This window comes from Leptolyngbya iicbica LK (assembly GCF_004212215.1).
Taxonomy (GTDB): Bacteria; Cyanobacteriota; Cyanobacteriia; order Phormidesmidales; family Phormidesmidaceae; genus Halomicronema; species Halomicronema iicbica.
In genome coordinates, this window is sequence record NZ_QVFV01000003.1 from 173,014 (window position 1) to 288,356 (window position 115,343).

Genomic DNA, 115,343 nt, shown 5'->3' on the forward strand with positions numbered 1-115,343 from the left:
ATTCGCAATCGCTTGGGTCGTCGGAACTGAGGTAATCGAGGGTGGAGTGTTTAGTCCCTGAACGGTGATTTCAAAGGTTTGGGTTTCCGATTGCTTTTGCCCATCTTCAACTCGGACGGTTACCTCATTTGAGCCAATCTGCTCTAGTGTCGGAATCCATTGGATGATCCCAGTTTTGGCATTAATCGTCATACCGGATGGAGCTTGTTCAAGGCTCCACCGAATGGGATCGCCATTTGGATCATTTGCACGCACCAGATACTCAAATAGCCTGCCAACTTGTGCACTTGAAGGGACAATAGTGTCGATACGAGGTGCCACGTTCTCAATGGGCTCCCCGATAAGTTGATTGCCAAAGTCAACTCCTTCAATAATTTCCCCAGAGCCTACCTGGACGTTGTAGAAGCCTTGATTCGGGAAGGTCCGACTCAATCCTTCTGGAGTGATTTCTCGGACAACATACTCACCTGGCAGCAAAGCGGTAAATCTAAAATTACCGCGTTCATTGACTTCGAGAGTATTTGGATCATCCTCTGTAGTCAGCTGGAAGGGCTCGTCGGCGTCAAGCTCTCCATCATTATCAATATCGAGATAAACACCGACCCGAGAAAGGCCTGGCTCATCTTCAAATGTGGGGGAAAATCCTTGGACACTTACAATGCGATTGCCACCTCTAAAGGTTGAGAATAAAAGGTCACCAGTAAATGGATCGATAAATGCACCTAGGGCTCCCGATAATCCTGGAAGAAATACCTTGCGTGATTCAACGATTGGATCGCCTTCAGCGTCTACTTCATAGGTGGCAATATTTCCTGAGGACCATTCCGAAATCAGCACACTTGGCTCATCAAAGCCTGGGGAACCGGGAGGCACATATGCAATCCCTTCTGGACCTCCTGGGAGTGTGGTTTCTAAAGAAACATCAATGATGTCATAGGTTCCTTGTCCATCTGCTTCTAGATCAATGTCATACCAATTCCCACCGCTCCACGTGACAAGCTTTAGAGAATCATCCTCTGCAATATAGTCAGGAACAAAGCTTAGACCTCCCACGGAGCGTGAAACCCCAAGAGGACCTAATCTAATAACCTTGTCAGTTGTTGTACTCCCTGGCTTCGTCTGTCCTATCTGATTTAAGGGCCACCGTGCCGCAAATAGTACCCCTTCGTCGTTAAAGACTAGGCCACCATCGTTGTTAGCACCTGCGGTGTAGAACGTTGCAGCATCCGAAAAGCCCACAATATGATTATTCGTATCTCTTATTAGTGGGACAGAATAAATTGCCCCAATGCCTTTGTTCGCATTACCGCCGATTAAGAGTGTATTTGGGTCATTAAAAGCTAATGTTAGTCCTCCGTAAGGAGCTGGAAGACCATCAACAGAGCCCAAATCATAGACCTCATAGTCGTCTGTGAATTCAGGCGATATAAACAGGCTATTTGAAGGTTCTAAAGTAGCCGAGGGCGTGTTCTCAATCTCAGCACTATCCTTGACTCCATTACCGTTAAGGTCTTCCCAAACATGCCCTCTAATTTCGCCTAATGAGTTGCTGGGTAAATTTATTGTGTAGACCTGTGTAGCAATTCCGCCTCTGGTATCCTCAGCACGAACCGTGACAAGAGTTTCAGCCAAAGAACCTTGTTCCGGAATCCAGCTGATCACACCTGAGGCCGCGTCGATAGTCATTCCGGCAGGTGCTTCACTCAAGGAGTAGGTAATGTCATCTCCATCAGAATCTACAGCCTCTACGTCATATAAGTAACCGTCACTCAGTGACGCCAGTTGGGTTACTGGTTCACTTGTTATTACCGGAGCGCTGTTACCTAAATCTTGCTCTACCCAGATATCAAACTCCTGGATAGCAATCCCGCCTCGACCATCATCGACCTGTATTGCAACACTGTGAAGACCACGTTGCTCTGCGACTGGTGTCCACTGAAGCTGACCGGTCACTTCATTGACAGACATACCATCTGGCCCAGAGAGCAAGGTGTAAGCGAGGACGTCACTATCTGCATCATTTGCATCAGCGTCATAGCTATAGGGCATATTGACGTTGCCATAGATACTAGGCGCTGTGATGAAGTTGGGCGGTCGGTTTGGAATCTCATCCAAAACCGATAGTGAAAACGTCTGGAGATCGACTCCACCCCGGCTATCTGTGACTTCCAACGTGACAGAGTAAGTGCCTTTATCTTCCGTGGTGGTGGTCCAACTGATTTCCCCAGTGTTCGGGTCTATCACCATCCCCTCTGGACCCGACAACATCGCGTAAGTGAGCTGATCGCTATCCGCATCAATGGCATCCGCATCGTAGCCATACGCCTCTCCCGCGCTCACCTCAATATTGGGTGTAGAGACGAACTCTGGTGCTTGATTTAGGGAGCCAAAGACAACGACGTCAAATGACTTTTCGTCCGTGAGGTTACCTCCTACTCCGCTATTGCCCCGATCATCAATGGTGGCAGTGATGACAGCGGTGCCGGTAAAGTCAGCAGTACTTGTGTAGCTAAGCGTGGCAAGCGCTGCATTAATATTCGCCAACCTCCCCGTAAAGACGATTTCCCTGTCATCAGTGCCATCCCCAACCGTGAAGTTCAAACCAAATTGGTTGGTGAGGGTGAAGAGACCGCTCGTGGTGGCAAGGCGAAACTCCATCTGATTAGAGCCTGCATCGACGTCGCTGACAGCGATGCCGTTTAGAGCTAAAGGAATATCGCCGAGTGTGACTTGAGCGTTGGGAACTGTAAGAGTCGGTGCATCGTTGACTGGGGTAATCTCAAGCTTTGTCGTATGGAAAGCGATACCGCCTTGCCCATCTTTGGCAACATAGCCAAAGCTTCCAGCATTACCGTTGGCATCTGGCTGGGGCACAAATACTAGAGCTTGCAACTCATCAAGCGTGAGGATTTGGCGAGCCGTAACAGGTGTGCCATCCGGAAGCTCGATCCGTCCCAATTTAGGATCTGGAATCGATGTGACGGAGATCGTCAACGTATCTCCGTCAGCGTCAAGCGGGAGCACTAGGTTCAGAGGCGAGGCACTACTGTCCTCATCTACAATCAGCGTTTTATTCGATTCGAGTGCGGGTGAAGTATTGGTCGATGAGACGTTGATAAGAATCGTGGCGTTATCCGTTAACGCTCCCCCAGCCCCCGTATTACCCAAATCACTGACTGAAACCACTAACCTATCTTGTCCAGCAAAGTTGCTGGCACCCTGATAGGCCAGGGTGTTTAAGGCGTTATTGAGATCAGCCAGGTTGCCTTCAACCGTCAGGCGTAGGCTATTACCGTTAATGCCTTCAAGGAAGGTCAAGCCTTTGGTTTCATCAAGGCCAATACTTCCGTGCTCAACTTCGAGCGTAACCTGAAGGTTTCCATGCGCTACATCGACGTCACTAATGCTAATGCCACTAATGTTGAGAGTCGTGTTTTCAGAGATGCGCTGAAGTCCCGGAGTTGTCAGAGTCGGGGCGTCGTTGACCGGGGTAATGGTGAGGGAGATTGTCTGGGTCGCAGTGCCGCCATTGCCATCTTCGACAATGTATTGGAAGGTGCCTGCTGGGCCGTTTGCATTAGCTTGGGGCACAAATTGCAGGGTTTCAAGTTCTGCAAGGGAGAGTATTTGGCCAGTTGAGACCGCTGTGCCATCTTGTCGCTGAATAGCTCCTAAAGACGCATCGGGTGTGTTCGTAACCGTAATGAATAACGCATCACCATCCGGATCAGTTGCAGGGATAATCCCTAGCGAAGTCGGTGAGCTGTCTTCCGCAACTGTGATCAAGCGGTCAGGCTCAGCGATAGGTGGGGCATTTGTAGGCGCACTAAGCTTGTCAAATTCAAACCGAAATACGAGATCGTCGTAATCGCGATCGCCCCCACCAGTCAAGTCTTCCCAGGCGTAGTGGCCAGTGGGTAACTGCTTGAGGTGCTCAAAGGTATCGGGATTGGTATTGTGCAGAGAGAAGAATGCTATGGGTCCCTTCCCTATCTCATTGTTGGGATTTTTCTCTAGGAACCTCTCAACAGAAGCATTTTGGATGAGATACCAACCAAAGTAGGTATCACCCGGCAACTCGATATCGGCGATCGCGCCCTCAGTCTGTTCTTGCGAGAAGATTCCCCGTCGCCGTTCTGAAGCAAGGGCTGCTTCAGCATATCCTTCATCATCAGGCAGTAAAGAGCCGATGCGCCCTTCGGCGTCATCGACTAAGAAAAGACCTAATTCGTTGTTGTAACCTGCTTCTCTTTCGGTCCAGTAGAAACGGGCTGAGACCGCTTGTCCTGACTCACCTGGAGTTTTTTCTAGGAATCCATCTGACGAGTGAGGTGGCTCTGCAGCCCCGAGGGAGACCTCAAAGACCACATCATCAAAATCGCGATCTCCACCACCGGTCAGATCTTCCCACGCAAAGCGCCATGCTCCATCGGTAAGGGCTTGCGTCTTAAGGTGGTCAAAATCATCTGGATTTGCATCGTTTAGGGAGAAGAACGCTTGTGGTCGCTTGCCCAGCTGATTCTCAGCGTTCTTTTCCAGCCAGGTTTCAGTTGATTGATCTTGAACTAGATAAAACGCGAGGCGATCGCCCCCATTAAACGTAAATGTTTTTTTAGCCCCAACGGTTTCACCGCTAGAAAAAATTACCTGTTGCGTATCGGAGGTAAGAGCCGATAAGGCGTACCCGACTTCATCAGGGGAGAGTTCACCGATGGTGGCGCTTTCATCAATCAGGAAAAAAACCACTTCGTTGTTATATGCTGCCTCTCGTTCAGTCCACTCAAAGGTGACAGTCACAGCATCATCTGGACTGCCAGGTATGACGAGGACTTCGCTCAAACCACCATGAGTCAACCAATCCTCATTCGAAGATGGAGAGATCGTGAAGGGGCTATTGGCTGACGGTAGATGGAGGTCTTGAGTATGTACCGAGTTGCCTTTCAGTAGAGCTAACTCATTGAGGGCATGATAGGATGCCCCTGCATGATTGCGTGGTTCCAGGTATGGAAATAATGTCGATCCTTCAGTACCCGAAATACCCCAATACTCCTCTGAAGTACCGATAGCACCCGACTGGTAGCTCTTCACCTCACCAATATTCGTTAGGTCAGAGGGATCGGGTACGCCAGGAATCAAAGAACCATGGGGTTCCTGGAAGAAAAGCTCTGAATGCTCCATCCTGTATGACAACGGTGTAACCGCTGAGTGATAATTTCTCGCACACGCATGAAATTATTCAAGTGAAGTTCATTGCATCCGTATAATCCCTGGGAACCATTAACTTTTTCTCGTGAAATTTACGGAGACCATTATTTTTTTGAATTTCCGGTAAAGCAGATGTTAGAGAAACTGTTCATCCATACCTAATTGTGTTGCTGGCTGCCAAATGCTTAAGTTTGATACCGGGAGAAGATCACAGATCTTATTCAAGGTTTAGTCACCGAATTCCTAAAGCCAATCTGTCATGCAGAGAAACGCCAAGAATCACCTCAACGAACCTGCATGAACTGTCGCCTGTGAGACTCGCTTAGTACTCCGAGGGCAGCAGAATCACTCCATCTTGAAAGTAAAGCCGTAGCTTTTTGAGCGGAAAGTCAGTGAACGGGATCCTTTGCGTGACGACAATGTCCTCAGAATCCCGCTCGCAGATTAGCTGCGCTGAGCGATCGTCGTTGACCGTCAACGTCCAGAACTGAATCTGCTGGAGCATCGGATCTTGATAAATCCTCGGATGTAACTGCCAGATGGCAATCACATCGATGAGCCAGTACGCTCTGCCCCGTTCCGCCATGTAGTGCACCCCATCGGTAATCAGCACACCAAGTGGGTGCTGATAGTACTGTGAGGTACCCGTAAATTGGGAAAGCTCACCTTCAGAAAGCGAATAACCTGCGTCCTCCATAGCAACAATGACCTCTCAACTTCAGGATTCTCCTGCAAGGAAAGGCTTGTGTGGTCTTGCCCAGGAGTAAAACCTTTAGGCCGTGTACCCTGCATGACACGTTGACCCAAAGCAGGACTCTTTCTACCCGTTCTAATTGCGTTGATTCGGTAAAATTCCAGGAAATATGACCCGGTTCAAGAGAAAAGTTTTGAATGTCCTGCAGCATCGGTCTTACCATCTCTCTACAAAGTAATAGTTGAAAAGTTGCTGCGATCGCTTAAGGGTCAACTTTCCCATGGTCATGAACCTATCCATTGCGGACTTAACTGCGCTCATCATGGTCGTCTTTACCTTCGTAACGACCGTAGCCAATATCCTTCTTTGGATTTCGACTCGCAGGACGGTCACTATTCTGCTCGATCAGGTAAGACATCAGATCGCAAGTGGCTACAGCCAGGCGCAGCACTCAGTCATTGATGCCCATCGGGACCTCTTCTTTGGCATTCTCAATAACCCAACGCTTCGTGAGGCCTTTACTCAGGCCAATGGGCTTGACCTGAAAGATTGGGAGTTACAGAAAGTCAGCGAATTTCTCGTAAATCAGGTTCTCATAGGTTTTCTAAATTTTAAGAACGGGATCATTAGCGGTGTCCACTTTGATGGGTTTACGCGGGATGCACGGGATGTCTTTGCTTATCCATCGATACGGTCCCACTGGAAGAAGATGCGATCAGTTCATTCTGAGGATTTTCGGCACTTTGTAGAGACCAAGCTTCTGTTCGAAGAGCCGTAAAAATTGAACAGCCCCAAGCGTCATATCGCCTAGGGCTTTTTGCAGAATAGATGCTGGATCGCCAACTTTCTAGAAAGCCTTCAGATACGAAAGTATCTCAGGTGCAATTTGCACTACTTCCTCATCATCAGAGACTGAAATCGTCTCTCTCGTCTGGGAAGAAAGCTTTTGGCCCTGAACAAACACATTCCCTGTTTCATCAGAGTAGAGCGTCGGACACATGCCACTGTTACAGGGGCTCAAGATCACGGTTAGTTTCTGGGATTCAGACATAAGACATACCTTCCTTATAGAGCGGAAACTACCTCGTAGCCATCTCCTCCACCACCGGGGAAAGTTTGATACTCGTCCCCCGCATGGAACCTATATTATCTTTTTGGAAGCCAGTGGATGCCACCTTATGCCAATTGCTCATTTTTCTTAATACGAGGCTTAGAGAGATACGATGAGTGAGGATTTTGTATCTCAATGGTTTCTAGTGACGCAGCGGGACAGGATTTCAATTGACGTGAGTGATCTCAGAGAAGCGGTCGAGTCATGCCGGGATGATGTGGCTTGGAGTGAACTGCCCTTAGCGGCAAAGCTTCGAGTGTTGATAAAGGAGCGACTCGCTGAGCTAGAAGGACACAAAGACTCAAAGTAGCTCTTGCAGGTCACTCCCCTACCCTGCTTTTTTGGCAGCGGCTACGAGGAGTGGCCTGCTCGTAAGGATTTGGCCGAACAAGACAATGCTTCCACAGTCAGCAAAAAATGATTCTATGAGGTGGCGACGAGGGACCCGCCAACTACGATCAGCAAGGCACCGATGAGAAGCTTTATCGAGTTGACATCTTGCCACTCAGAAAAGACAAAGAGCCCGATTATGACGGCGACCAAGGTGTTCATGTTGTAGAGGGGAACCAATCGCGCGATGGGAGTTCCGTAGTTGGTGAGAGCAATCGCCACCATACCAGCAGCAAGCGCCCAGCAACTGCCAACAAGCACCGTAAAGAATCCCGAGCGAAACGATAACGCCCTCTCAGGCAAAGCAAGGCAAAAGAGCAGCCCTACCGTTGCGATCGCTAAACCATTAATCGTGAGATAAAAACCGGTACTGATGCCGATCTGAGTCGCTGGGCGGGAAAAGACAGCCGAGAGTCCAAAAAAGATGGCTGGAAAGAGCCCACCGATAATGAGGCCGAGGGTTTGAGGGGACATGGGGGTATTCCTTTTGGTAAAGAGGCATTTCGATCTTCCCAATATTTCTAGACCCCAGGAGCCTTGGGTCCCTTCTCAATGGCTTCCTTATAGGCTTCAAGGCTTTGCGCTGCTTTGATCCACCGATTGTAGGTGCGAAGATGCAGGTCAGCTGAGTGACCAGCCATTGCAGCACTTACCGGGATTGGCTGCTTAAAGACTACCGAGGCGCGAATGCACCAGGCGTGACGCAGGGTGTAGGGCGTGAATGGGATCTTGAGACGCTTAAATGCCCTAGCAGTGCGCTCACCATAGATGGCGCGATCGCCGACCTTATCGGTCACCTTGGGAAGAGTCCCTTTCCAGGGCTCCCACTGCTGTGCCCACTCTGGGTAAAACGGCATGACCCCATCACGCGGCCCTGTCTTTCCCTCCAGTACCTGACAATCGTAGGGAGGTTTTGGGTTGATGACACAGAACCAACACTCATGGTCCCTTAGTCCATAGATAGTCATCCGAGTTGCCACTAAACGCCACTGTGGATTCTCGATGGTGGTAATAATTTTTGCTATCTCATCATCCGGCGGGATATCGAGGGCATTTACCCGACGAGTGTATTTACCTCGGTATTGATTGAGGTTTACGTCTAATGAGGCAAACTCAGCAAAACGGTTGAGTATCTGCACACAGAGTTGCCTAGCGCGGCTATCAGGAGGGCGATGAGAGACTGTCTCTTTGAGAATCTTGGCGGAGAGTTTCTTGTCACTGGGTAACCAACGAAGGCCCATTTGCCACTCCCCACGGTGCCATTTTTTCTGGGTCGCTGGAGTATTGCCATTGATAGCGAACCAGTGACGCTTGTACCGCTCTATCCAGGCTCCACAGGTATCCAGGTCAGTCATTATCCAGTCTTGCCAGTCAAACGTCCCCCGCCCTATCTGTGCCCATACCTCATGAGCTTTAAGCTCTGCGGTTTTTAAGCCATACGGAGTGTCATCAATTCCAAGAGCAAGGTAAGTTTGCCTGGGTTTTGTTTGCCCTGGTTTCGGTGGGAAGGTGCCGCGAAGTGAAAGCTTTTGTGATCTTGCTTCCACTTTAAGCCGGATGCCAGCCTCTTTGAGGCGAGCATTAATCTCTTCGGGTGAATCAGCCGGTCGAGGCATTGTGCTAAATCTTGTGCTAAATTCATGCCTATTTTCGCGCATCCATAAGTAGGTTTGTGTAGAAATGCGTAGCTATGAGCACCCCAAGGGGGGCTCAAAACGCTTATATGGGTGGACATGCAAAACCCCCAAAGCCTTAAGCTTCAGGGGTTTCAGAGAAAAGCTGGTGACAGGACTCGAACCTGCGACCGGCTGATTACAAATCAGCAGCTCTACCAACTGAGCTACACCAGCACACTGGACAACTAGCATATCAAACTCGCTGTCCGATATCAGAGAAAATTTTGGAGAAAATCAATTACGCCTTGCTATTTTCGATCGCCCACCGCGCCAACTCCGTGCGGTTATGGAGTCCGGTTTTGCCGAGCATATTGCTGACGTGGCTTTCGATCGTGCGTTGGCTGACTTGCAGCTCTTCAGCGATTTCGCGGTTAGCCATGCCCCGAGCCACGAACTGAACGACTTTAAGTTCAGTCGGGGTGAGTTCGACATCAAAGGGCACGCTGATGGTGGGTGTCGTAGAGCCACCGCGCGACTGTTGACGAATCAGGCGAGACGCTTGTTTAAGGGATGACTCAACTTGAGCGACCAGCTCTTCGGGTTCAAACGGCTTGACCATGTAAACGTCAGCCCCGGTATTCAGACCTTTGACACGGTCTTGACTTTGCCCCTTGGCGGAGAGGAACAGTACCGGAATCCACTCGGTTTCGGGATTGTCGCGGACGTGCTCGACAAAGGCGTAGCCATCCATCTCAGGCATCATGACATCACAAATGATCATGTCGGGGCTGTTGCCATTTAGGACGTCAAGCGCCTCACGACCATTTTCTGCGGTGATGACACTGTAGCCACGAAACTCTAGATAGTCCTTCACTAGCAAGATCAAGTTGGGGTCATCATCAATGAGCAGTAATGTCTTCTGATCCCCCGCATTTCCGTCTTTCATGCTGACCTGCTTACGTAAAAATGTGATGTCTGTTAATGCTCTTACAGGTTACCCATTCTCACGGGATCCGCTACGTACAACGCGAAAAATTACTGAATTTACTGACTTTGTATCGTTAAGTTACGTCCGGATGGAACGTAAAAAGTCCCTTTCAGACGTTGGCGGCCCCGCAATTCTACGGAGTCTCGACGGTGTTTGCAACGACGGGTAGGGCATGGGTCACGAGGACGTAGTCTTTGACGACCTGGCCGTTGAGCAGATGCTCTTGAATAATGCGCTCAATGACAGCAGGCGTAGCGCTGTGGTACCAAACCCCCTCGGGATATATCAGCAAAATGGGGCCTTGCTGACAGACGCGCAGGCAGTTGGCTTTGGTGCGAAAGGTGCAGGTGGGCCGCTCTGGGCTGGGGGTATCGAGGCCCAGCTCTTTGAGGCGCTGCTTGAGGTAGTTCCAAGCGGTGAGGCTCGCGGCTTTGTCGCAGCACTTGGGTTTTGTCTGGTCGGCACAGATGAAGATGTGGCGATCGATCGCGTTTAAATGCAAAGCCGAGACGGTGGCGGCGAGTGCCGTCAGATCCGCAGGGCTAGGGGCAGGCAACGACGACATGGGCTAGGACTCAATGGGCGTATCAACAGTGGGTGTGGAGGCGTCGTTAGCGGCAGTTGAGTTGGTTGCGGTGGCAGACTCAGTGGCTGTGTCTGGGCTGGCTTCCGGCTGTGACCGAATGCGTCGAATCGGCAAATTGGCAATCAATGCGGTCATGCGATCGTCATTTTCGAGGGCAAATTCGAGGCCATCGGTGTCAATTTCGACGTAGCGCGACACGACTTCAATGATTTCTTGCCGCATTTTTTCGACCATTTCGGGTGATAGGTCGGTGCGATCGTGGGCTAGGACAAATTGCAATCGACGTTTGACCGCTGATCGGCTAGTTTCAGTCCGATCGCGATTTAAGAGTCGATCTAACAGTTCACTCAACATGGGCAATTCGCAAAGACAGTTGGGTCATTCAGCGCCACAAGTTTAACCCCGAAATAACCGACGAACGCGGGAAAATAAATCGTCGTGGGGCGCGGAAAGATCGAGGAAAGAGACTTTTTCTCCCAGGAGCCGTCGTGCCACGTTGGAAAAAGCGACCCCCGCGAGGGAAAGTTTTTTCTCTAAAACTAAGGGTTCGCCTTTGTTGGTGGAGACGATGACGCGCTCATCATCGGGAATGACGCCTAACAGGGGAATCGCCAAAATATCCTGGACATCTTGCACTGACATCATTTGGTCTTCTTGCACCATGGCTGGTTTGAGTCGATTAATGATCAGGCGTTTCGTTTTAATGTCGTTGGCTTCGAGCAGGCCGATGACGCGGTCAGCATCACGAACGGCGGAAATTTCGGGGGTGGTGACGACGATCGCTTCTTTGGCTGCGGCGATCGCATTGCGAAAGCCGCCTTCAATGCCTGCCGGACAGTCGATGAAGACAAAATCAAATCCAGCGGCTGACAATTTCGACACCAGTTCGATCATTTGTTCGGGTGTGATCGCCTCTTTCGAGCGGTTTTGCGCGGCGGGCAACAATGCCAAATTGGGCTGACGCTTATCTTTGACCAGGGCTTGCTCAAGCCGACAATCGCCCGCCAACACGTCTAAAGCGGTAAAGACAATGCGGTTTTCGAGGCCCAGCAGCAAATCAAGATTGCGCAACCCAAAGTCAGCATCAATCACAGCAATGCGCTGTCCCTGTTGGGCCAGGGCCATGCCCAAATTGGCGGTGCAAGTGGTTTTGCCAACGCCACCTTTGCCAGAGGTCAGTACAACAACGCGGGTCATAAAACGTCGAGTGGATGTCTGCGAAAAGTCTACTACGGCTCAGGCCGGTACAGCGATCGCCGCACTAGACCAAGTTCTGCTTGATTATGCCTTACTGTGTCCCGGTTGCTGCATCCGTCGCCTAACTTTCTTGGGATGATGTTAACGACATGGGCGGGATTGGGGCTGATGAGATGTCGGCCTAGACTCGGCGCGATGGTGACCATCCAACGTTCTCGAATGGCTCTTTACGAGGCGTCATCTGCCTGCGGCTGGGAGGGCGTGGCGAATACCGGCGACTCAATCCACAGATATTTTGAGAGGCCATAGACGCAAGCGTAGAATGGCCCGGTGTCGAGTAGCGCAGCCACGAGCTTGAAGGCGTAGCCGTAGGCAATAAATAGAAAGAGTTGCGGCCACAGAGCTTGAGCGGGATCAATGGGCAGCACCCCCGCAAAAAAATGGGTGATCAGGACCACGGCAGACGTATCGACCAGTTGGCTCAGCAGCGTGGAGCCGTTGTTGCGCAACCATAAATATTTGCCTTGGGTTAGGTTTTTCCAAAAGTGGAAGAGCTGGACATCGACGAACTGGGCGGTGAGGTAGGCACACATTGAGGCAAAGACGGTGCCAAAGGTGAGGGCGCGAATCTCAAAAAAGACGGGCAGGCGATCGGCGGCGTCGCGCACAATTTCGCCGGTGGCGGGATCAGTGGCCTCGAACCCGGGCAATACGCCCCCTAACCACACGATGAAAAAGACCCAAACATTCAACAGCAGCCCCACCCAGACAACTTGGTTGGCCCGTCGCTGCCCATACAGCTCTGACAACAGATCGGTACACAAAAAGGTGAGGGGATAGGGGAGTGCGCCTACCGCCACGGTGATATCGAGCCCGTGATAGCTAAAGATTTTGACAAAGCGGCTGATGCCCAGAATATTCAACATGCCGAGCGTGCCGAGAAAGAGGCCCGACAGGATGAGAAATACGATCGCGCGTCGTTCTTGAATATGGCCCGGAACTGTCGCATCGGGCACCGCATCAAAAACCGCGAGATCGTCAGACACTGGAGCAGTTGAGGACATCGTTTTGTCGCACTGGGCAACCCAGGCAAAATGGGCGCAGAGAGTAGGGCAAGCGCTGGCCAACAGGCGGCGATCGCGCACTTCCAAACCACAATTCACCCTAGCGTAAAGCCTGACCCGGTCGGGCTGTAGGGCCTCATAATCTCTCTATCGATGACATTGGTTGTGTTGATGTGGCGGACGGGAAAGCGATCGCGCCCGGTGGGTGTGGCCCTGCGCCATAATGCAGACAAGTATGTTGCAGCGGGTTCAAAATCGTTATGGTTGCTCAACTTCCCACAGTGCCGATACTGGCCCATCAAGACCTAGACATTCAGTGGGAACCCCTGCCAGATGACTACGTGTTACCAGATGATCCTGTGGAAAATCTCCAGCAACCGCTCTTAGCTGCTGCTCTCACTGATGCGCTGGGGGCAGCGGGATGGATTCGGCCTGAGATGCTGATTGCGTCTAATTTTGGGTTGGTCGCAACGGTGGCGGGCAAAACCGTTGTCAAGGCTCCCGATTGGCTTTACGTGCCTCAGGTGCAACCCGTGGCGGAGTCGGTGATTCGCCGCAGCTATACCCCCCATGCCGAAGGCGCTGCAGTCGCGATCGTGATGGAGTTTTTGTCAGAAACGGAAACGGGCGAATATTCTGTCCGTCCGGTTTACCCATACGGCAAGCTGTTCTTTTACCAGCGCATTTTGCAGGTACCCACCTACGTATTATTTGACCCGGCTTCAGTAACGCTCCAAGTCTTTCGGCTAGAGGGTGAGACCTATCAAGCGACTGAGCCGGATGCCCAGGGGCGTTTTTGGCTCCCAGAGATGCAGCTCTTTTTGGGCATTTGGCAGGGCACTCGCTTGGGCACGACTACGCACTGGCTCCGCTGGTGGGATGCTGACGGTAATCTCCTGTTATGGAGCAGCGAACAAGCGGAAGAAGCACGGAAGCAAGCTGAACAAGCGCAACAACAAGCTGAACAGGCACAGCAACAAGCTGAGCAAGAGCGAGATCGCGCTGACCAACTGGCGGCAAAACTGCGAGACTTGGGCGTTGATCCTGAACAACTTTGACTCTGCTTGGGATGCATCTCGCCGTAGATCATAGGGCCACGATTGTGGGGGGAGGTGGTTGTCGATAACGGCGAGCCAGGCATTGTGCCAGCTATAGTCGCGATGGTGTACAGCGCCCCATATTGGGAGGGATCAAGTCAAAACAGCCTTCAGTTTGATTCCAGACAAACATTTCGGTGTCATTGGTCGAGCGCCAGTGCTTATCTTCTGGCGGGTGACCAAACCGGAAATGGAGGGTGACCAACGGTTGATCAGAGCGGTTGGCAATTTGGTGGCCATGGCGGCGATCAATCGCGACCACATCCCCCGCTCGGTAAATCTCTGAAGGTCCTTCATAGCGACGAGCAGGCTCAAACCCTTCAAATGGGACATTTTCCTCCCAATGATCTGGAGGGACAAACCAATGGGTCATCTCACCTCGGATAACCTGAATGGCATCTAGAGCCAGACCGTGATGATGCACACCGACCTCTTGCCCCGGCATCCAGCTAATGACGTAAACGACCAGTGACCAGGTGCGGCAGACCAATTGGCGTTTATAGAACTGCTCATCAAACAGCACGTAACGGTCTAAAAATGACTCATCCAGCGTGATTTGCTCGACCCAGTGGTGAAATGTCTGCACATCGACACTGTGAGGCGGCACGGACTCAACCTGACGAATCAGGCTGCTCAGCATGAAGCTATTGGCGATCGCCTCGGCGTCGATCACTTTTTGCCCTTGGGCCAAGCTTTGGTCGATCACGCGATCGGCCTGCCGTAGCCAGTAAGACGAGAGATTTTGTGGCAGTCCCAACAGTTTGCGACTCAGTCCTAACCCATACAAACGGCGAGTCGCGCAATACTGCTTGACCTGATGAAACTCTTCGGTGGTCAGAGTATTGCCTTCATAGTCCTCCGTTGCCTGCAGCGGTTCTGTGGTGCAGTCGGCGGGGGGCTGTCCCTGCCACCGAGTCCAGGCTTCTTCAATCAAAATCATGCCTGAAGCTTTAATCAGGGCGCAAAAATACCGTAAGGATTGGATTAACCGCCACAATCGCGATCGGCCATCCTGTTTTAATTGATTGTCAATTTCCCAAAAGTCGCCTAACGCTTCATCACGAATGACTTCCAGTACGAGCACTTTGGCTGCATTTTCGACAATCTCAACAAACATAATATGCCTACTTGAAACGAAGTTCTTGAAAATCAAAGCTCATAGCCGATACCAGGCACCCTTTGCGGCGAACCAAGCCGCCCAAGGACATTGACTCAGTCAGCCAGATTTAGGTCAGCGCTTCGTGGATTTGACTCTGACTTTTGATTTGGTCGCGAATGGATTCAATCCGCAGCAGCATGTCACGACCGACGGTTGTTACTTCGTAATAACAACGACTGTGACCGTTGCGCACGGCTAAGTTTTCTTGTCGCTTGTGGGCTTGAATAAAGCCTCGCTGGGATAAGCGTTTCAGCGCTGGATATAACGTGCCACATCCAATTTGGTACTCGCCTTGGCTGGCGGCGCTCACCACCTCAACAATGTCTTGTCCATAGCGGGGTTGATGCACGATCGCCAGCATGATGGCTTCCTCCAAAGATGTCAGCTTTAGTTTTTCCATGCACTGAAAGCCTCCATGGCTGAGAGCTATAGGCCATGTTAGTCAAGCCGTTTAAGCGGCGCTATCTAGTTTTCGATATCGATCGCTGCTATCGACTATTGACATCGATCAAGAGATTGGCGATCGCCTTCCCTCAGGACAGAGTAGAAACCAAGGAAATTTAGAGTTTGCTAACGCGAGTTGCACGGCTTTTGAGTTGCAGAAACCTCGTCACTGGGATATTTCACCATGCGCCATCACAGTCGCTTGTTTCGCTGGGTCTGTCGATTTATCAAATACTTTTTTCTCTTGAGTTTTGGGCTCGCGGTGTTCTGTGTGTTGGCGAGCCTCTTCGAAGCGGCGGGCTTTGCGCTCTGGGTGCTGCATTTAGTGACGGATTGGTGGCTGCGGTTAGCGGCAAGCGCACTTATTTTCTTGGGATTCGCCGCGATGATTGAATCCATCGGGTAAATGGCCGCGCGATCGCCCCCCTGGATTACCCAGCCGTGAGACACCGACCCTGATCGCCACGGTCCTAAGCCGAGAGCAGGGAAATCGACAGCAAAATTTGCGGTGCCGACTGCCCGCCAACCGAGCCTTTAGGGAAGCAGGCAAGCAGGACGCGGAAAGCCAGCAAGAGCAGCGTAAGGATGACGCTAACGGGCATCCCACTCAGCCGCCGCATCGGCGACGGCTTCATCCACGGTTTTTTGGCCCAGCATGGCCGCTTGCAGGTTGGTATAAATGGCCTTTTGCAAGGTTTTGACATCTTCCATCGCGGGGATCAAAACTTCGGCATCGGCCATCTGTCCGGCACTGACGGAGCGCGCCAGGGTGACCGGTTCGGCATCGGTTGGCGGTTCGGTAAAGTAGCTGTCGGAGAGCGCCTGCGTGGTCGAAGGCAGTACGTTGGCCGCTTTGGCAAAGGTCAGCTGGTTGGCGTCATTCGTGACGTAGAGGGCGAACTTCAAGGCCGCCTCGGGCGCGTCGGTAGAGCGGGGAATCACCAAATTCATCACCGCGACATTTTTCTTAGCGGTCTCCCCAGAAATTTGGGGGGCACTGGCGGTCGCGGCGGCGATATCTGGCGCGTTGTTTTCAATCGTGCTGAGGAATTCGGCCCCAGACGCGAGGATGGCCGTTTCGCCTGCTTGATACAGTTCCACGGCGCGGCGATGACCTTGAGTCAACACTTCACGAGGCAAGAGTTCTTGCTGATACAGATCCGTCCAGTATTGAAATACCGCTTTGCCCTCGGGGGTGTTGAAGGCCGCGTTGCCCTGGTCATCCACCAACGGTACGCCCATTTGCACAAAGGATTGCAGCACGTCAGCCGCATCTTCGGGCACAAAGGAGATAAAGAAGGCGTACTTGCCGGTGGCGTCTTTGATTTGCTGAGCGGCGGTGGCCAATTCCTCATAGGTGGTCGGCGGCTCGGTGATGCCCGCTGCTTCAAACAACTCTGTGTTGTATAGGGTGACGCGGGTGGTGAGATACCACGGCAACCCAAAGCTCTCGCCATTTAGGGTATTGGCTTGCCAAATCTTATCGAGGTACAGCGATTTTTCTGCTGGCGAGATGCGATCGTCCAGCGGCAACCACGCCTGTTTGCTCGCGAGTTGCGACGCGAAATCGGGGTTCAAATTCACCACATCAGGGGCGGTCCCGGCGGACACTGCCGTGAGAATTTTGCTTTGCATATCGCCCCAGGGCACATCGATCCACCGGACGGTGATGCCGGGGTTCTCCGCTTCAAAGTTGGCAATCAGCTCGTTGAAATAGTCGGTGAAATCGGGCTGCAACTGCATGGTCCAAAACTCCACCTCTTGGGAGCCGTCGGCGCTGGACTCGGAGGTGGCTGAGGGATTGCCGCAGCTGATCAGCCAACTCATCAGCACGCCCAGTAGCATGAGCAGGCCAAAACGTTTCCAGAAACGGGGGAGGGTGGACATGGTGGAGTCGGGGAATGGGTGGATGAGAGGGCAGATGCGGTTGAGTGTGAGGGGCCGAGTGCGGCGATCGCAGTGCTTAACTCTGCACTAACAGGCCACCTAAAAGCCTAAAGCAAAACTTGCACTTTGCTGGCGCAGGCGATCGCTCTTTCCTTGGCCTCCTCGACGGAATCGCCCAGAGCGAGCGCCACGCCCATGCGGCGGTTGAGGTGACAGCGAGGTTTACCAAAGAGGCGGACTTTGCTGGTGGGCACGCTGAGGGCTTCAGCCACCCCGGCATAGCGAGGCTGATTGCTCGAGCCGGGAGCGAGAATCACCGCCGACGCACCTGGTTGCAATAGTTCAATCTGGCCGATGGGCAAGCCGGTAATGGCGCGGACATGGAGCTCAAACTCCGACATGTTTTGGCTGACCATCGTCACCATACCCGTGTCGTGGGGGCGCGGACTGACTTCGCTGAAATACACCATTTGAGGCTGATCGGGCGACCCGGCAATGAACAGTTCCACGCCAAAGAGGCCCCACCCGCCAAGGGCGTCGGTGATTTGGCCAGCGACCCGCTGACATTCGGCCACGGTGTCGGGATGTAGGCCGCAGGGCTGCCAAGATTCGCGATAGTCGCCGTCTTCTTGGCGGTGCCCAATGGGGGGACAAAAGAAGGTGCCGTCTTGGGCGCGCACCGTGAGCAGGGTAATTTCGGTTTCAAATTCGATGAAGCCTTCGACGATGACGCGCTGGACTTTGCCGCGTCCAGCGCTGTAGGCGTAGTCCCAAGCGGCGTCAATGTCTTCGGGCGATCGCACTAAGCTTTGGCCTTTACCGGATGAACTCATGATGGGCTTCACCACGCAGGGCAACCCAATGGCCTCGACGGCGGCGCGATACTCCGCCAGCGTGCCCGCAAATTGATAGGGGGAGGTGCGCAGTTGGAGTTCCTCGGCGGCGAGGCGACGAATGCCCTCGCGGTTCATGGTGAGTCGCGTGGCTTTGGCGGTGGGGACGACGGTCCAGCCTTCCGCTTCCAGCGCGACTAGCGTGTCGGTGGCGATCGCCTCCACCTCTGGCACGATCAAATCGGGTTTTTCTTGTTCGATCAATTGGCGCACGCGATCGCCATCCAGCATATCGATGACATGAAAACGATGGGCCATCTGCATCGCTGGCGCATGGGCATAGGCGTCTGCCGCGATGACTTCCCAGCCCAGGCGCATCGCTTCGAGGGCGACCTCGCGCCCTAACTCCCCAGACCCCAGCAGTAGCAAGCGTTTTGCCCCTGCCAAGGTAGGCGTTCCCCAAGTTGTACCCGCTTCTTGTGCCACAGTTTTGCTTCTTACCTCACACCAATAGACGTTTAAATCTCAGATTTTTGCAGATTTTTTCTATATTAAATGGTTCACTTTTGAAAATTGTGTGTAACATCTCAGGTGAACTGACTAATCCATTCGTATTTACGACGTGATTGGTCAGGTAAAAATGAGTCGTTTAGACGCGAGCCGAACATCATTCTTCGGGTCGCCTATTCGAATAGCGACTCAGCATATCGGGTGCAGTGATTTCACTTGATTTGGTGGAGACTGATCAAATTAAGTTAGCGCAATGGTCTACAGGAAAAAGACAGTTTGCCTGACCAAAACGGTGCCCAACCTCGTTGGTGTTGCTCAGCTTATACGTTGGAGAACAGCCACTGCGAGAGGCCTTTGAGCGTGGCCACTGAACACGGTGATTACCCTCTAATTGACCGCTCGTTTCTTACGGTTTGTATCTTGTTTATTGCTGTGGCAATTCTGACTTAAATTGTGTACCATACGTCAGCACAATTTTGGTGAATCTCCATCTTGCATGTGCAGTCATGGAGGATTGCTGATCATTCGTTATGGATAACGAAGGCATAAACGGAGACGGCGGTGAATATCATTCAGTCCCTATTTTCATCTAAGCGTCAGAGTGTAGGCATTGAGCTTACGCCTGAGCGAGTCAATCTTGCCCGGGTACGCAAACAGGGGCAAAAGCTCAAACTTGAGACGAGAACCTCGGTGGAATTGCCAGAAGGTGCATTTCAAGAAGGGCAAATTATTGACTCTCCGGCAGTCGCCGAGGCCATTCAGACAGGGCTGGCCGATAGCCGTATTAAGGTGAAATACGCCACAACTGCGATTCCAGGGCGAGCGATTACCCGCGTTATTCCGGTGCCTTCGGAGTTGGATGAAGACGAACTGCGGGAAATGGTGCTGAACCAAGAAGCCAGTTTGTATTTGCCTTTTCCGCGGGAAGAAGCGGATGTTGACTATCAAAAGCTTGGCTTTTTTGTCGATGAAGATGGGATTGAAAAAGTCCAAGTTCTGTTAGTGGCGGTGCGTAAAGAAGTTACGGACAGTTATGTCGAGACTTTTCAGCAGGCCGGAATTAATCTGGCAGTCTTGGAAACTTCAAGTTTTGCGCTGATTCGCACCATCCGGGATCAGTTGCGACAGTTCACTCCTCAAGAGGCTGCCGCTATTGTTGATATCGGGTTTGAAAGCACTGAAATTTCCATTGTCGTGGATGGGATTCCACATTTCTCTCGGTCGGTGCCGATTGGGACTTTTCAGATTCAAGGAGCGCTGAGTCGAGCGATGAATTTGCCGCCCTCGCGCAATACTGATTTGCTCAAAGGGATGACGGTGCCGACAACGCCGATGGATACTGTGGGGTCGCCCCAGCCGATTTCTGGCGGTGCTTCGAATCCAGGGACTGCGGCCATGCTGCGGATTTTGGGAGAGCTATCGGATGAGCTGCGGCGCTCGATTGATTTTTATCTCAATCAAGCGGAAGACATGGAAGTTGCGCAGTTATTGCTAGCGGGGTCGGGAGCGGCGATCGGGCAGTTGGATGAGTTTTTTGCTCAGCGCCTGAGTTTGCCCGCTAGCCAGGTTGATCCGGTGGCGGCGTTGTCCTTAGAGCTGGCAGAAGAGATTGAAGAAGAGGAGCGACCTGGTTTGGCGACGGTGATTGGTCTTGGGCTCAGAGAGGTTTAATCGATGTACGGCTTAGATATTAATTTTCTAAAGGATCGCGAGATTCGGCCGGTTGAGGCCTCTGCTCGTACCGCCCAAGCGGCTGCTCCAGCCGGGAGTCGGACTCCGCTACTCATTGGTTTGTTGGTGGCGGTGGCCGCTTTGGGCCTGGTCGGGGGATATTGGCTCTTGTTGCAGCAGCGGATTAGTCGTTTAGAGGCGCGGGAAGCGGAACTCGATCAGCAAATTGCGACGATTCAAAGTCAGCTGCAGCAAATTGAGACCGTGCAGCAGCAGATTGCGCTGGTAGAGGCGGAGAATCAGGCGTTCGTGAATGTGTTTAACCAGATTCGCCCCTGGTCGGCCTTTTTGAAGGAGTTGCGCGATCGCACCCCGGCCCGCATTCAAATTGTCTCGGTCTCGCAAACGGCAGGCACCACCCTACCCGGTCCTCCGACGGCTGAGGGAGCAACTGAGGAATCCGGTACGCCGCCGCCCGTCACTGGGGGCGTTGAAATTGCGGGAGTGGCCTGTTCTTTTAACGATGTCAATGACTTTTTGTTGACCTTGCAGCGATCGCCCTTGCTCAATGCCAGCAGCGTCACTATCGACGAATCGACCCGGCAAGATGAGCTGTTAGATCCCCAAGTTCAAGGGGTGTGTCCCAATTCGCCGCCCAATCGACCCGAGATTTTGGTGGACTTTACTCTGTCAGGCAACTTTACCGACGTGCCCTCAGAAGACTTGCTCGACGTTTTAGACCGTCAAGGGGCAGTGGGCTTGGCGACTCGTATCCGTGCCCTTCGTGATTCAGGAGTAATCGAAACACCATGACTTTTTCTGATGATTTCGTCCCTGTTGAGGACGCGGAAGAACTAGAAGGCCCGAGTTATCCGACGGTCTTTGGCATCGAGCTAACTCCTAAAGTTCAAGGCATTGCGTTGGCGGTGCTCGGCGTCGGTGGTGCGGTTTTCTTATTTACGCGACTGGTGAGCCCGGTGCAAGATACGCTTACCGAGCTTGAGCAACGCATTGAGGAAAAAGAGGACACGCTGGCCAATCAGGCTGAGAGTCTGCGCCAAATTGAAGAGGTGCAAGCCGAGCTCGATCGCGTGATTTCGCAGCGAGAAGGCATTTACAGCCTCCTGGGAGATCCCAACAGCTTTGATACGTTGTTGCTCGATACTAACCAGCAAATTGAGAAAAGTAATGCCGCGATCGCGGGGGCGATCGCAGGCAATTTGACCCAAGCCCAATCGGCTGAGCTGGCCTCCTTAGGCTTTAACAACACCGAAATTAATCGGATTTTTCAAGAAATTGCTGACGATCCCGTCGTGCAGCGATCGCTGTTCACCTCAGAACTGTCATCGTTTGATCCGCTGGGACTACCAGAAATTGTCGGGGAAGAATACGGTGCCGAACTCTCAGGCAAGCTCGAACGGCAAATCGTGGAAGTTAGCTTTAGCGCCTTGTTCAATCAGACTCAGAGCATTCTGTATAACCTTGAGCGGTTAGAGCCCTTGCTGATTATTCGAGACTTTAACCAAGAGGCCTCTGAGATTGATGGTGACCTCTCGGAAGAGGAAGCCAACCGTCTAGGCATTCGCCCCCTCGAAACTTCTTTCACGATGGAAGTTTTAGTGCCTTTAGGCGATCCGAGTGAGCCTCCTACGCCGGTTGCACCGGAACCCGCTGAAGGCGAAGAAGGGGCCGAGGGTGAAGCGACCGAAGCCAGTGACGAGGGCTAACCACATGGCCTAATTTTACGAGCGCTCATTGTCCCAGGCGCTGTCAACCAGACCCAGAACCTACGTGAGGAGAGTGAACTGTGAAACGATTATTAGGATATGGCAGTTGTTTAGCTAGCACCACTTTGTTGGCGGTTGTCGCCCACCCAGTGATGGCGGCTTCGACGGTGATTACCGGCGTTGAAATTGTGCCGACTGATGGCGGTGCTCAAATTGTGTTGGCCACGGCAGAGGGGGATACGCCCCAGGTATTTGCCGTCAACCAGGGCAATACTTTGCGAGCCGACATTGTGCGGACTCAATTGCAGTTGCCTGAGGGCGATCGCTTTGTGCAACAAAATCCGGCCCCTGGCATCGCAGAAATTGCGATCGTGCCTCTGGATGACAACAGTGTGCGCCTGATGGTCAGCGGCAACGGCAGCGTTCCCACCAGCGTCGTGGGTACCTCCGCCAACGGCGGCGTCATTATCGATGTCGCGACTAATGGCAGCGGTTCGGCTCCCCAAGCTAGCACTCCGGTGCCCAGCAATATCGAAACCGTTCCCAGCGACGAGCCCGTCCTCATCCCGGTAGAGCAGCCAGATACCGTCGCCCAGGCTGAAACCGCCGAACCCACTGAAGAAGCAACCCCAGCGCCCCCTCAACCGGATGTGCTGGTACCCAACCCGCAAGTGGTGATCGATGGTGTCCCTGTCGATGCCCCTGCTGTGCAGACCGCGCCGCCCTTCTTACCGTCTGCCGTGGCACCGCCCGTCGGTGATATTGCTGTCTCCGAAACCGTCCCGAGCTTTGGGTCGGTCGATCTGGGCACTACCGAACGAGTACCCCGTCTGGTGCTCCGCGATGCCCCCTCGCGCGAAGTCTTGAACTTACTCGCCCGAGCCGCTGGCTTGAACCTCGTTTTTATTGACGCTGGCGGCGGTGAAGGTGAAGGCGCCAGCGCTGGTAGTGGTGAAGGTCCTCCAATTACCTTAGACATTGAAAATGAATCGGTGCAAGACGTATTTAACAGCGTTTTGCGAGTGACTGGTTTGCAGGCTAACCGCGTTGGTCGCACCATCTATGTGGGGACGAGTCTGCCTAACTCTGCGCGTAACATTGTGATGCGCACCTTACGGCTCAACCAAATCGATGCTCCCCAAGCCAGCAACTTTTTAGTCGGTCTTGGAGCTGAGCGAGCTGTTAGCCGTGAGCGCGAAGTCCAAACGGTTTCGGCTATCGATGTTGAACAGGGTTTGTCAGAGACTGAAGTTGAAACCACTACTGAAGAGGTGGTTGAGACGAGCCGGGCAGACTTTCAGGACAGCATCCCTATTTTCCGAGGGCTGCAAGTGATTGCCGAAGAAAGAACCAATTCTATTACGCTGGTAGGCAGTCCTGAATTAGTACAGCTAGCCACCGCACAACTTGTGCGGCTAGACCTTCGCCGCCGTCAAGTTGCTATCAATCTCAAAGTCATTGACGTTGACCTTAATGCCATTGATGCGTTTGGTACTAGTTTCTCGTTCTCTGCCGGAGACGCTGATCTCATCCAAGCTGGTGGAGTTGGAGTAATTAACTTTGGCGCAGGCTCAAGATCTCCAGCAACGCCTTCAGCATTACCCAATAGCCCGCCTATTGGCCCTCAAAGTCCGCTAGGAAATGGTCTATTCTCAATCGTCGATGATTTTATATTTCAGCTTCAGGCCACGGTGTCAGAAGGTAATGCCAAGATCCTGACTGATCCAACCTTGATTGTCCAAGAAGGGCAAACGGCTAGTGTAGAACTGACACAAGATGTTCCGACTGACGTGGAAACGACGATTGAAACGACTGATAGCGGCACTAATACATCAGTCAATGTGACCTTTGAACCGGCAGGGTTGATTTTGCAGGTTGATGTCGATCGCATCGATGATAATGGTTTCGTAACCCTATCAGTTGCACCAAGCATCACCTCGCCGACAGATACTTTCACGATTAACTCAGCAGGTTTTAGTAATACCGTGTTCTTGCTGAATAATCGCCAGCTGCAGTCTGGCTCTGTGCGGGTAAGAGATGGTCAAACCCTCGTTCTTTCCGGCATTATTCAAGAAACTGAGCGCAGCAGCGTGAGTAAGATTCCCATTTTGGGTGACATTCCCATTTTGGGTTCTTTGTTCCGTAGTACGGTGAACGACAACCAGCGACAGGAATTGATTGTGCTGTTGACGCCGGAAATTTTGGATGACACTGACCAGTCGGCGTTTGGCTATAGCTATACGCCGAGTGATGAGGTGCAAGAGATTATTGAGCGATCGCGGCAACGCTAAACCCTGATTCCCGTAGGTCATTCTTCTCTGGTTCTGGTTAAATGGCTATAGTCTTTGTGCGTCAAGGGCTTTAGCCATTTTTTTGTGGGTTTGGCAACGCCTCAAACCCTTGTAATTACGTTACCTTTCGTTAAAAAACGCCGAAAACGACATTAATTAAAGCTTTGGACGATCCATATTTTGGAAGTTGCCCTTAGAATAGGGCAGTGAAATTCCGGGATGTCAGGGGTTTCAGCGATTTCAGCCGCCGGGCTGTGATGTGGCCCCACTTAGTGGGGTGGCGATCGCCCCCTCTCTAGTCCCTATTCCCCCTAAAGGAGACTCACAGACATGAATAAAGGTGAATTGGTTGACAAGATTGCTGAGAAGTCTGAGGTGACCAAAAAGGAAGCCGATAAGGTTCTCACGGCAGCAGTTGATGTCATCATGGAAGCGGTATCGAGCGGCGAAAAAGTTACCCTCGTGGGCTTTGGTTCGTTTGAGCGGCGCGATCGCAAAGAGCGAGAAGGCCGTAACCCCAAGACGGGTGAAACCATGGTGATTCCGGCTACTAAGGTGCCTGCTTTTTCCGCTGGTAAGCAGTTCAAAGAAATGGTGGCTGAATAAGCCCTTTCAAATTCCGTTGGCAGATAGTCTGTTTAATAATCGACCGCATCACGGGGGGAACTTAGCTTGGGCTGCGCAAGTGGCTGGCTGTTCCCCCTTTGCTTTGCTCGATTTTTCCGCCAGTATTAGCCCGCTGGGGCCGCCACCATCGGCGATCGCCGCCATCCAAGATGGCTTGCTGCAGTTGGCGCAGTATCCCGACCCGCAATACGCAAAACTCCGTCAGCAGCTCGCCCAGCATCATCATCTTGCTCCGGATTGGGTCCTCCCCGGCAATGGGGCCGCCGAATTGCTGACCTGGGCCGGACGTGATCTCGCCGCCCTAGAAGCAACTTATTTATTGACGCCCGCCTTTGGGGATTATGGGCGATCGCTCCGCGCTTTTGCCGCCCATCAGCAAGCGATTCCATTACCGTTGACTGCCGTAGCTAGCGGCAAAATTGATTGGTTAACGGTGGTGACTCAAGGCTTAATGCATGATCCAGCCCGGTGTGGTCTCTTACTCAACACCCCCCATAACCCGACGGGCCTCTTAATGCCGCTATCCGTGTTGGAAACCTTGCTCAGTCTGTTTCGACTAGTGGTAGTGGATGAAGCCTTTATGGATTTTGTGATTCCGAGTGAGCAGCAAAGCTTGATTCCCCAGATTGCTCGCTGGCCCAACCTGATAATTGTGAGATCGCTCACTAAGTTTTACAGCTTGCCAGGTTTACGCTTGGGATATGCGATCGCTCAGCCCCAGCACCTGAAACGATGGCAGCAGTGGCGCGATCCTTGGTCGGTGAATGCCCTGGCAGCAGCGGCGGTCACCGTATTGCAAGATCACGACTTTCAACAGCGCACTTGGCAATGGCTCGGCGAGGCCCGTCCGGCCTTATTCCAGGAGTTAGCGGCCATTCCGGGGGTGCATCCGCTGCCTGGGCGGGCCAATTATTTGCTCGTGCGGTGCGATCGCTCCGTCACTGCTCTCCAGCAAACACTGTTGCAGCGCGATCGGATTTTGATCCGTGATTGTTTGAGCTTTCCTGAATTGGGCGATCGCTACTTTCGAGTGGCAGTGCGGCTTCCTGAAGAGAATGAACGGTTGGTTGACGCATTACGCCGTGTCATGACCTGAGATGATTGCTGTCTGCCTAGGCGATCGTGAGCAATGACTCGTCTGCCGCCGTTTCTATTGCCAGTTGTTTGATCGGAATAGTAATGATAAATTCCGTCTCGCTACCTAGATGAGACTCACAGTGCAACTGGCCCTGGTGTTTTTCGACCACGAGCTGTCGACAAATTGGTAGTCCCAATCCGGTGCCCTTCCCTATTTCTTTAGTGGTGAAAAAGTCATTGAAAATTTTGCTGCGGACCTCCTCTGACATGCCTCCGCCATTGTCGACGATGTGAATTGCGACCTGGCCATCGCCCAAATCTTGCGTTTTGATCTGAATTTTGGGGATGAATGCTTGCCCCGCTGCCCGTTGTCTTTCGCTATGTTCTTCCAGAGCGTCTAGCGCATTGCTCAGCAAATTCATAAAGACTTGGTTGAGCTGGCTCGCATAGCACTCCACCAAAGGCAAATCGCCATAGTCCTTGATAATTTTGACGGCGGGTAAAGTGTCCGTCGATTTCAACCGATGCTGCAAAATGAGCAGGGTGCTGTCGATCCCTTCGTGAATATCGACTGCTTTGAAGTCGGCCTCATCCAACCGCGAGAAGTTGCGTAATGAGAGGACGATTTGGCGAATGCGATCGGCTCCCAACTTCATCGAGTTGATGAGTCGGGGTAAGTCGGCTTGCAAAAATTCCAGATCGACGTCTTCAACGTACTTTTGCACAGCCTCCGGCAGTTCTGGTACTTCGGTTTGAATGCACTCAATTAGGCCCAGCAGGTCGCGCATGTATTCTTCAGCTGGCTTTAAATTGCCATAGATAAAGTTGATGGGGTTGTTGATTTCATGGGCAATGCCTGCGACGAGTTGGCCCAACGAAGACATTTTTTCGCTCTGCACCAGCTGAATTTGGGTTTGTTTGACGGTTTCGAGGGCTTGCCTGAGTTCGGCGGTGCGCGTCTCGACTTGGGCTTCGAGGGTTTGGTTAAGCTGGCGCAGTTGCAAATGCACGTTGATGCGAGCCAATACCTCTTCATGTTGAATCGGTTTGGTAATGTAATCTACCGCTCCGAGTTGGAGCCCTTTGACTTTATCGACGGTGTCCGAAAGTGCCGTCATAAAGATGACCGGAATGTCTTGAGTGGCTACTGCGGCTTTGAGGCGGCGACAGGTTTCAAAGCCATCGATGCCGGGCATCATCACGTCGAGCAAAATTAAGTCTGGCAAGCTGTTTTCGAGTCGTTGCAGGGCGATTTCGCCGCTTTTGGCGATCGCGACCCGATAGCCAGAGGCATCCAGCAGATCGAACAGCACCTGAATATTGGTGGGAGTATCATCCACCACAAGTATGGTTTGTTGCATCATGTCAGCTTGGGTTTCCATCAGTCTCAGTCAGCGTCGATATAAGGGGCAATTAGCGTCACGATCGCGGCATCGTCAAAATTGCGGGCTAGCTCTAACACTTGATTGGCAAACAGTTCGTAAGCGGGGGATAACGCCCGCAAACGTTCGGCCTCTTGTTGGATGTCTTGAATGAAGCCCCCCTGGGCAGCGGTATGAAGAGCCTGTAATTCAGCCGCAGGCGGCACCTCAAACGTGTCTTCGGCGGCGGTGACGGCCGTCATTGCAGGAGCGGCGGTGGGAGTTTGGTCATAGATCCACTCCAGCGATAGCAGCGCCCCAATTTCGGCCAGCAGGGTTGTCAAGTCGATGGGCTTGGGAATGAAGCGATCGCATCCCGCTGCGAGGCTTTCATGCTGTTCGACTTGAGACAGGCTGGCGGGTGACGCAATGATGGGGGTCTGGGCAAAGTCTGGGTGTTGGCGTAATAGGCGAGTCATAGCTAGCCCATCCAGTTCCGGCATGACCACGTCTGTAATGATCAGATCAGGACAATGCTTCAGGGCCAGTTCGTAGCCCACCTGGCCGTTTTCCGCTTCGATGACAGTAAAGCCAAGGGGCTCCAGCATATTGATCAGCACGAGACGATTTTCGGGATGATCGTCGATCGCTAGTAGGGTAAACGGTGGGCCTTGATAACCGATCACCTGGGGGGCGCTGGTGGTTTCGACATTGGCGAATTCTTTGGCCAGGGGCAGCGTCAGCTCAAACCAAAAGGTGCTGCCCTCACCCAAAACGCTCTCCAGATGAATTTCGCTGCCCATCATCTGAATAATTTGTTGGCTGATGGTGAGCCCTAGCCCGGTGCCCTCCGCATTGCGATCGCGATCGCCCGCCTGTTCAAACGCGCTAAACACTGACGTCAAGCGTTCCGGCGCAATGCCAATGCCCGTATCTTTGACGGTGAATCGTAAGCGCTTTAGCGGGCTTTGAATTGCTGTCTCCCCTGGTGTTGCGGGCAAGGTCGCGATGGCTGCTGGCTGGGGTTGATTCACGAGCCTAACCTGAAAGACGACTCGACCATGGTCGGTAAATTTCACTGCGTTGCTCAGCAAGTTCAGCAATACCTGACGCAGCCGCTTGTCGTCTGCATGCACGGCGGTCGGAAGATTAGCCGCCTCGTCATAAATAAAGTCAATACCTTTTTGGTGCGCTTTGACCGCACAAATTTCGGCCGTACCCTGCAAAAAGTTTGGCAGGTGAAAGTCTTGGGGATACAGCTCCATCTTGCGGGCTTCGATTTTGGCTAAATCGAGCACATCGTTAATTAACGTGAGGAGGTGCGAGCCGCATTGTTTAATAATGCTGATGCCCTGATGTTGCTTGCGGGTCAGGGTGGTGTCCCGCCCCAAAATTTGGGCATAGCCGAGAATGCCGTTTAACGGTGTCCGCAGCTCATGGTTCATATTGGCGAGAAACTCGCTCTTCGCTCGGTTCGCGGTATCGGCCTCTTCTTTAGCTGCTTGCAACTCAGCGGTGCGCCTTTGCACCCGGCGTTCTAGAGAGGCGTTGGTCGCTGCCAGCTTGGCTACCGACTCTTGCACCTGGGCGGCCATGGTGTTGAAAGTTTGTGCCAGGAGGCCTAATTCATTATTCGTCTTGATATCGACTCGCGCGGCCAAATCACCTTCACTCAGAGCAATGGAGGCTTCGGAGAGTTTATGTAAGGGGGTGGTGAGGCGGCGGGTCAGCACCCAACCCGCCCCCAGCGCGATCGCGATCGCCCCCGTCGCCCCCACACCAATGACCACAATCATGTGGCGCACAGGGGCATACACTTCCTGACTTGGCAGTTCTACCACGACCTGCCAATTGACTGACGTAATGGGCGAAACTGCTCCCAACACAGGGCGATCAGTGAGGCCGACGTATTGGTTGATCGCTTGATCATCCAGTTGATCTAAGGTCTCGACTAACTCTGTGTTGTTCAAATTTTGGATGGCTAGGTTTTCAAGCGGGCGATCAGAGCGAGTGATCACATGGTTCCGCTCGTCCAGAATGTAGACGTACCCGGTGTCGCCCACCTGTGTGCGAGAAATGACATACCCTAGGAACCGCAGATTCACTTCTGCAATCAAAGCCCCCGCGACCTCGTCTTCGCGATCGCGGATGGGGACGGCGAGCCTCACCGTTGGAAAGCGTAAGTTCGGATCAACCATCACGGTGCCAGCCACTTCTTCTTGCTGACCGTAAGCCCGGCGAAAAATCGGCGAATTTTCGAACTCCACCGGGTTGAAATCTTCATACGGAGCGACGGAACTGACAACTTGCCCCTCGCGATCAAGAATCAGGATGGCTTCGTAAGCATCATTTTGACGAGCTAGACCATTGAGCAAATCGGTTTGGACGCTGGGATCTAACTCACTTAAGCCTTTGACCCGGGCCAGATAGCTCAATTGGCGCTGCAAGCCATCCATATAGTTTTCGAGGCGGCTAGCAATGATCGCACTGCGCTCGCTTTGCAGGGCATTGATGTCTCGCATATGAGTGCCCAAGCTGACATAGATCAGCAGTGCGCCAATCGGTAAGGCCGTAAACAGCACCATTGCCAAAAGAGCTGCCCGAATCTGCTGCGCCAGCGATGACATCGATTTGCGAAAACTCGTGTGGTGATCGCGCTGTGGCGACCCCGGTGCAGTTTGAGTCATAGGTTTAGAATCCTGAAGTGGCACTGAGGTGGCAGTCGCTTCCAGTAATGGGAAAACAGGGAACGGATAAGGGCAGGGGCGAGGCGCCGTTAGTTCGGTGAAATATCGATTTCGCCCACCATCACCTGATTTTTGATGTCTTCAAACTGGGCTTCTTGAGCCTCGGTCAAAGAACCCCGGAACGGCGCAATGCTGTAAATCCCTTCTTTGAGGCCAAACTTATAAAGCTTGCCTTCCCATTTGCCTTGCAGCAGCAAATCTACCGAGTTGGCGACTAGCCGGGGCAAGTCTTGCAGCATACTCGTTAGGACCTGATCCGGAGCGAGTTCATATTGGTCGTTAGTCCAGCCAACGATCTTGACATTGTCATAAGCTGCGGTGACCGCTTTCAGTGCTTCAATGCCCGCTTCATCTGCATTAATGGCAAAGCGATCAAAGCCCTGTTCCGCTAAGCCGAGGACGACTTCTTTCCCCTTTTCACCATCGGTCCAGGTTTTGAGAAATTCGGTCGCCACTTCTACATCAGGTTTGGTGGCTAACGCTCCCTTGCGAAACAGCGCGGCTTCCTCCTCATAGACGGGATAGCTATCGCCGACAATATAAGCTACCTTATTCGTCTCGGTGGTCATCGCGGCCAGTGCCCCTGAGAGATAGCCGACTTCGCCCGAGCGAAACGCGATCGCACCTAAATTCTTGTTGTTGCCAGGATAAGTGGTGACAATAGCAAACTTGGAGCGCGGAAACTCCTCCGCGACCTTTTCGGCGCTTTGAATATAGCCCCCACTATGGGCAATGATGAAATCGTAGCCAGCGGCGGCATAGTCGCGAAAATACTCCTCAGACTCTTCGTCTCCAACCATTTCTGCCAAGGTAACTTCGGCATTAAATTCTTCGGCAATGAGCTGCAAGCCTTCGTAACCGCCTTGGCTCCAACTCCCGTCATCTTTGGCCCCCGTAGTTACCATTGCTACCCTCAACTGCCCTCCCTCAGTGGGCTCAGTTGCGGCATCGGTCGAGGTCGAAATCGTTGAATCGGTAGTGCTACAGCTCACAGCTAGAACAAAAGCCATGACCCCCAACAACAATCGCGTGACTAATGATTTAAGGTGCATGAGAAATCTAAGAACGTGTGGTGAACTCGAACGCTGAGTGTTAGTCGCGATTCATCCTGCTCGGAGCGTGCAGAATGGAGCCGAACTGTGTGCGGCCTTTGGTTGCGGCCTTTGGTCAATAAAGACGGTCAAGCGATGGGGGCGATCGCTGCAACAGTCAAAGGCATCATGCCCAAATGCGATCCAGCACTAACAGGCGGGGCGATCGCCCCGCACGAGTCAAAGCCTTAGGTCTACTCACCTGCCTAGCGCCAACGGAACGGTCAATCGGTGGCGCTCAAATGGAGCATCGCGCTGGGCTGGTAACTATCTTCAGCGACATCAGACGGCGTTGACGACGGCTGCTAAGCGGTAATTAAAACACAACAATAAATCTTGAATACATTCCCATCTTTTGGGCTTGTAGACGCAAGCTATGGTATTTTTATGACTTAATTTTCCTGAAGGAGTCTTTCTGTGGATATTAATGTCATTCTGACCAGCGTGACAGATATTATTGTCGCGTTTGGCCTCAAAATCATTGGTGCCATTATCTTTTGGTTTGTGGGTCGCTGGTTGATTGGTTTAGCGATCAAGATGATCTCCGCAGCCTTTCGCAGCAGTAACCTTGAAGAAACGCTACTGATTTATCTCAAATCAACTCTGGGCGTTTTACTAAATGTCATCTTAGTGGTGGCAATTCTTGGCTTTTTTGGTATCGAAACGACTTCCTTTGCGGCATTTTTGGCTGCTGCTGGTATTGCTATTGGGGCCGCATGGAGCGGTTTGCTAGCGCATTTTGCCGCCGGGGCGTTTCTGGTCATCTTCCGCCCTTATAAAGTGGGTGACTTTATCACTGCTGGCGGCATCACCGGCACTGTGAGGGAAATTGGCCTGTTTGTCACGAGCATCGACACGCTGGAAAATGTCAGAAATGTCGTGGGCAATAACGTTTTATTCTCAGATACGATTCAAAACTTTTCTACCAATCCCTATCGTCGGGTCGACTTGGTGGCGCAGCTCAATCATGATGTGAATCATAAGCACGCGATCGCCCTACTCAAAGAAAAAGTCAGCGCGATTCCTAATGTCATGGCCGAACCCGCTCCCGACGTAGAAATTCTCGAATTTACACCGATGGGGCCAGTTTTAGCAGTGCGTCCTTATTGTAATAATGACCACTACTGGCAAGTCTATTTCGATACCAATAAGGTGATTCGTGAAACTTGTGTAGAAGCTAACTTTAGTGCTCCGGAACAGCATTTGGTGGTGCATCGAACGGCGGCCTGACGAGTACTTTTGCACAGTCTGAAAGGCTAATGTTAGCCCTTTCCAAATTCAGCCGTGGTGCTTGAGCAGGAAAGGACTTTTTCTCGCCCATGGCCCGCAGGAGCGTACGCGGGAGCTCATCAAGTTAGGTGTCGATACGGGAGAACTGCTCTAGCCATTGAGACCATTGTTGGGAACTCAAAATGATTTCTGCTAACGCCGTATAGCCTTGCTCTCTGGGGTGGGCACCATCGTTGGCGATCGCCTCCTCCATCCAGCTAGGGGTGTTGAGCAGAGCTGCGCAGGTGCGGATATGGGGAATCGCCAACACCTGGCAGAGGTCGAGGATGTGCTGGTTCAGTTCAGCGAGTCGTTGGTTGGCGGCGAGGTCATTAGCGATCGGTGGCGACTCGACCATGAGCACCGGGTCGATTTTTTGAGCGTCGCCAAGGATGGCCTGGGCATAAGCCACGCTGTCAGCGAGGGGGACTCGCGGTTGGCTGGTCTCGTCATTGAGATTGACATCGTTGGCCCCAAACGAGAACACAAAGCCAACGCTGGCGGGGTTGGCCGAGCGAGACTGGACTTCTGGTTGCCATCGCTGGTGGATAAGCTGAGTGGTGTCGCCCCGAACCCCGAGGTTGTAGCCGGTGAAAGCATGATTATGAGCCATTGCCCGAGCGCAAACTCGACCGACCCAACCCAGGCAAGTCGGGTCACCCGTGCCGTGAATGAAGGAATCGCCAATGAAGAAGATGCGCGGGCTCATGGGAACTCAACCGCCCACAGACATGGACAAGGCGGGCTCATGACGACGGCTGCGCCAATCCCTGAGCCTGCAAAAAGTCGCGAACGCTCTGAGTCCAAAATGTCTCATCGACCGTGACGAGTAGGCTGTGACCCGTGTTCGGAAAGATCACGAGTTCTTTGGCTCCGGGCAAATTGTCATAAATGGCGTCAATTTCTTCCAGGGTGGTCCAGCGGTCTTTTTCTCCTTGGAGGATCAGAGTTGGCATTGACATCGACCGAGCATAGTTGACCGGATTATGGAAAAAGCCGTTTTCGCCATGCTGGATGCTGCCCCAAAACACCAACAATTCGGCGACGCCCGCTGTGGGAAAATCCTGAGCTTTCATGCGGGTTTTCACCGCATTCATGAAGTGGGCAAAGGGCATTTCTAAAATAGTGGCATCGGGCTGGAGACCGTCATCGACAGCCTTCATGACTGCGACACTACCCGCCGACACCCCGTACAGCACGTAGGGACGAGGCAGGCCAATTTGTTCGGCGTGGGCCATGGCGGCGGCGACATCTTCGGCTTCGCGCAGGCCCATCGTGGCGCTGGTGCCGCTGGAACCGCCCTGGCCGCGAAAATCGACCATCAGGGTGTGGTAGCCCATTTGGTGAAAGATCCCAGCGGGCCACATGAGCTGATGCGCTTTGTTGCCGCCGTTGCCCGGAAAGAGCAGCACCGTCCCCTGGGGCTCACCATAATAGGGAATGCGCCAGGCTTCGAGCCATTCTTCGTCGTTGATGGTGATGCGCTCGGTGGCGTAGTCGAGGCCAAATTCTGCCGGATTGCTGGCGTTTTCGGGTTTGGGGGCAAAGGCTAACCCCGGCAGCATGGAGTCGTTGTAATGGGTCAGGGTGTAGGCCCCAAAATAGGCCAGGCCATTGACCAAAACCAGTAGCACTGCGACAAAAAACAGGATGTACACCCGAGTTTTGCGACTGAGCAGTCCGGCCACCAAAAATGCGACCAAGCCAATGCCCGCCAGCCAAGCGGCGATGCTGATCAGGGGCAGTTGACTGAGGGCAAATTGACCCTGGGGGCGCAGCCATAAAAAAGCCAGTAAACCGACCAACAATACGCCCCAAGACAACAAACCGATTTGTAAGAAGACTAGCCGGGTTTTAGCACGGGAGCGGATCATGGCACTGTATCTGCACACTAGAGAGGGGCGGGGCGCTGGGCTTTGAGTAATAGGGAATTAACCACTACCGTGACGGAGCTAAAGGCCATCAATCCCCCAGCAACGGCGGGACTCAGACTGACGCCGTAGGCCGGTAGGAGAATGCCCGCAGCGGCGGGAATGCCGATGAGGTTGTACGCAAACGCCCAGGCGAGATTTTGCCGAATTTTAGCAACAGTTGCTCGACCTAGACGCAAAGATTCTAAAACTCCGGTGAGGCGATCGCTCATCAAGACGACACCAGCAGATTCTGCCGCAATATCAGTGCCGGAACTGAGGCTGATGCCGACATCGGCCTGGGCTAAGGCGGGCGCATCGTTGATGCCATCGCCCACCAGCGCCACGCGATGACCTTGAGCTTGCAGGGCCGCGATCGCCTGTGACTTGTCGGCGGGCAAGACTTCGGCGCGTACTTGCGTGGCGGGGATGCCCACGGTGGTAGCGATCGCTTGGGCGACGGGGGCGCGATCGCCCGTCAATAGGTGAACTTTGAGGCCCTGTTGCTGGAGTGCGGTGATCGTTTCTGGCGCGTCTTCTCGTAACTCATCCGCCACAGCGATAAGCCCCACCACGCGATCGCCCATGGCGATATACACCGCTGTTTGTCCTGGGGCAATGGCAGCCATTTGCGTCGTCGCCGTGTCCGTTGGCACAATGCCTTGTTGCGCTAGCCAGTCGGCATTGCCAATCCAGACAGGGTGGGACTGCTCATGCCAGGTGACGGTGGCGGCAACGCCGAGTCCTGCCTGGGTCAAGAAGTCGCTAGCGGGAGGTAACTCCAGCGATGCCTCGGTAGCAGCTTGTTGAATGGCGATCGCGAGGGGATGCTGGGTGCCGCTTTCAACGGTCGCGGCGAGGGCCAGCAAGTCATTGTCCGTCAGGTCGTCCGCCAGGGACTGGCAGTGGGTGACGCGGGGCAACCCTGCCGTGAGGGTGCCGGTTTTGTCGAAAACGACGGTGTCGATTTGGCTGAGCATTTCGAGCACGTCGCCACCGCGAATCAGCAGCCCCCGCTCGGCGCCCATGCCGGAACCGACGAGAATGGCGGTCGGTGTGGCGAGACCCAGCGCACAGGGGCAGGCGATGACGAGAACGGCGATCGCGAGCTTCAAACTCACCAATAGCGTTGATGACTGCATCGTCATGGTGTGAGTGGCGTGGACGGCTCCCAGCGCACTGTCCATCACGTCAGGCCAGAGGGGCAGGCCGACAAAATACCAAAAGAGAAACGTCAGGGTCGCCAGGGTTAGCACGCCATAGGTGAAGTATCCCGAAATCACGTCGGCCAGTTGTTGAATCGGCGCTTTGCGGGTTTGGGCGGCTTCCACCAAGCGAATCATTTGGGCCAGCATGGTGTCGCTACCCGTCTCGGTGACTTTGAGGGCGATCGCCCCCGTTTGGTTCACCGTGCCCGCGACGACCATTTCGCCGGGCTGCTTTTCCACGGGCAAAGATTCTCCCGTCAGCATCGATTCATCGACCGTGGTTTGTCCGGTTTCAATCACCCCATCAGCGGGAATCGTTTCCCCCGGCAAGACTCGCAACCATTCGCCGGGCTGTACGGCACTCACGGGAATTTCGACGCCGGGTTGGGTGCTGCCATCGGCGGCGGGCATGCCAATCAGACGGGCTTGGGCGGGCTGTAGGGCGATGAGCGATCGCAGCGCGTCCGTCGCTCGAAAGCGGGCGCGATGCTCTAAGGTGCGGCCCAACAAGATGAAGCTCAGCAGCATTACCGGCTCGTCAAAGAAACATTCCCAACCCAGGGTCGGCCACAGCAGCGCTACCACGCTGGCCCCATAGGCACTCAGCGCGCCCAGTGCTACCAGGGTGTTCATATTGGGAGTCCCGCGTCGGGCTCCTTGCCAGCCATCGACTACAATCTCGCGGGCGGGAAACAGCAGCACCGCTGTCGCCAACACGAAGTGAAACCACAAGTTGCTCAGCACGGGCACGGTCACCCAGCCGAAGTGGTGCAAATGCCCAATGGTAGAAAGTGCCAAAAGGGTGAGGGCGATCGCCAGCCGCCCAGCCTGTTCACGGTTTTCTTGTTGCTTGCGGTGCAGCCAGTCGGTCAGGCCCGCATCGGTCTGGGTGCCATCGGCCGCTGTACGCAGCTGACTGGGGAAGCCGTTTTGGGTGAGGCGATCGGCCAACTGTTGCGGATCGACCTGGCGATCGGCCAGAGTTTCCACCACGGCCACCTCAGTGATTAAGTTCACCGTGGCACTTTGCACGCCGTCGCAGGCCGTCAATTGCTTTTCTACGGCGCGCACACACCCGGCACACATCATGCCGCTGACATCAAACACCAGAGAGCGAGTCGCTGGTGGAGTCGGTTTTGCAGGGGCCGCCGGGGCAGTAGGCAAAGGCGCTTTAACCATAGAGACAGAAAAATCCGCTTCTTTCATATATCTCTATTGAGCCTAAAGTGTGGCACCGAACAATATGGAGAATTGTTGAGTTTTCTTTGTGTTTGTCAGGCGGCGATCGCGGACGGTAACGTCAGGCTCGACGCCTGTTATCCAACCCTGTGCCGATCGCTCTGCCCGTCATCAGAAGGCGCCAACCCAGCTTGAGGCGATCGCTGAGCCAGCCCTGATCCGCTCGCATCGCTGCGGCGCAGCGGTCACCATTAGCAATGACGCCTCGTTTGCCTTAGATCTCCCTGCCTGAAACAGGGGCGTCTCCCCGGCATTCGTCTTGGGTGCGGGGGAGACGATGGCGAACGCTATTCGGCTAACCGTTGCTGGCGGCGACTTTCGCGCCGTTCTTGAAAGCGGCCCCGATGGTCTTCGCGGCGCTGAGCCATGCGCTCAGAGAGCTCTGTGCGTTGTTCCGGGGTGAGCACATTGCGCACCGCGAGCATGTTTTCAAACCGCAGGTCGGCAACTTCGCGGTGCAGGGTTTGGATTTCCTCGTGTTGGGCGCGGAGTTCCTCATCAGAGGCGGTGCCTGACATGAGGGTGTGCATGGCTTCACGCTCATTGCGGAGATTGGCATGCAGGGCCTGCATTTCTTCGCGATCGCCCTCACGAATCGCCCGAATTTGGGTGACCTGATCTTCACTGAGATCCAGGGTTTCAATCAAGCGCTCGGTGCGATCGCCGCGAGGCCCTTCACCGCTACCCGGTCCTTCGCCCATGCCGGGGCCGCCGCCCATTTGGGCGTGCAGTTGGGCGGCACTGAGGCCACCGACCACGGGGACTGCAAGGGCGGCGATCGCGAGCAAAGATACGGTTCTACGTTCCATCGTTAATCTCCAAAACAACTCACTATCAATAAGGCGTGGCATATACAGACACCAGCCAATCGGGCTGCGTCGTATCGAGCGGGAGGCGCACCTCATCGCCGTAGGCACTGGCGTACCAGGTCTCGGCCAAAAAATCGTCCACTTCCAGCTCCACCTCAGACTCAGCCGCCATCTGCCAGCCTGGCCCGGTTGAGCGCCAAGCCATCCAGCTTCCACCTACTAGCACCAGCGCCGCTGCGATCGCGGGCAGTGCCCAGCGGCGGCGGCTGGCAATCGCGGGCGGCGGCGGCAGAGGTGCTAAGGCTGCCATCACTTGCGCTTCTAATTGAGGCGCAGCCGGCGGCGGCTCCGATCGATGCCGCTGCAAAAAATCGACTAAGCGATCGTCAGGGTGGTCATTGGGTGGCAAGGTCATAGCTGGACCCCTTCTGTTTGCAAAAATGTCCGCAACGCTGAGCGAGCGTGGTGGAGCCGAGACTTCACCGTGCCCTTGGGGATGTTCAAGATACTGGCGATCTCTTGCTGAGGCAGGTCTTCGAGATCATGCAGCACGATGACTGCTCGATGCTCTAAAGACAGGGCTTGCAGCCCTCGCTGCACGAGATCTTGATAGTGCAGCTGGGTCAGGTCGGCCTGGCCCGTGGCTAAGGTCAGCGGTGGCGAGAGGGGATGCGATCGCGCTTTGCCCAGGGCGTGACGGCGATCGCTGGCCACATTCCAAGCAATGCGATATAGCCAAGTTGAGAACTGGGCCGACTGCCGAAACTTCGGCAACCCCTTCCAAGCTCGCAAGAACACCTCCTGCACTAAGTCATCCAGTTCCGCTGCCCCACAGAGTTGGAACAGGGTGCTGCGCACCGGCCCCTGATAACGGCGATAAAGCACTTGAAATGCTGATCGCTGTCCGCGCAAGCATTGCTGAATGAGTTCAGCATCTGGCTGAGGGATAGCGGACATTTCTGACTCCAGTGAGGTTGAGGTCACTGATCACGCCCCGGCTCATTGTGTGGACGTCCCTTTAGACTGGGGGGCGATCAAAAAGGTTCAACCGTAGCGAAATTTTTGCGCGTCTTACTGCAACTGACGATATAGCAATCCGTAGTCAGGTACCGAGAGCCCAAAAGTTTCAAGCATGGGACTTAAGTCTAAGTGTGGGCAGCCGAGACGGCTGTCCCGGAGCAGGCAAGATGCCTGCACGACAAAACTTGGAGTTTTATACAACCCGGCTTCCTCAGTCCCGCGTTTTTCTGCTCCAGAGATGAACGGAGTGATCTGCGCAAGCTCTCGGACTCACCCCAACCGATTGAGACAGCAGGTCAGTGATCAGGCTTGCCAGAACTATTCCGGCTTTGTTGAACTCCCCTTTAAAGCGGTTTTCAGGCTGACCCAGGCATTGCGGAGTTGCCAAAACCGATTCACCTCCATGGATGCGACGGTATTTTGCCAATGGTCGCGCATGGCCTGAACCGCTTGTAATTCGGCTTCAAAGCGTTCCTGTTGCTGCTGCATTTCTAGTTTGAGCTGTTGCTTTTCGCGGCGGCAGTGGCTATTGGCCCGCCAATCTTCCAGCATCCAGGCTTGATACATCGCTTCGTCTGCCTCTGAAGCCACAGGAGCTTGCCAGGTTTGGGACGTCGGCAGGTCAGCCGCTTGCTGGAGCGCAGCGTAAACTTCCAGCGTTTCAGGAAAATGATGCGCTAACAGCGTCGAGCGATGGGTGTCGTTCACCTGGTTGTGCATCACCGCCGGATCAAAAAGTGGCTGTTCCGGTGCCGTCAAGGGGAGAGCGAACTTATGTCGCAGTTTCTCAATGAAGCCTGCTTCGTCTGCCTTCAACACATCACAGTGAAAGAGGAAGCAATCGTCGGGGTAGCGCTGGTAAAAGTCTAAAGCCGCTCGGTTGTAGGTTAACCAGACGGCGATCGCAAAATTTGGGTGATGGGCAAAGGCGGCATCTCCTCGAGTAAAGAGGGAGTCAATCACCGCCCAGGGTGACCGATACGGTAAGACGACTTTGGCTTGAGGGAGCCGCTGCTTCCAGAAATCAAGGAATAAGGTCGTTCGGGGTTCTTTCCAGCCCCATAGAGCGTGGGTTTGCTGGCGGCGATCGCACAAAGCCTGAGCACGCGCCCATAATTTTTCGGGTACGTCTAGCTGCTCGGTGGTTAACCAACCCTCAGAACTCAGCCCCAGAGCTGTCAGGATGTCGATATGCAGCGTCAGAAAATCGCGATCTTCAAAATGCCCTTTGGGGTTGCTCACCGCTGTGCCGAGTAATTCGTCACCGATGAAGACCCCCGCCTGCTGCAAAATCGAGGCCGTCAGGGAGGTGCCAGACCGATGCATCCCAGCAATGATGACCACTTGTGAATCGGGTTGAGCGGGGTTAGACATCATTAAAAGCTTCCTCAATTGAGTGCGGCGATCGCGCTCAAAATTATATGACTTAGTGGTGTGCTAGCACTCGCCAGACGATCGCTAATACAGTTGCGAGCAAGATGACGAAGCCCACAACGATGATTCAGCTCACGCTGGCATACCTTTTAGCTCAGCTTAGGAATGAGGATTTTATAAAATCCAAGTTTGGTTATGCAGGCATCTTGTCTGCACTTGGACAGCCGAGACAGCTGTCCACACATCATTAAATCTCCATGCCTTAGGGCAGATGGGGGCATCTGCAAAAAAGAGTCAGCCCCGGACTAATCGCTGCTGGCCAATTCGGCGGTGGTGACGGTCAACTGCTCCAGTTGATTGCCTCGTCGGACTTTGAGGCGGAGGGTCTGGCCCACCCGGCTATCTTCCACTCGCCGTTGCAGCACGTCTGCCGAAGCGATCGCTTCCCCGTCGATTTCCAACACCACATCGCCCCGGCGCAGTCCGGCTTCGGCGGCAGGCGTATTGGGCACCACCCGAATGACCAAGACCCCAGAGACCTCTGGCAAGAGCACCCCAGCATTGGGATCTTCGTTGTTGCGACGGGCAATATCTGGCGTCAGGGTAGCGATCTGAACCCCGAGATAAGGATGCGCGATACTTTCACCCGCCACCAGCTGATCCTTGATTTCCTTCGCCTTGTTGATCGGGATGGCAAACCCAATGCCCATGGCATCGGCGCGGATGGCGGTATTGATGCCAATCACTTCCCCGTTTTGGTTCAACAGGGGGCCGCCCGAGTTGCCTGGATTAATCGCCGCATCGGTTTGAATGAAATCTAGCCGCTTGTCGGGAATACCGACCGAGGCGCTGGAACGCTTGAGGGTGCTGACAATGCCTAGGGTCACGGTGTTATCAAGTCCAAGGGGATTGCCCACCGCGATCGCCCAATCGCCTACCTTGACCGCGTCTGAGTTGCCCAGGGTCGCCACCGGCAGCGAGGCATCATCGGCCTCAATTTTGACGACTGCCAGGTCGGTGACGCTGTCCTGGCCTTCCACGATGCCCTCGTAGCTGCGGCCATCTTTGAGCGTCACGGTGACGCGATCGGCGCCATCCACCACGTGAGAATTCGTCAGAATATCCCCTGCAGCAGAAATGATGAAGCCCGATCCCTGACCCCGTAATAGTTCTTCTTGAGGGTAGCGGGGAAAGCCATTCGGCCCCATAAAGCCGCGAAAGAAGGGGTCGTCGAAAAATAAGTCCGGCGTTTCACGCACCACCGTGGTCTCGGTATCGATGCGCACCACCGCGTCGCCCACCTGCTCAACCGCCAAAGCCACAAAGCTGCGGGGCACTGGAACGGTGACTTCCTCCGCCACCGATTGCGCCATCGCGGCTGACTGGCCCGTCACCAGTGCGACACAGGCCACTAACGCGATCGCCATCAACCGCACTACCAGTTTTTGCCAGGAATGCCACCAAGCCATCACTGCCATTACTCTCTCCGAAGGTGTTGAATTAAGCCTAAAGCTTTGCCGCAGAACCCGCTGCGAAAGCTAGTATGTTGACTGTCTTGTCTCATAGTAACTAGCTACGATAATGAACCTGCTAGTCGCCTGCCAAGCCGGGATTGCCGAATCTTTGGATGGTATAGGTCAGGGTGAATCAAGGCTTGATCACGGTCATTACAAACGGCCTAGTTTTGAACTCACCTTGACCCACATTTTGATTTGATGTTGTTCACCCATTTCGCGTTGTTGTCATGACCTACCCTTACCGTCCCGGCGGTCAATATCGAGCCGCTTTATTGTCTTTGACCGGCTGCTTGGCCATCTTGGGACTTGCCCTCGGCGGCTGCTCGCCTACGACTGATGCCAACGGCGGCAGTGCTGAACTGGCCGCTGATGCCCCCTACGAAGCCCGTTTGGCCAATCACCTGACCGCTCAAGATGCCACGATGTATGGGGCTTTTTGGTGTCCGCACTGTCAAGATCAAAAGGCGTTGTTTGGTGACGCAGAGGATCAGGTGCCCTATGTGGAATGCGACCCCGAGGGCGAAGACGCGCAGCCGGAACTCTGCCAGGCCAAAGAGATTCAGGGCTATCCCACTTGGGAAATTGATGGCGAACTGTATCCGGGTACTCGATCGCTCGAAGAACTGGCGCAACTGTCTGGTTTTGAAGCTCCGTAGGGTAATCGACCCGCTTGTTTTGCTGAAGGAATTGATATGGCGATCGCCAAACCTGACCGCTCATCAGAAGACCAGATACCGTCCTCGCGATCGGTGGTGCCCCACACCCACGACGGCGTTCATGCCCACGTCCACGATCCCGAGTCGTTGCAGCGCATTTTGAATCGCTTTGCCCGCATCGAAGGGCACATTCGCGGCATTAAGACCATGATTCAAGACAGCCGCCCCTGCCCCGATGTGTTGGTCCAGATTGCGGCGGTGCGGGGCGCTCTGGATCGCGTCGCCCGCATCATTTTGGATGAACACTTGAGCGAATGTGTCACCCGCGCCTCTCAAGAGGGCAATATTGAAGCCGAAATTGAGGAACTCAAAGCCGCGTTAGACCGATTCTTACCTTGAGCGCTGCATCGCTGGCCAACATTGGTGTCTTCCACTAAGTCTCTTAATCCCCCCGCTAATTGCCTGGGCATCGCCAAAATGGGAGGTTTTCGTCCGTGCCGAGAGGGGGGCGATCGCCCCAGGGAGATAACCGAACCTCTCAGCTCCCCTTCCTTTGATAGCCTATAGTCAAGATTAAAAGAAATGACTAAGCGATTAGCGACTTTCCGGGCCTAAGCTGCTGCACCGTGAGCACTTAAATGTCCGGTTTATTTATCTACTTACTGTTGATTTAGATCGCGAGGCTGTTGTCATGGCCGCAATGGCTAGCGATCTCAGTAACTGTCAGCCTGTTAGGAGGGGATGTTTGGATGGCTGCTACTGACTTTAAAGACTATTATTCGACGCTGGGGGTCAGCAAGTCCGCCAGTGCTGAAGACATCAAGCGGGCTTTTCGTAAATTGGCTCGCAAATATCACCCCGACGTGAACCCGGGTGACAAAGCCGCTGAGGCTAAGTTCAAAGAAATTAGTGAAGCCTACGAAGTCTTGTCTGACAGCGACAAGCGCCAAAAGTATGACCAGTTTGGCCGGTATTGGCAGCAGGCTGGTAGCGCTGGCAGCTATGGCGGCAATGCTGCTGACTTTGGTGGTTTTGACTTTAGCAACTACGGCAGCTTCGACGAATTTATCAATGAACTATTAGGTCGCTTTGGCGGCGGACCAGGGGCCTACGGTGCCCCGACTGGGCGATCGCCGGGCGGATATGGCTATCGCACCCCACCGCGCGGTGGTTTTGGCAACGGCTTTGATGGCTTTTCGACCGCAGGGGGCCCGAGCCAGCAGTCATTTGACCAAGAGGCCAAGATTTCGCTGACCTTGAGCGAAGCCTTTCACGGCACGCAAAAGCGCCTCAAAATTGGCGACGACGAAGTGGAAGTGCGGATTCCGGCAGGTGCCAAGCAGGGCACAAAAGTGCGGCTGCGGGGTAAGGGGCAGATGAATCCCTACTCGAAGCAGCGGGGCGATATTTACCTGATCGTTAATCTGTTGCCGCACCACATCTTCCAGTTTGAGGGTGAGAACTTGGTGTGCGAAGTGCCGATCGCGCCGGATGAGTCGGTGTTGGGCGGCAAGATTCAAGTGCCCACGCCCGATGGCACCGTCACGATGAATTTGCCGCCGGGGGTGAAGTCTGGTCAATCGCTGCGCTTGCGCGGCAAGGGTTGGCCTAGTCCCAAAGGGGCGCGGGGTGATCAATTGGTGCGCGTGGTGATTACGCCACCTAAAAACCTGAGTGACCACGAGCGCGAGCTGTACGAAAAGATTCAGCGCGATCGCACCACCGATCCGCGCAGTCACCTGAGTCAGGTAAGGTTGTAAAACGGCCTTACACAGCTCCCCCGTTCTGGCGGTTGCTGGTTGCCCAAAAGTGGCGAGCACCGTTGCTGGATAGGTGACGGCGATCGCCCCAGATGATTTTTGGCCGTGTTTACTGTTATTCGATTGACTTTTCCTTGCCGATGACTCGCAGCCCAGTTATGCCGCCTAATTACGAGCTCGACCAAGAAGCCTGGTGGGTGCAGCGCTGGGTCGATTTGCTCAACAACTATCGCTTCAAAAAGCGGCTTGAGCGGGGACGCAAGTATGCCCGCGAAGGCAACATTCTCAATATTGAATATAAAGGCTCAAAGGTAATCGCGCTGGTGCAGGGCACCGCCGATGATCCTTACAAGCTCTCCATCTGGCTGGATGCCTTTACGGACGAAGACTGGAATTACGTCATCGATACCCTGGCGGAACACGCCCTGTTTTCAGCTCAACTGCTCGCGGGAGAAATGCCGGATGACATTGAGGGGGTCTTTACGGCCAATGGCTTGAGCCTCTTTCCATTCCAGCTCTCGGAAGTCCATTCTAAATGTGACTGCCCCGATCCCAAAAATCCCTGCAAGCACATTGCGGCGGTTTACTATCAGCTGGGTGATTTCTTTCGCGAAGATCCCTTTATCCTGTTTCAACTGCGGGGGCGCGATCGCGGCCAAATTTTGGAGTCGTTGCGCCAACAGCGCCAACAGTCCGCAGTGGTGGAGGGCGGTGACGATGTTGAGCCGGTAGCGGTGCCGCCGGCAGTCGAGGCGGATATGGCGATCGCGCCAACCAGTGCCGCCTATACGCCGATTAATGTTGCCCAGTTTTGGCAATATGAGGAGCCGTTAGACCCGTCTTTAGTCGTGATTGCGCCCGCCAGTGAAACGGTGCTGGATGTGCTGGATACGATTCCACTGCCGGTGAACGATGCGCGGATCGTCATGGCTCACCTGCGCGATTTGTACCAAACTGTCAGCCAACAAGCCGCCATGAAAGCACTGTCGCTGCAAGCGGACGAAAAATAGACCCGATGGATCTCTATGTTCATTCGGCTTGTCGAGTGCTTAGGAATGGAAATTGAATTTAAGTGTGAACAGTCGTCTCGGCTGTTCGAGCGCAAGCAAGATGCCTGCCCAAAACTTAGATTTGATAAAATCTCGATTCCTGAGTGTCACTCGCTCCACTCGACTGGGCAAACTGTCTTGGATAGCAGCGGTCAGTATTTTTGCGGAATAGATTACCGCCGCTGGCGGTAAAGTGCTATCAAATTTGCATTTGCATGATTGATAGGCAGGAAAGGGTATGGGTTCGCATTTGACCGCTATGCAGCGATCGCAAATCGCCGAAGCGCTCACGCTATCGCGGTTTCTGATTTCTCAGTCGGAGGGGGTAGAACCGGCCCTGATTGAGCGGCGGCGCGATCGCATTCGTGAGATTCAAACCGCCCTGCAAGCTTGCGCCCATCCCATTAACCAGACGCCGGAGGCAGCGTCGGAGATACCGCTGCCAGTGCGGCAAGCGTTTGTAGAGTCGGCGCTGTTAATTAGCCGCTATTTTGCTGTGGGGGGCAGCGGTTGGCGGGGCACGCTGCCCTCAAACACCCTCAGTCGCTATCGTCCTGATCCGGTGCCGGCGCACTGGACCACGCCTGAGGGCATTGCCGCGATGGGGCGACAGTTTGCGCTGCCCGATGCCGTGATGGATGCGATCGTGGCCCATCTGGCTCAAGTGGATGCGGAAATTGCCCACCAGCATCTGCTCATTGAGTCGGTTTTGCAAACGGTGGGTCTGTCGCTGGAGACCGTCTTGCCCCTGACGACAGAACCGTTCGTCTCCCTGTTTCAAGAGCTGTTTGGGGGCATTTTGGTGAATCCTGATCGGCTCAACGTCGTGTTCACCCCCACCCAGCTGTACTTTTGTGTGGACTTCCCCACGCTGGAAGATTTTGCGGGCTGGCGCGACCTGTGCCCCAAGGAGCATGAAAACTCGCTGCGGCAGCTCCATCAACGCCTGTCAGAATTCACCTTTCAAAAATTCCAGCGCTTTCCCACCTTTGGGCCCTGTCATCCGGCCGGTATTCGCGAAGCGTGGGCGCGGGCGGTCAGCGATCGCTACAACGTCCAATCGGGCTCGCCGATTCCGATCACGCCCGAGCAGGTGATCCACCGCCTTGCCAAAAGTGTCGGCGTGCTGCCGCAAAAAGATGCCGAGATGTTCCTCGTCCACGATATTTGGGGGCACTACTGGCAACTGCTGTTCAGCCAATTTAACAGCGATTACACCGCCCTGGCAGACTGTGGCGAAGCGCTGCGAGCCCATGAAACCGCCTACACACCCGCTGGCCCCTTGACCTGTCGCGAACTGTTTGAGTTTGCTGGACCGTTAGTGTCAGTCAATGAAGCGAAAGCGGTGCAGTTTTTTCATGGGGAAGTGCGCCAGCGACTGGGGCTGCTGTTTACGCATCTGCTGGGCGAACTGGTGGCCGACATTGCCGAATTCAAGTTCACGTTCACGAATCCGCAGGCGGCGCATCAACTGCCCAGTTCATCGGCGTTTACTGACTATCCGGCCAACTTAGATTTGAGTCTGGCGGACTTAGATTTCTTGTTTTTGCGGGTGCTGCAGCCCCTGTTAGAAATTCATCTGTCGCCGATAGAAGCCTCGCCCCTCGAAATTGAGCTGCTGTCTGACTCGCCGCTGATGGATGTGGGGGCCGACCAGATTCCGCGTTTAGAGGTGAACTTAAAGAAAGCGATCGCGCAACTGCACTACTGCTTTTTGCAGGAATATGGCCGCCATTACCTGCCGACGGTGGAGAGTGAAGACAGTCTCTTTGCCGAAATCGCGATCAATTTGCTGCACCTGCAAAACGTGATTAATACGCTCTACACCGACCCCCAGTTCACCGAGCAATCGCCGCTGCCGTTCCAAGATTTATTGATTGTGTTTATCAGTCGCTTTTGTTCGGGCGACAGCTATGCCGAGTTTTGGCAGGTGGATAATGTGTTGGCCGATCACTTCATTCCCTGTTGGCACTTGCTCAGGCAGGTATCAGCGGAGCGTTGATTAGGTCAGCGGTGAGATGGGATCAGTGCGGCGATCAATCACCCGATAAACCCCTAAAGGCGCGTGGCGCCCTTTGAGCACGAGGTCGCCCCAGGCCTCGGTGATGAAAGCATCGCCCACATAATCAAGGGTGTCTTGGCCAATCAAAATGCGGCAGGGTTCCGGCTGACGGCTTTTATCCACGCTTTCTAGGCGTGAGGCAATGTTGACGCTGTCGCCGATAATGCCGTATTCCATACGCTGGTGGCCGCCGACGCTACCGACAACCACTGGCCCGGTGAAGATCCCCACGCGCATTTCTAAGCGAGGGTGGTGCTGCGCCTGGCGCTCTCGGTTAATGGTTTGCAAGCGAGTGGCCATACCAAGGGCACAGGCGACTGCGGCTTGGGCGTCAGCGGCGATCTCGTCCGGTGTGGTGCTGGCAATAGGCACCCCAAACACCGCCAGCAGACCATCCCCCGTAAATTTGTTGACAATGCCGTGATGGATTTGGATTTCGTCCGTCATGGCTTCGAGATAGTGGTTTAGCCATTCCAAGAGCTGCTCGGGCGGGGTGATTTCGGCCAGGCTGCTAAAGCCGCGCAGGTCAGTGAACAGCATAGTGGCGACCATGCTCTGGCCCGGTAATTTGCCCGATTTGATCAGGCGATCGCGATTCTCCCAGAGGGCGCGGGCAATTTCGGGGGAGGCGGCTTGCCCCAGCAGCACTTGCATCATCTGGCGTTGGCGAAAGGACTGTTGGGCCTGATACGCCAAGACGACCCCACTGGTGCCCAACACCGTCAGGGCCGGAGCGATGATGGGCACCCAGCCCTGGGTCAAAAACAAGGCGTAGCCACTCACCGCGATCGCAATGAACACACCAGTTTCGCTGGCGGTCAGGGTGATGGGATGGTGCAGATACCAGGCGAGGGTACCCCCCAGCAGCGCCCAGCCCAGGCACCATAGCCATTCTTGCCAGGGGTGACTCAGGCCCATGAGGGGGCGATCGCCCAGCGCCAAATCGAGCCACTGACTGACCATCTGGCCATGGAGGATGACCCCTGGCATCTGATGGTTGGCGTCGCTGGCTCCACCAGTGAAAGGCGTGTAAAACAGATCTTTGAAGCTGGGGGCAGTAATGCCGATGAGTACCACTTTGCCGCGCACCCAAGCCGGGTCAAATTGATCATTCAACACGGCTTGTAGGGTTACGGTGCGGGCGGGCGTGACGCGATCGCGATAGTCCAACATGACCTGATAGCCGTTATCGTCGATCCGGGCATAGCCCCCGGATCCCGATTGGAGGGGCCACAGTGTCGTTTCACCCAACTGCATATAGTCAGGATTCTCGGGACTGGCGGTGGGCATGAGGTCTTGCGTGGCCAGATAGCGCATGGCCAACTGCAAGGAAAAGGAAAACAGGTAGGGATGCTCGGGTAGGGCGGTCGGTTCCGCGATCATCAAGGCCCGCCGCACTTTACCATCAGCATCGACCACCACATCGTTGAAGCTGACCTGTCCCGGAGCTGACTCGACAGGGGGGGGAATGCCTGGGCCGCCGGTACTGTTGGCCAGCTGCGCAATCACCACGATATTGTCAGCTTGCAGCGCTTGCCCCAAGGCGTCGCGCCCCGGTGGTTTAGGAATCGCCCGAAACATATCCAGCCCGATCGCGACTGGCTCATGCTGTTGCAGCTGGTTAATCGCCCGAGCGACGGTGCCATCGGTGAGGGGAAACTCGGCTAGGGTTTCCAAATCCTCTTCGGTGACGGTCACAATCAGCAGCCGATCATCAGGCGGCAGCGATCGCGTGGCCTGTCGCAGGCGCACCATCTGGTCGTAGGCTTTTTGTTCCAACCCTTCGAGCAGGCCCAACTGCACCAGCGCCGCGACCCCAGACGAGAGCGCTAGGCTGGCCACCCCAATCACCATCAAATTGGCCGACTGCGATCGCCACCAGCCCCAATAGCGCTGCATTGGCTTGGTGGCCCAAGATTTAAGCGGTTTCCAGATCACCACGGATGCTTCCCTGGTTGAGAGGTCGTCGGTCGCTTCTACCCGATTGCCGAGATATGTCATCAGCGATCGGGGGCGGCAGTTACAGTTACAAGCTCATGGCCAACATTCCGGCTCCCTGATGGATTAACAGGCAGCGGTGGCGTCAGCATGGCTCACTCTACAGCCGAGCGTCTAAAAACTCCGGACGATGCAGGTCTCGTCCCATTGCACCCTAGATTGATTGTATGAAATAGATTGGTCTGAGCAGAGTTTAAACCGCTCCGCTGTGGGTCACAACATCTAAAGCGTTGGGGTTTGGCATGCCCAACCTATCAACCTATATAGAGTTGAAGGTGGGCAAGGCCCACCCTACTAAAGCTGTCCCTCATTTTCTGGATCGATCTACAACCACTCTCGTGCTCTGACGACGCACACTTCAAATAGCCGCCTCTTTTAACCATGAAACTTGGGTATCTCTACCGGTAGAAGGCACCCGGTCCCTTGGTGAAGCCATCAATCTATCGGGTTGACTGAGAGGGACCGGGTGCCTGGATTGGGCTGGTTAATTTACAGCTTTGGCATGCCTTAAGGTTGTGTCGGCGCTTTTCTCAGGTAATCCTCAGGGTTATCTGGCAAGGTAAGCCCAATCAATTATGCAGCCTCACGGTGGGGCTGTGTCCATCATTACCAATCGCGTTACGAGTGAAGGATTTGAGAACCATCGAGCTTGACATTCCCGCAGTGTGCGATCGCATCGCCCTGTGTGGTGGCCCTTACAGTAACTTTGGGGCGGTGGCTGCGTTTTTAGACCGCACGGCCGGGGTGGATTATCGCTTTTGTTTGGGCGATATGGGCGGCTTTGGCCCCTTCCCCAATCGCACTTTGGAACTGCTACGACAGGCGGCGGTAATTTGTGTGCAGGGCAATTATGACCAGGCCATTGGCGACGGCGATCGCGACTGTGGCTGCGGCTATACCGACCCCCGCGATCGCGAATTTGCCCAAATCAGCTATGACTACACTTATGCCCATACGGCCCCAACTCATCGCCAGTGGTTGCAAACGCTGCCGCAGTTGATTCGCTTGCGGTGGCGCGATCGCGCTTTTTTGCTGTGCCACGGCAGTCCCGACGTGGTGAACGAGTTTGTGTGGGAATCGGACACTGCCGACTCGTGGATCGCCAGTTGGTTAGACCGATTTGCGGTCGACGGCATCTTCGCGACGCATACGGGCATTCCCTGGGTGCGCCAAGTAGCCCAAGGCTTTTGGTGCAATGTAGGGGTGCTGGGGCGACCCGCCCATGAAGGGCAACCCCACGTCTATTTTGCTGAACTGCGCTGGCCGAGGGCCGCCGCGATCGCCCGCCCTGAAATTGTGCCTCTCTCCTACGATCCTCAACCCGTCGTGGCAGCGATGGCCCGCGAGGGGCTGCCGACGGAATTTCAGCAATCGCTGCTCACAGGCATTTGGACCACCTGCGCGGAAATTTTGCCCGAGGCTGAACGGCGAGTGCGATCGCGGCTCCCCGTGCCCCAGCGGTCGTAAACCAGGGGCGATTAAGGTAGCCTGATGCCTTGGCTGCGACCGTTTGGGTTGACTCGGTGCGATCGCGCAACCGTTTTTTAGTGTTCGTCTGATTTCACGATTCTCTGCTTATGTTCATCACCACCCTGACTTGGGCCTTGCTGGCGGGCTATGGCGGCCTCATTTTCTACTTGGTGCGCCAGACCACCCCCCAGCGGGTCACCGCTCCCGAATTTTTTGAAGGCCAGTCCAGCAGCGGCAAAGCGCCGGGGATGTGGCTCCTCGTTGCCAGCGCTGCCATTTCCTGGATTTTTGCTAAATCTATCGACAATGCGGCCACGCTGGGTAATGCCTTTGGCATCTTGGGCGGCATCGGCTACAGCATCTACTATCTGAGTTTTGTCACCGCTGCGATCGCCCTCTATTTCATTCGCACCCGAGGGGGCTATCGCTCCATTCCCGAGTTTTTGTCCAGTAAATATGGCTTGCTCTGTTCGCGGTTGTTTTTAATTGCGATCGCCATTCGCCTGCTGAACGAAGTGTGGTCTAACACCAAGGTGTTTTCCCTCTACTTTGGGGCCGAGGGCAGCGCCGGTTATTGGTTAGCCGCGCTGATCGTCACCGCGTTCACCGTGTTTTATACCCTGCTGGGCGGCTTGCGCAGTAGCCTGCTGACCGATGGCGCCCAAATGCTGCTCGCGGCTGTGCTGCTCGTCGTAATTCTCGCCACCTTGGGACCGGGGCTCGTAAGCCAAGGGCTGCCAACCGCTGATCCCGAAACGCGCCTGGCCGGGTTGACCTTTTGTGGGCTGGCCTTTGTGCAAATTTTTAGCTACCCCTTCCATGATCCGGTGATGACCGATCGCGCCTTCATTACAGGACCGCGCACCATGGTCAAAGCCTTTATCTGGGCCGGACTCATCAGCGGCGGTTTCATTCTGCTGTTCAGTTCCGTCGGGCTTTATGCCCGTGCCTTTGGGGTGGAAGGCGCACCGAGCTACACCGTCCCGGCACTGTTTGGCCTGCCCATGCTGCTGGTGTTTAACGCCATCATGCTCACCAGCGCGGGCTCGACCCTCGATTCCACCTTTTCTAGTGTGGCCAAATTGGGGGCGCGAGATTGGGACAACCGCAAAGGCCAACCGACCGAAAATCAAGCGTTCATCGGGCGGTGGTGGATTGTCGCGATCGCCCTCCTGGGCAACGTGCCGCTGCTCAGCATTTACATGGGCGATCAGCTCGGCCCCGCCATCATCATGGCCACCACTATCAGCGGCACCATGGTCATGGGCCTCGCCCCGATCTTTCTCCTCGCGTTCTTACCCGGAGCCGGGGCCTTGAGTTTTCACCTCGCCTTTTGGCCGGGGCTGTTCTTTGGGGTATTGCGGGTGCTGGAAAGTGCTTTGAGCACCCAAATTTTTCCCACCTGGCTGAGTCTGGGGGGCGGCAAGTATGCGCTGGATTTGGGCGTGAATGTGTACGGGTTGCTACTCTGTACCGCAGGCTACTTAATTGGGGCCTGGTGGGGTCGCCGCGATCGCTAATCGCCCAGTGCCCTCAGTGGAGAATGAGATCGTGGGGATGCCATTAAAAAACTCCGACTTCTTTGAGAAGCCGGAGTTCTGAATATCGGTATTAAAGCGGGTGGGGGGAATCGAACCCCCATCATTAGCTTGGAAGGCTAAGGTTTTACCACTAAACTACACCCGCAAAGCGAATACCAGATTAGCATAAACCACCTTTGCGTTGATCACCGGAGTTGAGGTTGGGCGGCAGAAGGCCCTTGCCCTCGTGTGGAGAAGAACCGGAGTCTGTATGAGCCTATCCTTGCCAAAGAGGGGTGCCGCAGGCGGTGAGGTTCTCTCAACAATCAACTGCCACTACTAAAGCTGAAGCACCATCCAGTGATGGGATCGCGATCGCTGATCAACGGCCCCGAGAAAGCCGGTTTCACATGAGAAGATGGCCTTACGAATTCAACTGATGTTCCAAAAATCGGGTTTCTGACTAGCGTATGTGTCGTCTTTTGGGCTATGTGGGGCCCGCGATCGCCCTCGACTCGCTGTTGCTGCAACCGCCTCACTCCCTCATGGTGCAGTCCTATGCGCCGCAGGAGTTGGAGGTGGCGCTGTTGAATGCTGACGGCTTTGGCTTTGGGTGGTACGGCGGGGGCGCAGCGGCGGAGCCGTTTACTTATCGCAATGTGCTGCCCATGTGGAACGACCCCAATGTGGAGCCATTGTGTCGCTACATCACCACGGACTGTGCCCTGGCCTATGTGCGTAGCGCGACCCCAGGGCAGGGGGTAGATATCAGTAACTGTCAGCCGTTTCAGTCGGGCCAGTGGTTGTTTGCCCACAATGGTTACATCAAAAACTTTCGGGAAACGCTGTATCGCCCCATGCGCCAGTTGATGAGCGATCGCGTGTATGCCGCCATTCACGGCAACACCGACTCCGAGCACATTTGGGGCTTAGTGCTGACGGCGCTGGCAGCGCCTGAATCTCCCAATCCAGTGGCGGCGTTAGGCACGGCCTTAAAGCAACTGCTCACGTTGGCGCGACAATATGACACTCCCGTCGCTGCCAACGTTTTGATCAGCGATGGCCGAACTCTGGTCGGGTCCCGATTCGCCTCCCATGGGGCCGCTCCCTCTTTATACTGGCTAGGTAACAATTTGCAACTTCCCAACGCAGTCGTAGTGGCCTCAGAGCCATTGTTTGCAGCCCCTTGGGCACCCTTAGAAGAGAATTCGTTGTTTACTGTCAACGCTAACTGTGATCTCCAGTACCACGCCATCGGTAGCCTCTAAACTGTCGCGAGCCGAGCAGCGACAACAACTGCGAGCCGACATGCTTGCTTGCCGGGCCAGCACGCTTCGTCTGGCGCAAGATCTCGCCGCAGTGAAGGAATTTCGGCGACAAGCGCACCCGGACTTTAGTCCCATCGGCTGGCACCTGGGGCACATTGCCTTCACCGAGTCGCTGTGGCTGCTGGAACGGTTGCAGCGATCGCCCTGCCCCTATCCGCAATATCAAAAGTTGTTTGCGGCGGATGGACTGCCCAAAGCCGAGCGGGAAAATCTACCGGATTTGCCGACCATTCTGGCCTACATGGCCGACATCCGCGATCGCACCCTCGCCTTTTTGGATCAGGTGCCCCTGGGGCATCAACTGCGGCTCTGGCGCTGGCTCTTGCAGCATGAAAGCCAACACGTCGAAACGGCCACTTATCTATTAACCCTGCATCGCTGGCCGCAGACCCATGCTCAGGCACCCACCGAGGTGTTTCCCTCGTCCCCACTGCCCGTTTTAGAGGCCGCGTCGACCACCGAGATGGTCTTCGTCCCTGGGGGGGAATTTGTGATGGGGGGTGACAGCATTGACACGCTGGATAATGAGCGATCGCCCCACTCAGTTGAGGTCGAGGATTTTTGGATTGATCGCACCCCGGTCACCGTCGAAGAGTACGCCAAATTTATCGCGGCGGGCGGCTATCACAACAGTCAGTGGTGGCATCCCGAGGGTTGGATCTGGCGACATCGGTACGACATTACCCAGCCCCTCTATTGGCAAAACGATGAACCCCAAGCGCCTGTCTGTGGCGTCAGTTGGTACGAGGCCGACGCCTATGCCTGTTTTGTGGGCAAGCGCCTACCCACCGAGGCCCAGTGGGAACGGGCTGCTCGCTGGCATCCCGGCACGCAAACGCTGCAATCCTGGCCCTGGGGGGAGGATGCTGTGAGCGATCGCCACGGCAATTTTGACAGTCGCCATGGCGGCGTGACGCCGGTGGGTCAGTTTGCGGCGGGGCGTAGCCCCACGGGCTGCGACGACTTATTGGGCAACGTCTGGGAATGGACCAACACCTGGTTTGACTGCTATCCAGGGTTTGAGGCCTTTCCCTATCGCGAGTATTCGCAGGTGTATTTTGACCGAGCCCATCGCGTTCTGCGGGGCGGCAGTTGGGCTACCCGCCCGTGGGTTTTGCGTCCCACGTTTCGCAATTGGTATCAGCCCGGTGTGCAGCAAGTCTTTGCTGGTTTCAGATGTGCCTTAAGTGCATAGGCTATTCTCAGCTGGCAATGTCAAAATACGTTGGGGCGACTTCAGCCCTTGCCGAATTCTGAATCTCTATGCCAGTTCCTTCTCCCTCCATTCGTCCAAAGTCTAACCGTCCTGATGGTCAGGCAATGGGCGATCGCCTGATTGTTGAAAACCGCATGGCTCCCACTGAGGCAGTAGCGACCGTCGCCGGTCAAGACGTGATTGTGGGCCTTTCTCAACCTCACAAGGCCCTGCCACCCAAATATTTTTACGATGCCCGAGGGTCGGAACTCTTTGAGCAAATTACCGAACTGCCGGAATATTATCTGACGCGCACCGAACGGGAAATTTTAGCCACCTATGCGGGGGCGATCGCCGATACGGTCGGGCCGTGCGACCTGGTGGAACTGGGTAGCGGCAGCGCCAGCAAAACTCGCTTGTTGTTCAATGCTTATCAGCAGCGAGGGTTGCCATTGCGCTACGTGCCCGTCGATGTCAGCGGCACCATGCTCGAAACCAGTGCCCAAGCCCTGCTCACCGAATATGACAATCTCACGGTGCATGGTTTGGTGAGCACCTATGACCAGGCCTTGCAGGCGCTCCCCCCCACCGACTCGCCCCGCCGCCTCATCGCCTTTATTGGCAGCACCTTGGGCAATTTGGCCCCCGAACCCGAGCAGCACTTCTTTCAACACGTCAGTCAAGCCTTAACCGACGGCGACTACTTTTTACTCGGGGTCGATTTGCACAAAGATACCGCCACGCTAGAGGCCGCCTACAACGACTCGCAGGGACTCAGTGCGGCGTTTAACTTAAATATGCTGCAACACCTCAACTGGCGGTTTGACGGCAATTTTGACCTGAGCCAATTTCGTCATGTGTCGTTCTACAACGAGGGCGATCGCCAGGTCGAAATGTACATCGAAAGCCTGACGGCGCAAACCATCACCCTGCAAGCCCTGAACCTGACCGTCGAGTTCGCCCAGGGAGAACGGCTGTTTAGTGAGATTTCGCGGAAATTTGACACCGAGGTGTTGGCGCAAGAACTGTTGGCCTTTGACCTGGCTGTCCGTCAAGTGTTCACTGATGAGCGCCGACAGTTTGCCCTCCTGCTGTGTCAAAAACAGTCCTTAGGAATGGGGATTTAATGATGTGTGGACAGCCGAGACGGCTGTCCAAGTGCAGAAGATGTCTGCACACCAAAACTTGAATTTTATAAAATCCTAATTCCTTAGCTGCGTCCGGTGCGATCACCGCATCCGGTGCAGCTCGATCGCCGACTGTGACTCCACCCGAAATGTACCCTCAGACCGCCACGCCATTGCTCACGGCATTGACGACAGCTGCCCAGCGTGACCACGCGGCTTTTTATGCGCCGGGGCACAAGCGTGGGCAAGGCGCATCCCCAGCTCTACAAGCGCTGGTGGGAAGGGGACTGCAAGCAGATCTGCCAGAATTGCCCGAACTGGATAATCTGTTTGCCCCCACCGGAGCGATCGCGGCTGCCCAGGAGCTCGCGGCCCAAGCCTTTGGGGCTGAAGCTACCTATTTTTTAGCCAACGGTTCGACCTGTGGGCTGGAGGCGGCGTTACTGGCAGTCAGTGAGCCTGGTAGCCAGGTGCTCATTCCCCGCAATGCCCACCAGTCGGTGTTCGCTGGATTGGTGTTGGCGGGGGCGGCACCGATTTATCTCGCGCCGCTGCACGATGACCGCTGGGATTTGGCGTTTGGCGTCACCGTTGCGCAGATTGAGCAGGCCTTCCAGGCCTATCCCGATATTCAAACGGTGGTGGTGGTGTCGCCCAGTTACCACGGCGTCTGTGTGGATATCGCCGCGATCGCCCGTTGTGTGCATCAACACAATGCAGTGCTGATTGTGGATGAAGCCCACGGAGCGCATCTGGGCTGGCATCCTGATTTACCGCAGGGCGCGATCGCCGCCGGGGCCGACATCGTGGTTCAATCCACCCACAAAACCTTAGGAGCGATGACTCAGGCTTCGATGCTGCATGTGCAAGGTCAGCGAGTCAACCGCGATCGCCTCCGCCAAGCGCTGCAACTGACCCAGTCCACCAGTCCCAACTATCTGCTGCTGGCCTCACTGGATGCCGCCCGTCAGCAACTCGCGATGGAGGGGACAGACCTGCTGGGGCAAACGCTGGCGATCGCTCAACAGATTCGTTCCGATCTGCAACCGCTGACGACTGTCACCGTGTTATCTCCCGCCCACTTGCCTGCTGAAACCTATGATTTTCGGCTAGATCCCACTCGTTTGGTAGTTGATGTTTCGGGTCTGGGCCTCACCGGCTTCGCTGCCGATGAGTTCTTACACGAGCAGCAGCACGTCACCGCCGAACTCCCGACCCTGAGACAGTTGGCGTTTATCCTCAGCTTGGGCAATCGGCCTGAGGACGGCGATCGCTTAGCCGCTGCCTTCGCCGCACTCGTCCGGCAAGCTGAGCACCTGCGAGGGCAAGATGGCATCTCTGTCCCGGCATTACCTGACTTTGCCTCCCCGAGCCAACTGTCTCAGCCCCCGCTGACACCCCGCGAGGCTTTTTTCGCGCGCGCGATCGCAGTGCCCCTAGAGCAAGCCGCTGGGCAGATTGCCGCCGATGCTCTCTGTCCCTATCCCCCCGGCATTCCCCTCGTGCTGGCGGGGGAACGGATGACCGCCGCCGCGATCGCGACCCTGCAGCAGATTCATCAAGCGGGGGGCGTGATCACGGGTAATCCCGACGACACCTGGCAGACGGTGCGGGTGATTCATTCAGGATCTGCCCATTATTCTGGTTGACGGGCGCGGCAATCGCCTGTCGCTACTGCTGTCTACTCATCGGAGAGCAGCTCATCGAGGTCAGGGGTAATGTCGAGAGTGGTGCGGAGCAGACGGTTTTCGTAACGGCGATCGCGCCGTCTGGCCTTGGCTCGGCCCGCCCGCTTGGTCGGACGTTTATCCACCACAAGCTCATCGAGGGCTGGAGCCTCTTCCCAAGACGAGAGCCCCGATTGAGGAGTGCGCTTACCCATCGTGTCGAGAACTATGAACGACTTCATAAAGAAGTGTAAACATTTCAGTGGCAAAATGCTGCGAAAATCCTTCAAAGCCGTTACACAGACTACGAATTCCTTTCCTGAGAAGACTGAACTCTGTACACTATCAATGTTGAGCAGTCATCCATCCCAGTTTTTATAAAAAATATGTCTGTAGTTAGCCAAGTCATTTTGAACGCCGATGATGAGCTGCGCTATCCCACCATTGGCGAGCTCAAAAGCATCGAGACTTACCTCTCAACAGGTGAGCGTCGCATGCAAATCGCTCAGACTCTATCTGAGAACGAAAAGAAAATTGTTGATAAGGCCAGCAAAGAACTGTGGGCCTTGCACCCCGACTACATTGCCCCTGGTGGGAATGCCTTTGGCCAAAAGCAGCGAGCTCTGTGCCTGCGCGATTATGGCTGGTACTTGCGCTTGGTGACCTACGGCATCATTGCGGGTGACAAAGACCCCATTGAGAGCATTGGTCTGGTGGGGGTTCGGGAAATGTACAACGCCCTTGATGTTCCCGTTCCGGGGATGGCCGACGCGATTCGCTGTCTCAAAGATGCTTCTCTCGGCCTGCTGTCGGCAGAAGAAGCGAGTGAAGCTGAGCCTTACTTTGACTACATCATCCAAGCGATGTCATAGGCTCAACTAAGCTGGTTGACCATCAATAGCGACTTTGACAAATACCACTGGCAAACCCGATGACCGCATCGGATGTGCCAGTGGTATTTGTTTGGGCCGTGTAGCGATGAAGGACGCTGGTCATGTTGGCGATCGCCTAACTCCAGTCGTATTCCAGCGCGGCATCCCCCAGCATTTCCCGCACGGTTGAGCGAATTGTGCGGAGTTCTTCGGGCGTCACCTGATTATCCGCGTGGATCATGGCTCGCACGGATTGGAGTTCGGCCTCAGAAAATTTGCCATCTGCCAGGGCTGATTCCACTAACTGCCGCAACTTTTTAAGATGAGCTTGCTCCTCAGCGGATAGTTCATGTTGACCTGAACGTTCAATTTCCATGGTGTACTCCTTACTTGAGTGAGATTTTAATGAGACGGTAACTGTTGAAAAATGCGGATGCTGGGTATTTGCAGGAGCGATCGCTCTGGTGAATCAGACCACTCACTAATGGGGCGGGCATACACGGTTCTCCAGGTTTACGCCGGATCACAGCGAATCTCTAATAAAAATCCATCGGGATCGTAGAAATAAATACCCCGGCCCGTCGGGCGACTCACAGGTCCGTGATCAATCTGCACGTTCTGGGCCTTGAGCGCCTCTACCGCCGGGTCAAATTGATCGGGGGCAATGTCAAATGCCAGATGATTCGCTCGCGTAAACTGCTGGGTGGGGTCAGGATGGGGCGGCACTAAATCCGGCTCGCCAAACAAATCGAGAATCGTGCCATCAGGGGTGCGAAAGTTGGCGACTTTGCCCTGCGCTACCAATTCTTTTAGCGTTTCTGGGACTTCGGCCCCCTGCAACTCATGCAGCCCTAAAACTTGCCCGTAAAACTGCCGCGATCGCGCCATATCTTGTACATTCAGCGCATAGTGATGAACGCGACGCAACGCGCCAGTGGGAATCGCGGGGGTGGAGGCGATCGCAGAATGGGTCATCAGTCCAGACAGAATGCAATTGCTAGTACCCTATCGCATCTTGCCAGAGGTAGTTGTTGCTGTTTCTAACGGTGCTCTTGATCAATGATTGTGTCTTGTTGTGCGTCTAATCCAGGAATCCTAGAATCGCTAAGGAATCAGGATTTTATAAAATCCAAGTTTTGTCGGACAAGCATCTTGCCTGCTCTTGAACAGCCGAGACGGCTGTTCACACTTAATTTAATTCCAATTCCTAAGGGCTGCTAGCTCCAGGCATCCTCATGTTGCTGAACAAGGAAGAAACATCCTGTTTTTCAATGCCGGAGGATATGCCTACAGCCAGCCTCGCAGCCGATAAATCAGGAGTCCCAGGTATTCTTTCATCGCTCGACTGACATCCTGCAGGTTGTAAGCATCGGGTAGCAAACTCAGCAAAATGGCCTGCCGGGTACCGCTGACTTCGGCCACGCGCCGTTCTGAGATTTGGAAATCGGTGGGGGCCGCGATCGCGTCAATCCCCTGCTTTTGAAAGATCGCCAGCGATCGCGGCATGTGCATCGCTGAGGTCACCAGCAAAATTCGTTCGATCCCTTCTTGCTGCAAAATCGCTTTCACGTTCACGGCATTTTGATAGGTGTTCAGGGAGGTGGGTTCAGTAATGATGTCGGTCTTCGGTACTCCCATCGCTACAGCAATTTGGGCCATATCCTCGGCTTCCGGCGGGCCACCGCCCTTCCATTCAATGCGTCCCCCACTGAGAATAAGTTTGGGAGCTTTTCCCGCGTTATACAGTTGAGCGCCATGCAGCACGCGATCGCCCGCTTCGTTGACATCCACCCAGGGGCGAGGGGCATCGGCGGCACGAGTGCAGCCTCCCAACACGACGATGGCATCGGCGGTTGGCATGGGCGTGGGCGGCAAGTTTTGCCACTCTAGAGATTGCATAAGGCGAGTGGCGACCCAGGCATTGCTACCCGCCCAGAGAACTATAAATGCTGCGATCGTGCTCGCCATCGCCAATCGCTGTCGCTTGCGCCAGATGCCCCATACCGTTACCGCCATCAGCACACTTGCCAAACCGAGAGGATAGACCAGCAACGGCAGCAGCTTGGACAAAAATAGAAACATCCGGTTTTCCCATCGCGCCACCGCTATTTTGGCAGGTTCCGCCTCTGCATTTGAAAACTGAGTGTGCGATGCTGCTTCCGCTACAGTCCACGAACAGGAGACGGTACCCTCTCTACTCCATCAAAATAAGCAGATAGTGGTCAGGGAACCGCCTCCTCGGCCTCACCTGACTTCACTCAGCGCCCGATCCATCCACCGTGCTCAAAGCACCGGGGCATCTGGTTGTCTGTAAAACTCGATGACCCGGTGCTTAGAATGCTTTAAGTACCCCTTGTGGCCTGAAAGTGTCGAACGCGCAATTGAGGGCAGATTAGGATGTATCAGCGTCTAAGGAGAAGCCTGACCATGTCACTGTCGAGAAGCGTCCGCCATAGCCGCCGAGTGCTGCTCAAAACCGGACCGTTTTTCCTGGGCTCTTGGGCTTTAGCGGCCTGTCGTCCTCGCTTCACAGAGTCGTCTTTAAGGACAACTGAACCGTTGGCCTCAGCCCAGAACTTACCGGCCACTCCGGCTTGCGGTGATGCCCCCACACCGCCACAAACCTCTGGACCGTTCTATCGGCTCAATTCTCCTGAGCGTACCTCGCTGCTAGAGCCAGGGTTCACTGGCACGCCGATCATGCTCACGGGCCAGGTGCTATCTACAAACTGTCAGCCGATCGCTGGGGCGGCCCTGGAGTTTTGGCATACGAATGCCCAAGGCGAATACGACAACTCCGGATTTACCTTTCGCGGGCAGCAGTTCTCGGATGCTGAGGGGCGCTATCAATTAGAGACGATCGCCCCTGGCATCTATCCGGGACGAACGCGCCACATTCACGTGCGGATCAAGTCTGAAACATATGCCACACTCACGACGCAACTCTACTTCCCTGCCGAACCATTAAACGAGGGCGATTTTCTGTATCAGCCTGAACTACTGATGTCGGTTGACAACAGTGGAGAGCGCCTCCAGGCTCAGTTCAACTTTGTGCTAGCGAGGAATGTCTAACGACAACGGTTTTAGCATTGGGAGAAATTTTGTTTGCTAAGGCTGGAGTGGTGGCGGTGCGGGGCAACTCCAACGACTCTTCAGAGATACAGGAATAGCTAGCTGGCTGCGGGAACTTTGAGATGAAAACGTTCTCATGAACCCTTCACGTCAGCTTTAAAGAGGATCCGCATTCTATAAGATACTTAACCCAGGCTTAACCAGTTGTCGGTGTCGGTCTGGGACTTCGGGGATACTGGGATCAGCTCCCTATGTTGCCCGGTGGCTGTTGGTCGGTTTCGTGGCTAAAGTCTTCCCTCACGCTGGTTTGACTGAGAGACACCCGCAGCATTCCTCCCCGAGATGCGTCTATCGCCTGAGCCGTAAAGGAGCTTTCCTTGGTTTTCATTTCCTCGTCCTCACCTTCCCTCGCTACGTCTGTCTTGCATTCGCCACAGGATTCATCGCCCCCGCCGCTGGCGGCGGTACCCTCCGAACCCGATGCGGTGCCCCGTCCCTCGCCTAAAAGCCAGCGATCGCGGATTGTGCTCTACTCCCACGACACCATGGGCTTGGGCCACAAGCGCCGTAACCTGCTGATTGCCCAAACCCTTGGGAGTGCTGACATCCAGGCCGATATTTTAATGATCAGCGGCATGCGGGACGCCAGCGACATGCCCACCCCCCCCGGGGTAGACTGTCTCACGCTACCCGCCTTAGAAAAACGCGCCGACGGGCAGTATCAAGCCCGGCGGCTAGGACTGGCCCTAGAAGAGATGATTGGCCTGCGATCGCAGATCATCCGCACGACCGTCAAAAACTTTCAGCCCGACGTGCTGATTGTGGACAACGTGCCCCGAGGTGCGAAACGCGAGTTAGATCCGACGTTGGAATATGTTCGCTCTCAGCCCCACATGCGCTGTGTGTTGGGCCTGCGGGATGTCCTGGATACACCGGAAGCGGTGCGGCGTGACTGGCGACGGGCCGATAACTGTACCGCTCTGCGCCATTACTACGACGCGATTTGGATTTACGGCGACCCCGACCTGTATGACCTGCGGCAAGAATATGGTTTGCCCGCCGATATCATCGCTAAGATACGGTCCCTCGGCTATCTCAACCAGCGCGATCGCCTGAAGTATGTGCGGCCCCAGGTACGGTCTGGCCTGGAACGGCTGAACCTGCCCCAGGACAATCTGGTGGTATGCGCTGTGGGGGGCGGCCAGGATGGCTCGGCATTGGCCCAGGCCTTTGCCCAGGTCACTTTTCCTGACGGTATGACTGGTGTCTTGTTGACGGGCCCTTTCATGCCCCCCGAGGTGCAGCAGAGGTTGATGAAGCGAGCGTCACAAAATCCCCAACTGCACCTAGTGGATTACCTCGAAGAACCCACCCTGCTGCTTGAACAGGCCAGTCGCGTAATCGCCATGGGCGGCTACAACACGACCTGTGAAATTCTGTCTTTCCAAAAGCCGGCCCTGCTGGTGCCCCGTATCGTCCCTCGCCAGGAGCAGTGGATTCGGGCTGAACGGTTGCAGCAACGTGGACTGATCGATGTCCTCCATCCTGAGTACCTCTGCCCCGATGCCTTGACCACCTGGCTGCATCAGCCTGTGAATGCCATCAGCGATAGCCCTTCGGTTAACCTCAACGGTCTGGATAATTTGCTGACAGAAATGCAACATCTACTGTCTACCGCCCCCGTCGCCGTCCACGCCTCCTGAATCAGTGACACATTGAAACTTTGGCGAGTGGTGCGTTACGGCTTCACCTAACAGCACCCTACAATTCTCCTGAACCAGTTTTGAGTGCTGAATTGGATACGGAATTCAATACTCAAAATTCAAAATTCAAAAACCCATTCACCTCACCCATCCACCCTCACACCCACCCATGCCTTCCCCAAAAATTGCCTACATTGTCAAACGTTATCCCCGCTATTCAGAAACGTTCATCGTCAACGAAATTCTCGCCCACGAAGCCGCCGGCCTAGACCTGCACATTTTCGCTCTGCGCCCTCCCGCCGACACCCACTTTCAAGACAAGATTGCACGGGTGCGTGCCCCCGTCACCTATTTGAGAAAGCCGGCCCAAGGCCGCATGAATCCGTCGGTCAACACCCTGACCCCAAATTCCGGCACATATTTCTGGGCAGAGCTGCAAGAAGCCGCCAAGGTAATGCCGAGCCTTTGGGCAAAGCTAGGGGATGCCGCCGGAGAACGCACCAGTGTGGTGTATCAGGCGGCGTGGCTGGCTCAGGAAATTCGGCAGCGGGGCATTACCCATCTGCACGCTCACTTTGGCAGTATTGCTACCAGTGTGACCCGATTGGCGGCCCACTTTGCCGATGTGCCCTACACCTTTACGGCCCACGCTAAGGATATTTTTCACCAGGATGTGGAGCCGGAAGACCTGCGGCGCAAGCTGCGGGCTGCGGCCACGGTGATTACCGTCAGCGACTACAACGTGGCCCATTTGCAGCAGCGGTTTGGCCGCGATGCTGACCAAGTGCGCTGCATCTATAACGGTATGGACTTGGGAGAACTGCACTATCAGCCGCCCACTCAGCGATCGCCCCGCATTCTTTCCGTCTGTCGCCTGGTGGAAAAGAAAGGACTGACCCACCTGATTGACGCCTGTGCCCTGCTCAAGCAGTGGGGCTGTGAGTTTACCTGCCAGATTGTAGGCACGGGGCCGATGGAGGGGGAGTTGCGATCGCGCATCACTGCCCTACACCTCAACGACTGGGTGGAAATTGTCGGTCCCCGTCCCCAGGGAGAAGTGTTTGAACTAATGCAGCAAGCCGCCGTATTTGCTGCGCCTTATGTAATCGGCAGTGACGGCAACCGGGATGGCCTACCCACCGCCCTGCTGGAGTCGATGGCTCTGGGTACTCCCTGCGTCGCCACTGACGTGACGGGCATTCCCGAAATCATTCGCGATGGGGAAACGGGGCTGCTGGTGGCTCAGCGGGATGCTGAGGGACTCGCGATCGCGCTGCAAACCCTGCTCACCCAGCCAGATCTGAGAACCGCGATCGCCACCCAAGCCCGCCACCTAATCGAAGCCGACTTCGACATCACCCGCAATGCGGCTGCACTGCGAGCGTGCTTTCACTCTAGGGCCGCCGCCGCCGCACTCCAGGAGGTTTGAACCGAATGCGTATCGCCTACGTCTGCGCCGATCCTGGCATTCCCGTCTTCGGCCAGAAGGGCTGCTCCATCCATGTGCAAGAGGTGATTCGTGCCTTTCGCCACCAGGGAGCCACCGTCGATCTGTTTGCCGTGCGCTGGGGTGATCATCCCCCGGCGGATCTGGCGGACGTGAAGGTCCATCCGTTGCCCCCTGTCCCCAAAGGCGACACCGCCTTGAGGGAACAGGTCGCCCTCGCCAGTAATCCTGATTTGCAGATTGAGCTAGCAGTCAACGGCCCCTTTGACCTGATCTACGAGCGCTACGCCCTCTGGAGCTACAGCGCCATGAAATTTGCCCAGGCCCAGGGAATTCCCGGCCTGCTCGAAGTCAACGCCCCCCTGATTGCAGAACAGGCCACCCATCGGGGGCTAGTACACCGAGAACAGGCGGAACAGGTGGCCGATCTCGCATTTAATGCCGCCAGGGGCATTGTGGCCGTCTCCGCAGAAATCAAGGCGTATCTGAGCCGCTGGGGCATCACCGACAAGGTGCGGGTGATCCCCAACGGGGTCAACCATCATCGCTTTGTCGAGGCCTTATCCCCCGCGATCGCCCCAGACCCTGCCACCTTTACCGTCGGCTTTGTGGGTTCTCTCAAGCCCTGGCATGGCCTCAGCCACCTGGTTGACGCCTTTGCCCAACTGCGCCAACAAGTGCCCCAGGCGCGACTGCTGATCGTGGGCGATGGTCCCGAACGAGACGCCCTCACCACCGACCTGGCCCAGCGGGATCTCTTGCCCTGGACTCACCTCACTGGTGCGGTCTCCCCGGAGCAAATTCCTTCGCTGCTGGCGTCGATGGACGTGGCCGTTGCCCCCTATCCCGCCGATCTCGACTTCTACTTTTCACCCCTCAAGGTGGTGGAATACCTGGCGGCGGGGCTGCCCGTGGTGGCCAGCGATATTGGTCAGTTAGCCCATTTGATTACCCACGGTGAAACGGGGTGGCTGTGTCCTCCTGGCGATGCCGTAGCCTTGACAGCGGCGCTGGCGCACCTGGAGCGATCGCCCGAATTGCGGCAACGGCTGGGCACGGCTGGGCGGCAGTACATTCTGGCCCACCACACCTGGGACACAGTGGCCGAGCAAATTTTGGCGATGGCCTTTGGGCCAGCAGCCCCAGAACACCCCAAATCATCTCCCAGAGACCGGCGCATCCCTCTTCCGGAGGGGCAGGGGTGAGTTTACCCAGGTTTTACGACCCAACCCGCCCTCCGGTCACCCCCTCCCGTGAGGGAATGGTTTACCCAGGCAATTTGAGATGAAGAAACGAACGGCTCCGATGCAACAAGTGATCCCCGGTCTAGGGCGTGTGGGGCGCCAGTTTTGGCCCGATATTCGCCCCCAGTGGCCGCTACTGCTGGTGTCGGGCATTGCCCTGCTGACCGAGGTGGGTCTGCGGGTGCTAGAACCCTGGCCCCTAAAGGTGATTTTTGACTACGTGCTGATTCCGGCTCCGCAAGGGCGCGGGTTGTCCCCCTGGCTAGAGCGCCTCGATCCGGTGCTGGTGTTAACGGTGGCGGTGGTCGGTATCGTGGCGATTACAGGGCTGCGGGCAGTGGCCGCCTACTGGAGTACCGTCAGCCTCGCGATCGTGAGCAGTCGGGTAATGATGCGGGTGCGCGATCGCATCTATCGCCACCTGCAACGGCTTTCTCTGGGTTATCACCACCAGGCCCGCAGCGGGGATTTGATTATTCGGGTCAGCAGCGATGCCAGCCGCCTGCAGGAAATCTTGCTAACCGCCGCCCTGCCTCTGGTGAACAGCATTCTCACCCTGACGGGCATGGTCATCGTCATGGCTTGGCTGGATTGGAAGCTGACCCTGCTTTCTCTGGTGACGTTTCCCCTGTTTTGGCTGGCAGCGACCCGGTTCAGCCAGCGGATTCGTCACGCCTCTTACCAGCAGCGGCAGCAGGAAGGAGCCGTGGCGGCGACGGCGGCTGAGTCCCTGGCGGCGATCAAGCTGGTGCAGGCGTTGTCGTTGGAAAATGCCTTTGCCGATGTCTTTGCCCAGCAAAATCGTCGCAGCCTGGAAGACAGCGTCGCCACCAAACGCCTTGCGGCCCACCTGGAGCGCACGGTAGATGTGCTGATTGCCCTGGGAACCGCCCTGGTGCTGTGGTACGGTGCCCGGCTGGTGCTTCAGGATGCCCTGACGCCGGGAGACGTGCTGGTGTTTATGACCTATCTGAAGAACGCCTTCAAACCCGTGCAGAACTTCGCCAAATACACCGGACGTCTGGCTAAAGCCGCCGCTTCTGGGGAGCGCATTCTGAATGTGTTGGAGCAAACCCCGGAGGTGGATGACCTGCCCCATGCCCAGCCTGCTCCTATTTTCAGAGGAGCTGTAGAGCTGGAAAATCTCCACTTCGCCTACGAACCGGGACATCATGTGCTGAAGGGGATTTCGCTCTCAGTTCAACCGGGGCAACAGGTGGCAGTAGTTGGGCCTTCCGGCAGCGGCAAATCTACCCTGATGAGTCTGCTGTTGCGGCTTTACGACCCCACCGCAGGACGAGTGCTGATCGACGGGCGCGACATCCGCGACTACACCCTGAACAGCCTGCGCCCCCAAATCAGCGTGGTGCTGCAGGAGAGCCTGCTATTTGCCGCCACCATTCGTGAAAACATCGCCTACGGCATCGCCGGGGTCAGCGATCGCGAAATCGAAGCGGCTGCAAAGTTAGCTAATGCCCACGAGTTCATCACCGCCTTACCCCAGGGCTACGACACCGTAGTGGGGGAACGGGGAGCAACCCTTTCCGGTGGGCAGCGACAGCGAATTGCGATCGCCCGCGCCACCATCCGCCGCACCCCCATCTTGATTTTGGATGAACCCACCACGGGGCTCGACAAGGCTAACGAACAGGCGGTGGTGGATGCCCTGCGCAAGCTCTCCCAAAACCGCACCACGTTTTTGATTACCCACGATCTACACTTGGCCACCCAGAGCGATCTCATTCTGTATTTGGAACAGGGACAGGTATTAGAACAGGGCACCCACCGGGAGTTGATCCGCCAAAACGGTTCTTATGCTGCTTTGTTTAGCATGCAAGCGGCCTTAGGGACCGGGTGCCGGTCTGATCACCCTGAAGTTTCTCGGCAATATCCACAAGGCACCCGGTCCCTTTAATCGGTGACTTCATTATGGATTCCAAAATCCCCTTCCTATCTGACACCCTAGATCGCCACCAGTCCTGGACGCACCTCCAAACCATCATCCCTAACTTGCGGCGAGTCACCGCCGCCATGCTGATCCGTCATAAGCCCGGACGCCGTGCCCTGATCGAGTACCAGCTCGAAACCTCAGACGGCCCTCTCAGCATCCTGGGGAAAATTCGTGCTAAAGGCACCGACTGGCACAGCTACAACATCCAACAAGCCCTCTGGAATGCCGGCTGGGCAGCAGACAGTCTCGATCGCTGCTCCGTCCCCGAACCCCTCGGCGTCATCCCCGACTGGCACATGGGGCTTCAACGTCGCGTTCCCGGTGTACCCGTAACGGAAATTCTGCCCACCGCTGCCGGGATTCCCCTCGCCCGCCGCATCGCCGCCCTGGCCCGCAAACTCCATCACACCCCCATCCCCACCCCCAAAAACCACACCCTCACAGACGAACTCCGCATCCTCCACGATCGCCTGCCCCTCGTCGCCGACCAACATCCCCAACTGCGATCGCGCCTCACCACCCTCCTCCAAACCTGCGACACTCTCGCTGCCCCCCTGCTCCCCCGCCCCCCTGCTCCCTCACCCACCCACCTCACCCACCCACCCACCTCCCCATCCCCCCATTCCCCCGCTCTGATCCACCGCGACTTCTACCCCGACCAGATTCTTGTCGACCGAGATCGCCTCTGGCTCGTCGACCTCGACCTTTGCTGTCAGGGAGATCCCGCCCTCGACATCGGCAACTTCATCGCCCACCTCACCGAGCAAAGTCTGCGAGAAACTGGGGATCCGGCGACCATGAGTGCCCAGGAAACGGCCTTTCGGGATGCCTATATACAAGCGGCAGAAGGGTTCCATGAAAACCACCTGCGGCGGGCGATCGCCCATTACACTCTATTGAGCCTGGTGCGGCACATTCACATCAGCACCCGCATTCCGTCCCGCCGTCATTTAACGGCAGCAATGCTGACCCTCTGCGAAACTCGACTCCAGCCATTGCGAGAACCTTGAGAGAGACCGCATCGCAAATCGCTAAAGCTTTTAATATCTATTGTTGCGAAGTTCTGTGGTTGAAATCTTTGGCATATAACTGGCAATTTCTCGGCGTGGCGCGTACCCGCATTTTGATTTGGTCTCTAGCCCTGATGACGCTGTCCAGTGTGACTTCGGTGCTAGTGATTCGGCAGGTTTTGTTTGCCAAGCTTGAAGATCGCATTCAACAATCCATGCAGCTCGAAATCGAGGAGTTTCATCAACTTCGGGCAGGCAATAATCCCCAAACTGGGCAACCCTTTCAAGATGACGTAGAAGCGATTGTTGATGTTTTTTTATCGCGCAATATTCCGGAAGATGACGAATATTTAATTGCGATTGTGGATGGCGAATTTTACCGGGCGAGTTCCTTGGCGCTGCCGCCGGCGCTTCAGCCCGATGGGGCTTTGATGCAACGTTGGGCGAGGCTGAGCCAGCCCCGACAGGGCATTGCTGTGACCTCTGAGGGCAACATTCTGTACCAGGCTGAGCCGATCCGCCCCAATTCAGAGTTGTCGTCTAGTGTGGAGACGGCGCGGGGGGAAGATATCTTCGTGGTGGCCTATCTAACAACGGGCGAACGGGACGAGGTGAACGAAGCGGTGCAAACGGTGACGCAGGTGTCGTTGAGCGTGCTGGCGATCGCTTCCCTCTTAGCCTGGCTGGCGGCAGGTAAAGTCCTTGCCCCTCTGCGATTACTGAGCCAAACCGCTCGTTCCATCAGTGATGCCAACCTGACTGAGCGGATTCCTGTCCGGGGGAGCGGCGACATTGCGGAACTGGCCATCACCTTCAATGACATGATGGATCGTCTCGAGGCCACCTTTAACAGCCAGCGGCAGTTGCTCAACGATGTGGGACACGAACTGCGCACACCGATGACGATTATTCGCGGTCACTTAGAGCTCATCGGTTCCACCTCTGATGAGCAGCAGGAAACTCTGGATATTGTGCTGGATGAGCTCGATCGCATGAGCCGCTTTATCAACGAACTGATGCTGCTGGCCAAGGCGGAACGTCCGGACTTTTTGACCCCTGCCACCATTGATCTGACGCTGTTTACCGAAGAACTGTTGACCAAAATCACCACTTTGGGCGATCGCCACTGGCGGCTAGACGCGCTGGGAACGGGGCAGTTTGTGGGCGATCGTCAACGCCTGACGGAGGCGATTGTCAATCTGGCACAAAACGCGATTCACCATACCGACCCCAGCGATACGATTATGCTTGGATCCGCATTGCGCCAGGGGCGGATTTATCTTTGGGTCAAAGATACGGGCGAAGGCATCGACCCCGCCGACCAGCAACGGATTTTTGAGCGCTTTGTGCGGGGGCATAGCCGTCACCCTCATCCCGAAGGTACCGGCCTCGGCCTTGCGATCGTGCAGGCCATTGCCATTGCCCACAATGGCGACGTCACGCTCACCAGTCATCCTGGTCAGGGCGCGACCTTTACCCTGGTGTTACCTTACCTGCCACCTCCGGACTAGCCAGCATGAGTCGCATCTTGATCGTGGAAGACGAACCCCGCATTGTCTCATTCTTAGCCAAAGGATTGCAGGCCAACGGCTTCACCACGACCCATGCCCCCGATGCCGCTCAAGCGAGGAATTTGGCCCTGGACGGCGACTTCGACTTGATCATTCTCGACTTGGGCCTGCCCGACCAAGACGGCATGATGTTGCTGAATGAACTGCGTGGCCAAGGCTTTGGCCAGCCCATCATCATTCTCACCGCCAGAGATGACATCCACGACAAGTTGGATGGCTTTGCCGCCGGAGCGGACGATTACGTCACTAAGCCCTTCCGCTTTGAAGAACTACTCGCCCGCATCAAGGCTCGTTTGCGCAACGCCCAGCCCCAGACCACACCCAACGACCATCTGCTGACCATTGGGGCGATCGAGCTAGATCAACTGACCCACCGTGTCCAGGTATCTGGTCAGATCGTCGAGCTCTCTGCCCGCGAGTTTGCCCTGACCGAAACTTTCATGCGCCATGCCGGTCAGGTCCTCAGCCGCGAACAGTTGCTCGATCGCGTGTGGGGCTACGATTACGACCCTGGCTCCAACATTGTGGATGTGTATGTCGGCTATTTGCGCAAAAAGCTGGGCGATCGCTGCATCGAAACCGTGCGGGGCATGGGCTACCGCATGCTCACCTAGTCCAGGGATAGCTGGTAGCTGGCCACGTTCAGTTGAAACAACCACAACATTGGCACTGGCATGCCGTCGATCATATAGCGCCGCGTAATCGCTCCGGACATCCCCATGCTCTAGAACCCTGCCCGACAGCGCGATATCACTGCGATCTCCCGACCGCAGAGGATTTCTGCCATGAACCCTACCGCTATCACCACCACCCGCCAAATCAATTACCAACGCCGCCTGACAGCGATCGTCCAATGTCTCGTCATCGAACTGGGCGAATCTCAAATACTGCCTCACCGAAGGTCGCCAAGACGCCCACTTAGGAATCAGGATTTTATAAAATCCAAGTTTTGTCTGGCAGACATCTTGCCTGCTCTTGAACAGCCGAGACGGCTGTTCACACTTAATTTAATTCCAATTCCTTAGAGACTGCCGCCGCTGGCACTGATACCGCGATCGACTGCTTAGCTGTGTAAGGGCAGCTTGACGATGAAATGGGTCCCCACATCGGGCTGACTCTCGACGCTGATTTGGCCGTCGCAGTACACCAGGAGTTGCCGCACGATCGCTAACCCCAGGCCCACGCCTTCTTCTATGCCGCTGGCCTGGCGACCTTGATAAAAGTGCTCAAACACATGGGGCAGCTCATTTTGGGGAATCCCGACCCCGGTATCTTTGATACTAATCGTCAGAAACTCTTCTTCATCGGGCTGCGCCGTGACCCAGACCTCGCCCCCCGGCTCAGTAAACCGGATACTGTTGCTGAGCAGTTGAATGACAATTTGCCGCACCCAATTTTCGGGGCAGCAGATGGGAGGCAAGTTGTTGGGTACGGTATAAGCCAACCGAATGCCCTTTTCTTGCGCTAAAGGTTGATAGGTGCTGACCACCCCAGGCAAGACGTCAAATAAGTTGACGGGCTCGGGCTGAGCGGTCATCACGGTGCGTTCGATTTGCAGGAGTTCCAACACGCCGTTGATGAGGTTGACCTGGCGATCGCACTCACGACTAATCATGTCTAGATAGCGCTGCCGCTGCGGGGGCTTTAGATTCGGGGAAGACAAGAGCGGTAGCGCCGTTTTGATGCTGGAAAGCGGGGTGCGTAACTCTTGTCCCACTGTATTGAGAAAGTCATCTTTTAACCGCAATGTATTCATCAACGACTCGTTTTGCGTTGACAGGCTAGATGCGGTCATGGCTTGCCGACGGTATGACCGCGCCTGGCGTTGCAACCGTTCTTGATGGCTGCCAGCTTGCTGCGCCACGGCATCAAACAGGGCAGGATGACACTGTTGGGGTAAGCGGGTGCGATCGCCCCACTGAGCCAACAATGCGGTCACAATGGGCTGCTCGGGCTGCTGCTGCACACTGCTGTGCAATGACTGCTTGAGGTCGGTCACAAAGTCTTGAATGAGGCCCGTTTGAAACGTCAGGCGATAGTTGACGATGGGCAAAGTTTCGTCCTCAACGCCGGCCACAGTTGACTCCGAGGCTTCATCGTTGATGTTGGTAGGGGTTGCTTCGCGATCGCCATGGAGCCAAAATGCAACCGTGTCAGAAATTCCCAAAACAAAATATTCTCCCTGCATTGGGGCGGCATCGGGGATGAGAATCGGTTGCTGCCAAGCCGGAATATCAGTGGCGTCACGCACCCACAAAAAGATCTCTGGTGCAGGGTTGATGGCCTGACGATAGTGCTGTAAATCCAGCCACCAGCTCTTGCCACGCGGCAGTTTGGCAAATAAAGTGACTGACATATTGAGTTGTGCCAGTGCTTCCAAAACTGTCTCAATTTGCCTTTTAAAGCTGCGGGGTGAAACTTGAATGGACGGTAAAAAAATCGTTGAAATCTGCTCAATCCTGTGATCCATAAAGACAGGAACCTGTGACGACGGTGCTCAAACACAACTCAAGGCATAGCAGTGATATGACATCACTTTAAAGTGGCTAATGCCCTATGCCGTTGGGGAGAGCTTTGCCCAGCGGCGACAATTTGGGAGGCAAAACAGGAACACAGACACCCTGTTTGAGGCTTAATGAATTTAAAAAAATCATCTTTAGCATCAAACAAGCTAGCTCTAACAGCCTATCTTGCCTGCATCTGAAAAAAGTATCCTGTTTCTGTGAATTAATGTAATGACCACCATAGAAACTCACCGTCAGTCGCTGCAAAGTGGCGTCGAATGCGTCACGTCGGTGTTGCCGTTGGCATCAAAAAAAGCCTCAATTTGCTCAGCTAGTGATGTTACTAAGTTGCTAAATAACCGCGACTGGCAAAGGGTAGATCGACCACTGTGGCTGACTGATTGTCTACTGTCACCGACAATCCCAAGCCGCCCGCCTTGGTGCGAATGTAACCTAAGGCGATCGCGCCCTCGGCGGTGGGCACACAACTTGTGACCACGCCCACCTTGTTGCCCTCCACCATGATCGGGGTGTCCGGTGCCACTGGGGCGGCCAGCTGGAGCCCCCAAAGCTGTTGCTTGACGCCTTGATAGGTTTGCAATCGCGCAATGGTTTCTTGCCCGATGTAGCACCCTTTGTCGAAGGAGATGGCTTGCCAGAGCGCTGCTTCGAGAGGGTTGTAGTCATCGGTGAGTTCGGTGCCGGGCAGTGGTCGCCCCTGCTCAACTCGCAGCGTTTGCCACCCGCGATCGCCCAGCGGCACGGCTCCAGCATCGGTGAGCGCGGACCACAGGGGGCCACCCGCGTCTGCGGCCGCTATCAGCGTAAAGCCCGGCAGCGCCAGACCACTCCCGTTGGCCACCTGCACCTCAACGCCTGCGATCGTCGCCACTTGATGGCTGTGATCGGGAGCTGTCGCCAGCTCTGACAGCCCTAGTTGAGCCAAGAGCGCTGGGCTGTCTGGCCCGATTATTGTAAATGCCACGGTGGTGGCTGTTTCATCGGTGAGTTTGACTTTGTCGGCAAAGAAAATGTAGCGATCCATCCATTGCATCAAGGGTTCCGCCTGTCCCGGTGAGGTGAGCAGCAGGACTGAATCAGCATCGACATAGGCGGTGACTAAGTCGATCGTGCGCCCAGTGGAGGTGACAAATACTGTGTCGCATCCTTGCCCCGGCTGCAATTGCTGCATCTGATTGGTGGTTTGGTTGTGCAGAAAGCGCAGGCGATCGCTGTCTGACACCCGAATGCGGCCCCAGTGGGAGCGATCGCACACTGCCACCCCAGACTGCGCGGCGGCTAACGCCGCTGCATCATTGCCAAAGGTCACTGGCACCGAGAGCTCCTCTGCAAACACAGCCCCTTGGTTGGTTTGTAAATCCTGCAATGCGTTGCCCATCGTCATGACCACTTCTTCGCTGATCGCCGTCCCGACTATACCGTTGCAGAAAGGGTTTTGGCGAACCGCCATCTCAATTCACTGTCGACTCAAAGCGATCCTGCAAGGCCCAAGGGTGACCGCATCCGCAAGCTTTTAGAATAGGCTCAACCTGCTGCCAACTACGCCATGCCCCCTTCTCCTGATGCTGATGCCAAAGCTGCCAAACAGCAATTTTGCAATGAGGTCGTGCGGCATCTTAACCAGGTTGCGCCCGTCACGGCCCGTGGCATGTTTGGTGGCTACGGACTTTACCTTGAGGGCGTTATGTTTGCGCTCATCGCGGATGAAACGGTGTATTTCAAAGTGGATGAGGGCAATCGGGGCGACTTTGAAGCCTGGAAGATGCCGCCGTTCACTTACGACGGCAAAGGCAAACCGATCACCCTGTCCTACTACGAAATTCCGCCGCCGATTTGGGAAGATGGCTCGGAATTGCAGCATTGGGTTGAGCGGGCTCACGCTGCAGGTAAACGAGCTAAGCAGGGGAAGCGGCGATCGCGGGCTTAGGTGTTCTCTAGAAATAAATTTCCCATCGTAGGTTGGTGTCGAGGAACGAGGCCCAACATGCTTGAACCCTTGATGCTGTTGGGTTTCCTGACGTCAACTGCAACCTCCTCCACACTTTCTTTCGGGTAATTTCTTTTTCAAAGCTCTCCTTAGACCGGGTTTCTACTATTTTTGGTCCAGCTCACGGGCTTGCTCTAGGGCGGCTTTTTCCCGTGCGCGCTGCACATAGGGCTGCAACTGTGCTGGCGACAAGCCCGACAACAGACTGAGATTTTCCACAGTCATGCCCCGGGTCAGCATTTCCACACACCAGGTAGACTTGGCTTGCTCTGGCTGCGACAGGGAAGGGAGGGAGAGATCGTGAACCCAAGCGGCCCATTTTTCGACAATGTCTTCGACTGAGAAGGCAACGGGTTCTTCGTCAGTCTTAATGAACAGCCATGGGCTTTCATCTTTACGACTTTTGAGCCATTTGGTGAGCGGATTGCTGGTGTAAGAACCATAGCGCTTGCCCCAAATCCACTGATTGATCGGCACTTGGCGATCGCCGACTTGCAGCGTGTGCTGGGTTTTGGCACTGAGGTGTTGCGATCTCGTCAGCGCCACCACTTCTGCTGGTTCTAACCCCGCCGCCAAGAGCAAATATGCCAGGGCATAGTCTTGCGCATTGACGGCTTTGGCCTGGGCCAAAATTTGGTGCACCCAGGGGGCGGGCAAATCTTGCACGGGCGTCGGGGTGAGGGGAGTCGCTCCGTTAGCCTGATTAGCGAAGGTTTCTCCCAGGAGCAACCCGACCAACCCATCGAGAAAATTTTCGCGGTTGGCCCAGAGACCATGCCCGTCGCTGGTGGATTCGATCACGACATACCCTACCAAGAGCGCGCCAAGGTAGCCCGATAGCTGACCAGCGGCAAAGTGGCGATTGGGCATGGTGTGCTCTAAATATTGCGCCACATATTGGCTGGCTTCTTGAATGCGCTGGCCAAGGGCCTGCCGATTGTCGTCGGGAAATTGACCGGCCTCGCCAATCAGCGATCGCACAAATGCGGGGGCTTGTTCTAACGCTGCCAAGCATTCCCCCGCATAGGTTTTCAGGGTTTGGTGGCGATCGCTGGTAGCAATGGTTTGCTCCATCAATCCTTCGCCCAAATTACGAAAAGTTGGGGCCGCAGTCAGCACTGCCTGCAACAAGCCATATTTGTTGCCAAAGTTTCGAAACAGGGTCACTTCATTGACGCCCGCCAGGTCCGCGATTTGACGGGTCGTGGTTTGACTGACCCCCTGCGCCAAAAAGAGTTGCAGAGCGGCTTGAATCAGACTTTCGCGAGAGGATTTTGCCATATGACCAGTCTGCAAGCTGTGCTTGCATTCAACCAAATATTAAGACAACATTGAGCCCTTGTCACCCTGCCCAAAACTCGCTAAGCTGACCCTTGTGCAAGTGGCACTTGCTTTACCTTAGCAGGCCGTCACGTTTGATAAAACATACTGTTCGGTTGGTGCAATGAATTCAACACGTTTATCGACTCCTCCCCGTGCCCGCAATACTTTGGATTGGGGAGTTGTGTTCTTTTTTGGGGTATGTCACGCGATCGCCCTGATCCTTGCTCCCGTTTATTTTTCTTGGTCAGCGCTGGGGGTCATGCTGCTGTTGCATTGGCTCTTTGGCAGCATCGGCATTTGTTTGGGCTATCATCGCTTACTGAGTCACCGCAGTTTTCGGGTGCCCCGCTGGCTGGAATATCTCTTTGCGACGGTGGGCGCCTTAGCGGCACAGGGCGGCCCGATTTTTTGGGTGGGTGGTCATCGCAAGCACCACGCTTTTACTGAAGACCCAGAGCAAGATCCCTACTCTGCCAAGCGTGGTTTTTGGTGGAGCCACATGCTGTGGATTCTGCAACCGCAACCGGAGTCCTTTGAATTTGCTCAGTACTCCAAATTTGCACCAGATTTAGCGAAGCAGTCCTATTACCGCTGGTTAGACCGTTATTTTCTACTTTTGCAAGTTCCACTTGCGATCGCGCTTTACGCTTTCGGGGGGTGGTCGTTTGTGGTGTACGGCATTTTTGTGCGCTCCGTTTTGCTGTGGCACTCCACCTGGTTTGTGAACTCTGCCACCCACTGCTGGGGCTATCGCAATTTTGATGCCGACGACAATGCCCGCAACCTCTGGTGGGTTTCCCTCGTTACGTATGGCGAAGGCTGGCACAACAACCATCACACATTTCCGCGATCGGCCCAAACTGGCTGGCACTGGTGGGAAATTGACGTCACGTGGCAAACCATTCGGCTGCTGCATCGCCTGGGGCTCGCTACCAAAGTGAAGATGATTCCCCGCGTGAAAAGTTGAGTTGTTGTTTTCGCTGGCGGAAAGTCTCGCTGGGGGAGCTATGCCAAACCGTTTCCTCGGTCGTAGGAGTCAAGCACGGTTCAATCCTGACCGCAGGCGTTACCGTGTGGGGCTGATCATTCACACCGTTCCCTTGCCGCTGGCGCAGGAGGGTCTGAGCGAATCGGTGAAGGGCTTCAGGTCGCCTTTCTTCATGCCGATCCCAATATCGAAGTCGACCCAATTTGCGACTTACTCGGCGTCTGGCAGCGCGGGGGGGGGAGCGATCGCGGCTATGACCAACCGCCGCAGACATGACGATTATCTGCGACGGTTGGTTTCATCTGCGATTGTGCTCAAATAGAGCGGGCGATGCTGCTGCGCAACGCTACTGAGCGTGCGGGGATGGCTGCATTACGCTTCAGATGTTTGATTAATGGCGCGACGAGTCGACATCGCAATCACCAACAGCGAGAGACCACTCATGAGAATGCTGATGCCAATGTAGAGGCCGATGAGCCAGATGGCGCTTTGGGGCCACTGACTGAGGACGAGAATGCCGAGAATCAGGGTGATGACACCGTCTAACACCAAGAGCCAGGCGAGGCTGCGTCCCGTTTTGTTGACGAAGGCGGAGATGATGGTCACGATGCCTTCAAATATCAGCATGAAGCCAAAGAGCCAGGTCAGGGTCAGGACCGCTTCGATCGGGTTGAAGAGGACAATGACGCCAGAGATGGCATACAAAATGCCGACAATGAGACTGAGCCAAAAGCCTCGGACGGGCTTGGAGCGGAAAGAGTTAACGATGCGGACGACGCCGTTAAACAGGAGTAGCCAGCCCAAGATGAGGGTGAATGTGACCGATGAGATGCCGGGCAGGGCGATCGCAAGAATGCCGGTCAAGATCATCACAATGCTGAGGGCAATGAGCCACCCTGTGGCCTGTTTAGCTTCTGGGCCAAGCAGTTCGGTTAGAGACGTTGATTCCATGAGTTACACCTTCCTTAACGTGCTGTCTTTTCAACATGTCAAGAAATGCTAGGAAATCAGTAAAAACCCTGAAATTCTTAAAGATCGCTGAAATCGTTCTTATTTCGTTACCAGCTTGGCGAGATCCGTTTGTCCCGTTTCGAGCCAGCCAACTGCTTCGAGGGAGGCTGCCAGCTTGGCGGCATCAGGGGGTGCTGTCCGCAGTTTGGTGATGCTTTGCCACAGTAGGGGGACGGCACTCACCGCAATGATCAGCGCCACAGCCGTGCCAATGAGCATGTCGGCCCAGACCCAGTTGAGAAAGGTGACGGCGATCGCGGCCAAAATGGCTCCCACGGAGCCCACCAAGTCCGCCAGGATGTGCAAAAAGACGCCGCGCACATTCAAGTCTTGACGCCAATCACCATGCAGCCAGTACAGGTTTAGCCCATTAATCAGCAGCCCCAGCAGTGAGGTGATTAACATCGGCCAGGTCAGAATTTCGGTGGGGGTACCGTGCCAATGGGTCCACGCTTCGCGACCAATCCAAACTGCCATCGCCAGTAGAGCCAGGCTGTTAATCAGCGCTGCCAGCACTTCGACCCGCTGATTACCAGTCGCGACGGAACGCGATCGCTGGGCCATCCACGCTGCTGCAAGGGCGATCGCCATGGCCAGGCCGTCCGTCAGCATATGGCCCGAATCAGCCCGCAAAGTGAGGCTGTGGCTCAGCCAACCCACCCACAACTCGATGCCCGCAAACAGAGTGACGGTCACCATGACTATCGCCAGCCAGCGTAGTTTCAGCGTGGGTTGCCAGCAGGCAGAGCAATGTATCGGTAACGGATTCACCATAGGAGCGTCACTTTATATCTGCTTAAGAATACCCCAGACCATAGAAATTACCGCATTGCGGCACTATCAACTTGGATGGCTCTCGAGCCGCCAGCGACTGGCCGGGCACTTCACATCTGCAGACTGCGCAGCGCTCTGCTGAGTTCCCCACGGCCCAGGCATGCCCCTAAGACCAACGGCAGTTTGACCATATGCTAGGGATCAGTGCTCTGCCTTCCGGCATCGATTCATTAAATAGGGCTTAAGCAGAATGTTAAACTGGCTTCTGCGTTCTACTGAACTGCGGGTCTCCATGCCTCAGCGAGTCTTATTTATTAGTAACGGCCACGGGGAAGACAATCACTCGGCTCACGTCATCCGCACCCTGCGCAAGCTGGCCCCGGACATTGACATCGCCGCGATTCCCATTGTGGGTGAAGGCAACGCCTATCGTCGCTTGGGTATCCCGATTTTGGGGCCAACGCAGGTGCTGCCCTCCGGCGGGTTTACCTACGTCAACCGCTGGCTGCTGCTAAAAGATATTCAAGCGGGACTGCTGAGTCTGAGTCTGCGCCAAATCCAAGCCATTCGTCGCCACGGGCCAGAATTTGACTTAGTGCATGCCACGGGCGATTCCGTAGGACAAACGTGCGCCTATTTGACTGGGCGCCCGTTTATTTCCTTTATCTCCTGCCTATCTGCCCTGTACGAGGGCCATTTGCAAACGGATTTCGTCATGCGCTTTGTGGTGCGATCGCCCCGCTGCCGCGCCGTCATCACCCGCGATCCCTACACCGCCAAAGATCTGCAACAGCAGGGCTTCGACAAAGTTCACTACGGGGGCATTCCCTCTTTGGACTGGCTGATTCCCCAGGGCAAAGATCTGCAGCTCACGCCAGCGGTACCGATGGTGGCGCTGCTGCCCGGTTCGCGGATGCCGGAAGCGGTGCGCAACTTCAAACTAATGATGCAGTTTGTGGTGGAAGCGACCCGACTCATGGGCCAGACTGTCCAGTTCCGAGCGGCACTCGTCCCCGCGTTGATGCGGGAGTTGGGCGCGATCGCTACGGAGCTAGGTTGGCAATACGATGCGGGCAAGTTGACCTATCCGTTAGCGGATGGCGCGATCGCAGAAATCCGCTGCTACGACGACGCCTTTAACGACATTGTCTGCAACACGACTCTGGTGATCGGCATGGCCGGACTCGCCGTGGATCAAGCGGTCGCCCTGGGCAAACCTGTGATTCAAATTCCCGGTGAGGGGCCACAGTTCAATTACGCTTTTGCGGAAGCCCAAGACCGCTTGCTGGGCATTTCGGCTCAGACGATTGGCACGGGACCCGCGACGCCAGCCACCCTGGTCGAAGCGGCCCATTGCCTCCAAAAAACGGTGAACGATGCTGATTACTTAGCGGCCTGCGTGGAAAATGGCCGCGATCGCCTCGGCACCCCTGGCGCTTCCCAACGGATTGTGCAACTCATTTTGGATAACCTGCAATCGAACCAAGTTGATTTATCCCCCAATTCCCCCACTGCTGAGAGAGGAACCATTACCCCGTGACCGCGAAAACGCCTCGACCGCGCTCTAGTTACTGGCAGTTGCTGCCCTTCATTCACCCCCACAGAATGCGATTTGCCCTGGGGTTTGTCTGCATCTTGGCCTATGTCTTATCGACGCTGGTGTTGCCTTATCTGGCGGGGCAGGTCGCGCTCTACATCGGCCAGGGCAATGTACCGCAAATGGCCTACTGGCTGGGGCTCGGCGCTGTCGTCTTTCTGGTGCGCAGCGTTTTCCAATATTGGGAAAACATCATCATGATCCGTGCCTCGCTCGATGTGGCGTTGGATCTGCGGCAGGCGGTCTATGCCCATCTACATCGGCTGGGATTGGACTATTACGAGCGCAACAAAACTGGCGATTTGAGCTATCGCCTGACGGAAGATATTGATCGCATTGGCGAAGTCACCCACAAAATGTCGCAGCAGTTTGTCTCCTGCGTGCTGCAACTCATCGCCATCCCCATCTACATGCTGTATTTGAACTGGCAGCTCACTCTGGCGGGGCTGATCATCGCGCCGCTGATGGCGTGGCTAATTGGCGAATTTGGTAACCGCCTGCTGAAGCTGTCGCGTAAGAGCCAGAGTCAAATTTCCAGTTTGTCGGCCTTGCTTACCGAGGTCTTTGGCAGTATGCGCCTGGTGCAAGCGTTTGCAGCCCAAAGCTTTGAAAAGCAGCGGTTCAATCAAGAGGCTGTTCACAACCGTAACCTACGCTACCGGGCCGAACAGCTCAAAGCGCTGCAATATCCCGTCGTCGGCTTTTTAGAAGCGATCGGGATTATGTTTTTGTTCTTTCTCGGCGGTTGGCAAATCGCCCAGGGCAACCTGACGCCGCAAGCATTGGTAAGCTTTTTGGCCGCGATCGCCCTCCTCCTGCATCCCATTGATCTGGTCACCCAGCATTACAACGAGTTCAAACAAACGGAAGCTTCGGTGGAGCGGGTGTTTGAGCTGATGGATGTGCCACCGACCTTAGTCGAAGACCCGAACGCCCAGCCGCTACCCGCTGTCACGGGCAAGGTCGAATACAGTGACGTGTCGTTCGCCTATGACCCCAGCAAGCCGGTGTTGCAGCATTTAGATTTGCGGGTGCATCCGGGGGAAGTCATTGCCCTGGTGGGGTCTTCGGGCGCGGGAAAGACGACGCTGATCAATTTGCTGATGCGCTTTTTTGATCCCGTGGAGGGTCAGGTGCTGATCGATGGCATCGATATTCGCACGGTTACTCTCGACAGTCTGCGGCGGCAAATCGGCATCGTGCCCCAAGACATCACCCTGTTCTCCGGCAATATTGCTCAGAACATTGCCTATGGGGAAATTGAGCCCAATTTTGAGCGAATTGAAGCCTCTGCCAAACTGGCGAATGCTCACAACTTCATCACCCAATTTTCGCAGGGCTATCACACCTGGGTGGGTGAGCGAGGGGTAAACCTGTCGGGGGGGCAGAGGCAACGGATCGCGATCTCCCGCGCCCTCTACTTCGATCCCCGCATCCTCATTTTGGACGAAGCCACCTCGGCGCTGGATTCTGAGTCGGAAGCCTTGGTGCAAGAAGCGCTAGATCGCGCCATGAAAAACCGCACCGTGTTCGTCATTGCCCACCGCCTCAGCACCGTTCGCGAAGCCGATCGCATCATCTTTCTCGAAAAAGGCACGATTGTGGAATCGGGCACCCACGACGAACTACTCAGCTACGGCCAACGGTACGCCCAGTTCTACGCTCAGCAGTTCAAGTCTTGATAGAAAAGGGGACGGTTCCCTCGTTTGACTCGCCACCAGATCGGTTGAGCCAACAGGGCACCGTCCCCTTATTAATTGCGATTGCTGTTTAGTCGATTAATCTTCGTAGAGCCAGCCATGATTGGCGGGAGTCCAGCTGGCAAGTTCCGGCTCAGTGAACCAGAGGGCGATTTCGCGCTGGGCAGTTTCTACCGCGTCAGAGCCGTGGATCAGGTTGCGGCCAATGGTGATGCCAAAGTCGCCGCGAATGGTGCCGGGAGCTGAGGAAATCGGATTCGTGGCGCCGATCAAGGTGCGCCCGGAAGCGACGACATTCTCGCCTTCCCACACCATGGCCACCACGGGACTAGAGGTAATGAATTCCACCAGGCCACCGAAGAAAGGCTTGTCTTTGTGGACATCGTAGTGCTTTTCAGCCAATTCCCGAGACACGGCCATCAGCTTCATGCCGACCAGCGTAAAGCCCTTGCGCTCAAAGCGGGCAATCACTTCACCAATAAGCCCACGCTGCACCCCATCGGGCTTGATCATAATAAACGTGCGTTCCACAGATCCGAACTCCTAACATGCGGATAATCCTTTCCATGCTGAGCAAGAAAGGGACGTTTGTAAAGGTGCGGGGGTGACAAAGTCGGGGCAATGGGAGCAAGGGGGCGGGGGAGCGGGGGAGCGGGGGAGCAAGAGGGCAGGGGGAGCAAGGGGAGCAAGGGGAGCAAGGGGAGCAGGGGGAGCAAGGGGAGCAGGGGGAGCAGGGGGAGCGATTCGGCGTAGCATGGACGGTGTGGTTGGCGTGCGGATAAACGCAGAAGGGGGCAGTGATGAGTTTTGAGAGGGTGCTGGGTCAGCTGCGGGGGGGACTGATTGTGTCGTGTCAGGCTCCGGCGGACTCGCCTTTGCATGATCCGTATGTGATTGGGGCGATGGCGGCGGCAGCGGTGAAGCAGGGGGCGATCGCGGTGCGCATTGACAGTCCGGCTCACATTGCGGCGGTACGCGATCGCATCAGCGTCCCCATCATTGGCTTGTGGAAGCAGGTTATCCCCAGTTCGGAGGTGTACATTACGCCGCAATTTCACCATGCGCAGGCGGTGGCAGAGGCGGGGGCAGATGTGATTGCGATCGATGCGACGGAGCGATCGCGTCCCGGCGGGGAAACGTTAGCCGACTTGGTGCAGCAAATTCACGACCAACTTCAAAAGCCCGTGATGGCGGATATTGATACGCTGGCTTCGGCGCAGGCGGCGGTGGCGGCAGGTGTCGATCTTTTGGGCACGACGCTCTATGGCTATACCCGAGAAACTCAGCACTGCGAGCCACCCGGCTTTGAACTGTTGGGCAACTTGATCGACCAGTTTGCTGTCCCGTGTATTTGCGAGGGGGGCATTGCCTCGCCTGCCGCCGCCCAACAAGCGCTGAAATTGGGGGCATCGGCGGTGGTGGTGGGCACGGCGATTACGGGCATCGACATTTTGGTGCAGCGTTATCAAGCGGCGCTGTCAGATGTTTAGGCATCAGGATTTCATGAAATCTAAGTCTTGTCGGGCAAGTATGTTGTCTGCGCATGAACCGCCGAGACGGCTGTCCACACTGGATTTAAGTCTCCTTTCTTCACATGGCAATTCCAGTTATTTAGATTTGGGTCTAATTTCATCATCGGCGTAAGTGACGTTGATTTGGGCTTTGCGCTCGTACAGGCGATTCATCCAGCGGGGATCGAGCTGGAGGTGGTACATCACCTTGAGAGATTGATTCATCAGAGCTTGGCGAAGCACGCCGCGATCGCGATATCGCCGCGCGGAGGTCACCACCGTACCGGGCAAGATTTTCGGTGGGCCATATTCCTTTAGTCGCTGGCTCAGCACCGTGTCTTCAAAAATGTCGAGATCGGGCACACCGCCGATGGTTTGCAGGAGCGATCGCCGCACCGCCACACAATGATCCAAATACAAAATCTGCCCCCAGCGAGGCCGCACCACCGAGGAATACCAGGACGTGTAGCGCAACAGCCAGTGGCTCAGGTCAAACTGGTGACGAAAGCCGCTCCACATGACCGTTGGATCTTGAAAAGCCTGAGCGACTTGTCGCAGAGCCGTTTCTGGCGGTAGCAGCGTCGCGGGATGGTGTAGCAGCACCACCTCTCCCTGACTGGCCTGGATGCCGACATTTAGCCGTTGCGCGCGATTCGTGGCCTCGGACTCAATTACCCGGAAATGGGGAGCAGCTTGCAAGACGGCTAACGTTTCATCCGAGCTGGCACTCACAACCGCAATGAGTTCCTGATCGCCCTGCTGGGCCTGTAAATTCTCAATAATTTTGGGCAAATAGCCGTGGCGCAATTCATTGACACAGGGCAAGACAACAGAAATCACAGGCTCAACCTTGAACGAATCCTACGCACTCTAAAAGTAAAGCTTAAGCAATCTCGCCCGGCAGAGAAAATCGTTTACGCTGCAACCGAAGGTTCCCACGTCTATCGCTCAAGGTTATGACTACTGCACAGATTGAAATTTATCCCGATCGCCCCGCTTTGGTGGCGCGATCGCTGGAATTGGTGCAAGACCGCATCCAAACCGCCGTCGCGGAACATGGCCGCTGTGCGATCGCCCTGGCTGGCGGCAGCACGCCCAAGCCGCTCTACGAAGGGCTTGCCAAACTCGATCTGCCCTGGGCCAACCTCCACATCTTTTGGGGCGATGAGCGCTACGTCCCGGTCGATCATCCTGATAGCAACGCGGGCATGGCCAAAGCCGCCTGGTTGGATCACGTCGCCATTCCGCCGACGCAGATCCACATCATGCCGACGCATTTTGAACAGCCCGAGGCTGCCGCTAGCGCTCATGAAACCTTGCTGAAGGACGTGTTGGGCTATCAGCCTACCTTCGATATCGTGCTGCTGGGCATGGGCGACGATGGGCACACGCTGTCACTGTTTCCCCATACCGAGGCGGTGACCGTGAGCGATCGCCTCGTCACCGTGGGCAACAAAGACGGTGAACCCCGCATTACCCTCACAGCGACCGTGGTCAACCAAAGCCGTTGTGTGATGTTCCTCGTGTCTGGCAGCAATAAGCAACCCGCCTTAAAGGCCGTCTTTTCTGACGATGCCGATGATCTGGAATTTCCCTCGCGCACCATTCGTCCCGAGGGTGAACTTTGGTGGCTCCTGGATGCAGCGGCGGGCGCGGCTGTCAAAACCCTGCCAAACGTTCGCGAGGCTTAGGTAGCTGACCACCTCAAACCTTTTATAAACAAAGGGTGTGGCCGCTCATTAAAGTGCCATTCCCAGTAGCGGCGATCGCCCCCACAGGGGCCGAAATTTGCATTTGTTAAATTAATCCTCTAAAGCCCGACCGGAATACCGGGGTTTGTGGCAAGATAACAATCGTGGCTAACTCAGTCACAACCACATTGACCTTTCAGATTCAGAGAGAGAGTTACCTATGACGCTGCAATTAGGCGATACCGTACCTAATTTCACTCAACAATCTTCCGAGGGTGAAATCACGTTTTACGACTGGGCTGGTGATAGCTGGGTCGTCTTCTTTTCCCACCCCGCTGACTACACTCCGGTTTGCACCACAGAACTGGGTGAAGTCGCTAAGCTCAAAGGCGAATTTGCCAAGCGCAATGCCAAAGTGATCGCCCTGAGTGTGGACGACGTTGATTCCCACAAGGGTTGGATTGGCGATATTGACGAAACCCAAGGCACCGCTGTTAACTACCCCATCATTGCGGATGCCGATAACAAGGTTTCTAACCTGTACGGCATGATTCACCCCAATGCCGATGCCAAGGTCACCGTGCGCACCGTCTTCGTGATTGACCCGAACCGTAAGCTGCGGTTGACCATCACCTATCCCCCCAGCACGGGCCGCAACTTCCAGGAAATTCTGCGCGTCATCGATTCTTTGCAGTTGACGGATAACTACAGCGTGGCAACTCCGGTGAACTGGAAGGATGGCGAAGATGTCGTCGTTTCTCCCAAGATTTCCACCGAAGATGCGAAGCAGAAGTTTCCCAAGGGCGTTACTGAAATCAAGCCCTACCTGCGCATGACTCCGCAGCCCAACAAGTAAGTTGATGTGGCATTGCTGCCAACTTTAGGACTATCAAAAAGGGGCTGTCGTAAACACGGCAGCCCCTTTTTGTTGTTGGGCGAGATGCGTTAGCGATAGTGCCTGGCCGAAGTCAGGGGACGGGTCCCTTGGTCTGATCCCGAATATATCGGTGTCAGGGGACGGGTCCCTTGGTCTTATCCCGAATGTATCGGTTGATCCGACAGGGACCCGTCCCCTGGAGTTGCCAGGTCAATGTGAATTTGTGCCTACCGGATCAACTGATTTCGGCAGCTTCTGCTTCGGCAGCCTCGGCGGCTTCGCGGGCAGCGGTTTCGGCGGCTTCGGCCTCGGCGATTTCCACCAAGAATTGGAGCGCCTTGGACGTGTAAATAGCGCAGTCTTTGGGCGATCGCCCATAAAACGCCGACCACGCGGCCTCTTTCTGTGCATCATATTGGCCAGCGCGATCGGGCCGATCTTCGACCCAGGCAATGCGGACAGCGTGACCGATCAGCACATCCAGGGCGATGTAATCATCAAACTGGAGATCGGGATTGCCTTCAAAAATCGCCGCCAGTTCCCGCAGGGACTCGATGGTGAGGTGGCGATATTCCGGCGCGTGGATTTTGGTGAGCAAGTGATCCAGGCGGCGGGCGAAGTTGGCCTCTCCCGGCGTCATTTCCGAAATTACCGATTCGCTATCAATGCGGTTGCGGCGATCGAGCTTGTTGCCAATAATGACGCCCCGGCAGTGATGCAGCAGCTCCCACACTTTGAGGTAAAACTCTTCCGGCAGGCGAGTCAGCTCTCCATCGATTTGTCGCTTGCGCCACCAGTCTTCCACTGACATTTCACTCGTGGCTTCAAATTGCTCCGGCACCACGCTCCAGGTGACCGGAGACGAGGTTTTGATGTGCAGGGATTCTTGTTGAAAGAGGGTGCGATTGATGCCGCTGTAGCCCGCCAATACCTGGCGCAGCCGCATTTTGACTTCATAGGGGCTGAGGGCGGTGAGGCGATCGTAGGCTTCGTCGCGGGGAATGTAATGCTCGCGGGCCATTTCACCCGTCAGCAAGAGAATCAAATAGCCCACCCGCAGCGTCAGCAGGCCGTCAAACAGTTCGCGCTCGGATTTGATCAGGACGCTCAGGTAGACGATGATTTCTTGGGTGAGGGCGCGATCGCGTTCGTCTTCTCGACAAAACGTGATGATTTTCTCCATGATTTCTGAGTGGGGCATGGGGTCGCGAATCAGCGAGTCATCGGAGTAGGCCTTGCCCACCGTGACGTACTTTTGGCGCACTAACAGCTCGGTGACCGCATCCGACAAATTCACATCCATCTTGTTCAGGAGTCCGGCGGCGCGGCGCACGATCACCCAAATTTCCTGCCGTCCCGCTTTGACGTAGACTTCTTCGAGCAGGTCACCGACTGTCATCGGGCCGTCTGGATCAATGCCTGTGTCAAAATCGAGCCCTTCTAGTGCCTGCAGTCGCGCCAGCAGCTCCACCTGCTCGTACAGGTTGGTCGATCGCTGCAAATTGTTGACCAGATGCCCCGCATCCGTCTCCCGCTCAATGCGAAACAGGTGCCACACATCTAGCGGAACCGTCTCTTCAGGCACCATCGCCAGGTAAGCCGAGCGGTGAACGCGATCGCGCAGGGTCGGCGGATGGAAGGCATAAACCCCCACATCATCCACCCGTTCGGAGCCCGCCGTGAGCAAGAGTTGGTTGAGTGGCCCCAACACCACCGGTACGCCCCCACAACGTCCCGTTTTGAGCTCTTGAATGAGGGCGAGCAAAGGCGACTCATGAATCGGCCGATGTCCCAACTCGAACATGTCGTAGGTCAGCAAGAGGGTGATGGTCGGTCGGCCGATCGCCTTCCAGTGATAGTGAATGTAGGACAGCTCGCTGCGAATTTGGGCTACCAAAAAGTGATAGTCCAGGGTGATGTAAAACTTTTGCGGGTCGAGAAAGGACGGCAAAAAGACCGCTGTTTCGCCGCGAATGCGGAACACTTGGGCAGTGGTCAGTCCCCGCAGTCGCCGAATCGGACGTCCCGAAAGGCCCAATTTTTCGTTAATGCCGATTTGGGCATAAATCGCGGACAGCTCACCCGACGGATAAATTTTGACGGGCTCGACCTGTTCGGGCACCTGGGTCTCGATGCCGTAATCGGCCAGCGTCTCTTGCAGGGCTTCATTTTCCGCAATCAGCGCAATTTGGACGATGGACTGCCGTTTGCGACCCACCTGGGCGTGACGCCCCAGGGGATCGATATCGCCGGGGGTGATCAATCGGTTTTCAAGCAGTTGACCCAACAAATAAAGGCTCTGCGCCCAAATCAGGGGCACATTCTCGTTCGGCAACCGGGTCTGACTCCCCGGCTTTTCACGCTCTGCCGCGATCGCCTCCTCCGGCACGTAATACAGCTCGGGCAAGAGTTGCAGGCCATCTTGGGGCACCGCTATCGCCTCTAGCCGTTGCCGATAAAAGTCCACCGCTTTCGCATCATTGCGAAACAGCCCATCCAAATAGAGATAGGTGAAAAAGAGGGGCCACTCACATTCGATATGCTCAAACTGTTGCAGCTCGGCCGATTCGTAGTGCAGGCGAGTGGTGTCTTCAATCACCGTCTGGTGACCATCGCGCAAAAAACGCTTGCACCCGTAATTGCCTTGCAGCTTGTCGATGATTTTGGTGCGGGTGCGATCGACCAAATCTGCATCCTCAATCGCAAATGCCGGATAGCCAATAATGCTCAGCACCGCCGCATCTACTTCCTTCGAGCCTGATTCGCGGGGCAAGAGGGATTCCAACGTCAGCCGCGCCCGCGACATTTCATCCGGCAACACATGCACCACCGACGCCTGCCCCCCCTGCACGCCAAACAGGTTCAGACCATCCATCGCCTCTAGTGCCGCCTTGGCCATGCCGACTGAACTGGCATTGAGTTCTGGCTTGCCGTGGTTCAGCTTGTTGCCCCGCTCCCAAATGCCGTAGTCGGGGGTGCGGTAGGCCCGCGCCACGTAGTACACCAGGTTTTGAATGAAGCTCACCTCATCCAGCGTGAAAATGATTTGTAAGCCTGAAGCGGTCATCTGCGCCAGCATGAGCAAGAACACCGAGGTGGCATCAATCTGCAAATGCCCCCACTCGTCATCGCCCACCACCGTGCTGCCGGTCGCCGTGTCGTATTTGGCGTGCAGCGACTCCAAGGGATCTTGGGCATCTTTGAACTTCTCGACCTTAGCGGCCTGCTGCATCATGGCAAACAGCAGGCCCCGCATCAGTTTGGTCACACTTTGCTGCAGCTCATAGGTGCGCCCCTGATTTTCATCAATCTTGCGGTAGGCCAGCGCCAAGCCCCACACCGCGAGAATGCTGTACACGTTGTCGCGCACCCAGGCGTCGGTGTAGTTGCCGTGGGTGGTGATGGCGGTGCTCGCGGGTAGCAGCCCACTGACAGGATGCTGTCGCGCCAAGATCAGCTGTTTGACTTGACCGTAATATTCATTCAGTTGGTCGGTGAGGGTAACCAAAGATGACGTTGCAGAGCCCATAAACGCACTGTCCTGCTCAAAGTTTAAGAAAGCGTGAATATAGCCTAGTGGATACTTAGGTAAATCAGCTAGCGTCGTTATCTTGTCCGATGCGGCTATGCCCTTTGGTAACGCTGCACACCCCCACGAACGGTCACATTCAGACAATGTGAATGGAGCGGGCTTTCAGACATGAAGGAATTGGGACCCGACCCAATGCGATGGCCGCGTCAGCAGGCGATGGTTGCAGCTTTATCGCTCTGAAAGAGTGACAGAGTATCGTCTGCCCTTCGTTGCCGAGCGACTAAAGGTTCCTCTGGGTAAAAATCGCCTTCCCCCTAGATTGCAGTGGCGCTCGCGCGATCAATTTCCGTTGTAAAGGTAGGGTTGGCAGCGATCGCCCTCAACCTCTTTTGGATCAGCTGAAGAAATATGAGTCGGGTCAATATGAAGATTGATTTTCCTGCCGTCAGTTTTTCAGTTTTATTGTCGGAGAGGAACGACCTAATCTATTCTAGGTGATTCATTACTGATGAATGACTTTCGAAAGAAGTCAAAGTTATTATTTTTCATTTCTAATTCATTCCGTCTTCTCGAAAAGAAATCAAAGATTTCTTCAGACTCTACTACAGAACCTAAGGCATCATACCTTGTCACTTTTGTAGAGCTGTAAAAACCCATCCTGCCTTTGTAGTTGTCAATTCGCGAAGAGACTTTACTCTCGCATAGATTTAAATCAGCCCTGAGTGATTTCCGAGTTTGCTCATGAATTTTCCATAACGATCTGAGATATCCTCTTATTAGAGGGAGTAGGTCTATTTCATTCCCCATCTCATTTAATTCGCTTAACGTTTCTTTCTTGAACTTCTTATTCTTTCTAAGCTCGTCAACACGAATTTTTAGGCTAAATACATATTTATTAAAGACGCCAGATTTCGCTTCTACTCTTTTGAAGTTTTGATTTAGCATCTGAAAAGGTATATCGTAATGTTGACAATGGTTTCGAAAGGCACACATCACACGATATCCCGGATCCTCTCCATCATACTCAGATTGAGTAAGAGATTTGACGAGGTTATAGTTTCGATTTTCTCGGTTATAGATAGAATGAATTGAGTGCTTTAAATGCTCAACATATAAAAAGCCAACCGCAAGCAGGTTGATGACTCTTCTGTTCATAAAGTAAATTTTTTCGACTGACCTGCACCACTGTTCATCATCACTTAAGCTCATGTTTAAACCTTCGCAGAAAACGACATTTCTAAGACTGCATCCATAAAAGTCTTTTTCAAGCTCAATGTAGTTTTCGATGACTGAATTGAAATGCTCTTCAATAGACATGGCTTTGAAGAGAAAGTCTTTCGCTCGTTTTAGAGATATGTACTCCTGTTCTGAGATTTCTTCTTGTCCATTTTTAATTCCTCGTGCCACAAAGAAATATTTATCCATGGAATTTGTTCGAAGTGATGTCGAAAATACAATAAATCGGATTTTGACTACTTTTACCTAGCAAGGTAATTCGCTGCGCGGATGTACCTCAAAACTACGAATTTCGCCCCTCATTAACAAATCAGCAAATACGATTGTACGGGCCGATTCTCCTCATGAGATGTTTCACTAACGCTGCCAGCTTAGCTTTTCATTGCAGATGTCAACTCTCAGTGATCGCCCCTATTCTTCAGCCAGTTCTAGCACTTTTGTTAACACCTCTGTGCTGACGCGAAAACCAGATTCGACCAGTTTTGAGATTTCAGTGCTGGCAGAGGTGATATAGCCCGCTTGCTTGGCTAACAAAACGATACTCAACGTGCCGCGAACGTTAACTTGCAGGCTTTTTGCAGCTTTGCGAGCGGCGCGATCGTCCAAGATGGCTTCATAGGTCGGATGGCAAATTGCCCAAGAGAGAACGTGGCTCTCTCCAGGTCCTAAATCCCAAGCGGCCACGAGGCGATCAATCTCGGTCTCTTTGAGAAAGACCTGGCCCTCAGCCTGTATCCATGACAGTGCGGCATCATCATAATTGCCCTGTTGAATTTCGTCCGCAACGCCTGAGGAATCACCATTTCATCGCAAAGCTGAGGGAGCAGATTAACCCTGTCAATTTTTGCCAACGTGATAATGGGCGAAGCATTGACAACCCACTGCCTAACCACGATTCAGTTCTTCCTCCAGTTCTTCGGGCGTGGTCTGAAACGGAGAAACTTCAAAGCGATTGAGGGCTGTCAGGAAGGCTTGCCGACTGATGCCTGCAATCTCTGCTGCCTTCGATTGCGAGATCATGCCCATCTCGTACCATTTCACCACAGCAGCAATCAGCAGCTCTTGTCCAAACTCATCGGGCGTGCTGCGTAAGGCAGAGAAGGCACTTTCGGGTAAGTTCAGTTGAATTTGAATCATGGGTAGCACCGAAAACAGGAGCCATCGTTAATCACAATGGTAATCGGGCTAAGCGGATACCGTCTGCTGTGCTTTACCCTCGTCAGCAGATCTCTAGATACGATTATTTGAATCAGCGCCAATGGTACCGATATTTTGTTAACGAGCACGGAGGGATTCGAACCCCCGACCCTCAGAACCGGAATCTGATGCTCTATCCAACTGAGCTACGTGCCCTGGGCCAGCATTGATTGTAACACCCTGGTTTTGTTGCGATCGCACCCACCGCCGAAAAGTTTAAGAATTGCGGGCTAACTGACCAGCTTTTCACCGCGAATCGACCGATCTAGCAATTCGATCGGGTGCATCAGCGGCATCTGATGGCCTTGCGCTTCCAGATGCTTGAGAATTTGTAGCGAGCAGCCGGGGTTGGGCGATGCCACCAGTTTGGCCCCCGTATTGACCAAATTTTGCGCCTTCATCTGCCCCAACTCTGCCGCCACTTCGGGTTGCAGCATGTTGTAGACGCCCGCACTGCCGCAGCACAGTGCCGCGTCCACCGGTTCCCGAATTTGCACTTGGGGAATTTGCTTCAGCACTTGCCGGGGTTGCACGCTGATTTTCTGACCATGCAGCAGGTGGCAGGCGTCTTGATACACCAGCGGTAACGGGCCGTCGGTGATGGGGTGCAGTTCGGCAGTTAGTCCCACCTCCGCGAGAAACTCGTGGACATCGCGAACGCTGGCAGAAAAGGCTTGGGCGCGATCGCGGTATTCGTCATCGTCCTGCAAGATGTGGCCGTATTCCTTCAGCGTGTGACCACAGCCCGCTGCATTGATCACCACATAATCCACGTCGGTGCCCTCAAAGGCGTCGATCATTTGTCGCGCCAGCGCTTGGGCCTGCTCTTCTTCGCCCTGGTGAGCGGGCAGAGCCGAACAGCAGCCCTGACTTCGGGGAATCACGATTTCGCAACCGTTCGCCGAGAGCACCCGCGCGGTGGCTTCATTTACATCGGAGAAAAAGACCCGCTGCACACAGCCCAAAATCATGCCGACCCGATAGCGCTTGTTGCCCTGAGCGGGGATCACCTCCGGCAAATTGTCTTGAAACGATTTAGCCGTGACCGTCGGCAACAGCGACTCCATCGCCGCGAGATGGGGCGACAAGCGCTGCAACAGCCCTGAGCCTTGCACCAATTTTGAGATACCGAGTTTTTGATAGAGGCCCAGCGGCGTTAGCAATAGGCGGATGCGATCAGGGTAGGGAAAGAGCTGAAAAATGAGGGTGCGAAAGAGTTGTCCCGGGAGCGATCGCGTATGGTTGCGCTTGACCTGGGGACGCACCGCCGCAATCAACTGGTCATATTGCACCCCCGACGGACAGGCCGTGGTGCAGGCCAGACAGCCCAAACAAGAATCAAAGTGCTCCACCGCCGTCTCGGAAAACGGCACCTCCCCCTGGTTGATCGCATCCATCAGGTAAATGCGACCGCGCGGCGAATCCATCTCTTTGCCGATGACCCGATAGCTGGGACAGGTCGTGAGACAAAAGCCACAGTGCACACAGGCATCAATCAGCCCTTGCTCTGGCGGATGCTGGGGGTCAAAGCCTTGGCTGGCCGGGGCGGGGGCAGGCTGCTGAGCAGCATCAAGCGAAGCAGAATTGGGAGAGTCAGCCGTTTGCATAGGGGCGATCGCGAACTGTGGGTCAGTAGTTTCCAGCGTACCGTGTTGCTTTCGCGATCGCGGGGGATCATCTTTCAATAGTGATCATTTGCCCCAGCGAAGTCCCTTTTTTGGCAAACATACCTGCGTATTCTGGCGGGCGATCGCCGACCAGAATACGCGCCCAAACCTTAGCCCGCCAACAATTTGGCCTTAGCGAGCTGAAACTCCTCATCCGTTAGGGCTCCAGCGGTTTTGAGATCGGTGAGCTTTTGCAATTGTCCCAATAAGTCATCACTGCCCGTCGCCGGGGCTGCCGCTGCGGGCATCGGTGTTGCCGCCATCGCCTGCTGAGCTTGCATCGCCGCCATTTCAGCGCGCATTTGCTCCAGTTCAATTTGCGACTGCATGGCAGCGTTATTGGCAACCTGTTGCTGCTGGGCGGTTTGGGCACGGTTATTCATCGCGCCGCCCACCGCTCGCGAAGTGGCCGTCGCTGTACCCGAAATCACGGCAGTGCGAGCCATCGTCCGGACCAGGCCAGGCCCTTGACGTTGCACATTGACGGTGGGACCACGTCTTCCTCTACGGGGCATAACAAAACTCCTAATGAATTGATGAGGGTTTTAACTAAATCCAAACGGCTAACTTAAGCGATCGCTTCTGGCTGCTCGGTGCTCAGGGCTTCAATGACGCGGTGAGGGATGCGCTCACTCAGCAGTACTTGTCCATTAGCGTTGACGATCGCATCCCGGAAGCGGGTAGCCCAAACATTTTCAAACAGTAGCAGGGCCGCAGAGGAATTGGGTTCCAAGGATTGCGCCAGGGTAATGGCGTCGCTTTCTGCCAAAAATCCATTGACCTCAGGGACTAACGGGTCAAAGGCATCGTACACCTCGTCTTCATCCACTTCGTCCACTTCGATAATGGTCAAACTGCCATCCGCGTCTTTTTTGATAAACAACAGATCAAGAATGCGGACAGTATTGTTATCCACCAGTTCTTGTAAAGCCGGCACAATTTCGCCAGTGAACTGGTTGCCAGGAAATTTCACCAGCAACATTTCGACGGGGCCAAGGGACATGAGAGCGATCTCCTCAGAGCACAAGAACGAGGCCATTATATGAATACTTTGAATTGAATGGGGGATGCCGCAATGCTTCTGCATAGAGCGTGAATGCGGCACCAGTCGCTCTCGACCTGAAATATAGCGTTGCGCAGATAACTCCGTTCATCGACTTGGCAGAAAAATAAGGAGCTGAAGAAGCAGGGTCTTATCAAATCCAAGTTTTGTCAGGCAGGCATCTTGCCTGCGCCGGGACAGCCGTCTCGGCTGTCCACACTTAGGTTAAATTCCCATGCTTTAAACTTTTGGGCTGTCGGCACCGTAAGTGTTTAGCGTAAAGCTCTCCGCCGGTATTGCATCCCCTCTGGGGCTAATCCTGTAGGGGTTTTGTACGAGCCTATCAGAGAATCGCAGACACCTCGTTTAGCAGAAGCTAGCGGTGATTGTATAGACTAAGTTGACGTTAAAAGTTGAGTGAGTGTCAGCGCCTCCAAATGTCAGAATTTAGCCAATTGAGTGCCTTCCGCCCGCAGGTAAAAAAAGCCTAAACAGAGCTTATGAACTGGCCTGTGAGCAACCGAGCCTGTCCTTTTCTAGCTGCATGGGCAATAGCTTCCGGCAAACTGTGGCCGGGTTGTTTGCGAAAGACGAGATGAACAGTTCAACGATGTTGTCAGGTCACGTCGCAGCGACGCGAGCGCGGGCGCAAGCCAGTGAGAGCGAGTATCTGATAGCGGCCCAAGACACGACGTACTACAACTACTCAGGGCAGGCGCAGATGTCGGGACTCGGTGTAATTCAGGGCCAGGTACGGGGGCTGATGCAGCATAACGTGTTGCTTATGGATGAAGGCGGGCTGCCGCTGGGTATCGTCGACCAACAGTACTGGACGCGAGGCGGTGCGATGGACTGGCCCACGTCGCAGAAAGAGTCTCAGAAGTGGTTCAACGGTCTAGCTGCGGTCAACCAGCAAGCGCAGGGCAGCGACAAACGCTGGGTGGTCACGGGTGACCGCGAGAGCGACATCTTCGACTTCTTTAAGGCAGAGTGCGAGTCGAATGTCGACTTGCTGGTGCGGGTGTTTCAACCGCGTCGGGTCGAAGTCGTCACCGCTGGGGTCGTCTGCCCATTGCCGACAGTCTGCGCCCACCTCGACGACTATGGGAATGAGTCAGTCCAAATTGAGCGTCTGTATGACGGTAAGCGCCGCACGGTCGAGCTGACGCTACACCTGCAAGCCGCCATCGTTCATATCCATCCCAACCAGACTCTGAGCTCAGCGCGCCACAAGACGCAAGCCCTCTCGCTAGTGGTGGCGACTGAAGTCGCTTGTTGCGATGTCAAATCTCAAGCGGACTGCTTCGAGACCGACAACTCCCTGTCTTGGTTTCTGCTCACCAGTTTACCGATTACACAGGCCGACGAGGTGCAACGCATTGTTCGCTTCTATGCCTTGCGCTGGCGCATTGAGCGCCTGCATTTCACCCTCAAGTCAGGGGCACTGGATGTTGAGAAGCTACAGTTTGACGATGTCCATACCTTGACCAATGCCTTAAGCTTCTATTCTGTGGTCGCTTGGCAATTGTTGGGGCTCACCTATGCCTTGCGCCAGGACCCAGAACAACCCGCTGAGACACTGTTTGAGCCAGATGAACTGACGTTGTTGCAGCAACTGTCAGGTAAACCGGTTGCCTCGCTGCGTCAGGCAACTCTGGCATTAACCAGGTTGGTCGGCTTTGCCCCGTCTAAGAAGCAGCCCTTGCCAGGTGTCAACGTATTGGCCACTGCCATTGAACGTTTCTTCTTTGTCAAACAGGGCGCTGCAGCTGTTTCTAAACCCCTACAAGATTAGCCTCTGGGGAGGGGCGTTGGGGTGGGTTAGTCAAGTCATGACCGATATCTGACCCACCCCGCCCTCCGGGTACCCCGCCATCGGAGGGGCAGCTATTCCGAACTAACGCTAAACAGGTACTCGGCACCTGACTGCGGATTGCGATACGTGCGAATTGCCAAACGTTACGTGAGCGTCGCTGCTCAACCCATGCGCCCAGGACTGAACTGGGTTTGAGGATCGAAATTGGCTTGTAGACGCGCCATCATGAGTTGGCTGGCGGGAGCAATGCCCCAAGCCTCAAACTGTTCTTTCCAGGCTGTGGGTGCTTCTAATAAATTGAGGTAGCCACCAAAGGCTTGACAGTGCGATCGCACTGCTATCAGTGTCTCTACAGAATTTTCTCCTGCTTTCAGTCGTAACGTCCCGATGCCGCTACTAGCGTGAATCCGGGCTTGCCAGGAATCGGCGGCAAGGGTCTTGGCTAAAAAGTTCAGCAGTGGCACGGCTTGAGCAGGAAGGATGCCCAGTTTGGTGATCGCGACATCGTCAGCCTGCGGAGCAAACAGGGTGTCGCCTAACCTTCGCCAGAATTCTGCATCGGCGGCATCAGTGAGGACTTGAGAGTGGAGTTGGTGCGTTTGAGCGATCGCCTGCAACCGTTCCACCTGTTCGCTCACCCCCGCCGCAATACTTTGAAACTGTAGCGCCAGTCCCACCGTTCCCTGCTCCGCCCCCTCGAATAAATCCGTGGTCACCAGATCCATGGCTACCGGGGTTAGTGAAGAGGCCAAAATGCTGGCCGTCGCTTGTTGAATAGCCGTCGGCTCACCCGTGAGCAAAACGGTCTGAGCCGCTTCTTGCAAAGGGTAGGTACGCAATGTGAGTTGGGTCATGATGCCCAGGGTGCCAAAGGAGCCCGTCATCAGCTTCATCAGGTCGTAACCGGCGACATTTTTTACCACGCGGCCCCCCGCCTTGGCGATTTGCCCATCATGGCGGACGAAGGAAACCCCAATCAGCATGTCGCGAATGCCGCCATAGCGTTGCCGCAGGGCGCCCGTATCGCGCGTTGCCACGATTCCCCCAAGGGTGGCCCGGTCGGGATAGGCTGGGTCAATCGCCAGAAATTGTCGCGTAGCCAACAGTTGTGCCTGCAAGTCCGCGAAACTTACCCCCGCTTGGGCCGTCACCGTCAAATCCCCTTCGGCATGTTCGATCACTTGATTTAAATGCTGGGTGCTGACCACGATGTCGGCCCCCGTGACCAAGTTTCCCCAAGCCAGTTTGCTGCCATGTCCACAGGGCAAAATCCGCCATTGATTGTGGTGGGCACAGGCGACGATCGCCGCCATCTCGGCTGGAGTTTTGGGAAAAGCCACGCACGCGGGTAATTCATCGGCGGCGATCGCACCCTTCACCGCACTCAAGAGGGGCTCCACCAACGACTCGCATGGGGTCACCTGAGACGCCCCCAAAATAGATTCCACAGTTTGGGCGATCGACCCCATAGCGCAATTCCGAACCTCACCATTATTTAGTGTAAGTCGTGCGGTCACCCTGCCCACGGCGTCGCCTGGGCTTCCGCCGTCCCATACACAAATGTGCAGGCTACTCCTTGAGAAGCAGCCTGCACATACGACAAAAGTAATTGAATGCTCGATCTAGCGAGAAGTTTTGTCCTAAGCTTCCCGATTGTTCAAGAAAGTCTGGAATTGACCAATGGCAGCTTTGCCAATATTGAAGACCGCCCAGCCAGCAGCCAGACCGAGGGGAGCTAATACAACCACAATTCTCCAATCCATCGCCAAACCTCCTAAAAATTAAGTGACTTAATGTGATGTCACATTCTTCTCATAATCTCTCTATATCATAATTGAGAATTGATTCACAATCTTTGTGACTTAACCAAACCCAAGATTTTCCGATTGCCCCGCGTGGGCTAAGGCCAGTTGACGATATTTCTTGGCGTGCTCAATCAGGTCAGCGGCTTCAGTCTCCGAAACTGGACGAGCCACCTTAGCGGGTACCCCAACCACCAGCGATCGCGGCGGCACATCCTTCGTCACCAGAGCCCCCGCTCCAAGAATGCTACCGGCCCCGACCCGTACCCCATTCAGCACAATGGCACCAATACCAATCAAGCATCCCGCTTCGATATGGGCGCTGTGAATCACCGCGCGATGCCCCACCGTGACATATGCCTCCAACACCGTTGGCTGACCCGGATCGCCATGCAGCACCGCCCCGTCTTGAATATTGGTCGCTTCCCCCACTTGAATGGCTTCGACATCGCCGCGCAGGACTGCGCCATACCAGACGCTACTGCCGGGGGCGAGGGTGATTTGACCAATGAGAGTCGCACCGGGAGCGACAAACGCGGCTGATGAGATATCGGGGGCAGGCCACAATTTTCCCGGCGCAGATAAAATGGGGGCTGAAAAATTTGTCATTGACCAAAGGTTTATAGAGATTGCACAGTGGAAGCATCGTTCCCCCGTTATAATACGGCTACTGGATTCCGTTGGACTGCCTCCCTCAGCCGATTGCTACATGGTTAACCCAGCCCTGCAATATCCGATTTTTGGCCCTGAGATTAAGTGTCCGCATTGTCGGCAAAAGATTCCGGCATTGACCCTGACCGATACCTATCTGTGTCAGCGACATGGGGCTTTTGAGGCCAACCCTGATAGCAAGGAGTTGGTCCATTTACAATCGGGTCGTCACTGGCGGCAGTGGGAAGGCGAATGGTATCGCCAACATACGCATCCTGACGGCATTCGGTTCGAGATTCATGAAGCGCTTGATCGACTCTATACCCAGGGGTACAGAGCTACGCGAGTGATCATCGCCCAGCGCTATCAAGAGCTGGTCAAAACGTATTTAGAACGGAGTGCCCCCTGGCGAGGCCATAGCGAAGGGACGACGCCTCGGCTATATGGTTTGCCGGTGGAGTTCAGTCCTTCGTCGGATGAAGACCCTTGCTGGAATGTCATTAACTTCAATCTGGAGAAAGAGCCGGGCGTGCCTGTGCGCTATCCCTATTTCCGCTTGTTTGAATAGGCCAGCACGCTAGGGCGGGTCGCAGCGTTGCTTGTTTTGATGGCTCCCAGCCTGGCCCACTTACTTGTGTCTGTATGCATCACGCTTCCATCCGTACGGCTAATATCCACCGCGCGATCGCGTTTTATTCGCTGTTGGGCTTTGAGATGGAAACGCAATTTACCGCTGGCATCACTCTGGCTTGTTGGATGACGGGGTTACAAGGCCGCATCGAGTTACTGCAAATTCCGGAGCCGCAGCCTGCGCCCGACTGTTTTCACGACGAACACTACACCGGGTATTACCATTTGTCGTTTGACTTAACAGAAACCGTCGATAGTTTGCCAAATTGGCTAGAATCGCTGGCAAAGCAGTTTGAGCACGCCAGTCAGCAACCAACGGCTGACGTTTCGCCCCTCAAGGTTTTGCTACCGCCGCAGCAACAAATGATCGGCGATCGCGTGTATGAGGTGGCCTTTATTGCCGATGCAGATGGCCTGCCCCTGGAGTTTTTGCGGATGATGAAAGCATGAGCAGTAATGGCGTGCAGCCGTTTGAAAATAACTGGGCTTACCTAAAAACGGAGCTGCGCTGGCTCGATCGCATGTTGATGATGGCGGTAGCTCGCAAGCGCCAGGATGATAAAGCCGTGCATCGGGTATCTAGTGCCACCGTGGACGAGATCACCAGCCACTGGTGGAAGGGCATCATCACGGTGAATCGCGGCATTGACGATCGTGAAGGCCCCCCGCCCAAACGCCAGCCCCCCGCCACCCCGAGTCAAGCCAGCTATAGTCAACAGCTACAGCTGCGGGTGCGGGCGTCGCAACAGGCCAATATCCTTCTGGCGTTGCCGCTATTGCGCGATCGCCTCCAACTCTCGGAGGTTGAGAAGAATCTGGTGCTGATGGCGATCGCCCCCGAAATTAATCGCCGCTATGGTCGTCTTTACGATTACCTACAAGAAGAAGAAGGGGCGCTGGCCGATTTGCCCACGGTGGATCTCTGTCTGCGATTGCTGTGTCGCAATGATCAAGACTGGCAACAAGCTCGGGCTCGCCTCACGGCCCATCACTCTCTGGTCCACCGTGGCCTGCTGGAGTGGATTGGGGATGAAGACGGTACGCTGCTGAGTCAGCAAGTGCGCGTCAGTGACGACCTGGCAAATTTTTTGCTCGCCGATTATCCCACTGCCGCCACCCTAGAGTCGTTGCTGGCATCCTCGGCACTCGATGGGTCAGAGGCGTTGGATGAACTGCCATCGGGAGTGGCACCCCGCCGGAGTACTGCACCCGTGCCGCTCGCCGACTCGGAGACAGCTGCGCTAGACAGCTCTGAGGAAACCGCTGCTCCGTCGTCGACAACCTCCACTACCTGGGACGATTTGGTCTTGCCCAAAGCCCTCATGCGGCAACTGCAATATCTGGCTCGTCAGGCCCAAGCCCGCCACCATGAGACCGACATTCCCGGCCTAATGGTGTTGCTAGTAGGAGCACCGGGTACGGGAAAAACCACGGCAGCCAGCGCGATCGCCACTGATCTGAAAGCGCCTCTCACCTCCGTTGACCTGGAAACACTGACGCCTGAGGACTATCCCGACAGCTTGACGGCTTCCCCCAGCGAAACTACCAGCTTGCTCTTAGTCAACCAGGCCGAGCACTGGTTTGGTCGCCAGTCCCAAGTCGAGGCCCCCTGGCTGCATCAATGGTGGCAATGGCGACAGCAGTTTGGTCTGACCCTGGTGAGCACGACTGCCCCGCAAAAAATTCTGCCCCATTGGCGACAAAAGTTTGACGTTGTGCTCACCCTGCCGCGTCCCGATGAGAAGACTCGCCAGCAACTCTGGGAACGGGCGTTTGCCCCCAAGTTCAAAACTCATCAGTTGGATTGGCGGGCGATCGCTCAACAGCTTCCCCTCACGGGCGGCGAGATTAGTATCCTGGCCCAGACCATCGAGCTGGATCTGCGATCGCGGCAACGTGCCACGGTTACCCTCGCTGTTTTCCGGGCGGCACTGGCGCTCCATCATCCCCACTTAGAGGTGACAGCCGTCGCCAAAGCTAAAGTAAACAACCCCAAACAGCCCTAGTAACGGGCATCGCGCCAAGCGGTGCAACCCAGCTGGCATCGCTAAAACAAGGGCCACTGTTGATGACACGTCCAACTGTTATCCTCATGGCGCTCATAGAACCGGAGTTCCCAAGCCACCGACGCCTGCGGCTTCACGAAGTCTTCAGCCAGTTGTTGCAGTACTTGACGGTGCTCACTTTCAAAGCCGTAGGCCAAACTCAGATGCAGCCAATCTTTGAGCCGAAGGGGGGCTGACCGGGTCGGCGAATTGGCGGCACTGGCAAAGTCAGCAATCAGCTGTTTGAGCCAGTCAGAAGACAATTCCAACCCATGCCACTGTGCTCGAAACGTGAGAGCTTTCACCCCAATCGGGGGCTGCGGTTGCGATCGCCGATGCCGTTGCAGCGATCGCGCCAACCCATCTACATAATGCGGAATGCTGCTGACCGTGTCTTCAAAAAAGCCCGTCAGCGTGCAGTGCGGCATATAGTGGTGGGCCAGATTAGGGCCACAAGTAGCGCGACTGCGTTCAAAATACACCGCGAGTTGATCGGCTAATTCCCCGACTGGGCAGGCGTAAACAATCAGTTTGGGCATGGGTTGCAAATACGAGTCAGGCTCTGGAAAATTGCCCCAACGCGGTGTTTAGCTGGCCAGGGGAAAGAAGAGTTGCCAGTACCAGTTGATCAGGCGATCGCCCCAAAACAGCGTAACCAATCCTCCCAAGGCGAGAAAGGGGCCAAACGGAATGGGATTTTGGCGGGTGGTCAGCCGGAGCGCGATCGCGGCGCCCCCGATCAATGCGCCCAAGGCACAAGCCAAAAAGCTACTCAGCAACATGCCCTGCCAGCCGAGCCAAGCCCCCAACATCGCGGCTAGCTTACCGTCGCCGCCCCCCATCACCGTTTTACCCGTCAACACCGAGCCCACAAATCCGATCGTTTCAAAAATCCAGATGCCCAGCACTGCCCCCACGACGGCAGCCATTAAGCCGCTGGCTGCATGGCTGAGCGTCAGCGTCTCGGTGGAAAAAATCAGGAGCGTTTGGGCCAGGATCCCAAGCACTAATCCAGACTGGGTCAAGACATTGGGCAAGGTCAGCGTGTCGAGGTCGATAAACGTGAGGCACACCAGCCAGCTCAAAAAAATCCACGCGCCGACGGTGGCCCAAGTTAGCCCAAAGTAAGCAAAAGTGCCTAAAAATAGACCGCCGACCAATGCCTCTACTAGGGGATAACGGGGCGCGATCGGGGTATCGCAGTACCGACAATGGCCTTTGAGCCACAGCCAACCCAAGATGGGCACATTGTCGTAGGGGCGCAGGGGATGATGACAAACCGGACAGCGAGACGGCGGATGCAGCAAAGAGAGTGCTGCCGGCACTCGGTAAATCACAACGTTCAAAAAGCTGCCGATCGCCGCTCCGAACGCAAACACAATCAGTGGAAAAATGATACCTATCACAATGGCTCTGGCACCGTGTGCTGAACAGGATCCCGTTTGCCCAGAGAGTTAGTGAATATCGGGCTCAATTTGCTCGAGGGGCACAAAACACTCACTCGGTAGCAAGACTGGCGGGCCGCTGAAGATCAGTTTGCCCCGGCGACTTTTGCGATTAATCGCGACGCCCATGGGCCGCTGCATGTCGTCAGGATGCACCTCATAGTAGGTGCGATAAATGTGTCGGGCAGCCTTAAGCAAGGCCGGATCAAAAATGGCGGCGGCCCCAGCAATTTCGTCGGGATAGGGGGCACGGGCGATCGGTGGGAGCGGCTGATGATAGCTATGCACAGCTCAGGAACCCTTAGTGTGTGGACAAAAGTTCAGTCAACTATAGCAGCAGTCTTTACAATCGCTCGGCGAGCGATCGCTTTGCAAAACTTCTTAAGCAAGTGCCTCTAGGATAGCGTCTCCCATGGCTTTGCAGCCAACTGGCGTCATGCCCTCAGCCATAATATCGCCCGTGCGATAGCCCTGATCGAGTACTGTGTTCACTGCCGCTTCAATCTTGTCTGCTGCTGCTGGCTGATCGAGGCCATAGCGCAGCATCATCGCTGCACTAAGCACCTGGGCGAGGGGATTCGCTTTGTCCTGCCCCGCGATATCGGGGGCAGAACCGTGGACAGGTTCAAACACCCCAGGGCCATCGGCTCCCAAACTGGCGGACGGCAACATGCCAATACTGCCCGTTAGCATCGCCGCCGCGTCAGACAAAATATCGCCAAAGAGGTTGCCCGTCACAATGGTGTCGAACTGTTTGGGCCATCGCACCAACTGCATGGCCGCATTATCTACATATAAATGTGATAACTCTACATCGGGGTAGTCGGCGGCGAGGGCGGTGATGAGATCGCGCCATAACTGCGACACTTCCAACACATTCGCCTTATCGACAGAACAGAGGCGACCCTGCCGCTTTTGCGCCGTTTCAAAGGCGACGCGACCGATGCGATCGATTTCGCTCTCGGTGTAGGCCATGGTGCTGACCCCCCGCTTTTCTCCCGTTTCTGACTGAAAAATCCCCTTGGGCTCCCCAAAGTAGATGCCGCCGGTCAGTTCTCGCACCACCATAATGTCTACCCCTTCGACGACTTCCCGCTTCAGAGATGACGCATCAACCAGTTGGGGCAAAATCGTGGCCGGACGCAGATTGGCAAACAGTTCTAATCCCGCCCGCAGAGCCAGCAATCCGGTCTCGGGGCGTTGGTGGCGCGGCAGCGTATCCCACTTGTAGCCGCCGATCGCCGCCAGCAACACCGCATCACTTTGCTTACACGTCTCCAGTGTGGCCTCTGGCAAGGGGGAACCCGTCTCATCAATCGCGGCTCCGCCCATGAGCGCTTCCTGAAAGTCGAAGCTGAGATCCAGCTGACTGCCTATCTGATTCATAACATCGACGGTGACGGCCATAATTTCAGGCCCAATGCCGTCGCCAGGGAGCAGAGTGATGCGAAAGGATTGCGTCATGGATTTGCCAGGAAATCGAATTGCGTGAGCAGAATGACCGTTAGCAACAGTCATCCAAAGGCGTATTATCCTACATCTGAGTCAGGAGTCCAACCCTGTTATTTGCAGGATGTCCGATCAATTGCCGAAAAATGGGGAGGAACCCGTTACAGTTGATGGAATACCTTTATCTGCATGGGTTTGCGTCGGGGCCACAATCTGCCAAGGCACAGTTTTTCCAGCAACAGTTTGCGCAGCTGGGCCACCCCCTGCACATTCTGGATTTGAATCAGGGGGATTTTACCCATCTCACCCTGAGCCGCCAAATTGAGCAGGCGATGGCGTGGATGGGCGATCGCCCCCAGGTCACCGTCATCGGCTCCAGCTTTGGCGGCCTCACGACCTGCTGGCTGGCCGAACAGCCTCAGGTATCAGCTCAAATCAAACAGTTGGTGTTGCTCGCTCCGGCCTTTCAGTTCTTGGCTCAGTGGCTACCGCGCTTGGGGCCTGAAGCGGTAGCCCACTGGTGCAAAACCGGGCGGCTCTCGGTCTACCACTATGGTCAGCAACAGCAGGCAGAGTTAGCCTACGACTTCATCACCGATGCCCAAAAATATGATGAGGCTCATCTCCAGGCCGCCGTCCCAACGTTGATTTTTCACGGTTACCACGACGATGTGATCGACATTCAAGTCAGTCGCGACTACGCCGCCCCTCGTCCTTGGGTGCAACTCATCGAACTCGACAGCGACCATGCCCTGGGCAATGTGAATGACATCATTTGGGCGACCTTGCGATCGCAGCTTGCACTCGCCTAAACAGGCTTACCTGCTGCCATAGAGACAGCGATCGTCGAGCCGACCATCATGACCTGCAAGGCGTCATTTATACGGTCTGATCATGAGGTCTTAACGAAGAAATGACGGTAAAGTTTTAGCCTAGATGAAGATACCCCTGTGGACTTGCAAGAATCTACCATAGCGGTCAGGTTAGGAAGGAAAGCGGTCAGGGCTTTTACGTAAGTATCAGTACGACATGAGTACGATACGGATTTGGGTGCAGGGTTCATCGGTCAGGCGTATCATAATTTTTCAAGCGCATCTTGATATTTAGACTTTTTCAACCTTGTAAGATTTGCGATCGCCAGCAGTTAGTGAGTTAGAGCGAGCCTTATTGAACTGCAGACCGTGGTATTGGGTGCATCAACTTGGGAACGTCAGTCAACCTTAAGCAGACTTAAGTAGATATCAGTCAAAGACGAATCTTTAAACCCAGGTGAGTGAGGTCGAGCATTGCCTCACTCCGATTGAGTCAATTCCGCTGCAAGTGTTGAGGAAGGTATGAAGGCTGTCGGCCTAAAATGTATTTCAGCTGGGCTGGGGCTAGCGATCGCCACCAGCGCAGGGGGCGCAGCAGAAGCGGCCACCTTGATTTTGGGAGCCAGCACACAATCTCGATACGACCAATATGGCATTGATTTTTTGGCCCCTCGGCCTGAGCATCCTCCCCTAGCTAACACCCTCACCGGGTGGCGGAATGATGTGGAATTTCGCTCCTACTTTTTCTTTGATTTAGATACCGTATCTACTGCCGTGACGGGGGCTCGGTTGCGGCTCCTCAACAAGCGCTATTACTCCACTGAGGCCAGTGAAACCCTGCAACTGTTTGACATTGTCACCCCTATGGAGCAGTTGGTCGGCGGTTTTGGGCGACCGGAGTTTTTTGCTGATCTAGGCCAAGATGATTCTGGACAAGGCAGCTACGGTGAAGTCACGTTAGTGTCTGCTCCTACCACCACTGACTTTGACAATCTGGTTGAAGAATACTTTGAAGTGGTGCTGACACAAGCCGCCATTGACGGTATTAATCGGGCAGTGGCAGCAGGGCAGCGCTATTTTGGCATTGGCATTCGACTCGCCGATACAAGTCGAGGCAGTCCCTACGCCTTTAAATGTGAATTTTCGAATGGCGAGCCGATTCCCCCTGACGATTGTCCGGTGAGGGGAGTCCTAACAGAAGGAGTCGTCTTTTCGGGTGGCAAGGGCGATCCACGTCAGCAGTCTGAAGTACCAGGAGAATTGCTACTCGATCTGCAGCCAGATTCACCGTCAGTCGGAGTTCCTGAGCCGGCCACCGCCCTGAGCCTGATCACTGTGGGATTAACGGGTATCTGGTTCAAAAGTCGCCTACGGCAGTCTGATTGAGCGGGGGATGACCGATATCCCCCACCTGGATAGGAATTAGGCTGTTGTACAGGGGCATCTACTTGCTATTAAAACTGTGTCGCCCATCTCAAAGGCATCATTGATGCCAGCGAATAAGGCCAGGACTACCCCGTTTGAGAAAAGGAATATGTAAAGAATCGATTGAGTATGCCGAGGGACTCAATCCGATATTCTGGCAGCATCGGCATATTGGGAATGCCCAGAGAAGTTCGATAAATGCTGCCGATCGCAAAATTTAAGCGCTCAGTGCGATCGCGAATGAGGGTGTCTAACTCTGGCATGAGTGACTGCACCATCTCGCCACACTGGCCGCCCAAAAGGTCACTGATACCGGCGGGCAAATCGGTACAGACTTCATCGGTGAGATAGGTTTGCGCCTGGGCCCCGACGTAATCGGCATAAGCCTCTGGGCCAGGATTAGTGACGACTAACGCAGCTGTGGCGACGGCTAAGATGATCGCCCCCAGCAGAACAGACAGTTTCATTATGAATCCAGATTTACTAACGTGGACGCTCGCAGATGACACTGACGCCTGCTAGCTTTCGTGTCCTTGAGACGGGCGATCGCCGCTACGGTTCCATCGTAGTGTTCATGCTAGCAGAGTCATCATCGCACCATGTGGCCCTGCTAGCTGCAGTTGAGCAACAGTGATCATCCCCTCACCAAGACTGAATTTGCTGACGGTGCTTGTCAACAAAACGAGATGAAATGCTATATTGAAAAACGCGCATGGCGAGCGTAGCCAAGGGGTTAAGGCAGCGGATTGTGGTTCCGCCACTCGGGGGTTCGAATCCCCTCGTTCGCCCTTATTTTACATAGTTAGCTTCAGGGCTAGATTCTTATTCGTGCTGGTCTGGTTGAGTCCGCTCAACACACCAAAGTTGATGTACAAAACAGCTTAAACCTTGGGAGTTTTACTAGGGTCGGTCGGTATGGCTCTCAGCATCCAAACCCTACTCAAAAGCAACGTCATAGCGTCCGGTTAAAGGAGATCCTTCGTTCCTGCCGCGTTACTGTTTCTTGCAGTGAAGCATGCAGTCACAGCCAGGCGAGTACACAGCAGAGAATGGCTGTTGCTCAAACGACTTGTTGAAACGGTTAGCAGGACGGAGCCGTTTTCGTAAAGGGCTCAGGTAGGGCAACAAAATTCCTGATTTGACGCCTGATGGCTATTACTGTCAGAGGGCTGCGGGACTCAGGAGGAAGCTGAGTCATTTCTATCGATTCATTAGCTAACTTTACGGTTTGACCTACGCTGAACTGATTAGTGGTTGACTGCCACGGCAGGCAATGTAATGCGAACAATGGTTTGCTTTTTGGGGATACTTTCGATGACAAAAGAACCGTGATGTAGTTCGACCAGTTTTTTGGCGATCGCTAAACCTAAGCCCACCCCCTGATGCTGAGTTCCCTCCTCTGAGAACTGCAAGTAAGCACCAATGTTGTCAATTTCTTCGGGCGTCATGCCTTTGCCGTAATCAATCACATAGAAAACAAAAGCCTGGTTCTGAGAAGCACACACTACTTTTACAGGGCTTCCTTCTTCAGAGAACTTGAAGGCGTTGGCAATGATTTCTTGGCAAATCCACTTGAAGTTGGATGCTGATACCTGAGCTGAAGCGGGCTCAGCCATGAGCTCAAGATCAGCATCACGTAAGAAATCTTTAGCAATCGTGTGAGCAATTTTAATCAGGACTTCGTCAGCGTGCTCTGTTCGCTGCTGCCGCATCGCGATCGCCCTTTCTGCATGGGGATCTAAGCTCTCCAACTGCGCAGAAAACATCAGTTTTTCTATCAACTCCGCCATCTGCTGAGCATTGCGATTAATCGCCTTGGCTAAACCCACGATACCTGCGGTTGGCAAGGTGTCGGCTTTCAGACTTAATGAGTGAGAGAGCGCCCAAATTTCCTCTAGATAAGTGGCAATCTCTCTTGGGATAGCGTTATTGACGCTCGTTCTCAAAATCTCTAATTGCTTCTTGGTTTCCTGGTGAGCGGCGGCCTTAAGCTTTAGGCGACTTTGGATAGTGCTTAACAGTTCATCATGAGTAAACGGTTTGGTGATGTAATCATTGGCCCCTAAATCCATCCCTTCTCTGAAGTCAATCTTGTCTGCTTTCGCCGTCAGAAAAATGAAGGGTAACGTTTGAGTTTGAGGATTGTTGCGAATTTTTTTTAGCACCCCGTGCCCATCTAAAATCGGCATCATGACGTCACAAATCACTAAATCAGGATGAAATTCCTCAATCACCTCTAATCCTTCTTGACCATTAGAAGCACTTTCGACAATATAATCTTCAGCTTGTAGGATGTCGACAATGCTATCTCGAATGCCAACTTCATCTTCAATCACAAGAAGTTTAGTCATGGGTAGATCTCTCTTTCATAAATGGTAAATTGACGACAAATGTGGTGCCGTGCCCTAATTCACTGGAACAGGCAATTTTTCCCTGATGTGCCATGACTGCTTGTTTAGCAATCATCAACCCTAATCCTGTGCCTGAGATATTGCCAACATTGTTACCCCGATGGAAAGGCTCAAATAAATGGCGCTGATCCTCTTCAGAAATCCCAATACCTTCATCCGACACTTTGAAAATTGCCGTGCCACTATCCACGGTTAGTGAAAATTTTACGGGTGTCTGCTCAGGAGAGTACTTGACCGCATTTGACAGCAGATTAATCAAAATATGATTTAGCAACTTTTCATCGGCTTCACCTTCAAACCGATCTCCAATGCATTCAAATTCAATGGGAGTCACTGAACCAGACTGAATAATGTGCATTTCTTCTACTAAGTTCAAGCAGAACTTACGTAAATTAATCATTTGCGGCTGACAGGTGAATTTCCCAGCTTCTGCTTTGCCGGCAGTTAAGACATCACTCAAGAGGGTCGTAATATATCCCACTGAGTCTTGGATACGTTTGAGAATAATGGCCTGCTTTTCATCGGAAAATTTATGCCGATATCGCTCTAAACTTTCGGCTGAAGCCATAATGGTTGTGAGGGGCGTCCGAAATTCGTGAGATGCCATCGAGATAAAACGAGTTTTGAGTTCGCTCAGTTCTTTCTCTTGAGTGAAAGCTTTGCGAATGTCAAGTTCAGCTTGTTTGCGCTCTGTAATATCCCGAGCAATACCACGATAGCCACCAAAGCTACTATCAGGGTTTAAGACGGGTGAACCGCTAATTTCTAAGGTCAGCGATCGCCCGGTTTTGTGGCAACAATTCACTTCAATCTGGGTAAACGGTTGGTGAGAGCGAATGAAGTAGCTCAGGATAGTGGTGAACCGGATACCTTCATCCGCTGACATTAGATCAGTAAGATCTTTTCCTAGTAAGTCATTAATTGTGTAGCCGGTGATGTCTTGCACCTTAGGACTGAGATAAATAAATTGGGAATCTAAATCCATTTCCCAAACCCAGTCATTGATATGCTCCACTAAATTTCGAAATCGCGTCTCACTTTGTTGAAGGGCGGCCTGAGCCTCTTTTTGTTCGGTAACGTTGATGCCAACACAAACAGCAGCATTACCATTATCGTATTTTTGTGCAGCGACATAATAAGGCGACTGAGTTCCCTGAGATTCAATAATCACTTCTTGAGCCGCAACTGTTTTGTCGCTTGCGAAAAAGCTTTCAAGAAACTCCCGGAAATTAAAAATTTCATTTTTGAAGCCTACCTGGCATCCGATAAAGTCAGTTGGATGTAGTTGATAGGCTTCTGCCAAGGCCTGATTGCAGCCGAGGTAAGTTAAGTCACGGTTGACCCACGAAACCATCCCGGGAACCGCATTCAGGACAGCTTGCAACTGCTGGTTCGTTTGGGCCAGAGTCTTCTTGACTTGGGCCTGCTGATTGAGGAGTTTTTTGATGATCAGGTGATTTTGAATGCGAGCTTTCAACACAGTGGGGTCGGCGGGCTTCACGATATAGTCATTGCCCCCAATTTGAAAACCTTTGGCCTCTTCGCTAGCCTCCCGAAGACCGGTCAGAAAGATGATGGGAATATCTTTTGTGAGGTCGTCTTGCCTGAACTCAATGCATAAGTCATAGCCACTCAATTGGGGCATCATGACGTCCAGCAAAATCAAATCTGGTGGCGGTGACAGATGAGCTAATTTTCTGGCCTGCTCCGGTTCCGTCGTCGTCATCACATCGTAGTCTTGCTTGAGATGCTCTGTTAGGACGTCAAGTTGCTCAGGTTGATCATCCACAATCAAGATCTTCGAGAGAGTTGCAGATGTCATCATGCCATTAACTCCAGCCAAAAATCCGACAGCATCGGAAAGGAATCGTATGCTTTGATCCTTCATTAAACGATGATTTCGCTCAAAATACTCAGTATTTTTATCGAGATTTACATGACTTTGAGAAGGGAAACTGCCATTTTCAAGCCATTCAGAATGATTGAGAATATGCTGTTTACAGGAATCGTCAACCATGTTGATTTTGCGCGGGCTTGATTGATTTGATGACTGATCTCAAATCAACCAAGGAGCACATGATTACCTGTAGCGCTCATTCTTCTATCACAGACACCCTGATGGCTAGAAAAGATACAGGTTGAGTAGGAAGTGATGTTTTGATGTTGTTGAAACAATTTCCTGCTGAACTTAAGATGCCACCAAGCTACTCGAAAATGACATCCATTCACACTAATTTATGTTTTAGCTAGTCGATGATTCTCTGAAAGGTCTGATGCGAAACCTATGGGATTAGCCTCGGGTCTCTGGCGGAGAATACTGTTCGCCAGAAGATAAGATATGTGAATTTTTGTTTTGCTTCTCTCGATTACGTCTGGCCTCTTGAAAAGCTAGGAAAAGTATATGAAAAGAAGATTGGATGGCTGATTTATTACTCTTGATGTTGTTTCAGGAGTTGATGATTGGGACTGCGCTTTGATCGGGGAATACTGGGGCGTGCTCCAGAAGGTCTAGTTAGGCTATCCTCCATGGGTTTGGGTTGCTTTACCTGGTCTTGGGTCTCTTTGGGAGTTTTATGAAAAGCGGCTTGGTGCAGCGTCGAGGCTGAATTTGAGGGCTGTCGCGAGGTGACGAGACTCACCGCTTTAAGACCTCTGGTGGGCTGCTCTACGGTCGACCCACCAAAGGTATCCCAATTGTGGGGATTGGTAGAGCACTGGCTGCAAAATCTCACTTTCCATTCTTGATGTAAGGAATGAACACGCTCTGGGTTGTCGCTAGTTCTGAAACGGTATCTAACACCTATCGGCGTTGGATGCTAGAAGAGCCATTGGGGAAGACGACGGTTGAGGTGGTTCATACGATCGCGGCTGATACGACCTCTCCTCTCTGGGATTTAATTATTCTGGATGCTGGCGTCGGTGCGGACTCCACGCAGCCGGTGCGGCAATCTTTGTTGCAAGCAGATGTGCCGGTGTTGGTGGTGGCGGCTCCGCACGAAGAGGCGATCGCTCTAGAGCTGCTCCGTCAAGGTGCTCAGGACTACATTATTGACCTGTCTGAGCAGTCTTACGACGGTTTGGTTTACAAGGCTCAGCAGTTGACTGCCGCCCAAGCGCCTCCTACCCGAGCCGAGAGGTCGCCGTCAATGCCGCTGGCTGAACATGTCAGGGATCAGCCAGTGTCGGCTGTCGTGGCGGATATCGCCGCAGTTGCAGCGACCTCACTCCAGCTTTTACAAATCGGTTTGGAGGCTGACCAGATTCGCCTGGTGCGGGGTGGACTGGGTGCCCCTGGTGAGGTGATTGCCGCCGCTCAGCCAACAACATCTGGTGTCTCGCTCGGTCAGCTAGCGAGCTATTTTGACGGTCAGCTCCACGAGACTGATGCACCCTCAAAATCCACTGATGCCTCAGATGCCGCTTTGCTCGTTGTGCCGATTTACCAAAGCGGTGTGTTTTGGGGAGCGTGGGTGGTGGAGCAGTGGTCACGATCGCGATCGTGGCAATCGCAAGACCTCGCACTATTGCAACTGGCGGCGCAGCAGATTGCCCAATGGCTACAAAGCCAAGAGTTGGCGCAGCAAGCACACCGGGAAAGAGCCCGCCATAACGATGCGATCGCTGCCCTGGCTGACACCACAGAAATGTATGCCAGTATCTTGCGGAATATCTCTGATGCCGTTTTCATCACCGATCACGCGGGCAAATTTACCTTTATTTGTCCGAATGTGGCCACCATTTTTGGCTACAACCAAGCCGATGTCGTGGCGATGGGCTCTATCGACCAGCTCTTGGGAGACGATCTCTGTGAACCCAGTGAGCTGCAAGCCCGTCAAGAATTGACGAATCTGGAATGCCGAATCAATGACCAATCTGGTCGGACCCATGACTTATTGATCAATGTGAAGCGGGTGGATATTGGTCAGGGCAGCCGGCTGTATACCTGCCGCGATGTGAGCGATCGCAAGCAGGCCGAGACACAACTGCACCAAAGCGAAACGGACTATCGCCGCTTAGTCGACAACATCCCGGCAGGGGTAGTAGTGCATGACGGCAACACTGAGATTCTGACCTGCAATCACCGCGCTTCAGAATTATTGGAACTTAGCCTGGCGCAAATGCAAGGTAAAACGAGCCTTGATCCAGCCTGGTCTTTTTTACAGGAAGACGGTACGCCGCTCTCGCCCGCCGATTTTCCGGTAAATCGTGTGGTGGCAACTGGCCAACCCTTGGAAAATTGGGTCATTGGGGTCAATCGTCCAGTCAGCCAAACGCAGATCTGGGCCTTGGTCAATGCCTATCCCACCTTTAAGCGCGATCGCACCCTCGATCAAATCATTGTGGTGTTTGTCGAGATCACCGCTCAGAAACAAGCCCAAATTGCCTTGGCGGCGAGTGAACGGCGCTATGCCTCCCTAGCGCAAGCGGCCCCGGTCGGCATCTTCCGCACCGACTCTGAGGGCCACTGTGTTTATGTGAACGATCGCTGGTCTGACATTGCCGGCATGACTCTAGCGCAAGCCCAAGGCTTTGGCTGGGTCGAGGGTTTGCATCCTGAGGATCGCGATGCCATCACGGCGGAATGGTACGACGCCGCGCAAAATAACCGGCCCTTTAGCCTGGAATATCGCTTTTTGAGCCCGGCTCAGGAAACCACTTGGGTCTATGGTCAGGCCGTGGCCGAGACTGATATTGAAGGGCAGATCACAGGCTACATTGGCACTGTAACGGATATTACTGAGCGTCACCAAGCCGAGGCTCAGCTCAAGGCCAGTGAAGAGCGCTATCGCCTGCTGTTTAACATTGCCAACGATCTCATCTTGATGCACCCATTGGGCACTCCTGAGCAGCCGGGGCAGCGCTTCATTCATGTGAATGCCATGGCCTGTGAACGGCTGGGGTATACCCAGGCAGAATTGCAGCAGCTAACCCCACTGGACCTCATCCCCCCTGGGGAAATGGACGAAGTCCCCGCCGAGCTCGATATTCTCACTACGAATGGACAACTGCTCTTTGAGAAAACGCTGATTGCTAAGGACGGGCGGCACATTCCGGTGGAATTGCATGCCCATGTTTTTGAATGGGATGGCCAACCGATGGTGCTATCCATCGCTCGAGACATCAGCGAACGCAAAGTGGTGCAAGATCAACTAAAAGCTCGGGAACGTCTGTTTAGAGCGACCTTTGATCAATCGGCGGTGGCCATGGCCATGGAGTTTATCGATGGTCATTTCGTCCGCGTCAATCAAAAAATGTGTGACCTGCTAGGTTACACCGAAGCCGAACTCTTAGAATTGCACGCGGCTCATCTGCGCCATCCTGACTATCGCGCAGCGGCACTCAACATCACCGAACAGCTGTTGGCTGGCGAAGTGAGTCTTTGGCAAGGTGATGAACAATTCCTCAACAAAGCTGGCCAGCCAGTCTGGATCAATACCTGCATCAGCTTGATTCGAGACACTGATGGCCGACCTGACTATTTCCTCAGCGTGATGCAGGATGTGGGCGATCGCATCCAAGCCCACGCGGCCTTGCAAGCCAGTGAAGTTTTATTCCGCAATACTTTTGAGCAGGCTGCAGTCGGCGTGGCCCATGTGTCTCCTACAGGGAACTTTGTGCGGTTAAACCAGCGATTTTGCGACATCCTCGGGTATCCCCACGATGAACTCATTGGCCTCACCTTCCAAGACATTACCCATCCTGATGACCTGACCGTCGACCTCAAACAGGTACAAAATTTGCTGTCAGGGGCTGCCAACACCTACAGCCTGGAAAAAC

The 115,343-nt window shown here is 54.6% G+C and carries 100 protein-coding genes, 4 tRNA genes and 1 pseudogene (2 of these 105 only partly in view); 48 read left to right on the top strand and 57 right to left on the bottom strand.

Annotated elements, in window-relative coordinates:
* Together DYY88_RS14660 and DYY88_RS14665 are read right to left on the bottom strand one after the other, a co-directional pair.
* Positions 1-4,797: the start of a putative Ig domain-containing protein gene (locus DYY88_RS14660; RefSeq protein ID WP_163685944.1), read on the bottom strand. The gene continues 5,736 nt to the left of window position 1, outside the view; the window shows 4,797 of its 10,533 coding nt (coding positions 1-4,797); the start codon lies at positions 4,795-4,797; its stop codon lies beyond the left edge, outside the window.
* Between the two features lie 730 nt (positions 4,798-5,527).
* The gene (locus DYY88_RS14665; protein WP_039726897.1) at positions 5,528-5,902 is read right to left on the bottom strand and encodes a DUF6876 family protein; all 375 of its coding nucleotides are present in this window, start codon (positions 5,900-5,902) and stop codon (positions 5,528-5,530) included.
* A gap of 283 nt (positions 5,903-6,185) precedes the next feature.
* Between DYY88_RS14665 and DYY88_RS14670 the strand changes: the two genes are divergently transcribed.
* A complete protein-coding gene (locus DYY88_RS14670; protein WP_130199463.1) occupies positions 6,186-6,677 on the top strand; it encodes a hypothetical protein in 492 nt (163 codons plus the stop codon).
* Positions 6,678-7,433: 756 nt separating this feature from the next.
* On the opposite strand, the gene DYY88_RS14675 is transcribed toward DYY88_RS14670, so the two are convergent.
* The 8 genes from DYY88_RS14675 to DYY88_RS14710 all read right to left on the bottom strand — a co-directional run bounded on the left by DYY88_RS14675 (position 7,434) and on the right by DYY88_RS14710 (position 12,950).
* The gene (locus tag DYY88_RS14675; RefSeq protein ID WP_039726901.1) at positions 7,434-7,874 is read right to left on the bottom strand and encodes a hypothetical protein; all 441 of its coding nucleotides are present in this window, start codon (positions 7,872-7,874) and stop codon (positions 7,434-7,436) included.
* Positions 7,875-7,921: 47 nt separating this feature from the next.
* The gene (locus DYY88_RS14680) at positions 7,922-9,016 is read right to left on the bottom strand and encodes a site-specific integrase (RefSeq protein WP_039726903.1); all 1,095 of its coding nucleotides are present in this window, start codon (positions 9,014-9,016) and stop codon (positions 7,922-7,924) included.
* Between the two features lie 161 nt (positions 9,017-9,177).
* A tRNA-Thr gene (locus DYY88_RS14685) sits at positions 9,178-9,250 on the bottom strand.
* A 64-nt stretch (positions 9,251-9,314) separates the two neighbouring features.
* Positions 9,315-9,962 (bottom strand): response regulator transcription factor, encoded by a 648-nt coding sequence (locus DYY88_RS14690; protein ID WP_039726905.1) that lies wholly within the window; start codon positions 9,960-9,962, stop codon positions 9,315-9,317.
* Between the two features lie 175 nt (positions 9,963-10,137).
* Positions 10,138-10,569 carry a (2Fe-2S) ferredoxin domain-containing protein gene (locus tag DYY88_RS14695; RefSeq protein WP_039726907.1) on the bottom strand — a complete coding sequence of 144 codons (432 nt, stop codon included), beginning with the start codon at positions 10,567-10,569 and terminating at the stop codon, positions 10,138-10,140.
* Positions 10,570-10,572: 3 nt separating this feature from the next.
* Positions 10,573-10,944 carry a cell division topological specificity factor MinE gene (minE, locus tag DYY88_RS14700; protein ID WP_039726908.1) on the bottom strand — a complete coding sequence of 124 codons (372 nt, stop codon included), beginning with the start codon at positions 10,942-10,944 and terminating at the stop codon, positions 10,573-10,575.
* A 42-nt stretch (positions 10,945-10,986) separates the two neighbouring features.
* Positions 10,987-11,787 (bottom strand): septum site-determining protein MinD, encoded by an 801-nt coding sequence (minD, locus tag DYY88_RS14705; RefSeq protein ID WP_039726910.1) that lies wholly within the window; start codon positions 11,785-11,787, stop codon positions 10,987-10,989.
* Positions 11,788-12,014: 227 nt separating this feature from the next.
* A complete protein-coding gene (locus tag DYY88_RS14710; protein WP_242517615.1) occupies positions 12,015-12,950 on the bottom strand; it encodes a queuosine precursor transporter in 936 nt (311 codons plus the stop codon).
* A 161-nt stretch (positions 12,951-13,111) separates the two neighbouring features.
* Between DYY88_RS14710 and DYY88_RS14715 the strand changes: the two genes are divergently transcribed.
* On the top strand, positions 13,112-13,909 hold the full coding sequence (locus DYY88_RS14715) for a Uma2 family endonuclease (RefSeq protein WP_039726911.1): 798 nt from the start codon (positions 13,112-13,114) through the stop codon (positions 13,907-13,909).
* Between the two features lie 91 nt (positions 13,910-14,000).
* Here DYY88_RS14715 and DYY88_RS14720 read toward each other — a convergent pair whose 3' ends face one another.
* Together DYY88_RS14720 and DYY88_RS14725 are read right to left on the bottom strand one after the other, a co-directional pair.
* On the bottom strand, positions 14,001-15,065 hold the full coding sequence (locus DYY88_RS14720; protein ID WP_039726913.1) for a cysteine dioxygenase: 1,065 nt from the start codon (positions 15,063-15,065) through the stop codon (positions 14,001-14,003).
* Between the two features lie 109 nt (positions 15,066-15,174).
* Positions 15,175-15,507: a PadR family transcriptional regulator gene (locus tag DYY88_RS14725; protein ID WP_052288419.1), complete on the bottom strand. Its 333-nt coding sequence runs from the start codon at positions 15,505-15,507 to the stop codon at positions 15,175-15,177.
* A 228-nt stretch (positions 15,508-15,735) separates the two neighbouring features.
* On the opposite strand from DYY88_RS14725, the gene DYY88_RS14730 reads away from it, so the two are divergent.
* A complete protein-coding gene (locus tag DYY88_RS14730; protein ID WP_039726916.1) occupies positions 15,736-15,957 on the top strand; it encodes a hypothetical protein in 222 nt (73 codons plus the stop codon).
* Positions 15,958-16,142: 185 nt separating this feature from the next.
* On the opposite strand, the gene DYY88_RS14735 is transcribed toward DYY88_RS14730, so the two are convergent.
* Positions 16,143-17,438 carry an ABC transporter substrate-binding protein gene (locus DYY88_RS14735; RefSeq protein WP_039726918.1) on the bottom strand — a complete coding sequence of 432 codons (1,296 nt, stop codon included), beginning with the start codon at positions 17,436-17,438 and terminating at the stop codon, positions 16,143-16,145.
* Between the two features lie 107 nt (positions 17,439-17,545).
* The gene (purT, locus tag DYY88_RS14740; RefSeq protein WP_039726919.1) at positions 17,546-18,757 is read right to left on the bottom strand and encodes a formate-dependent phosphoribosylglycinamide formyltransferase; all 1,212 of its coding nucleotides are present in this window, start codon (positions 18,755-18,757) and stop codon (positions 17,546-17,548) included.
* Between the two features lie 585 nt (positions 18,758-19,342).
* Here purT and pilM point away from each other — a divergent pair.
* The 6 genes from pilM to cobD all read left to right on the top strand — a co-directional run bounded on the left by pilM (position 19,343) and on the right by cobD (position 26,193).
* Positions 19,343-20,452, top strand: a complete 1,110-nt coding sequence (gene pilM, locus DYY88_RS14745) for a type IV pilus assembly protein PilM (RefSeq protein WP_039726921.1) — start codon at positions 19,343-19,345, stop codon at positions 20,450-20,452.
* A gap of 3 nt (positions 20,453-20,455) precedes the next feature.
* Positions 20,456-21,265: a PilN domain-containing protein gene (locus DYY88_RS14750; RefSeq protein ID WP_039726922.1), complete on the top strand. Its 810-nt coding sequence runs from the start codon at positions 20,456-20,458 to the stop codon at positions 21,263-21,265.
* Complete coding sequence (locus DYY88_RS14755; protein ID WP_039726924.1) at positions 21,262-22,179, top strand: hypothetical protein; 918 nt, start codon at positions 21,262-21,264, stop codon at positions 22,177-22,179. The genes DYY88_RS14750 and DYY88_RS14755 overlap by 4 nt, the downstream gene beginning before the upstream one ends.
* 80 nt (positions 22,180-22,259) lie before the next feature.
* Positions 22,260-24,470: a secretin GspD/PilQ domain-containing protein gene (locus DYY88_RS14760; RefSeq protein ID WP_039726926.1), complete on the top strand. Its 2,211-nt coding sequence runs from the start codon at positions 22,260-22,262 to the stop codon at positions 24,468-24,470.
* Positions 24,471-24,800: 330 nt separating this feature from the next.
* A complete protein-coding gene (locus DYY88_RS14765) occupies positions 24,801-25,076 on the top strand; it encodes an HU family DNA-binding protein (protein ID WP_039726927.1) in 276 nt (91 codons plus the stop codon).
* Positions 25,077-25,092: 16 nt separating this feature from the next.
* Entirely contained in the window at positions 25,093-26,193 is a 1,101-nt protein-coding gene (cobD, locus tag DYY88_RS14770) for a threonine-phosphate decarboxylase CobD (RefSeq protein WP_367889297.1), read from the top strand.
* Between the two features lie 16 nt (positions 26,194-26,209).
* Here cobD and DYY88_RS14775 read toward each other — a convergent pair whose 3' ends face one another.
* From DYY88_RS14775 to DYY88_RS14785, 3 genes are all read right to left on the bottom strand, one after another.
* A complete protein-coding gene (locus DYY88_RS14775) occupies positions 26,210-27,556 on the bottom strand; it encodes a sensor histidine kinase (protein WP_201278999.1) in 1,347 nt (448 codons plus the stop codon).
* A 5-nt stretch (positions 27,557-27,561) separates the two neighbouring features.
* Positions 27,562-30,222, bottom strand: coding sequence for a hybrid sensor histidine kinase/response regulator (locus DYY88_RS14780; protein ID WP_052288420.1), 2,661 nt, complete (start codon positions 30,220-30,222; stop codon positions 27,562-27,564).
* Between the two features lie 89 nt (positions 30,223-30,311).
* Positions 30,312-31,187, bottom strand: coding sequence for a BMP family protein (locus DYY88_RS14785; protein WP_242517617.1), 876 nt, complete (start codon positions 31,185-31,187; stop codon positions 30,312-30,314).
* A gap of 234 nt (positions 31,188-31,421) precedes the next feature.
* Here DYY88_RS14785 and DYY88_RS24220 point away from each other — a divergent pair, with 234 nt between their 5' ends.
* Both DYY88_RS24220 and DYY88_RS14790 read left to right on the top strand, forming a co-directional pair.
* Positions 31,422-31,565 carry a hypothetical protein gene (locus DYY88_RS24220; RefSeq protein ID WP_165390122.1) on the top strand — a complete coding sequence of 48 codons (144 nt, stop codon included), beginning with the start codon at positions 31,422-31,424 and terminating at the stop codon, positions 31,563-31,565.
* A gap of 225 nt (positions 31,566-31,790) precedes the next feature.
* A complete protein-coding gene (locus DYY88_RS14790) occupies positions 31,791-32,603 on the top strand; it encodes a mechanosensitive ion channel family protein (protein ID WP_039726931.1) in 813 nt (270 codons plus the stop codon).
* A 124-nt stretch (positions 32,604-32,727) separates the two neighbouring features.
* On the opposite strand, the gene DYY88_RS14795 is transcribed toward DYY88_RS14790, so the two are convergent.
* Genes DYY88_RS14795 through DYY88_RS14805 form a run of 3 tightly spaced genes read right to left on the bottom strand, consistent with a single transcriptional unit; the run spans position 32,728 to position 36,939 of the window.
* Entirely contained in the window at positions 32,728-33,351 is a 624-nt protein-coding gene (locus DYY88_RS14795) for a GDSL-type esterase/lipase family protein (RefSeq protein ID WP_039726932.1), read from the bottom strand.
* A 37-nt stretch (positions 33,352-33,388) separates the two neighbouring features.
* On the bottom strand, positions 33,389-34,516 hold the full coding sequence (locus DYY88_RS14800; RefSeq protein WP_084607061.1) for an alpha/beta hydrolase: 1,128 nt from the start codon (positions 34,514-34,516) through the stop codon (positions 33,389-33,391).
* A gap of 17 nt (positions 34,517-34,533) precedes the next feature.
* Positions 34,534-36,939 carry a heavy metal translocating P-type ATPase gene (locus DYY88_RS14805; protein WP_044151585.1) on the bottom strand — a complete coding sequence of 802 codons (2,406 nt, stop codon included), beginning with the start codon at positions 36,937-36,939 and terminating at the stop codon, positions 34,534-34,536.
* An 88-nt stretch (positions 36,940-37,027) separates the two neighbouring features.
* Between DYY88_RS14805 and DYY88_RS14810 the strand changes: the two genes are divergently transcribed.
* On the top strand, positions 37,028-37,231 hold the full coding sequence (locus tag DYY88_RS14810) for a hypothetical protein (protein ID WP_130199464.1): 204 nt from the start codon (positions 37,028-37,030) through the stop codon (positions 37,229-37,231).
* Positions 37,232-37,286: 55 nt separating this feature from the next.
* On the opposite strand, the gene DYY88_RS14815 is transcribed toward DYY88_RS14810, so the two are convergent.
* From DYY88_RS14815 to DYY88_RS14835, 5 genes are all read right to left on the bottom strand, one after another.
* Positions 37,287-37,808 carry a Spy/CpxP family protein refolding chaperone gene (locus DYY88_RS14815; protein ID WP_052456690.1) on the bottom strand — a complete coding sequence of 174 codons (522 nt, stop codon included), beginning with the start codon at positions 37,806-37,808 and terminating at the stop codon, positions 37,287-37,289.
* Positions 37,809-37,833: 25 nt separating this feature from the next.
* On the bottom strand, positions 37,834-38,223 hold the full coding sequence (locus tag DYY88_RS14820; protein ID WP_039726934.1) for a hypothetical protein: 390 nt from the start codon (positions 38,221-38,223) through the stop codon (positions 37,834-37,836).
* Positions 38,220-38,765 (bottom strand): sigma-70 family RNA polymerase sigma factor, encoded by a 546-nt coding sequence (locus DYY88_RS14825; RefSeq protein WP_039726935.1) that lies wholly within the window; start codon positions 38,763-38,765, stop codon positions 38,220-38,222. Before DYY88_RS14825 ends, DYY88_RS14820 begins: the two co-directional genes overlap by 4 nt.
* Positions 38,766-39,146: 381 nt before the next feature.
* Positions 39,147-40,205: a sulfotransferase family protein gene (locus DYY88_RS14830; protein WP_039726936.1), complete on the bottom strand. Its 1,059-nt coding sequence runs from the start codon at positions 40,203-40,205 to the stop codon at positions 39,147-39,149.
* Positions 40,206-40,507: 302 nt separating this feature from the next.
* The gene (locus tag DYY88_RS14835) at positions 40,508-41,680 is read right to left on the bottom strand and encodes an HhoA/HhoB/HtrA family serine endopeptidase (RefSeq protein ID WP_084607063.1); all 1,173 of its coding nucleotides are present in this window, start codon (positions 41,678-41,680) and stop codon (positions 40,508-40,510) included.
* Positions 41,681-41,946: 266 nt separating this feature from the next.
* Here DYY88_RS14835 and DYY88_RS14840 point away from each other — a divergent pair, with 266 nt between their 5' ends.
* From DYY88_RS14840 to DYY88_RS14860, 5 genes are all read left to right on the top strand, one after another.
* Positions 41,947-42,375: a glutaredoxin family protein gene (locus tag DYY88_RS14840; protein ID WP_052288422.1), complete on the top strand. Its 429-nt coding sequence runs from the start codon at positions 41,947-41,949 to the stop codon at positions 42,373-42,375.
* A gap of 36 nt (positions 42,376-42,411) precedes the next feature.
* Complete coding sequence (locus DYY88_RS14845; RefSeq protein WP_039726938.1) at positions 42,412-42,774, top strand: metal-sensing transcriptional repressor; 363 nt, start codon at positions 42,412-42,414, stop codon at positions 42,772-42,774.
* Between the two features lie 350 nt (positions 42,775-43,124).
* Positions 43,125-44,135, top strand: a complete 1,011-nt coding sequence (locus tag DYY88_RS14850; RefSeq protein ID WP_039726941.1) for a DnaJ C-terminal domain-containing protein — start codon at positions 43,125-43,127, stop codon at positions 44,133-44,135.
* 140 nt (positions 44,136-44,275) lie between these two features.
* On the top strand, positions 44,276-45,145 hold the full coding sequence (locus tag DYY88_RS14855) for an SWIM zinc finger family protein (protein WP_039729890.1): 870 nt from the start codon (positions 44,276-44,278) through the stop codon (positions 45,143-45,145).
* Between the two features lie 277 nt (positions 45,146-45,422).
* Positions 45,423-47,186, top strand: coding sequence for a hypothetical protein (locus DYY88_RS14860; RefSeq protein ID WP_052288423.1), 1,764 nt, complete (start codon positions 45,423-45,425; stop codon positions 47,184-47,186).
* Here the strand turns inward: DYY88_RS14860 and DYY88_RS14865 are convergent, their stop codons facing one another.
* Positions 47,187-49,247: a CHASE2 domain-containing protein gene (locus tag DYY88_RS14865; RefSeq protein ID WP_052288424.1), complete on the bottom strand. Its 2,061-nt coding sequence runs from the start codon at positions 49,245-49,247 to the stop codon at positions 47,187-47,189.
* A gap of 621 nt (positions 49,248-49,868) precedes the next feature.
* On the opposite strand from DYY88_RS14865, the gene DYY88_RS14870 reads away from it, so the two are divergent.
* Together DYY88_RS14870 and DYY88_RS14875 are read left to right on the top strand one after the other, a co-directional pair.
* Positions 49,869-50,711, top strand: coding sequence for a metallophosphoesterase family protein (locus DYY88_RS14870; RefSeq protein WP_207223346.1), 843 nt, complete (start codon positions 49,869-49,871; stop codon positions 50,709-50,711).
* A 110-nt stretch (positions 50,712-50,821) separates the two neighbouring features.
* Positions 50,822-52,234 (top strand): SLC5/6 family protein, encoded by a 1,413-nt coding sequence (locus tag DYY88_RS14875; protein WP_039726946.1) that lies wholly within the window; start codon positions 50,822-50,824, stop codon positions 52,232-52,234.
* A gap of 95 nt (positions 52,235-52,329) precedes the next feature.
* On the opposite strand, the gene DYY88_RS14880 is transcribed toward DYY88_RS14875, so the two are convergent.
* Positions 52,330-52,400 (bottom strand) — tRNA-Gly (locus DYY88_RS14880).
* Positions 52,401-52,704: 304 nt separating this feature from the next.
* Between DYY88_RS14880 and egtC the strand changes: the two genes are divergently transcribed.
* The 4 genes from egtC (at position 52,705) to DYY88_RS14900 (ending at position 57,533) form a co-directional block, all read left to right on the top strand.
* Complete coding sequence (gene egtC / locus DYY88_RS14885) at positions 52,705-53,502, top strand: ergothioneine biosynthesis protein EgtC (protein WP_039726948.1); 798 nt, start codon at positions 52,705-52,707, stop codon at positions 53,500-53,502.
* The gene (locus DYY88_RS14890) at positions 53,468-54,757 is read left to right on the top strand and encodes an SUMF1/EgtB/PvdO family nonheme iron enzyme (RefSeq protein ID WP_039726950.1); all 1,290 of its coding nucleotides are present in this window, start codon (positions 53,468-53,470) and stop codon (positions 54,755-54,757) included. The genes egtC and DYY88_RS14890 overlap by 35 nt, the downstream gene beginning before the upstream one ends.
* A 68-nt stretch (positions 54,758-54,825) precedes the next feature.
* Positions 54,826-55,884 carry an L-histidine N(alpha)-methyltransferase gene (egtD, locus tag DYY88_RS14895; protein WP_084607064.1) on the top strand — a complete coding sequence of 353 codons (1,059 nt, stop codon included), beginning with the start codon at positions 54,826-54,828 and terminating at the stop codon, positions 55,882-55,884.
* Between the two features lie 149 nt (positions 55,885-56,033).
* Positions 56,034-57,533 carry an aminotransferase class I/II-fold pyridoxal phosphate-dependent enzyme gene (locus DYY88_RS14900; RefSeq protein ID WP_039726951.1) on the top strand — a complete coding sequence of 500 codons (1,500 nt, stop codon included), beginning with the start codon at positions 56,034-56,036 and terminating at the stop codon, positions 57,531-57,533.
* A 32-nt stretch (positions 57,534-57,565) separates the two neighbouring features.
* On the opposite strand, the gene DYY88_RS14905 is transcribed toward DYY88_RS14900, so the two are convergent.
* Positions 57,566-57,793: a hypothetical protein gene (locus DYY88_RS14905; RefSeq protein ID WP_201279001.1), complete on the bottom strand. Its 228-nt coding sequence runs from the start codon at positions 57,791-57,793 to the stop codon at positions 57,566-57,568.
* A gap of 144 nt (positions 57,794-57,937) precedes the next feature.
* Here DYY88_RS14905 and DYY88_RS14910 point away from each other — a divergent pair, with 144 nt between their 5' ends.
* The gene (locus tag DYY88_RS14910) at positions 57,938-58,423 is read left to right on the top strand and encodes an allophycocyanin subunit alpha-B (protein ID WP_039726955.1); all 486 of its coding nucleotides are present in this window, start codon (positions 57,938-57,940) and stop codon (positions 58,421-58,423) included.
* Positions 58,424-58,559: 136 nt separating this feature from the next.
* Here the strand turns inward: DYY88_RS14910 and DYY88_RS14915 are convergent, their stop codons facing one another.
* The 3 genes from DYY88_RS14915 to DYY88_RS14925 form a co-directional block, all read right to left on the bottom strand.
* Positions 58,560-58,799 (bottom strand): hypothetical protein, encoded by a 240-nt coding sequence (locus tag DYY88_RS14915; RefSeq protein WP_039726956.1) that lies wholly within the window; start codon positions 58,797-58,799, stop codon positions 58,560-58,562.
* Positions 58,800-58,936: 137 nt separating this feature from the next.
* Positions 58,937-59,398: a VOC family protein gene (locus DYY88_RS14920; protein WP_039726958.1), complete on the bottom strand. Its 462-nt coding sequence runs from the start codon at positions 59,396-59,398 to the stop codon at positions 58,937-58,939.
* 312 nt (positions 59,399-59,710) lie between these two features.
* Positions 59,711-60,505: a YdcF family protein gene (locus DYY88_RS14925; protein ID WP_039726959.1), complete on the bottom strand. Its 795-nt coding sequence runs from the start codon at positions 60,503-60,505 to the stop codon at positions 59,711-59,713.
* 345 nt (positions 60,506-60,850) lie between these two features.
* Here DYY88_RS14925 and DYY88_RS14930 point away from each other — a divergent pair, with 345 nt between their 5' ends.
* Positions 60,851-61,495, top strand: a complete 645-nt coding sequence (locus tag DYY88_RS14930; protein WP_072041325.1) for a dioxygenase family protein — start codon at positions 60,851-60,853, stop codon at positions 61,493-61,495.
* Positions 61,496-61,736: 241 nt separating this feature from the next.
* Here the strand turns inward: DYY88_RS14930 and DYY88_RS24225 are convergent, their stop codons facing one another.
* Positions 61,737-61,883 carry a hypothetical protein gene (locus DYY88_RS24225; protein WP_165390123.1) on the bottom strand — a complete coding sequence of 49 codons (147 nt, stop codon included), beginning with the start codon at positions 61,881-61,883 and terminating at the stop codon, positions 61,737-61,739.
* A 34-nt stretch (positions 61,884-61,917) separates the two neighbouring features.
* Between DYY88_RS24225 and DYY88_RS14935 the strand changes: the two genes are divergently transcribed.
* The 7 genes from DYY88_RS14935 to DYY88_RS14965 all read left to right on the top strand — a co-directional run bounded on the left by DYY88_RS14935 (position 61,918) and on the right by DYY88_RS14965 (position 71,035).
* Positions 61,918-63,198 (top strand): glycosyltransferase family protein, encoded by a 1,281-nt coding sequence (locus DYY88_RS14935; RefSeq protein WP_236146354.1) that lies wholly within the window; start codon positions 61,918-61,920, stop codon positions 63,196-63,198.
* Between the two features lie 169 nt (positions 63,199-63,367).
* The gene (locus DYY88_RS14940) at positions 63,368-64,627 is read left to right on the top strand and encodes a glycosyltransferase family 4 protein (RefSeq protein WP_039726961.1); all 1,260 of its coding nucleotides are present in this window, start codon (positions 63,368-63,370) and stop codon (positions 64,625-64,627) included.
* A 5-nt stretch (positions 64,628-64,632) separates the two neighbouring features.
* Positions 64,633-65,850, top strand: coding sequence for a glycosyltransferase family 4 protein (locus DYY88_RS14945; RefSeq protein WP_063776179.1), 1,218 nt, complete (start codon positions 64,633-64,635; stop codon positions 65,848-65,850).
* Positions 65,851-65,929: 79 nt separating this feature from the next.
* Positions 65,930-67,804: an ABC transporter ATP-binding protein gene (locus DYY88_RS14950; protein ID WP_044151219.1), complete on the top strand. Its 1,875-nt coding sequence runs from the start codon at positions 65,930-65,932 to the stop codon at positions 67,802-67,804.
* A 14-nt stretch (positions 67,805-67,818) separates the two neighbouring features.
* Positions 67,819-68,850, top strand: coding sequence for a phosphotransferase family protein (locus DYY88_RS14955; protein WP_039726962.1), 1,032 nt, complete (start codon positions 67,819-67,821; stop codon positions 68,848-68,850).
* Between the two features lie 68 nt (positions 68,851-68,918).
* On the top strand, positions 68,919-70,361 hold the full coding sequence (locus DYY88_RS14960) for a sensor histidine kinase (RefSeq protein ID WP_039726964.1): 1,443 nt from the start codon (positions 68,919-68,921) through the stop codon (positions 70,359-70,361).
* A gap of 5 nt (positions 70,362-70,366) precedes the next feature.
* Positions 70,367-71,035, top strand: a complete 669-nt coding sequence (locus DYY88_RS14965; RefSeq protein ID WP_039726965.1) for a response regulator transcription factor — start codon at positions 70,367-70,369, stop codon at positions 71,033-71,035.
* 449 nt (positions 71,036-71,484) lie between these two features.
* On the opposite strand, the gene DYY88_RS14970 is transcribed toward DYY88_RS14965, so the two are convergent.
* On the bottom strand, positions 71,485-72,777 hold the full coding sequence (locus tag DYY88_RS14970; protein ID WP_165390124.1) for a sensor histidine kinase: 1,293 nt from the start codon (positions 72,775-72,777) through the stop codon (positions 71,485-71,487).
* Between the two features lie 491 nt (positions 72,778-73,268).
* Entirely contained in the window at positions 73,269-74,396 is a 1,128-nt protein-coding gene (gene ygfZ / locus DYY88_RS14975) for a CAF17-like 4Fe-4S cluster assembly/insertion protein YgfZ (protein ID WP_242517618.1), read from the bottom strand.
* Between the two features lie 96 nt (positions 74,397-74,492).
* Between ygfZ and DYY88_RS14980 the strand changes: the two genes are divergently transcribed.
* On the top strand, positions 74,493-74,873 hold the full coding sequence (locus tag DYY88_RS14980; protein WP_044151220.1) for a TfoX/Sxy family protein: 381 nt from the start codon (positions 74,493-74,495) through the stop codon (positions 74,871-74,873).
* A gap of 165 nt (positions 74,874-75,038) precedes the next feature.
* Here the strand turns inward: DYY88_RS14980 and DYY88_RS14985 are convergent, their stop codons facing one another.
* Positions 75,039-76,214, bottom strand: coding sequence for a TetR/AcrR family transcriptional regulator (locus tag DYY88_RS14985; protein WP_039726966.1), 1,176 nt, complete (start codon positions 76,212-76,214; stop codon positions 75,039-75,041).
* A 163-nt stretch (positions 76,215-76,377) separates the two neighbouring features.
* On the opposite strand from DYY88_RS14985, the gene DYY88_RS14990 reads away from it, so the two are divergent.
* Complete coding sequence (locus DYY88_RS14990; RefSeq protein WP_039726968.1) at positions 76,378-77,223, top strand: acyl-CoA desaturase; 846 nt, start codon at positions 76,378-76,380, stop codon at positions 77,221-77,223.
* A 393-nt stretch (positions 77,224-77,616) separates the two neighbouring features.
* On the opposite strand, the gene DYY88_RS14995 is transcribed toward DYY88_RS14990, so the two are convergent.
* Together DYY88_RS14995 and DYY88_RS15000 are read right to left on the bottom strand one after the other, a co-directional pair.
* Positions 77,617-78,195 carry an HdeD family acid-resistance protein gene (locus DYY88_RS14995; protein WP_039726971.1) on the bottom strand — a complete coding sequence of 193 codons (579 nt, stop codon included), beginning with the start codon at positions 78,193-78,195 and terminating at the stop codon, positions 77,617-77,619.
* 99 nt (positions 78,196-78,294) lie between these two features.
* Entirely contained in the window at positions 78,295-79,029 is a 735-nt protein-coding gene (locus tag DYY88_RS15000) for a cation diffusion facilitator family transporter (RefSeq protein ID WP_130199465.1), read from the bottom strand.
* A gap of 250 nt (positions 79,030-79,279) precedes the next feature.
* On the opposite strand from DYY88_RS15000, the gene DYY88_RS15005 reads away from it, so the two are divergent.
* Entirely contained in the window at positions 79,280-80,569 is a 1,290-nt protein-coding gene (locus DYY88_RS15005) for a lipid-A-disaccharide synthase-related protein (protein ID WP_063776180.1), read from the top strand.
* Complete coding sequence (locus DYY88_RS15010; protein ID WP_039726972.1) at positions 80,566-82,308, top strand: ABC transporter ATP-binding protein; 1,743 nt, start codon at positions 80,566-80,568, stop codon at positions 82,306-82,308. The genes DYY88_RS15005 and DYY88_RS15010 overlap by 4 nt, the downstream gene beginning before the upstream one ends.
* A gap of 96 nt (positions 82,309-82,404) precedes the next feature.
* Here the strand turns inward: DYY88_RS15010 and ndk are convergent, their stop codons facing one another.
* Positions 82,405-82,857 carry a nucleoside-diphosphate kinase gene (ndk, locus tag DYY88_RS15015; protein WP_039726974.1) on the bottom strand — a complete coding sequence of 151 codons (453 nt, stop codon included), beginning with the start codon at positions 82,855-82,857 and terminating at the stop codon, positions 82,405-82,407.
* A 269-nt stretch (positions 82,858-83,126) separates the two neighbouring features.
* Here ndk and DYY88_RS15020 point away from each other — a divergent pair, with 269 nt between their 5' ends.
* On the top strand, positions 83,127-83,816 hold the full coding sequence (locus DYY88_RS15020; RefSeq protein ID WP_044151223.1) for an N-acetylmannosamine-6-phosphate 2-epimerase: 690 nt from the start codon (positions 83,127-83,129) through the stop codon (positions 83,814-83,816).
* A gap of 117 nt (positions 83,817-83,933) precedes the next feature.
* Here DYY88_RS15020 and DYY88_RS15025 read toward each other — a convergent pair whose 3' ends face one another.
* On the bottom strand, positions 83,934-84,677 hold the full coding sequence (locus tag DYY88_RS15025) for a glycosyltransferase (RefSeq protein WP_039726975.1): 744 nt from the start codon (positions 84,675-84,677) through the stop codon (positions 83,934-83,936).
* Positions 84,678-84,793: 116 nt separating this feature from the next.
* Here DYY88_RS15025 and pgl point away from each other — a divergent pair, with 116 nt between their 5' ends.
* Together pgl and DYY88_RS15035 are read left to right on the top strand one after the other, a co-directional pair.
* Positions 84,794-85,528, top strand: coding sequence for a 6-phosphogluconolactonase (pgl, locus tag DYY88_RS15030; RefSeq protein ID WP_039726976.1), 735 nt, complete (start codon positions 84,794-84,796; stop codon positions 85,526-85,528).
* 220 nt (positions 85,529-85,748) lie between these two features.
* On the top strand, positions 85,749-86,384 hold the full coding sequence (locus DYY88_RS15035) for a peroxiredoxin (protein WP_039726979.1): 636 nt from the start codon (positions 85,749-85,751) through the stop codon (positions 86,382-86,384).
* Positions 86,385-86,640: 256 nt separating this feature from the next.
* Here DYY88_RS15035 and DYY88_RS15040 read toward each other — a convergent pair whose 3' ends face one another.
* The 8 genes and pseudogenes from DYY88_RS15040 to DYY88_RS15075 all read right to left on the bottom strand — a co-directional run bounded on the left by DYY88_RS15040 (position 86,641) and on the right by DYY88_RS15075 (position 95,040).
* Entirely contained in the window at positions 86,641-89,934 is a 3,294-nt protein-coding gene (locus DYY88_RS15040; protein WP_044151224.1) for a glycoside hydrolase family 15 protein, read from the bottom strand.
* A gap of 483 nt (positions 89,935-90,417) precedes the next feature.
* Positions 90,418-91,362 carry a hypothetical protein gene (locus DYY88_RS15045; RefSeq protein WP_039726982.1) on the bottom strand — a complete coding sequence of 315 codons (945 nt, stop codon included), beginning with the start codon at positions 91,360-91,362 and terminating at the stop codon, positions 90,418-90,420.
* 222 nt (positions 91,363-91,584) lie between these two features.
* Positions 91,585-92,066: pseudogene (locus DYY88_RS25170) on the bottom strand (PIN domain-containing protein).
* On the bottom strand, positions 92,059-92,310 hold the full coding sequence (locus DYY88_RS15055) for a UPF0175 family protein (protein WP_039726983.1): 252 nt from the start codon (positions 92,308-92,310) through the stop codon (positions 92,059-92,061). The pseudogene DYY88_RS25170 and the gene DYY88_RS15055 overlap by 8 nt, the downstream one beginning before the upstream one ends.
* A 142-nt stretch (positions 92,311-92,452) precedes the next feature.
* Positions 92,453-92,526, bottom strand: a tRNA-Arg gene (locus DYY88_RS15060).
* Between the two features lie 74 nt (positions 92,527-92,600).
* Entirely contained in the window at positions 92,601-94,055 is a 1,455-nt protein-coding gene (locus tag DYY88_RS15065) for a (Fe-S)-binding protein (protein WP_367889298.1), read from the bottom strand.
* A gap of 92 nt (positions 94,056-94,147) precedes the next feature.
* On the bottom strand, positions 94,148-94,483 hold the full coding sequence (locus DYY88_RS15070) for an SHOCT domain-containing protein (protein WP_207223347.1): 336 nt from the start codon (positions 94,481-94,483) through the stop codon (positions 94,148-94,150).
* A 122-nt stretch (positions 94,484-94,605) separates the two neighbouring features.
* Positions 94,606-95,040: a DUF6325 family protein gene (locus DYY88_RS15075; RefSeq protein ID WP_039726995.1), complete on the bottom strand. Its 435-nt coding sequence runs from the start codon at positions 95,038-95,040 to the stop codon at positions 94,606-94,608.
* Positions 95,041-95,623: 583 nt separating this feature from the next.
* On the opposite strand from DYY88_RS15075, the gene DYY88_RS15080 reads away from it, so the two are divergent.
* Entirely contained in the window at positions 95,624-96,874 is a 1,251-nt protein-coding gene (locus DYY88_RS15080; protein ID WP_052288151.1) for an IS4 family transposase, read from the top strand.
* A gap of 182 nt (positions 96,875-97,056) precedes the next feature.
* On the opposite strand, the gene DYY88_RS15085 is transcribed toward DYY88_RS15080, so the two are convergent.
* The 3 genes from DYY88_RS15085 to DYY88_RS15095 all read right to left on the bottom strand — a co-directional run bounded on the left by DYY88_RS15085 (position 97,057) and on the right by DYY88_RS15095 (position 99,306).
* Positions 97,057-98,364 carry an FAD-binding oxidoreductase gene (locus DYY88_RS15085; protein WP_039726997.1) on the bottom strand — a complete coding sequence of 436 codons (1,308 nt, stop codon included), beginning with the start codon at positions 98,362-98,364 and terminating at the stop codon, positions 97,057-97,059.
* Positions 98,365-98,535: 171 nt separating this feature from the next.
* Positions 98,536-98,658 (bottom strand): photosystem II protein Y, encoded by a 123-nt coding sequence (locus tag DYY88_RS15090; RefSeq protein WP_072041326.1) that lies wholly within the window; start codon positions 98,656-98,658, stop codon positions 98,536-98,538.
* A gap of 99 nt (positions 98,659-98,757) precedes the next feature.
* Entirely contained in the window at positions 98,758-99,306 is a 549-nt protein-coding gene (locus DYY88_RS15095; RefSeq protein WP_039726999.1) for a gamma carbonic anhydrase family protein, read from the bottom strand.
* Between the two features lie 100 nt (positions 99,307-99,406).
* On the opposite strand from DYY88_RS15095, the gene DYY88_RS15100 reads away from it, so the two are divergent.
* From DYY88_RS15100 to DYY88_RS15110, 3 genes are all read left to right on the top strand, one after another.
* Complete coding sequence (locus DYY88_RS15100; RefSeq protein ID WP_039727000.1) at positions 99,407-99,916, top strand: TIGR02652 family protein; 510 nt, start codon at positions 99,407-99,409, stop codon at positions 99,914-99,916.
* A gap of 74 nt (positions 99,917-99,990) precedes the next feature.
* Positions 99,991-100,428 (top strand): VOC family protein, encoded by a 438-nt coding sequence (locus tag DYY88_RS15105; RefSeq protein WP_039727002.1) that lies wholly within the window; start codon positions 99,991-99,993, stop codon positions 100,426-100,428.
* Positions 100,425-101,984 carry an AAA family ATPase gene (locus tag DYY88_RS15110; RefSeq protein WP_039727003.1) on the top strand — a complete coding sequence of 520 codons (1,560 nt, stop codon included), beginning with the start codon at positions 100,425-100,427 and terminating at the stop codon, positions 101,982-101,984. The genes DYY88_RS15105 and DYY88_RS15110 overlap by 4 nt, the downstream gene beginning before the upstream one ends.
* A 41-nt stretch (positions 101,985-102,025) precedes the next feature.
* On the opposite strand, the gene DYY88_RS15115 is transcribed toward DYY88_RS15110, so the two are convergent.
* The 4 genes from DYY88_RS15115 to leuB all read right to left on the bottom strand — a co-directional run bounded on the left by DYY88_RS15115 (position 102,026) and on the right by leuB (position 104,932).
* Positions 102,026-102,562: a hypothetical protein gene (locus DYY88_RS15115; RefSeq protein WP_039727006.1), complete on the bottom strand. Its 537-nt coding sequence runs from the start codon at positions 102,560-102,562 to the stop codon at positions 102,026-102,028.
* 48 nt (positions 102,563-102,610) lie between these two features.
* Positions 102,611-103,402 carry a prepilin peptidase gene (locus tag DYY88_RS15120; protein ID WP_242517619.1) on the bottom strand — a complete coding sequence of 264 codons (792 nt, stop codon included), beginning with the start codon at positions 103,400-103,402 and terminating at the stop codon, positions 102,611-102,613.
* Positions 103,403-103,477: 75 nt separating this feature from the next.
* On the bottom strand, positions 103,478-103,756 hold the full coding sequence (locus DYY88_RS15125; protein WP_084607066.1) for a hypothetical protein: 279 nt from the start codon (positions 103,754-103,756) through the stop codon (positions 103,478-103,480).
* A 93-nt stretch (positions 103,757-103,849) separates the two neighbouring features.
* The gene (leuB, locus tag DYY88_RS15130; protein ID WP_039727009.1) at positions 103,850-104,932 is read right to left on the bottom strand and encodes a 3-isopropylmalate dehydrogenase; all 1,083 of its coding nucleotides are present in this window, start codon (positions 104,930-104,932) and stop codon (positions 103,850-103,852) included.
* A gap of 155 nt (positions 104,933-105,087) precedes the next feature.
* Here leuB and DYY88_RS15135 point away from each other — a divergent pair, with 155 nt between their 5' ends.
* Both DYY88_RS15135 and DYY88_RS15140 read left to right on the top strand, forming a co-directional pair.
* Positions 105,088-105,729 (top strand): YqiA/YcfP family alpha/beta fold hydrolase, encoded by a 642-nt coding sequence (locus tag DYY88_RS15135; RefSeq protein WP_039727011.1) that lies wholly within the window; start codon positions 105,088-105,090, stop codon positions 105,727-105,729.
* A 522-nt stretch (positions 105,730-106,251) separates the two neighbouring features.
* On the top strand, positions 106,252-107,115 hold the full coding sequence (locus tag DYY88_RS15140; RefSeq protein ID WP_039727013.1) for a PEP-CTERM sorting domain-containing protein: 864 nt from the start codon (positions 106,252-106,254) through the stop codon (positions 107,113-107,115).
* A gap of 125 nt (positions 107,116-107,240) precedes the next feature.
* On the opposite strand, the gene DYY88_RS15145 is transcribed toward DYY88_RS15140, so the two are convergent.
* Positions 107,241-107,621 carry a DUF4359 domain-containing protein gene (locus tag DYY88_RS15145; RefSeq protein WP_052288429.1) on the bottom strand — a complete coding sequence of 127 codons (381 nt, stop codon included), beginning with the start codon at positions 107,619-107,621 and terminating at the stop codon, positions 107,241-107,243.
* 35 nt (positions 107,622-107,656) lie between these two features.
* Here DYY88_RS15145 and DYY88_RS24905 point away from each other — a divergent pair, with 35 nt between their 5' ends.
* Positions 107,657-107,788, top strand: coding sequence for a hypothetical protein (locus DYY88_RS24905; RefSeq protein WP_302849248.1), 132 nt, complete (start codon positions 107,657-107,659; stop codon positions 107,786-107,788).
* A gap of 81 nt (positions 107,789-107,869) precedes the next feature.
* Positions 107,870-107,942 (top strand) — tRNA-His (locus DYY88_RS15150).
* A gap of 459 nt (positions 107,943-108,401) precedes the next feature.
* Here DYY88_RS15150 and DYY88_RS15155 read toward each other — a convergent pair.
* Both DYY88_RS15155 and DYY88_RS15160 read right to left on the bottom strand, forming a co-directional pair.
* On the bottom strand, positions 108,402-109,505 hold the full coding sequence (locus DYY88_RS15155) for a hybrid sensor histidine kinase/response regulator (protein ID WP_039727014.1): 1,104 nt from the start codon (positions 109,503-109,505) through the stop codon (positions 108,402-108,404).
* Positions 109,498-111,582, bottom strand: coding sequence for a hybrid sensor histidine kinase/response regulator (locus DYY88_RS15160; protein ID WP_084607067.1), 2,085 nt, complete (start codon positions 111,580-111,582; stop codon positions 109,498-109,500). The genes DYY88_RS15155 and DYY88_RS15160 overlap by 8 nt, the downstream gene beginning before the upstream one ends.
* A 736-nt stretch (positions 111,583-112,318) precedes the next feature.
* On the opposite strand from DYY88_RS15160, the gene DYY88_RS15165 reads away from it, so the two are divergent.
* Positions 112,319-115,343 carry the 5' portion of a PAS domain S-box protein gene (locus DYY88_RS15165; RefSeq protein WP_039727019.1) on the top strand. The gene runs 5,804 nt beyond the window's last position, so the window shows 3,025 of its 8,829 coding nt (coding positions 1-3,025); the start codon lies at positions 112,319-112,321; its stop codon lies beyond the right edge, outside the window.

What these genes read in the sequence shown, in the direction of transcription:
- DYY88_RS14985 (WP_039726966.1), bottom strand. Translation starts at nt 76,214, where the DNA reads ATGGCAAAATCCTCTCGCGAAAGTCTGATTCAAGCCGCTCTGCAACTC.
- DYY88_RS14835 (WP_084607063.1), bottom strand. Translation starts at nt 41,680, where the DNA reads ATGGCAGTGATGGCTTGGTGGCATTCCTGGCAAAAACTGGTAGTGCGG.
- DYY88_RS24225 (WP_165390123.1), bottom strand. Translation starts at nt 61,883, where the DNA reads ATGAAAACCAAGGAAAGCTCCTTTACGGCTCAGGCGATAGACGCATCT.
- DYY88_RS14805 (WP_044151585.1), bottom strand. Translation starts at nt 36,939, where the DNA reads ATGGTTAAAGCGCCTTTGCCTACTGCCCCGGCGGCCCCTGCAAAACCG.
- DYY88_RS15055 (WP_039726983.1), bottom strand. Translation starts at nt 92,310, where the DNA reads ATGATTCAAATTCAACTGAACTTACCCGAAAGTGCCTTCTCTGCCTTA.
- DYY88_RS14815 (WP_052456690.1), bottom strand. Translation starts at nt 37,808, where the DNA reads ATGGAACGTAGAACCGTATCTTTGCTCGCGATCGCCGCCCTTGCAGTC.
- DYY88_RS14875 (WP_039726946.1), top strand. Translation starts at nt 50,822, where the DNA reads ATGTTCATCACCACCCTGACTTGGGCCTTGCTGGCGGGCTATGGCGGC.
- DYY88_RS14830 (WP_039726936.1), bottom strand. Translation starts at nt 40,205, where the DNA reads ATGATGTCTAACCCCGCTCAACCCGATTCACAAGTGGTCATCATTGCT.
- DYY88_RS15040 (WP_044151224.1), bottom strand. Translation starts at nt 89,934, where the DNA reads ATGGGCTCTGCAACGTCATCTTTGGTTACCCTCACCGACCAACTGAAT.
- DYY88_RS15070 (WP_207223347.1), bottom strand. Translation starts at nt 94,483, where the DNA reads ATGGCTCGCACTGCCGTGATTTCGGGTACAGCGACGGCCACTTCGCGA.
- DYY88_RS14725 (WP_052288419.1), bottom strand. Translation starts at nt 15,507, where the DNA reads ATGGAAAAACTAAAGCTGACATCTTTGGAGGAAGCCATCATGCTGGCG.
- DYY88_RS15090 (WP_072041326.1), bottom strand. Translation starts at nt 98,658, where the DNA reads ATGGATTGGAGAATTGTGGTTGTATTAGCTCCCCTCGGTCTGGCTGCT.
- egtC (WP_039726948.1), top strand. Translation starts at nt 52,705, where the DNA reads ATGTGTCGTCTTTTGGGCTATGTGGGGCCCGCGATCGCCCTCGACTCG.
- ygfZ (WP_242517618.1), bottom strand. Translation starts at nt 74,396, where the DNA reads ATGGCGGTTCGCCAAAACCCTTTCTGCAACGGTATAGTCGGGACGGCG.
- DYY88_RS15085 (WP_039726997.1), bottom strand. Translation starts at nt 98,364, where the DNA reads ATGGGGTCGATCGCCCAAACTGTGGAATCTATTTTGGGGGCGTCTCAG.
- DYY88_RS14785 (WP_242517617.1), bottom strand. Translation starts at nt 31,187, where the DNA reads ATGGTAACTACGGGGGCCAAAGATGACGGGAGTTGGAGCCAAGGCGGT.
- DYY88_RS15035 (WP_039726979.1), top strand. Translation starts at nt 85,749, where the DNA reads ATGACGCTGCAATTAGGCGATACCGTACCTAATTTCACTCAACAATCT.
- DYY88_RS14980 (WP_044151220.1), top strand. Translation starts at nt 74,493, where the DNA reads ATGCCCCCTTCTCCTGATGCTGATGCCAAAGCTGCCAAACAGCAATTT.
- DYY88_RS15080 (WP_052288151.1), top strand. Translation starts at nt 95,624, where the DNA reads ATGGGCAATAGCTTCCGGCAAACTGTGGCCGGGTTGTTTGCGAAAGAC.
- minE (WP_039726908.1), bottom strand. Translation starts at nt 10,944, where the DNA reads ATGTTGAGTGAACTGTTAGATCGACTCTTAAATCGCGATCGGACTGAA.
- DYY88_RS14920 (WP_039726958.1), bottom strand. Translation starts at nt 59,398, where the DNA reads ATGACCCATTCTGCGATCGCCTCCACCCCCGCGATTCCCACTGGCGCG.
- DYY88_RS14855 (WP_039729890.1), top strand. Translation starts at nt 44,276, where the DNA reads ATGACTCGCAGCCCAGTTATGCCGCCTAATTACGAGCTCGACCAAGAA.
- DYY88_RS15005 (WP_063776180.1), top strand. Translation starts at nt 79,280, where the DNA reads ATGTTAAACTGGCTTCTGCGTTCTACTGAACTGCGGGTCTCCATGCCT.
- DYY88_RS14845 (WP_039726938.1), top strand. Translation starts at nt 42,412, where the DNA reads ATGGCGATCGCCAAACCTGACCGCTCATCAGAAGACCAGATACCGTCC.
- DYY88_RS14930 (WP_072041325.1), top strand. Translation starts at nt 60,851, where the DNA reads ATGTCACTGTCGAGAAGCGTCCGCCATAGCCGCCGAGTGCTGCTCAAA.
- minD (WP_039726910.1), bottom strand. Translation starts at nt 11,787, where the DNA reads ATGACCCGCGTTGTTGTACTGACCTCTGGCAAAGGTGGCGTTGGCAAA.
- DYY88_RS14950 (WP_044151219.1), top strand. Translation starts at nt 65,930, where the DNA reads ATGAAGAAACGAACGGCTCCGATGCAACAAGTGATCCCCGGTCTAGGG.
- DYY88_RS14680 (WP_039726903.1), bottom strand. Translation starts at nt 9,016, where the DNA reads ATGCCTCGACCGGCTGATTCACCCGAAGAGATTAATGCTCGCCTCAAA.
- pgl (WP_039726976.1), top strand. Translation starts at nt 84,794, where the DNA reads ATGACTACTGCACAGATTGAAATTTATCCCGATCGCCCCGCTTTGGTG.
- DYY88_RS14795 (WP_039726932.1), bottom strand. Translation starts at nt 33,351, where the DNA reads ATGAGCCCGCGCATCTTCTTCATTGGCGATTCCTTCATTCACGGCACG.
- DYY88_RS14840 (WP_052288422.1), top strand. Translation starts at nt 41,947, where the DNA reads ATGACCTACCCTTACCGTCCCGGCGGTCAATATCGAGCCGCTTTATTG.
- DYY88_RS24905 (WP_302849248.1), top strand. Translation starts at nt 107,657, where the DNA reads ATGACACTGACGCCTGCTAGCTTTCGTGTCCTTGAGACGGGCGATCGC.
- DYY88_RS14910 (WP_039726955.1), top strand. Translation starts at nt 57,938, where the DNA reads ATGTCTGTAGTTAGCCAAGTCATTTTGAACGCCGATGATGAGCTGCGC.
- DYY88_RS15095 (WP_039726999.1), bottom strand. Translation starts at nt 99,306, where the DNA reads ATGACAAATTTTTCAGCCCCCATTTTATCTGCGCCGGGAAAATTGTGG.
- DYY88_RS14765 (WP_039726927.1), top strand. Translation starts at nt 24,801, where the DNA reads ATGAATAAAGGTGAATTGGTTGACAAGATTGCTGAGAAGTCTGAGGTG.
- DYY88_RS14780 (WP_052288420.1), bottom strand. Translation starts at nt 30,222, where the DNA reads ATGACTCAAACTGCACCGGGGTCGCCACAGCGCGATCACCACACGAGT.
- DYY88_RS14995 (WP_039726971.1), bottom strand. Translation starts at nt 78,195, where the DNA reads ATGGAATCAACGTCTCTAACCGAACTGCTTGGCCCAGAAGCTAAACAG.
- DYY88_RS14865 (WP_052288424.1), bottom strand. Translation starts at nt 49,247, where the DNA reads ATGACATATCTCGGCAATCGGGTAGAAGCGACCGACGACCTCTCAACC.
- DYY88_RS14775 (WP_201278999.1), bottom strand. Translation starts at nt 27,556, where the DNA reads ATGGAAACCCAAGCTGACATGATGCAACAAACCATACTTGTGGTGGAT.
- DYY88_RS15075 (WP_039726995.1), bottom strand. Translation starts at nt 95,040, where the DNA reads ATGTCCCTTGGCCCCGTCGAAATGTTGCTGGTGAAATTTCCTGGCAAC.
- DYY88_RS14820 (WP_039726934.1), bottom strand. Translation starts at nt 38,223, where the DNA reads ATGACCTTGCCACCCAATGACCACCCTGACGATCGCTTAGTCGATTTT.
- DYY88_RS14915 (WP_039726956.1), bottom strand. Translation starts at nt 58,799, where the DNA reads ATGGAAATTGAACGTTCAGGTCAACATGAACTATCCGCTGAGGAGCAA.
- DYY88_RS14955 (WP_039726962.1), top strand. Translation starts at nt 67,819, where the DNA reads ATGGATTCCAAAATCCCCTTCCTATCTGACACCCTAGATCGCCACCAG.
- DYY88_RS14665 (WP_039726897.1), bottom strand. Translation starts at nt 5,902, where the DNA reads ATGGAGGACGCAGGTTATTCGCTTTCTGAAGGTGAGCTTTCCCAATTT.
- DYY88_RS14990 (WP_039726968.1), top strand. Translation starts at nt 76,378, where the DNA reads ATGAATTCAACACGTTTATCGACTCCTCCCCGTGCCCGCAATACTTTG.
- DYY88_RS14965 (WP_039726965.1), top strand. Translation starts at nt 70,367, where the DNA reads ATGAGTCGCATCTTGATCGTGGAAGACGAACCCCGCATTGTCTCATTC.
- DYY88_RS15140 (WP_039727013.1), top strand. Translation starts at nt 106,252, where the DNA reads ATGAAGGCTGTCGGCCTAAAATGTATTTCAGCTGGGCTGGGGCTAGCG.
- DYY88_RS15145 (WP_052288429.1), bottom strand. Translation starts at nt 107,621, where the DNA reads ATGAAACTGTCTGTTCTGCTGGGGGCGATCATCTTAGCCGTCGCCACA.
- DYY88_RS14850 (WP_039726941.1), top strand. Translation starts at nt 43,125, where the DNA reads ATGGCTGCTACTGACTTTAAAGACTATTATTCGACGCTGGGGGTCAGC.
- DYY88_RS14690 (WP_039726905.1), bottom strand. Translation starts at nt 9,962, where the DNA reads ATGAAAGACGGAAATGCGGGGGATCAGAAGACATTACTGCTCATTGAT.
- DYY88_RS14860 (WP_052288423.1), top strand. Translation starts at nt 45,423, where the DNA reads ATGGGTTCGCATTTGACCGCTATGCAGCGATCGCAAATCGCCGAAGCG.
- DYY88_RS15115 (WP_039727006.1), bottom strand. Translation starts at nt 102,562, where the DNA reads ATGCCCAAACTGATTGTTTACGCCTGCCCAGTCGGGGAATTAGCCGAT.
- DYY88_RS14800 (WP_084607061.1), bottom strand. Translation starts at nt 34,516, where the DNA reads ATGATCCGCTCCCGTGCTAAAACCCGGCTAGTCTTCTTACAAATCGGT.
- DYY88_RS15045 (WP_039726982.1), bottom strand. Translation starts at nt 91,362, where the DNA reads ATGGATAAATATTTCTTTGTGGCACGAGGAATTAAAAATGGACAAGAA.
- DYY88_RS14675 (WP_039726901.1), bottom strand. Translation starts at nt 7,874, where the DNA reads ATGTCCCCTCAAACCCTCGGCCTCATTATCGGTGGGCTCTTTCCAGCC.
- DYY88_RS14825 (WP_039726935.1), bottom strand. Translation starts at nt 38,765, where the DNA reads ATGTCCGCTATCCCTCAGCCAGATGCTGAACTCATTCAGCAATGCTTG.
- DYY88_RS14670 (WP_130199463.1), top strand. Translation starts at nt 6,186, where the DNA reads ATGAACCTATCCATTGCGGACTTAACTGCGCTCATCATGGTCGTCTTT.
- DYY88_RS14905 (WP_201279001.1), bottom strand. Translation starts at nt 57,793, where the DNA reads ATGAAGTCGTTCATAGTTCTCGACACGATGGGTAAGCGCACTCCTCAA.
- DYY88_RS15110 (WP_039727003.1), top strand. Translation starts at nt 100,425, where the DNA reads ATGAGCAGTAATGGCGTGCAGCCGTTTGAAAATAACTGGGCTTACCTA.
- DYY88_RS15155 (WP_039727014.1), bottom strand. Translation starts at nt 109,505, where the DNA reads ATGACTAAACTTCTTGTGATTGAAGATGAAGTTGGCATTCGAGATAGC.
- DYY88_RS14730 (WP_039726916.1), top strand. Translation starts at nt 15,736, where the DNA reads ATGCGCCATCACAGTCGCTTGTTTCGCTGGGTCTGTCGATTTATCAAA.
- DYY88_RS14925 (WP_039726959.1), bottom strand. Translation starts at nt 60,505, where the DNA reads ATGTTTCTATTTTTGTCCAAGCTGCTGCCGTTGCTGGTCTATCCTCTC.
- DYY88_RS14695 (WP_039726907.1), bottom strand. Translation starts at nt 10,569, where the DNA reads ATGTCGTCGTTGCCTGCCCCTAGCCCTGCGGATCTGACGGCACTCGCC.
- DYY88_RS14940 (WP_039726961.1), top strand. Translation starts at nt 63,368, where the DNA reads ATGCCTTCCCCAAAAATTGCCTACATTGTCAAACGTTATCCCCGCTAT.
- DYY88_RS15160 (WP_084607067.1), bottom strand. Translation starts at nt 111,582, where the DNA reads ATGGTTGACGATTCCTGTAAACAGCATATTCTCAATCATTCTGAATGG.
- DYY88_RS15000 (WP_130199465.1), bottom strand. Translation starts at nt 79,029, where the DNA reads ATGGTGAATCCGTTACCGATACATTGCTCTGCCTGCTGGCAACCCACG.
- DYY88_RS15105 (WP_039727002.1), top strand. Translation starts at nt 99,991, where the DNA reads ATGCATCACGCTTCCATCCGTACGGCTAATATCCACCGCGCGATCGCG.
- DYY88_RS14755 (WP_039726924.1), top strand. Translation starts at nt 21,262, where the DNA reads ATGACTTTTTCTGATGATTTCGTCCCTGTTGAGGACGCGGAAGAACTA.
- DYY88_RS14900 (WP_039726951.1), top strand. Translation starts at nt 56,034, where the DNA reads ATGTACCCTCAGACCGCCACGCCATTGCTCACGGCATTGACGACAGCT.
- DYY88_RS15020 (WP_044151223.1), top strand. Translation starts at nt 83,127, where the DNA reads ATGAGTTTTGAGAGGGTGCTGGGTCAGCTGCGGGGGGGACTGATTGTG.
- DYY88_RS14715 (WP_039726911.1), top strand. Translation starts at nt 13,112, where the DNA reads ATGGTTGCTCAACTTCCCACAGTGCCGATACTGGCCCATCAAGACCTA.
- DYY88_RS15100 (WP_039727000.1), top strand. Translation starts at nt 99,407, where the DNA reads ATGGTTAACCCAGCCCTGCAATATCCGATTTTTGGCCCTGAGATTAAG.
- DYY88_RS14735 (WP_039726918.1), bottom strand. Translation starts at nt 17,438, where the DNA reads ATGTCCACCCTCCCCCGTTTCTGGAAACGTTTTGGCCTGCTCATGCTA.
- DYY88_RS14970 (WP_165390124.1), bottom strand. Translation starts at nt 72,777, where the DNA reads ATGTCAGTCACTTTATTTGCCAAACTGCCGCGTGGCAAGAGCTGGTGG.
- DYY88_RS14720 (WP_039726913.1), bottom strand. Translation starts at nt 15,065, where the DNA reads ATGTTTGTTGAGATTGTCGAAAATGCAGCCAAAGTGCTCGTACTGGAA.
- egtD (WP_084607064.1), top strand. Translation starts at nt 54,826, where the DNA reads ATGCCAGTTCCTTCTCCCTCCATTCGTCCAAAGTCTAACCGTCCTGAT.
- DYY88_RS15135 (WP_039727011.1), top strand. Translation starts at nt 105,088, where the DNA reads ATGGAATACCTTTATCTGCATGGGTTTGCGTCGGGGCCACAATCTGCC.
- DYY88_RS14945 (WP_063776179.1), top strand. Translation starts at nt 64,633, where the DNA reads ATGCGTATCGCCTACGTCTGCGCCGATCCTGGCATTCCCGTCTTCGGC.
- leuB (WP_039727009.1), bottom strand. Translation starts at nt 104,932, where the DNA reads ATGACGCAATCCTTTCGCATCACTCTGCTCCCTGGCGACGGCATTGGG.
- DYY88_RS14750 (WP_039726922.1), top strand. Translation starts at nt 20,456, where the DNA reads ATGTACGGCTTAGATATTAATTTTCTAAAGGATCGCGAGATTCGGCCG.